A 115,343-nucleotide genomic window follows, 5' to 3' on the forward strand; every position below is an offset into this window, starting at 1 on the left:
CTGGCGCTTATTCATCAAGCGCCAATAGCTATCAAAATAGAAGCATCATCAACAAACAGCACCTGCGCCCAACGGGCCTTCCACCAGCAGACCTCAGCCAAACCGCACCGTCACCAGCAGCCCCCCCAGACGCGGCGAAGCGCTGAGTTGCACGGTGGCGCCATGGCCCTGCGCAATGGCCTGCACGATGGCCAGGCCCAGGCCACTGCCAGGGGCACCTTCCGAGGTTTCGCGCACAAAACGCTGCATCACGCGCTCGCGGTGCTCGGGGGCGATGCCGGGGCCGCTGTCTTCCACCGTGAGCACGGCAGCATCACCCTCGCGGCGCACCTGCAGGTCCACCCGGCCGCCGGGCGGGGTGTACTTGATGGCGTTGTCCAGCAGATTGCGCGCCAGCATGCGCAGGGCTTCGGCATCACCACGCACGGTCACGGGCACGTTGGCGGCGTCGGAGTGAAGCAGGCCTACATCCATGCTGCGCGCCTGCGCGGCGGGGGCCACGTCGGCCAGGGCCAGCTGCGCCACGGCGTGCAGGTCCACGGGTTCGGTGGTGGCGGTGCTGGCCTCTTGCCGGGCCAGGGTGAGCAGTTGCTCCACCAGGCGCGTGGCGCGGTCGATGCCGGCCGACAGGCGTTCGATGGCGACGGCACGCGCGGCATCATCGCCCGCGCGCTGCAGGCCCTGCAGCTGCAGGCGCAGCGCGGCCAGGGGCGAGCGCAGTTCGTGCGCGGCATCGGCCACAAAATGCTCCTGCGCGTCAAAGGCGCGCTGCACGCGCTCGAACAGCAGGTTGAGTTCACTGACCAGCGGCTGCACTTCGTCGGGCAGTTGCGCATCGCTCACGGGCGAGAGGTCATCCGCCTGGCGCTGCGCCAACTGGCGGCGCACGCGCTCCACCGGGGCCAGCGACCGGCTCACACCCCACCACACGGCCAGCACCAGCAGCGGAGCCATGATGGCCAGCGGCGCCAGCGTTCGCAACGCCAGACTGCGGGCCATGTCGCGCCGCGCGGCCATGTTCTGCGCCACCTGGATCACCTGCGAACGCGTTTGCATCGAGAACACCCGGTAGGTACCGCCGCGCGCCTGCACGTTGGCAAAGCCCAGCACGGCGATCTGCGGCAGGGCCGCGCCCACGGCGGATTCAAAAATGCGCAGGCCTTCGTTGGTCCACACCTGCACGATGAATTCGTGGTTTTCGTCCTCGGGATCCAGGCCCGGGCCCAGCCCTTGCGCATCCACCGGCAGGCCCGAGCGCAAGGCCAGGGCGGTTTGCTGCATGTGGTAGTCGAACAGCGCATCGGCCTCGTCCAGCGCGCCGCGGTACGCCAGCGCGCCCTGCAGCGCCCCGGCCAGCACGATGGCTGCGAGCAGAAACACCAGCAGGCGCATGCGCAGCGAGCGGGGGAGAAGGCCACGCAAGGCCTCGGTGAGCTTGTTCGTCATGCCTTGGGAACGAGATAACCAACGCCGCGCACGTTCAAAAGCACCTCGGCCCCGAGCTTTTTGCGCAGGCCGTGGATATAGACCTCCACCGCGTTGCTGCTCACCTCGTCGCCCCAGCCGTAAAGCTTGTCTTCCAGCTGCTGGCGCGACAGCACCATGCCGGGCCGTGCGATCAGCGGCTCCAGCACCGCCCATTCGCGTGCCGACAGCACCACAGGCGCGCCATTCACCGTGGCCTCGCGCGTGGCGGGGTTGATGCACACGCCCTTGTGTTCATACACCGGCTCGGCCCGCCCTGCAGCGCGGCGCAGCAGGGCGCGAATGCGGGCGAGCAGTTCATCAAGGTCGTAAGGCTTGAGCACGTAGTCGTCCGCACCCGCGTCGAGCCCCTCGATGCGCTGGGCCACGGCATCACGTGCGGTGGCCACCAGCACCGGGGTGCGGTTCTTGCGCGCCCGCAGGTCGCGCAGCACGGCCAGGCCGTCGCGCTTGGGCAGACCCAGGTCCAGCAGCACGAGGTCATAGGGCTGGGTGCGCAATGCCGTGTCGGCGGCGTCGCCGTCACGCGCCCAGTCCACGGCGTAGTGCTCAGCGCGCAGCAGGTCTTGCACGGCTTCGCCGATCATGGGGTCGTCTTCAACTAGCAAGAGGCGCATGGTGGGCAAGCATAGCCAATGAAATCAATCGGGCCACCGAAGTGGCCCGTGCAGGCATCGCATCACAGCGGACCACAAAGCTCAGCGCAGCGGTTCTGGCTAGACATCATGGTCGCCGCCCCGCTCACGCCTGCGCAGGGCCCTTGCTGCGCTGGCGGATCACCGTCACCGGCTCGCCGCCCTGGCCCCAGTTCTCAGGGTCCACCTCGTCGATGATGACGGTGACACTTTCAGGGCGCTTGTCCAGCACCTGTTGCATGAGTTGGGTGACACCGGCGATCAGGGCTGCCTTTTGGGCTGCGGTGGTGGGCAGTTCGCGCCGCGCGAGGCGGATGTTGACCAAGGGCATGGGCAGATCCTTTCGTCCATCGCAAAAAACAAAGACAAAGGCAGCCGGGGCTGCCTCGGGGGTGGGGTGCAAAAACCTCGAGGTTTTTTTGCCACCAGCGCTTGATAGAAAAGCGCAAACAGCTAGCATTTAAATAGCAAAATCCACCACACCCAGCGGCCTTTAGAAGCTTTCCCAGTCGTCATCCCCGCCTTGGGCTGTAGCCCGGGGCGCAGGTGCAGCGGGCGCGGCCGATGGGCCAGGGGTGGCAGCGGGGCGTGCAGCGGCGGGGGCCGGTGGTGCCAAGCGAGCGGCGGCGGGTGCCTTGGTAGGCTTGGTTGCCTTGGGTACTGCGGGTTGGTTGCCGAGGGCGGTTCTGGCCGCGGGCGCCGGCCGAGGCGCCGCAGACGGAGCCGGGCGGGGCGCTGCCGGTGCGCGAACCGCCATCGCGCCCACATTGAACACCGCCACCACCTCGGCCAGGCGCTGGGCCTGGTCGCGCATCGAGGCGGCGGCGGCGGTGGACTCTTCCACCAGCGCCGCGTTCTGTTGCGTCATCTGGTCGAGGTGCGTCACGGCCTGGTTGACCTGGGCGATCCCGTCGCGCTGCTCGGAGGAGGATGCCGTGATTTCTCCAATCAGGTCGCTCACGCGCTGCACGCTGGCCACAATCTCGCCCATGGTCTGGCCCGCCTGGGCCACCTGGGCAGAGCCCGACTCGACGTTTTCCACCGAGGCACTGATCAGGTTCTTGATCTCCTTGGCGGCCTCGGCGCTGCGCCCAGCCAGGCTGCGCACTTCGCTGGCCACCACCGCAAAGCCCCGGCCCTGCTCGCCCGCGCGGGCGGCTTCCACAGCAGCGTTGAGCGCCAGGATGTTGGTCTGGAAGGCAATACCGTCGATCACACCGATGATGTCGCTGATCTTGCGGCTGCTGTCGGTGATCTGCTGCATGCTGGTGACCACCTGGCCCACCACTTCGCCGCCGCGCGCCGCCGCCTGGGCCGCCGTGCCCGCGAGCTGGTTGGCCTGGCGCGCGGTGTCGGCCGACTGGCTCACCGTGGCCGTAAGTTCTTCCATGCTGGCAGCGGTTTCTTCCAGGTTCGAGGCGGTCTGCTCGGTGCGGGCCGACAGGTCGTGGTTGCCGTTGGCGATCTGGATCGAGGCCGACGAGACGGAATCCACACCCACCCGCACCTCGCTCACCACCCCCCGCAAGCGGGTGGACATGGCCGACAGGGACCTCAGCATGTGGCCGAACTCGTCCTTGCGGGTGGATTGCAGCTCGCGCGTGAGGTCGCCAGCGGCGATGGCGTCAATGGTTTCCACCGCCTCGTCCAATGGCACGGTGATGGAGCGCACCAGCTTCCAGGCCAGCAGCAGCACCACCACAACCAGCACGGCCGACACCACCAGGCCCTGGATGGCGTAGGCAACGCGCCGCTGTGTGGTCTCGGCCCGGATCTCCTCGCGGCGCTTTTGCAGTACAGCGACAAAGTCGTCCTGCGCCTTGAGGTAGCGCGCCACCATGGGGGTGAGTTCATTGTCGGCAAACTGCTGGGTGGCCACGCCATCGCCCGCGCCCTTGAGCTCCCAGGTCTTGGCGGTGGCGGCCAGCACCAGCTTGCGTTCGGCCAGCACCTTGTCGAGCGCCGCCTTGTCCTCGGGCGCCGTGGCACCGGCCACGATCCCTTCTTGAATCTTGTTGATGCCGCCAATGATTTCCTTGACCTTGGCGTCGTACTGTTGGGCCAGCACCGCGTCGGTGGTGACGGCACCACCCATGACCATGTTGACGGCGGTTTCGGTGGCCCCCCGCCAGCGTATGGCCGCCGAGATGCGCTCTTCGATCTCGACCACCTGGTCCATCGCAGCCGACATGGAGCTGTTGGCCCGGTACTGCTGGAAGCCGGAGATCAACAGCATGGCCAGCATCAGCAGGATGAATGCCCCCCACAGCTTGCGTGAAACGCGGATATTGTCGATTTGCATGGTTCTTTTTCCTCGTGGACCTGGAAATGTGAGTGTGCGGCCAACGCGCGGCACGCAACATCCGATTGCGTCAACAGCAGGCCACAAGCCTACGCCAGCCCAGGCACTGCCCTGCCCTCTTTTTCCCGGGAAAAACCCGCCCCCAAGGTGCCGGAGGTGACAGGACGGCCCACCCGGGGGCCAGCGGCACCTGGCAGGACTCCGGAGAACCCGTCCACGACGGCACAGGGGTCGCGCGGTGGCGCGCGATATCGGTACAAGCCCTAAAATGGCACGGTGACATCCATATTGAACGCCGACCTGCATTGCCATTCCGTGGTATCCGACGGAACCCTGACCCCGGAGGATCTGGCCGCCCGCGCGAAAGCCAACGGTGTCGAGCTGTGGGCGCTCACCGACCATGACGAAATCGGCGGCCAGCACCGCGCCGCCGCCGCTGCCCATGCGCAGGGCATGGCCTACCTCACGGGCGTCGAAATCTCGGTCACCTTTGCCGACACCACCGTCCACATCGTCGGCCTGGGTTTCGACCCCAACGACACCCGACTGGCCGAGGGCCTGGCCGCTACGCGCGGTGGGCGCGGCGAACGCGCCAAGGACATGGCCGAACAACTGGCCCAGGCGGGTATTCCGGGCGCTTACGAGGGCGCGCTGCAGTTCGTAGGCAACCCGGCATTGATTTCACGCACCCATTTCGCCCGCTTTCTGGTGGAGACCGGGGTCTGCAAGGACACCTCCGAGGTATTTCGCAAATACCTCATCGAAGGCAAGCCTGGTTATGTGCCGCACCGTTGGGCGTCGCTGGGCAACGCCGTGCGCTGGATCACCGAGGCAGGCGGCATGGCCATCATTGCCCACCCGGCGCGCTACAAGTTCAGTGCCAACGAAGAATTTGCGCTGTTTTCCGAATTCAAGGCCCACGGCGGGCGCGGGGTGGAAGTCGTCACCGGAAGCCACAGCGCAGCCGAATATGTCACCTACGCCGCGATGGCGAAGGAGTTTGGGCTGGCCGCTTCACGCGGCAGCGACTTCCACAGCCCGGACGAGTCCCACACCGACCTGGGGACCTTGCCGCTGCTACCCGGCCAGCTCACCCCGGTCTGGGAACTGCTGGCTGAACGCATCCGGCACCCCGCTGCCGTTTGAGACGAGACGCACCATTTCATGGCCCAGTATTTCGAAGTCCACCCCGACAACCCCCAGCCGCGCTTGCTCAAGCAGGGCGCCATGCTGCTGCAAAAGGGCGGCATTCTGGCCGTGCCCACCGATTCCAGCTATGCGCTGGTCTGCCACCTGGACGACAAGGATGCCGTCGATCGCATGCGCCGCATCCGCCAGGTGGACGACAAGCACCACCTCACCCTGTTGTGCCGTGACCTGTCGGAACTGGCCAACTATGCCCGCGTGGACAACCGCCAGTACCGCCTGCTCAAGCTGGGCACGCCCGGGCCCTACACCTTTATCCTCGAAGCGACCAAGGAAGTGCCGCGCCGCGTGAGCCACCCTTCGCGCAAGACCATCGGTCTGCGCGTACCCGACCGCAAGGGCCTGCAGCTGCTGCTGGAGCTGCACGGCGCCCCGCTGCTGGCCACCACGCTGATCCCGGCCGGCGAGACCGAGCCCCTGAACGACCCGCAGGAAATCCGCGAACGCTACGAAAAGCTGGTGGACGCCATCGTGGACGCAGGCGCCTGCCCGCTGGAACCCACCACCGTGGTGGACCTGACGCCCATGGGCAGCGGCGGCGAACCCGAAGTGGTGCGCGAAGGTCGGGGTAGCTTGCAGGCGCTGGGGTTGTAGCCGCAGCTCCTCACCTCGACTGCCATAGCGCTTGCCCGGGGCCTCCACAACTGGCGCGGCCCCATCCCAGCGCCACCGTGGAACTGGCTTTGCCAGGCCACCGGTGGCGTCCCCCTGAGGGGGAAGCGGCGCAGCCGCTCAGGGGGCTATAACTTGAACGCACCCACAGCCTGCTCCAGATCGCGCGCCTGCGCCGTGAGCGAGGTGGCGGTGGAAACCGCGTTCTGAACCAGCGCAGCCGTTTCCTGGGTGGTGCCGTCCATGTGCGAAACGGCGCCGTTCACATGGCTGATGGCATCGCTCTGCTCGCGCAGGGCGTGGGAGATTTCGCCAAGCAGTGCGCTGACCTGCCCGACGGCCGCCACGATCTCCTGCATGGTCTTGCCCGCCTTGCCCACCTGGCCAGCACCGTTTTCCACCTGCTCGACCGACGCGCTGATCAGCGCCTTGATCTCGCGGGCGGCCACCGCGCTGCGCTGGGCCAGATTGCGCACCTCGCTGGCCACCACGGCAAAGCCACGGCCCTGCTCGCCTGCACGGGCGGCTTCCACCGCCGCGTTGAGCGCCAGGATGTTGGTCTGGAAGGCAATGCCTTCGATGACCTGAATGATGTCCACAATCTTGCGCGAGCTGCCACTGATGGCCTGCATGGTCAACACCACATCGCCCACCACCGCGCCCCCTTGCTCTGCAATGCCCGAGGCCTTCACCGCGAGGTCGCTGGCGGAATGGGCGCGCTCGGCGTTCTGGCGCACGGTGGCGGTCAGCTGCTCCATGCTGGCAGCAGTTTCGGTGAGTGAAGAGACCTGGTCTTCCGCATGGCGGGAAAGGTCGGTGTTGCCATGGTCGATGTCTGCAGCAGAGGCGCTGATGGCATCGGCGTCCTGCTTGATGCGCGATACCAGGTCGGTCAGCGTGTCCTCCATGGTGCCCAGGGCGTTCAGAAGCCGGCCAAAGTCGCCCTGCAGATCGGAGCTGAACTCCTGGCTCAGGTCGCCCGAAGCCACGGTTTCTGCAATCAGGATGGCCTGGTTGAGCGGAGCCACGATGCTCATGCGCAGGCTGAACACAGCCAGCAGCGCCAGCACAAACGCCACACAGCTGCAGCCGATGATCCATGCCCGGGCGCTTTGCAGGTGCGCCTGTGCTGCCTGGGCCTGGGGCGCCGTCACAGGCGCGCCCTGCAGTGCCTGCTCGGCCCCGCCGATGCCAGCCAGCGCCATGACCATCAACAGCAGCACCAGCAGTGCCATACCGCCAAACGCCAGGGCCAGGCGCGTTCCAATTTTCAGGTTGTTCCACATGATGTTGTGCCTCTCCAGGGCTGTTGTTTTGGTTTTTTGGGTCGCCCCGGGGGCAACTGTCAGATGCTAGCAATGATCACGGCGCTGCGGGCGCCCTTGGCATACGTACATCCCACATAGAACTTGCGCGAATCGGGATGCAACAACCGCCTTGCCTGGGGGTGAGCCACTTGCCCGAGTCCTGTTGTGCGCCAGTCATCCCGCTACCGGCATGCCGTGTACTCCGCGCGGGGCGCCCCGGCAACGGCTGGAGTGGCGGGCGTCTGAGACAATCACCGGGTGGACATCTCCAATCTCATCCAAACCGTTCTGATCTACGCCCTGCCGGTGCTGTTTGCCATCACCGTGCACGAGGCAGCCCACGGCTACGCCGCGCGCCACTTTGGCGACAACACCGCGTACATGATGGGCCGGATCACCCTCAACCCGATCAAACACATCGACCCGGTGGGCACCATCCTGATGCCGCTGCTGCTGTACTTTGCGACCTCGGGAGCCTTCCTGTTTGGCTATGCCAAGCCGGTGCCGGTCAATTTCGGCAACCTGCGCAATCCCAAGAAACACATGGTCTGGGTGGCGCTGGCGGGCCCCGCGTCCAACTTCATCCAGGCCATTGGCTGGGCCATTTTGCTGGTGGCACTGGTGGGCTCTGGCGTGGAGGAGCGCTTTTTCATCGAGATGGCCCGCGCTGGCGTGCTGGTCAACCTCGTGATGTGGGCGTTCAACCTGTTTCCGCTGCCGCCGCTGGATGGCGGGCGCATCCTGGTGGGCCTGCTGCCCTGGAAACAGGCGCACATGGTCTCTCGCATCGAACCCTGGGGCTTTTTCATTGTGATGGGCCTGGTGATCGCTGGGGTGGTGGGGACGCTGTGGCTACGCCCGCTGATGTCGCTGGGCTACGGCGTCATCCAGTTTCTGCTCACCCCGCTCACAGCACTGTTGCGTTAATTCTTCTACCCCCGTTTCTTGCTGACATCCTTCCCATGAGCATCACGCGTTTTCTCACCGGCATTACCACCACGGGCACACCCCACCTGGGCAACTTCGTGGGCTCCATCCGCCCCTCGGTGGCCGCCAGCCTCACGCCCGGCGTGCAGAGCTTTTACTTTCTGGCCGACTACCACGCGCTCATCAAGTGCGAAGACCCGGTGCGCATCCAGCGCTCCACGCTGGAGATCGCCGCCAGCTGGCTGGCCGCAGGGCTGAACCCCGAGAAGGTCACGTTCTACCGCCAGTCCGACATCCCTGAGATCCCCGAACTGACCTGGCTGCTGACCTGCGTGACGGGCAAGGGCGTGCTCAACCGCGCCCACGCCTACAAGGCCAGCGTGGACAAGAACACTGCCGCCGACCGCGATGCCGACGACGGCGTGACGGCCGGCCTGTTCATGTACCCCGTGCTGATGGGCGCCGACATCCTGATGTTCAAGGCGCACAAGGTGCCCGTGGGCCGCGACCAGATCCAGCACATCGAGATGGCGCGTGACATGGCTGCGAGCTTCAACCACCTGTATGGCGAACACTTTGTGCTGCCCGAGGCCGCCATTGACGACCATGTGGCCACGCTGCCCGGCCTGGACGGGCGCAAGATGAGCAAGAGCTACGACAACACCATCCCGCTGTTCAGCTCGCGCGAGCAGCTCAAGAAGCTGATCGGCGGCATCCTGACCGATTCGCGCGCACCCGGCGAGCCCAAGGACACCGAGGGATCGGCGCTGTTCCAGATCTACCAGGCGTTTGCCACGCCCGACGAAACCGCCGCGCTGCGCCAGGCCTACGCCGACGGCATTGCCTGGGGTGATGCCAAGAACACCCTGTTCGAACGTGTGGACCAGGTGATCGCCCCCATGCGTGCGCAGTACGAAGAACTCATCCACAACCCCGCCCGCATCGAGCAGACCCTGCTGGCCGGTGCCGAACGCGCCCGTGCGCTGGCCACGCCGTTCATCCGCGAGCTGCGCGCCGCTGTGGGCCTGCGCAGTCTGGCCCAGGCCACTGCGGCGCCCAAGCCCGTCAAGGCCGCGAAGACAGCGCTGCCTTCGTTCAAGCAATACCGCGAAGCCGACGGCAAGTTCTACTTCAAGCTGGTGGATGCCGATGGCCGCCTGCTGCTGCAAAGCACCGGTTTTGACGCGCCCAAGGAAGCAGGCCAGGCCATTGCCCAGTTGCAAAAAGACCCGGACGCACTGCAGACACTGGCACCGCGCCTAGCACCGGTGGAGGGCGTGAGCGCCGACGATGTGGCCGCCGCGCTGCAGGCGCTGGCAGAGGCTGCAGCCGCCGCGTAAACCGCTCTGCCCCTGTCCAACACAGGATCCGAGGTCGGAATGCGCTGGGGGAAGCGGTCACTTTTTGATAGCTGCTCGCGCTTTACCAATAAGCGCTAGCGGCCAAAATTAATCAAATATTCATCTCCAGGGTGAATCCGCAGAATACCCGCCTGGCTGCGACAGAAGATGGTGGTGTGTGCGCAATGCGCCTACGCTGTCGGCGTGGGCCTTGTGCGTAAACTGTCCGTTCTGTTCTTGGAGACTCCCATGAAACTGCCAGTTGCCACCCTCTCCGTGCTCGCCGTGCTGGCGGGCTGCAACGCTACCAGCCCCCACCACCCCTCGGGGCCCATGGCATCGGGCCGTGACCGCACCTTCAGCGTGCCCGTGTACGGCACCGACACGTCCCCCGCCTATGCAGCGGCCACGCGCGAATGCCAGCGGCTGGCGCTGTTCCCCAAGCTGCTGCGCAACGATGGCTCGCGCCTGATTTTTGAATGCGTGAGCGAAGCCCCCGACCGCCAACCCTGATCCCTGCCATGGTCTGGTTTCTGCGGCGCCCCCTCAGGGCGCATGGCGTGGGCCTGACAGCCGCGCTGGTCTGCGCCTGCGCCCATGCGGGGCCTGCGCAAACCACCGCACCCGCCACCTGGACCAACAGCCTGGGCATGGTCTTCCAGCAGGTCCCGGCAGGCCGCTTCACGATGGGAGGCGTGGAGCCGCCCGATACCCTGGCACGCGCGTACCCGGCGCTGGAGGCCAGGCGCTTTACCGAGTTGACCGATGAAGGCCCCGCGCACACGGTGCACATCCGGCGGGCGTTCTACCTGGGTCGGCACGAGGTCACCGTGGGGCAGTTCCAGCGCTTTCTGGAGGCCTCGGGCTACCAGCCCGAATCGGAAGCCGATGGCACAGGCGGCTATGGCTACAACGCCCAGTACGACCCCGCCACCACGCGGCGCGGCGATGCTTTTGAGGGCCGAGACCCCCGCTATTCGTGGCGCAACCCGGGTTTTGCACAAGGGCCAGACCATCCGGTGGTCAACATCACCTGGAACGACGCCCAGGCCCTGGCCCGATGGCTGAGCCGTACCGAAGGCCACCACTACCGCCTGCCCACCGAGGCTGAATGGGAATACGCCTGCCGCGCAGGCACCCGCACCCGCTACCCCCATGGCGATGACCCGCAGGGCCTGCTGCAAAGCGCCAACACCTTCGACCAGGAGGCCGCACCCCTGTGGCCCCGCTGGCAGCAGCACGCCTTGGCCGGCAGCGACAGCCATGCGTTCACCGCCCCCGTGGGCAGCTATGCACCCAATGCCTTTGGCCTGCACGACATGCTGGGCAATGCCTGGGAATGGGTGTCGGACTGGCACGGGGACACCTACTATGCGCACTCCCCGCGCAGCGACCCAAAGGGCCCTGCAGACGGCACCGTGCGCGTGCGCCGTGGAGGCTCCTGGCACACCTGGTCGTTCTATGCGCGTTGCGGCTACCGCAACTGGAACAGCCCGGAGACACGCTACACCCTGGTTGGCATGCGGCTGGTGCGGGAAATCGCGCCCACGCCCCGCCCCCCGTCCCGGGGCGCCGCCAAGCGTTAACAAATGTCAACCGACTGCGGGGGCGTCGGAGCGTTCCAGCGCGGTCGACGGTTATCGCAAATAATCCGCGATTGCATTTTCGACAGGGAAACACCATGCGCATAGCCGCTTTGGACGACGATGCGCTCCAGCTGGATCTGATCAAACAGGCCACGGAGGCAATGGGCCACGTCTGCCACACACACCTCAATGGAGCCGACTTGCTGCGCGAGATGCGCCGCGAGACCTTTGACCTGCTGATCGTGGACTGGCACCTGCCAGACACCACAGGGCCCGAAGTGGTGCGCTGGGTGCGCAAGAACGTGGGCACCCAATTGCCCATCCTGTTCGTCACACACCGCCAGGAAGAGCGCGACATCGTCGAAGGCCTGGGCAGCGGCGCCGACGACTTCATGGTCAAGCCGGTGCGCATTGGCGAGCTCAATGCCCGCGTCTCGGCCCTGCTGCGCCGTGCCTACCCGGCCAACGTAGGTGGCGTGGTGGAGTTCGGGCGCTACCGCTTCCTGTCCGAAACCCGGTCCATCGAAATTGACGGAGTGCCCGTGGAGCTCAAGAACCGCGAGTACGATCTCGCCCTGTTTCTGTTTCAGAACATGGGCCGGCTGCTGTCGCGCGACCACCTCAAGGACATTGTCTGGGGCCAGGTGGCGGATGTCATGTCGCGCTCGCTGGACACCCACATCTCGCGCTTGCGCACCCTGCTGGACCTGCGGCCCGCCAACGGTTTCATTGTCTCGGCGGTCTACGGTGTGGGTTACCGTTTTGAAGCTGTCGAGGCCCAGCGAAGGGCCTGACCCCCCACTACCAGCTGCGGCATCCTTAGGGGATTCCGTGGCCAGCCCGCCTGCACCGATCGGCACGAAGGAGATTTCACTTGGCAACCAAAACCGGCCGCCCCCGCTGGGCCCTGCGCGCCAGCGCGGCACTCACCCTGGGTTTTCTCGGTAGCCTGGCGAGCACCTGCGCCCAGGCCCGCCCCGCCGCTGCCACCACGCCACAAGGCGATGAAATTGCCCACACCGTGCAGGAGGGGGACACCCTCGAAGGCCTGGCCAAGGCCTATCTGGCAGCGCCCCGGCAATGGCCGCTGCTGCAGGCCCGCAACAAGGTGGCCGACCCCCGGCGCCTGGTGCCGGGCTCGGTGGTGTGGATTCCGGTGCGCCTGCAGCCCGCCGAATCGGCCACGGTGGAGTTCGTGCACGGCATGGTCACCGCACAAACCCGCGCTGGCGACACCCCGGCGCCCGTCACCCAGGGCGGCAAGCTCGAAGAGGGCACCGCGCTGCAGGTGGGGCCAGACGCCTTCGTCGCCGTCAAGCTGGCCGATGGCACCGTGGTGCGGGTGCAGGCGCAGTCCGAGCTGCTGCTGCGGCAACTGCGTCGCAGGGGGCGCGCGGGCAGCCTGCAATCGGTGCTGGAGATGCGCAGCGGTGCGGTGGAATCCAGCGTTCCACCCAATGCCGAGGCTTTTCGCCGCTTCGAGCTGCGCACCCCCCTGGCCGTGACCAGTGTGCGCGGCACCCGCTTCGGCGTGGCGATGGGAGAATCGGGCCAGACCACCGCGTCGGTGCTCAGTGGTTCGGTGGCCGTTCAGTCCCGCCAGCCGGAAACTACGGGCCAATCCTCCCATTCCTCCGCAGCGGCCGCCGCGATGCTGACCCCGGGACAAGGGCTGGCCGTGGCGGCCGATGGCAGCGTGGGCGCGCCGCGCCCGCTGCTGGCGGCACCCGACACATCAGGCGTCCCTGCCATGCTCAGCGATGCGGGCATCCTGGCCATCAACGTACCGCCGCTGCCGGGCGCTGCGCGCTACCAGGCCCAGGTGGCGCAGGATGCGGACTTCACCCAGGTGCTGCGCCACGGCAGTTTTGCCGATGGCCAGCTGCGCTGGAAAGCCGTGGAAGATGGACGCTACTACCTGTCGGTACGCGCCCTCGATGACGCAGGCATCCCCGGCGTACCCGCCCTGCTGCCTTTTGTGGTCAAGACGCGCCCCGTGGCCCCGCTGTACCAGCAACCCGCGCCCGGCGCGGTGGTGGCCAGCGGCGCGGGCGAACTGCGGTGCACCCAGGTGCCTGGTGTGGCCTGGTACCGCCTGCAGGTGGCCCGCGATGCGCAGTTCACCCAGCCTGTGCTGGACGAACAACGCCTCACCGAATGCCGCCTGCCTCTGAGCACCCTGCCCGTGGGCAACTATTTCTGGCGTGCGGCCAGCCTGCTGCAACTGCCTCATGGCCCAGCGAATCCAGGGAGGCCGGCCGACCCGGGTGGCACGGCAGGCCAGGTCGACCAAGGGCCGTTTGCCCCGCCCCAGCCCTTCACGGTGGCAGACCGCCCCGCCACACTGTCTCCCCAGTCGTTGCAGGCGCAGGATGGCGACACCACGGTGCGGGTGCACTGGCCCGCGCAGCCCGGCCAGCGGTTCCGCCTGCAACTGGCCCCAGCCAACGATCTGGCATTTGACAAGGTGGTGCTCGACACCCAGCTCGACGCCCCTGCATGGACCGCCGGCAACCTGCCTGCGGGCGACTACCTGGTGCGCATCCAGGTACTGGACCCCACAGGTCTGCAAAGCGACTTCTCTCCACCGCGCCAGATCCGGGTCGGCTCGGGCATCAACACGGGTTCGGGACTGCCGGTCTCCACCTCGAGCGGCCAGCCCGTGGGACGCCCTTGAGGCGCGCACACAGCGTTGCCCGGGCACGGAGGTTCTAAGCCCATGATCACCGCCGGACGCACCCGGGGCCAGCAGCGGCGCCTGGAATGGAGCCTGCTGGCCGCCGCCCTGCTGGGGCTGGTGGCCTGGCTCAGCACCGCCGACAGCCTGAGCCGGGTCAACCACCTCGTGCAGGACGCAGGCCTGCGCTTGCTCTCACGCCCCGCGCACCCCGACATCGTCATCGTTGCCATCGACGACCCCAGCATCGCAGCCATTGGCCGCTGGCCCTGGCGCCGCGCGCTGCACGCGGAGCTGATCACGCGCGTGTCGGCGCAGCAGCCCCGCGCCATCGGCATGGACGTGCTGTTCAACGAAGAAGACCTGGACTACCCCGAGGACGACGTGCTGCTGGCCGACGCCATGCGGCGCAGCGGGCGGGTGGTGCTGCCGGTGCTGCGGCGCGGCCACGGCCCGGCGGCCCACATGGCCGACCTGCCCTGGACCGCATTTGCAGATGCCGCAGCCGGCCTGGGCCATGTCCACGTGGTTCCCGACAACGACGGCGTGGTGCGCAGCCTGTACCTGCAGGAAGGGCCCGCCGCTGCACCCTGGCAGCACTTCAGCATGGCACTGCAGTGCGTGGCCACGTCCGCACCGCTCACCCCCGCCACGTTGCCGCAGTGCAACGCCGCGCGCGCTGCGGCGGTTGCCGACGGCGCAGCCACACAGCCTCCAGGCAGTGGCCCCTGGGAACGCGCTGACCGCACGCTGATTGCGTATGCCGGTGGTCCCGGCCACTTCCCCACCTATTCCTACATCGACGTGCTTCGCGGCCAGGTGCCTGCACAGGCGTTTCGCGGCAAATACGTGCTCGTGGGTGCTGCGGCCTCGGGCCTGGGCGACATGTTTGCCACGCCCATGAGCCAGCAATCGCGACTGATGCCTGGCGTGGAGGTGGTGGCCCAGGTGCTGGACGGCCGCCTGTCGGGTGTGCGGATCCAGCCTGCCGCCACGGCTCTCAACACCCTGTTCAACCTGGCCCCCGTGGTGTGTGCACTGCTGGCCCTGCTGTTGCTGGGGCCCTTCGTGGCCCTGCTCACCAGCGCGGCGCTGGGCGTGGCCACCCTGCTGCTCAGCGTGGTCCTTCCTTCGTGGATAGGCCTGCAGTTCGCGCCCGCTGCAGCGCTGACCGGGCTGGTGCTGGCCTATCCGCTGTGGAGCTGGCGACGCCTGAGCGCCGCCGCGCACTTTCTGCGGCTGGAGATGGAGCGTCTGCAGCGCGACGGCCTGTCGATGCGGCTGCAGCACCGCCCCGGCGATTCCGGCGACTTCCTGGAAAAGCGCATCAATGCTGTGGAACGCGCATCGCGCCAGCTGCGCGACCTGCACCACTTCGTGAGCGAAAGCCTGCAGCAGCTGCCCTCCCCCACCATCGTCTGCGACCCGCAGGGGCACATCCTGCTCACCAACATGGCGGCACGCCGCCACGTGGGCGGAGACCCCCAGGTGCCGCTGCAGGGGCAGTCGGTGGTCGAACTTCTGCATGACCTGGTGCACACCGGCACCGGCCAACCCCTCATCACCCTGGACAAGCTGCGCGGCCACCACATGCCCGAACAAAGCGAGGGGCGCGATGCCCAAGGCCGCAGCCTGCTGGTGCAGTGCAAGCCCTTCACCGACCTGGCCAAGGCTGGCTGGCTGCTGACCCTGGTAGACCTGACGGACATGCGGCGCGCCCAGCAGCAGCGTGACCAGGCGATGAACTTCATCTCACACGACATCCGGGCGCCCAACGCCTCCATCCTCACGCTGCTGGAGATGCAGCGCGCCTACCCCGGCCGCATGCCGGACGATGAGCTGATGCTGCGCATCGAGCGTTATGCGCGCACGTCCCTGGGCATGGCCGAGAACTTCGTCAAGCTCGCCAGCGCCGAGTCGCAGGAATACCGCATGGCCCCCCTGGACCTGGTGGCTGTGCTGGCCGAAACCGTGGACGACATCTGGGCCCTGGCGCGCGACCGGGGCGTGGAGGTAACCATCGCCACCGCGCCGGAAACCGCCCCCACCGTGGGCGACCGCGCCCTGCTGTCCCGCGCGCTGGCCAACGTGCTGAACAACGCCGTCAAGTTCAGCCCCGAAGAAGGCACGGTGCAGTGCTCCATCGTGCAACGGGGGGCACACTGGATCGTGTCAGTACGCGACGAAGGCCCCGGCATCGCCCCGGAACTGCAGGGCCAGCTGTTCGCACCGTTCCAGCGACTGCACGACCGCAGCCACCCCGCCATCGGCGGTGTCGGCCTGGGGCTGGCCCTGGTGCACACCGTGATCCACCGGCACGGCGGAACGCTGGAAGTGGACAGCGACGTGGGACGGGGAGCGGAGTTCAGGCTGGTATTGCCCCTGGGCGCCTGACTCCAGGAGGCAAAACTCGCAAACCCCAGAATTGCTACTATTTTTATAGCAATTAATTCATGGCCATAAAGCGCTAGAGCCAATTTTTATCCGAAATCAATCGGTAAATCGACCGCTCCCGTGCATGAATTCGCACAGAAAATCACCCCACCTACAGGCCGCACCGATCCAGACCAAGACGGCGCTGCGCTCGCAATGACGGGCACGGGCCACTTTCATTGGCAGCGACCGTGCGAAGCCCCCCCTTGCGGTGGGTTCGGCCTTGCCATCTCCCTACCAGGGGCCGAGCGTGATCGCGACGGTCGAGCCCGGCGCCACATTGCCCTGTGTCTTGGAGGGCACATTGGGACCGCTGTACGACCCGTTGGGATTTTCATCGGCGCTGAATCCATACGCCGCCCCGCCGAGGAAGATGGGGGGGCCATTGCCTGCGATGCGTGCATCCTCGCCATGCGCATTCGCGCAATGAAGGAATTTGGCATAGTAGTTGCAGGTTGAACCTGCACCGTACCACTGTGCCGAATCATTCCAGGCGGTGGTGGAGAAGCCGCTAGGGGGACTCTGGGTCGCAACTCCCGCCACCGCAACGCCCCTGCACAACGCCTCCCAGATGTTCATCTGCAGCAGCCCGGCATCGCCGCCGGATCCTCCCTCCTGGTACTGGCTGAACGCCTGCTGGAAAACATAGAGCGCACTCTGAAGGCCCTGCGGCGGTTGGTAGAACGTGTAGGTGTTCGTGCCATTCGAGAGCGTATAGGCCGCTGTGCTGACGGTGTTGAGGCTCTGCATCGTGCACTGCCCGGTATAGATATTCGTGCCGTCGCCACTGAGATCAATGCTGAGGTAACTGTTCACCGCAAAGAAAGCGTTCAGCGTTGCGTCCCAGTAACTTGCGAGGGAATCGGAGTCGAGCACCCCTGCCGCCTGTTTCGCGATCAGCATGTCGCTGGGATCAGAGATAGCGAAGAACTCGCCCTTCACCGTGGGCGGCGTGTAGCTGGAGCCAAGCGCACCGACCGTCAGCAGTTCGCCATAGGCTGCTGCGCTCGCGCCCTCTTTGGCAATGAAGTCCGTGTACGCACTTGCCATGGTCGCGCGGCTGATGCGGGGGTCCACACCGAAACTCTCGCCTGCGGAGCTGAACGACAGGTTGAGGCCAAAGCCATTCACGGCGCTGACATCGGCCGCTGCGTTGTAACCGAACTCGAAGAAATCGAACGGTCCGGGAGGTGAAGGCTGTGGCTGATTGCCGTAGGGCGGCGGCGGATACTGCATCACGGCAAATGCCGGGACCGCTTGCGTGGGGGCAACGGGCGGTGGAGTCGCTATCGGTGGTGAGGCTGCGTAAATTGGCAAAGGTGCCGGCTGAGTCGGAGCGACAGCGAAGACCAGCCGTTCGTTGCCATTGGTTGCCGTCGTAAGCGCAATGCTCGGAACCGAGGACATCTCAAGGAAAGCAAGCCCCTGGTTGAAGACCGCAACACTCACGCTGCCGCTGTTGTCTTTCAAGCCAGGACCATATGCACCCGTCAAATCATCGTTGATGCAGAGTTGGAGCTCGCCACTGGGAAAGGTCGATGGCATCAAATACGGCCCCCTGCCAATGAAGAACGGTGAACCTGTACTGCCAATCCTGCCGATGAGTCCGCCCATCGGCACACCGACAATGGGGTACTGCGTCTGATCGGTCGGAACATTGAGGTCAGGACAACCGGCCGCATCGTAGAGCTGTCCGCTATTCGTGTCGGGGTCCGCACTCCAACCACCGCCCACATACGCAATCGTCACCGGAGTAGCGGATGGATTGACGTCGATACCGGTACTCTGCCAGGCCTGTATCGCGAGCACGGCAATCGGCAGCACCGAGGGCGCCGCGACGAATGCTCCACCGCTCCCGAGAAATTGAAACTGAAACGCCCCGCTCGGCGCTGCGTTGATCCAGCCTGCCACATAGGCTGTTCCATCAGTCGCCTGAAGACCCGTGTTATCGGACAACATGATCGTGATTGATTCGGTGTTCATGGCTACTCCTTCTGTTGGAAAAATTGGGCCGTTGCCCTTCTTGGCAAACAAACGACATCAGCCCAGCGTGGCAAGCTGCGCCTCCGAGCCTGCAAACCAGTTCTGGTCCACGGCACCCATCACACCCGCCACCGGGCTGCCGCCATTGGAGGAGCCATCGCTGTACTGCCAGAACGTCCAGGACGACCAGGGCGGTGGCACGTGCGGGTAGGCCGAATACGCGGCCAGCCACAGCGGGCGGGAGGCCAGCACCTGGCAACCGGCCAGCGCCTGAAGCGCCTGCCAGAAGCCCGTGTCGGTGTAGACCATGGTCTGGCGCCCGAACAGCGCATCGGCCTCAGACAGGAATGCCAGGGCCCACTGCAGGACTTCGGCGGGGCTTTGCCCATCCAGGGTTTCCAGATCCAGCACCGGCGGCAAGTCCCCGGGCCCGAGCGTTCCATCGGCGCTGACCGTGTTGTAGAAAAACTGTGCCTGGGCGACGGCATCGCTGCCAGCATGGCCGAAGTGGTAGGCGCCTCTGCGCAATCCTGCGGCGGCGCTGCCGGACCAATTGGCACGGAAAAGCGGGTCCACATAGGCGATGCCTTCGGTGGCCTTGATGAAGGAAAAGGCCACGTTGCTGCCAGCCACGCTGGGCCAGTTGACGTTGCCTTGGTAGTGACTGACGTCGATGCCACGGGTTTGGACTGTCATGGCGTCACACCACGCGGTTGAGCATGTCGACCTGGGTCTGCAACAGACCATCAATGCGGATCGTCGTGGTCAGCGGCTGGCCTTCATCCCACATAACGCCGCAGTTGTATTGCAGGGTGTTGGGGTTCAGGACGCTGCCGTTGACCTTTTGCTGGTAGGTCGTGTCCCCACCGCCTGCCCCCTGAATGCCAATGCCCCAATGGCACCAGCCGTACCAGCTCGGCGACTTCATGACCATGGTGTAGACCGCTGAGCCGTTGTCGGGCAACACCGTATGCCCATTGAGTTCTGCCGTGAGCTTCATCAGGGCAGAACGGCAGGCGTCCTGCGCTGCCACATTGCCACCCAGTGCGTTGGCAAAATTGGCGGCCAGTGTGGTGTGATACGGCATCGTCTGCGGAAAAATCACATCGGTGACCGCAAAAAAATCCGCACTCAGACCGGTGGGAACACGCTCGGCATTGAACACGAAGGCGCCGTTGTCCGAGGTATAGATGGTGGTGGCTGCGTAGGGGTCATCAGCATTCACGTATTCGCCATTCAACGCCCAACCCCAGCAGGCGGCGTTCACAAAGGGCGCCTGCTGCGAGGTCGGCACCGTGGCACCGTTGCGAGGATGCGGCCCGCCAGCGGGAGCCAACAGATTGCGTTGTGGATCAGACAGGTAAGGCATGGTTTCTCCGTCAATGGATCGGTGCGGATGGCAAGCGCATCTCGCTCGATACATTGTGGAGACCCTTTTCTCGCTTGGCGATTACAGCCCATTACACGCCATCACAGGTACTGACCCACCGCTCTGTACACCAGTCTGCCGCCAGCCTGGGAGCAGATTCTTTGCACCGTCGTGCCGCTGCAGTCAAACCCAAAACTGCCGGCCCTGCAAACAGCGGGGTCAAAAATCAGGTGAATGGCTGGGCTGCGCGATGCCTGGCAACGGGGCGACACGCCGTTGATATCCCGCGCAATTGCAAGCAGAACGTTAACTACCAGATTTGGTAGTTGCGTGGGGAGGACAGCGCCAACACACTCATTGGGCTGCATCGGGAATTCTTGGCGAACGCCCGGACAGGAAACCCGCGTCCGCTGCACAGCGGCATGCCACGGGCTGCGAGGCATCACATTCAGCCATGCGCGGGGCCAAAGGAAACCGCGCCGCAAGGTGTGACGAAGAAAAAATGAGGGACTGACTGATGGCAATCCTGAAAAACCGCGCAACACAGCGCAAGATCCATTTACGAACACTTCACGTGTTTGGGCGAGGCCGTTCCTCGGACACCTTGCTGGAAAACCCGGATGCCTCGCAACTGCATGCATCGATCCGCTGGACAGGCAGCACCTGGGAACTGCACGACCACAGCCGCAACGGAACCCTGCTCGATGGCGAGCTGCTGTCCCATAGCGGAGCCTTTGCACTCCGCGTGGGAAGCACCATCGGCTTCGGGCGTGACGACGGCTCTGGCTGGGTTGTGGAAGACCTTGCAGCCCCCGCCAATCTGCTCTGGCCGCTGGGGCACGACAGCGCTCCCGTGCCACTGGAGCGGTCCAACCTGCTGCCCCAGGGCCAGCATGCCGAAGTGTCCATCCACTGCGCCGAGCAAGGCCGGTGGATATGCACCACGCCCCAGGGCAGCTGGGTGCTGGAGGACGGCGACGAGGTCCGATTTTCCAACCAGGCCTGGTGCTTCCTTGCGGCGCAGGAGGTCACATCGACCATGGAGGCCATGGTTGGCGCAGCGCCGTGTATTCGTCCACGCACGAGCCTGCATTTCAACGTCAGCCTGGATGAGGAACATGTGCGCCTGCAGGTGCAGGAGGGAGAGCGGCAGTTCGACCTGGGCGAGCGCACCCACCACTACGCACTGCTGACGCTGGCACGTTTGCGATGGGCCGATGCGCAGCGCCACCGGGACAGCCAGGCCCATGGCTGGGTCGAGCTGGAGCGCCTGGCGAAGATGCTGGGTGTGGAGCCCGGGCACCTCAACATCCAGATCTTCCGCATGCGCAAGCAACTTGCACTGGCCATGCCCGGCGACTCCCATGTCCCCGAGCTGATCGAAAGGCGCCGTGGCTCATTGCGCTTTGGTTGCCTGCGTTTCAGCATCACACGGGGTACACAGCGGGAAGCCGATTTCGACCCCTTGGCCCTGATCAGCCCCATCCACGCTGAAGAGTCGCTTGCGGCCTGAGCCTGCCCCCCATCGCAATGACACGAGTGCCCACGCACGGTTTTCCCGTGGGTGTGCCGGGCTATCAATCGTTGGGTTTGCTGGGCCAGGGCGCATCGGGCCAGGTTTTCAAGGCCCGGCAGCGCAGCACCGGCCAGTTCGTGGCCATCAAGATTCCGAGCACCCCAGCCGCGCGCGATCCCGCCAACCGGCGGCGTGTGCAGCAGCGGCTGCACCAGGAAACCCGGGTGCTGTCTTTGTTGCACCACATCCATGTGGTCCGGCTCATCGATAAAGGCCTGGCCCAGGAGGGCGTGCCGTTTGCCGTGCTGGAGTACGTGACTGGCGAAACGCTGCGCGAATTCCTGCAGCGCCAGGGCCGGCTCTCATTGCCGGACACGGTGGGGCTGATGGCGCAGCTGCTCGATGCCCTGGCTTTCCTGCATGCCCACCATATCGTGCACCGCGACCTGAAGCCAGAGAACGTGATGGTGATCTCCAGCGGCACCACCTTGCACGCCAAGGTGCTGGACTTTGGGCTTGCCAGCCACCACGGAGAACCCCAGTTCACCGCGGGAGCCGAGGGCACGCCCGCCTACTGCGCACCCGAACAGCTGCGCGGCGAGGTGTGCGGGCCCGCCACCGACATCTATGCCTGGGCCTTGATGTTCGTGGAGTGCCTGAGCGCACGACAGAGCATCCAGGGCGCCAGCCTGACAGAGGTGCTGCAGCGCCAGCTGAGCACAGATATCGTCGCCTTGCCAGAGGAACTAGAGGGCAGTCCGCTGGCCGCGCTGCTCCAGCGGGCCTTGCAAAAGGACGTGCGCCGGCGTACCGCCGATGCCGCGCAACTGTACGGTGACCTTGCCCAGTGCGCGGCGCAGGTGCGCCAGCTTCGCCCACCCAGCCATGCAGCAGGGCCAAGCCCTGCAGATCCGTCCACATCCGGCCAGGCGCAGCAGGCCACCATGGATTCGCTGGAACGTCCCAGGTCGCAGAACGTCGATGCTCCTTCGCGCGCCATCCTGTGCCTGACCCTGCGCCTGTACCCCGCCCGCGATGCTTCCCTGGCCCTGTCCGACCTGCAGGAGATTCGCGAGCAGCAGCTGCGCTGGTGCGCCAACGCCGTGCAGTCGGGCCAGGGCCATGGCGCGGGGACGCTGGGAGGCTGCATGCTGTTCCACTTCGAGCAGGGCCCCAGCAGCGCACAGAACCTGCAGCAGGCAGCAGCCTTGGCACAGGACCTGTGCATCCGGGTGCAACGAAGAAGCCGCATGCTGGAGGTGCAGCATGGCGTGCGCCTGGAAATATCAGGGAGCATGCACACGGCCACCCTGCAAGCCCACGGTGAGCCGTTGGACAGCCACCACGCGGCCAACGTGACGCTGCACCTGAACAGCCTGGCAGGCCCCGGAACCGTTCTGCTGAGCCACCGCGCGCACCATGAGCTGGCTGGCAGCGTGAAAATGGAGGCCTACGCCAGCACCAGCAAGACCCACCCGCCGGAACCCGAGCCGGTGTACCGGCTGGCACCCGTCACCCTCCAGTAGGCCTGAACAGAGTCAGCGAATGAGCCTCTCGACGTGCTCCACCGGGTAACTGTGCCAGCGCCGGTTCCATGTGTCTTTGGGGCTGGTGTTGCGGTCGTGGACGCGGGCCACATACAGGTGCTGGTCCGGGTTGGTGGCAATGCGCTTGTCCCGCACCGACCAGACAAAAGCGTTGTCCTCCCCCACATCGATATCGGCGAACGGCGCACTGCGCCAGAACTCGCGCAGGTAACACAGCGTGCCCCCACACACCCAGGGTGTGCGCCCGTCATACACATACTGCCAGGCCCGGCGCGCGTCTGGCGCATAGAAGAACACCTTGTCCAGGCCGCAGATGTCGGCCCCCTGGCCGCGCAAGGCCTTGACCTGCGAACTGAGCCAGGTGGGCGCCATCCAGTCGTCGTCGTCCCAGTGTGCAATCACCTCGCCGCGCGCCAACTCGCAGGCCATGTTGCGCTTGGCACCAAGGGTGGATTTGCGGTCCAGGCGCAGGTATCGGATGCTGCCGTGCGATGGGATCAGATCGGCGACGCTGTCGCGCCCGTCGTCCAGCACGATCAGTTCGCGGGGCTCATAGTCCTGCGCCAGAAAGTTCCGAATGGCCTGGGGCACAAACTCACGCCGGTCTGCGGTGGGCATGATGCACGACACCAGCGGCATCGCGGGCGTCGGCGAGCCCTCTGTGCCAACAGCGCCAACAGTGTCGCCTGTGCCACCGGGGGCGGCAGGAAAGTAGAAATCGCGATCATCGTCCGACAGGCATACCGGTGCAGGCACCAGGGTCCAGGCGGCCTGCTGCAGGTAATGGCCTTCCTTGAACTTCCAGGTGTTTCCATCGTGGCGCACATAGATGCACAGCGAACGCCCCGAGATGCGGCACAGCCGCGCACCGCCCCGCAGGGCCTTCACCAGGAAATCCGCATCCTCCCGCAGCGAGGTATCGGGATACCGCCCATGATGCTCCCACAGGCTGCGCCTGAAAACCAAAGTGCCGCCGCTCACGTTTTCTACAAACAACCGGCGAAACAGTGCCCGGCTGCTGGCCCAGAACTCGGCCAGCGGCCGGGCCATAAACAGCATGTCGTTGAGCCCGGTGACATCCGCCAGGTTGTGCAAAATGGGCGCGGCCTGGCGGCTCAGGCGCTGCGCGCCATACCAGTCGTCATCGTCCCAATGCGCGATCAGTTCGCCCCACGCCACGCGGACCGCTTCATTGCGCTTGGCGCCGATGCTGGTGCGGGCCGGCATTCGGATGCAGCGGATGCGCGGGTCATCAATGCCAGCAGGGAGGTCGGACTCATCCTCGTAGACGATGATGAGTTCCAGCGCGGGATAGTCTTGCCGCTGGAAGTAGCGGATCGACTGCGCAACAAAGGCCGCCCGCCCCCGCGTGGGCATGACACAGCTCAGCAAAGGTGATGCGGTGGCCGCAGGCACCTGCGGTGCGGGCGCCACATTGCCAGGCAGTGGCACGAAGATGCGCATCAGCTCGGGCACGGCAAAGTAGCGGCAATCGTCTCCCACGCAGTGGCCGTGGTAGGGCGGCGCCTGCGGGTGGCTCTCGCGGCGCCAGGCACAGAACCGGTCCTGGTACAGCCGTTTGTTCGCCTCCAGCAGTCCATCGTGGACAGGTGCCAGCACCGCGCAGCGGGGCGCACGGTGCACAAAGGCGCCCTGCACCCAGACACCCAGGAAGCCGGCGCGGGCGGCGCGCACGTTGTAGTCCATCTCCCAACAAGGACCCTGCGTGTACGCCGTGTCCGCTGCGCCAATGGCGGCCACCACCTCGTTCTTCACCGTATAGCAGAAGTCCGCCAGGCTATGCAGAGGCGCCAGGGGTACCCAGGCATTGCCATAGCGCGCCAGCAAGGCATCCGCTTGGTCCCACAGCGCTTCCTGGGTGCTGCCACAGTTTGGTGCCACGGCCTGTTCATTCCACCCCCGGTTGGTGGAGGGGCCCGCCAAGCCATGGCTGGCGTCGCTGTCCAGCGCGGCCAAGAGCAGCTCCAGCCAGCCGGGGCAGACCCGCACGCCGTTTTCCAGAAACACATAGATGTCGGCAGGCTCGCTCACCAGCTGGTTGAAGCAGGCAGCGGCCCCCGGCTGCGCCGGGCTGGGCCGCTGCACCATAGACACAGGGGCAAGCCGCAACTGCAGCAAACCCGGGGCCCGGGATGCGGCGGCACTGTCCGGCAATATCCGCAGCCCGAAGGGCAGCGGCGTGTTCTCGAAAACACTGGACAGCGTGGCGGCCAAGCCTTCGCCCGCCCCTGTCACATGCACCCCAATCAGGATCTGGCGATCTGGTGCAGCAGTCATTCACCACTCCTCACTGGTCGCCACCAAACCGGCTCCGAGCAGCGCTTCCAGCTTGCGCCAGGGGCTGCCAGGGGCTTCGTCGCCCCAGTCATGCACCGCGTCCGCCAGTTCTTCGAGCGCAACGGCCTTGGTGTCGGCAGCCGCATAAAAGCGCGGGTAACACAGCAGCAGCTCTTCGATGCAGGCCCGCACCAAGGACTCGCGCCGGGCGATTTCCGGAGCATGGAAAGACACACAAAGGGTGGGCGGGCCCCAACGCCACAGGCGGCGCCAGAGGCCGGGGATCACAGCGTATTCGCCACCCTCTATGTCCATCTTGATGAAATTGCAGTCCTTCCCGGCATACATGTCCAGAAAGTGCTCCATGTCTACACCCCGCGCCTCGTGGCAGGGCTGGCCAGGCACATCCGGCGCGGCCAACATGCCCGACATGCTGTCCCCGAACTCACTGTGCCCAGCGTAGTAAAGGCCACCGGCATAGAGATGCAGCGGACCGGACTCGGGGCCAATGCCGAAGGAGTACAGATGGATTTTTTTGCACAGCCCAGGGTTGGCTTGCACGTTGCGGCCCAGCTCTGCAAAGGCGACCGGGTCAGGCTCCAGGGCATGCACGCTGCGCGACAGCGTCGCGCCATAGAGCACCGTAGGGCCGATCCAGGCGCCCAGGTCAATGTAGGAGCGGTCTGGTTGCAGGAAGCGCCGGAAGACCTCGAAAGTTTGCGGCTCCCACGCGCCGGCCTGCACCCGGTGCCAGAACGCGCACCGGGCCGCATTGGCGCGCACCAGGAAGGCCTGCGGGCCCACCGACACGCTCAGTGCATGCAGTGCGCTCTCGGCGCCAGGGTCACAGGTTGTCATTGGCCAGGCCATCCGTGTCCGTGGACTGCCAGATGGTGAACGGCGCGGGGCCGTCATACGTGGCACTGAACTCAAAGGCATTGCCTTCAAAGATGAATCCGGGCACGTTGATCTTGCACCACACGGCACCAGCGTAGGGGCTGCTGCCCGCCGCCAAGGTCATCTGGATGCGCACATCCTGCTTCCACGAGTCCTGCGTCTGCAGCGAAAGCGGCAGGAAATAGTTGTTCCCGTAGAAGTTGGCCTTCTTGCTGCGTATTTCGCACACCAGCGTCACGAAATTGCCACTGCTGTTGTAGACCAGCTGGAAGATGAAACGGTAGTCGGGGCTGGCGGGCCACTCGAGGCATACGGTGTTGCCCACCACCACCTGCTGTGCAGGCAAGGCCTGTGCCGGATAGATATTGACCACGCCCGGTCCCCTGGCGTACAGGGCACTGAGAGCAACATCCTCCACCGGCGAGGTGCTTTGCAGCGCGACATCGGCATCGCTGACCGGCGCACTGCAAAGCATGGGCACATTGGCCAGCGGTGGCACCTGCTGCACTAGGTTGGAGTGGCTTGCCGCGCCCGATCCATCGCAATTGAAGACATAGCCGCCCGCCTGCGTGATCACGCTCGGCGCCTGGATGCCCATGCCACACGATGGCACCACCTGCAGCTGAATCAGCTTCTGGCCCGGCAATTGCGGCGACCTCTGTAGTCGGCGCACCGTGCCGCTGTGGTCCAGGCAGACTTCCAGCCCCCAGGTGATGCCTGCCAACTCGAACACGCCGGCACCGTCATAGTTGACCTCTTGCTGCTCACGTCCCAGCCCACCGCCGGTCGATGCAGGCCAGTATTCCACGTCGCCCAGCAACAGGCCGCCCGGATTCACGGCAGTGGCGATGAAATCAACCCCCGACATCAACTCCTTCATCACCATCCGCGCCCCCGCGTCGCCATGTGACGCTACGCCCCCTTGCTGCACCAGCGCAAAGTTGTAGATCTCGGTGCTCGCGAGTGGGTCGATGTCGTAGGGTGGCGTCTGCTGGGTGGCCGACGACGCGCCCAAAATGGTGCCAAACACGAACACCCAGTCCACCCACTGGTCATCGGCCGCCATGCGCTGCAGCGCGATGATGGCGAGCTGGACATCATCCATCTGGTAAGCCCCGGAGGCACCTCGAAAAAAGAACTCGGGGGCCATGAAGACCTTCAGGGTTTCCCCCTCGGGTGTCGGTGGAGACGCCTGCGGCAGCGCATCCCGGGCCGCCTGCATGGCGCGCAACATCACATCGCAGCGCGCCTCAATGTCGAGCTTGGGATCGTTCAACCCCAGATAGGTCTTGGATCCGTCGGGGTTCACCTGGGGCGCCGTGTCGAGCACGTAGCCGATGAATTGGACGTTGGTGTATGCCATGCAATTTTCTCCTTGGAAAGGGTTCTGGGGACACGTGCGCGGTCATCTCAAAAGCGGGAGCAGTCCGTAGGTGAACTTGATGAGGTAGTTGACGTACACATTGAGGGGGCGCGTCTCGTTCGGGCTCACCTGCACCGCCTGCGCCTGGCCCGTGCCCGCAACCGGACCACCCGTGGTCAGCGTGCTGGCGACGCTGGGCGCGCCTGCTGCAGTTCCACTGGGGGACGTGGCCGAAGGGGCTGGTGCGCTGCTGTAGGTGTGCTCATGCGTCTGTACGGCAAACGGCTGGATGGAACCCACACCATCGCTCGCACCCTGGCCCCCAGGCGGCTGGCTGCGTTGGCCGATGTCGGGGTCGTTGCGGGTGCCCGTGCCAATACCGCGAAGGAAGTAACCACGGTAGTCGGGGATGTTGAAGTTGTCGTCAGCACCGCCATACACGTAGCCCAGCACGGCAAACAGTTCGGGGTAGTCCACACAGGGCAACGATCGGCCATCGCAAACCATCCATCCCCACGCCTCAAGGGGGTTGGTGGTGTATGCGGCTGGGCTCACCGCAGCAGCAGGGCTCGCGCTGTCGGGCGGCCCCAACGTGCCCGCAAACGCCGTCACCGAACCCACGGGGAGGTCGCCAAAAGCTGGCCGACAGAAGAAGGGGATGGCTGCCCCCGGTACCACAATCATGGTGCAGCCCCCCCAAGGGCGGGCAGGTCCGCACCCCCTTCGCCGCCCGGCGCATCCAGCACCTGCATGGAGGTAGGCACCACCACCTGCCAGCACGGCCCCAGGCGGTGCGCAGGACTCTGTTGCCGGGGCCCTGCATGCTTGAGGTCGTTGACCAGTGCGATGTCGTCCGGATTGACGGGGGCAAGCCGATCCGGGGCGCTCCAGAGCATGCCCGCCGAATAAAAATACAGAAAGGCCAGGACATGCGCTGGCTGCACGGGCAGCAGCACGCGCGCCTGACCAGCCTGCAAGAAACTGGCGAACAAGGCATCGTCGTCGGCCGCAAGGCTCCCCAGCTCCGGCACCCCGCCCGCAGCGCCCAGGCCAGGGCTGGCATAGAAGCTGTAGGCCATTTCATTCCACTCCAGCACTTCGTCGAAGAACTGCAGATAGCGGGGCTCATTGACCATGAATTGCGATGGCGGAGACCCCCACGCGGCACCTGCGGACATGCCAGTCAGGGTCAGCAGGCGTTCCAGCAACAGGCGCAGACAGGCATTCTTCAACTCACGCTGCTCGATCTGCCGACGGGCCAGCGGCGAACAGGCCGGTGCGGGAGACGATGGCGCGCCGCCTTGGGCGCGGCCATGGTATGCCGCCATCCGCTCCTGATAGCCACGCACGATGCTGGCGTAGGTACGGATGCGCCACTGGTCCATGCACCGACTGGAAGGCGCGCAGCCGATCTCCACGTTGACCTGCAACGGTTGGTCGCCGGGTGGCGAGAAGCCGGGTGGATAGTCCATCACGGACACCGGCACGGTTTCGTCCTCTCCGTGAAGCGCCACGGGACTGGCCGCAGCGCCAGGGGTCACGGTTTGCCGCCCCACCAGCACGACAGGCGCCTGTTGGCCAGGGGACGCTCCTACCCAGCTGACAAAGGCCTGGGTAGCGCCGTACCCTGCGGGAACGGCGATCTGCTTTTCTTCACCGTTGCGCAGTGTGGCCGAGGCGAAGCGCTCTGCCAGCGGGGGCGGATCCAGATCCAGCACGCCGTAGTAGGCCCCGAGCCGTGCGTAGTTGCGAGGGCCGTCCACCTTGATGTCCTCGAAGGTGGCCACTCCCATTTGCAGCGGAGACAGCGGCTTGGCGAAGTCCTGCCCCGCCAGCGCCTGCTCCTGCGCAATGAAGCCCGCTGCGGGCTGGCACACCATGAACTCCATCATCAACCGCTGGCCGTAGTTCACAACGCACGCCTCGTACACCTTGTTCACCCAGCGGAACACGGCGCGCATGCTCCGGGTGCCCGCGGTGTTGTCGATCAGGCTGACTACCGCATCTTCGGTCTGGCTCATCGTGCTGCTGGAGCGCGTGTGGCTGACACTGCGGCTGATGCGATTGACTGTCTTGTTCAGAATGTCGCGCGCAAAGCGGGTGGTGTCGTCCAGCCCCGGGTTGGCGCCTTGCTGCACGGCCTTGGTCCAGGAACCATCCAGGGTGGCCTGCGTGGGAGGGCCGTAGCTGCTGGTGAACTTGTTGTACTGGTGGGTCTCGGTCGCCTCGGCCACGGTCTTGCGAGACTCTTCCTGGAGATTGCTGCGTTCGTCCGCTGCATCGTTCTGCAGGACCTGCATCTCGGCCAGGGTCTGCTTTTGCTCATCCTTTTGCCGGTGGGTGCGTTTGTGCGTGACCTCCCGGCGCTCACCGCGCATCACGTTTTCTATGCGTGCGATCTCTCCGCTTTGGTAGCGCAGAAGGCGCTGGCGCACCATCTGCAAGTCGCCAATGGCATAGGGCTCGATCCAACCGTCGGGGGCCACGGGCGGAGATCTTTCTGCAGTGCGGGCCGGGGGCAAAGGAAAAACCTGGGCCGGCAGCACCACGGTGGCCTCGCGCAGCAATGCAATTTGGGAGGCACTGATGGGGGCCGGCTGCAAGGGCGCTGGCGTCTCTGATGCGGCGCCGACTGCCGCCATGCCCTGAGATTGGGGCTGCAATGCCACCGCGATCAGATGGGCCATCTGCAAGGTGCGGGTCAACCCATCCAGCAAGGCAGCGTCATACCCCAGGGTGATGACCAGGGCGAAGTAACTCTGCCAGACCCTGTCCAAGGTCTGCAGGTAGTTTCCAGACTCCAAACAGCTCCAGGTCAGGGCGTACCGCTGCAGCAACTGCGTGACTTCCGCACGGGCGGTCGCCAGCCACTCAAACGGCTTGTCATGGGGCGAGGGCAGTTGCTCCAGCAAGGACGCAAACTGGCCCATGGGCCCGGGAAGGCGGTCCAGGTCTCCGATGAAGAGTCCCTGGTAAGGGGCATCTCCGTCAATGAACCGCAGCGCCAGTGACTGCACGGCTTCACGGCCTTGGGCGCGTGCCGCTACCAGGTCCTCAAAGAAACTGCAGCAAGGAGGGCTGGCACTGGCGTACTGGACAAAGCCATGCAAAAGATCCGAGGATGAGATCTTGGGCCAGCGGCGCACGTACACGTAAGGAAACAGCTCCTCCGGATGGCTATTGATGACAGGCAGAGGCTCGACGGGATCGACCGGCGGGGCTGGCGGCACCGGCGTGGGAACAGGCGGCAATGGACTGGGAGGCTGGGGGGGCGGAAGGGGCCCACGCATGGGGCACGCTGCCATAAGGCCTTCAAAGTGGTGGTCATCCGCCTGCCCCCGCATTCCATAGTGGATGTCGGCAAAGATGGCCGTATTGGGGACGCCGTCGATGTGCACCGGCGTTTTCTGCTGCAGGTAGCCCGACACATAGCAGCCCGAGGAGAATCTGAATTCAAACGGCTGTGCGGGCCAGTGTCTGGTGACGGTGACCCGCTGGCGCTCCGACTCCCCCGAACTGCAGGAAACGCTGACACAGGAAGGGACATCGTCGTGGGGTGCACGGTTGATGGTGATGTCGAAGATCAGGCAGCCATCCATGGCGCTCCATCTTCTTTGGACCATTTCGTTCACGGCATGCTTCCTGGGTGGACGGGGAGAGCTGCGGAGCATCGGCGCGGGGGCGCTGAACAGCCCCCCGCACCGACGCACCGCTTCAGCACATCACAATGTTTTCGAGGTTGAACGCGAACGGCGTCGAGTTGGCGCCAGGGCCGCCACCCGTCATCACAATGTCCGCGCTGGCAATGCCCAGGAGGGACAGCTCGGTGTTGATGTTGGAGATGATGGCCGAGTTCATGACCTGGCCCTGCACGACCTGGGAGGCCACACCAATCCAGATGGTGGGTTTGAACTCAAACACCGCTTTTTGCTGGGGCGCGATCGAGGTCTTGATGGCCAGGAGCTTCCCGTCCTTGTAGCAACTGGCGTTGATCGCCCCCTTGGGCAGCGCGTTGAGCACCTGCACTTCCTTGGAACTGGTGCCGCTGCCTGCGCGCACGAGCCGGTCGCCAGACGTGGTCAAGGACATCTGGAACAGTTCGCCGTTCTGGGCATCCAGCTGGGGCGTGTAGTTGCCGTAGCTGTCACTGGCCCCCACCTGCATGCCCATGGGAAACGTGAACGGATGGTTGTCGCCCTGGCCACAGTACTTGATGACCTGCCAGGCCACCGACAGCTCGTCGAAATTGGTGGCGACATTCTTCTGGAATATCACGACCTCCGAGTTGTTCGTGTCGTTGGAGTTGTTGATGAAGTTGAGTTGAACGCCCATGAGTTTCTCCTGTTGGTGAAAGTGGTGGCAACACGCCATGCGTTGCCCGTTTGCCCCCCGGCCTTGAAGCCCGAAAAGCGAACTCTGTGGATGCGGACCTGCCCGGATGGTCAGATCTGCACGATGTTTTCAAGATTGAATTCGTAGGGGGTGGAGCCCTCGCCTGGCCCACCGCCCGACATCACGATGTCTGCGCTGGCGATGCCCAATAACGACAGCTCGGTATTGGCATTGCTCATGACAGCAGAGCTGATGGCCGAGCCCTGCGCAACCTGGGACGCCACGCCAATCCACAGCACCGGCTGGTATTGAAAAACTGCCTTTTGGCCCGGTGTGACGGCAGTTTTCATGCCCACCATCCGACCATCTCTGAAGACGCAGATATTGACCGCGCCCTGGCCCAGGTCGTTGAGCACATCGATTTCAGAGGATGCGCTGGCCAGCCCTGCACGCCGCAGGCGCCGTCCCCCCGATGCGGTGGACTCCAGCCGGAGCATCTGGCCGTTCTCTGCGGCCATGCGGGGTGAAAAATTGCCGTACTCATCGGCAACACCCACCTCGAAACCTGCCGGAAACGCAAAGGGGTGATAGCAGTCACGCCCGCAGAACCGGATCACCTTCCAGGCCATTGCCAGCGAGGCCATGCCGGTGAGCTGGTTCTTCTGATACATCACCACCTCCGACTTATTGCCGTCGCGGGACTGGTTCACAAATCGCAGCTTGATATCCATGGGGACTCCTACCTGATGTCCTGTCGCTGGGTTGCTTGGCACTGCGTTTTTGAAGCAGTGATGCGACTGTAGGCAGGCCCGCAAAGCAAAGCGATTACAGGCAATTACAGGCAGGAGCTCCACCAGACGGCGCGCGCTGGCCCCACGGCAGGCGACCGCATTTGGCGTGGAAGATAGAGAGAGGCGCTGGTGTCCCTGAAAAACTTGCTATACTCGCAGGCTTCGACACACAGGAGAGGTGGCAGAGTGGTCGAATGTACCTGACTCGAAATCAGGCGTAGTGGCAACACTACCGTGGGTTCGAATCCCACCCTCTCCGCCACTGACAAAGCCCTGATGCTATTTAATCGATAGCGCAGGGCTTTTTCTTTGGCGCATCGTGAACGGACAAGGGCGACACCACCGCCGTCCCTTGCAATCCATCCCTCAGCTTCTCTGGCGCGCGATGTGCTGGGGCCCCAGTTCGCTGCAACCCGTGGCGCCGAGCATGGCGAGGTTGCGATCGACCTCGTCGCGCAGCAGGGTGATTGCGTGGAGCACCCCCGCTTCACCGGCAACGGCGGCTGCATAGTTGAAGGGTCGGCCCACCAGAACCAGGCGCGCGCCCAGCGCAATGGCCTTGAGCACGTCGGAGCCGCGCCGAAAGCCCCCATCCACCAGCACCGGGTAACTCGGGCCCACGGCCGCGACCACGTCTTCCAGCACGCGCATGGGCGATATGGCCCCGTCGAGCTGGCGCCCCCCGTGGTTGGATAACACAACGCCATCCGCACCCGTACGCTGTGCCTGCAGCACGTCCTCCACGCTGAGCAGGCCTTTCACGACCAAGGGTCCCTTCCAGCGGCGGCGAATGGCCTCAATGTGGCGCCAGCTCAAATGGTCGCGCGCCGAGAAGTCGCGCAGGACCGTGGAAGAAACAATGGGCGCACCGCGCGTGGCGAACGAATTTTCAAAGTGCGGCATGCCGTGGCGCAGCAACGTGCGCAAAAAGGTTCCCGCCACCCAACGCGGCCGAACGAGACCATCCCATGCCAGACGCAGGCTGGGGCGCAAGGGTGTGGAGAAACCCGTGCGGATGTTGTTCTCACGGTTGGCGGAGATGGGGGTATCCACCGTGACGACGAGGGTGTGAAAACCCGCACGCTCCACGCGGTCGATGAGCGCATCAATGCGTGCCTGATCGCCAGGTAGGTAGGCCTGGAACCAGGTGCCCGGGCTGTCGCAGGCCACGTCCTCCATCGGAATCAGCGACGTACCGCTCATCACAGACGCAATGCCCATGCGCCGTGCAGCACGCGCCAGCACAAGATCGCCCCGGTAGGTGGACAGCGCATTGATGCCCATGGGCGCTATCCCGAAAGGGCTGCTGTAGCGTTCGCCAAACAGCTCGACGGATTGCGAACGTTGCGATACATCGCGCAGGATCCGCGTCACGAAGGCAAAGTCTCCAAACGCTGCGCGGTTGTCGCGCAGCGAGGCGTTGTCCTCCGCCGCACCGGCGATGTACCCGAAGATGGGCCGAGGCAGACGCCTGCGCGCGGCGTCCTCAAAGTCGTGCAGCGACAGCATGCGGCGCAATACAGCAGGCGAGCGCGGCGCGGTGGTAGACGGCGTAGCAGTGGAGACGGGCATGGCAGATGGTCATTGCGTTGAGGGATCAGCGCCACTGTAGATTTCCGTATCAGTGAATAAAAGCGGAATATTTAGAATGACTTTGTTCGCTTTTTGCCAATCTCTCTGCACATGCCACATCCCTCGGTCAAACAACTTGAAGCCTTCTGGTGGGCGGCCACCTGCGCCAATTTCGCCACGGCAGCGGAGCGGGTGCACCTGTCGGTCTCGTCGCTGTCCAAACGCATCAGCGAACTGGAATCCACGCTGGGCCAGTCGCTGTTCGACCGCAGCCGGCACCGTGCCGTGCTCACCGAGGCGGGTGAGCGCCTGCTACCGGCCGCACTGGAAGTACTCAACGCCATGGCGGCGCTGGGCCATATGCTAGGCTCCCGCGAGGAGCTTGCGGGCCGCTGCCGTTTTGGCGTGGGCGACCTCTCTGCGCTCACGTGGCTGCCCACCTTTGTGGCGGCAGTGCGGCGAACGCACCCACGCCTGGCTCTGGAACCTTGCGTGGATGTGGGCGGGGTGCTGGAGCGCCGCCTGGACGGCGGTGAACTGGACTTCGCCGTGATCGCGGGGCGCTCGTCGCGCAGCACACTGCTATCGCAGCCCGTGGGTGCCGCGCGCTTCGCCTGGGCCCTGTCACCCAGCCTGGCGGGCGCCAGCCGCCTGGGCATCAAAGCGTTGCTGCAGCAGCATCCCCTCGTCACGCTGCCGCCAGGCGCTGGCACCACGCGGCTGCTGGACGACTGGTTGCTGGCGCAAGGTGTCACCATCCGCGAGCACATCCTGTGCAACAGCCTGGGGGCCGTGGCGGGCATGCTGCGCGCAGGAGTGGGTGTGGGGTTTCTGCCCTCGGGGTGGGTGGGCCCGCTGGGTTTGCGCGCCCCGGGCGCACGCACGCCACTAGCGCCGCTGCAATACAGCTTCCAGTGGCGCCGGGGTGATGCGCGGGCACTGATCCCCGCCATGCAACGCCTGGCGCAGGCAGAGGTGGACTTTTCGGTGTCGCCTGCGCTAGGGATGTCCTGCATAACCCTCGCGAGTCGGTGGTAGTGCGGATCGGGTGGGGCCGCAAGGCGTCTTTTGGCAGCCAATAGCCGGGCTATTGGCAAGAAAAGCAACGCAGCGGACTGCCCGAGACCGCGCTATCACAGACCGCAGGGAGTTATGCAGGACATCCCTAGGGATCCTCTGCACGAATTGAGCGGCAAGTGGGCGCTGCGGATCGGGATGGGCTGCAAGGGGCAAAACGCAGCAATGGCCGTAGCTATTGCGAGCATTGGCAACGCCGCAGACCGCCCGAGGCCGCAGATGCACACGGCGCGGTGATTCGTGCAGAGGGTCCCTACGACTGGCAGTTTGAGAGCCCGGCGCGTTCCCGCAAATACGCCAGGACTTCACCGTATGCCCCTTGAAACTCAATGCGGTCAGCCCTGCTTTCGCGCTGGTAGGCGTACATGGGGTCGTAGTAACACCGCAGCAGCGCCGTGATCCAGTCGCGGTGCTGCGCAGCATCGCCCTGCGCCTTCTGCTGGACCAGGGCGCGGAGCATCGTCGCCCGCAGAAGCTGGTGACGATCTCCCCCCAGACGCTTGTGCAGTTTGTCCAGGCTTTCCAGCAGGCGGGCAGAGAAGGCGTCAAACCCCTGCACCTCGCCCTGCGCAGCACAAAACTCGGCGCACTGAGCGACCACGTAGTCCCGCAGGATGCGCTCGACCCTGGCTTCAAAGGGCTCCTCGACATACACCATCGGGGCCTGCTCCAGGCACAGCCTCAGCTCCAGCGGCACAGCGCAGCGCCCCACATGCCGGCCCTCGTCCTCGACGACGAACAGCCGCAGCCCTGCCGCGCGCTTCTTGAGGATGTCGATGGCCAGCTGGTTCTCGAAATCAATCTGCGCGGGCTGGCCGCTCACACGCTGGCCAAAGCTGGAGCCCCGGTGGTTTGCGTGCCGCTCCAGGTCAAGTCCGCTGGCCAGCTGTTCAATCAACTCAGTCTTGCCGGTGCCCGTGAGCCCGCCAAGCACCACAAACCGGCATTCCTGGGCAGCAGCCTGCGTGGTCTGCAGCAGGAAGGTGCGCATGGCCTTGTAACCACCGATCACGCGGGGGTAGTCGATGCCCGCTTCGCTCTGCAGCCACTGCTGGACGATCTGGGAGCGCAAGCCGCCGCGAAAACAATAGAGCACGCCCTGCGGATGGGCCCGTGCAAACTCAGCCCAGGCCTGGATGCGCGCCCGCTTGATGTCGCCGGACACCAGCGTGTGCCCCAGCGCAATGGCCGCCTGCTGGCCCCGCTGCTTGTAGCAGGTGCCCACCTGCTGGCGCTCGGCATCGTCCATCAAGGGTAGGTTGACCACTGCAGGGAAAGCCCCCTGGGCAAACTCCACGGGTGCACGCACATCCATCATGGGCACATCGTTCAGAAAGATGTGCCGGTAGTCGGCCAGGTTCTCCATGGTCAACCCAAAACGACAGCGAAGGCCTGTCGCGCGGTCAAGTGGCCGATGGGCGCGAGCTCCAAGCCACACCCGGCTGCCACTTGCAGAAAATCGCTCTCGCCTTCGGGTGCCACGGCAACCAACAAGCCGCCGCTGGTCTGTGGGTCGCACAACAGTTGCTTCTGCGTGTCGTCCAGCGGCGCAATCCTGGCGCCATAGCTGTCGAAGTTGCGCTGGGTGCCGCCGGGCACGCAGCCTTCGGCCAGGTAGTACTCCACGCCGCTCAGGCGCGGTACGGCGGCATAGTCAAGGACCGCCGTCAGGCCACTGCCCTCGGCCATCTCGACCAGGTGGCCCAGCAAGCCAAAGCCCGTGACATCGGTCATGGCCATGACGCCCGGCAACTTGCCAAAACGGCTGCCGGGCTGGTTGAGGGTGCACATCAAGTCGCGCGCGCGGCCTACGTCCTCGGGCAGCAGCTTGGCCTTTTTCTCTGCGGTGGTGAGGATGCCGATCCCCAGCGGCTTGGTCAGGTACAGGCGGCAGCCCGCCGTGGCGGTGTCGTTGCGCTTGAGGTGGCGTTTTTCCACCACGCCCGTCACGGCCAGCCCGAAGATGGGCTCCGGCGCATCTATCGAATGCCCGCCGGCCAGCGGAATGCCTGCAGCGTCGCACACCGCGCGTCCGCCACGTACCACCTCGCGTGCCACCTCGGGCGGCAGCACATTCACCGGCCAACCCAGGATGGCAATGGCCATCAGGGGGTCTGCACCCATGGCATAGATGTCGCTAATGGCATTGGTGGCAGCAATACGCCCGAAGTCGAACGGGTCGTCCACGATGGGCATGAAAAAGTCGGTGGTGGACACCACACCGCGTTCGTCGTCCAGCGCGTACACGGCAGCGTCGTCCCGCGACGCATTGCCCACCCACAGGCGCGGGTCCAGGTTCTGGGCGCCGCTGCCCGCCAGGATCACGTCGAGCACCTTGGGGCTGATCTTGCAGCCACAGCCTGCACCGTGGCTGTATTGGGTGAGACGGATGGGGGTGCTGGGGGAGGCGATGCCAGGAGGGGTGTCGGGAGAAGTCATGGCTGCATTGTCCCGAATCGGCGGGCTACTGCCATTGCGGGGCCGCAAAAACACCAGGGCCTGCCCACGCATTTGATTTGCGTGGGCAGGCCCTGCGGGGTGCGCCCGGCCAAAGCCGATCCGGGGCGCAACACGTGGCCGGTCAGGCCGCGGGTGTCAGCTCCGACACTCCACCCATGTAGGGGCGGAGAACGGCCGGAACCTCGACGGTTCCGTCCGCACGCTGATAGTTTTCCAGAACCGCCACCAGCGTGCGGCCCACGGCCAGGCCGGAGCCGTTCAGGGTATGCAGCAGCTCGTTCTTGCCTTGCGCGTTCTTGAAGCGGGCTTGCAGGCGGCGGGCCTGGAAGGCTTCGCAGTTGCTCACCGAGCTGATTTCGCGGTAAGTGTTCTGCGCGGGCAGCCACACTTCCAGGTCGTAGGTCTTGGCGGCGCCAAAGCCCATGTCGCCGGTGCACAGGCTCATCACGCGGTAGGGCAGGCCCAGCTTCTGCAGGACGGTCTCTGCGTGGCGAGTCATTTCTTCCAGCGCTTCGTAGCTCTTGTCGGGATGCACGATCTGCACCATCTCGACCTTGTCGAACTGGTGCTGGCGGATCATGCCACGCGTGTCGCGGCCGTAGCTGCCAGCCTCAGAACGGAAGCACGGCGTGTGGGCCGTGAGCTTGATGGGCAGGTCGGATTCGGCCACTACCACGTCGCGCACAAAGTTGGTCAGGGGTACTTCGCTGGTGGGGATCAGGTACAGCGCAGCGTTGTCCGGCACAGGCTCGCCGTCTTGGCCGCCCTTCTTGGCGGCAAACAGATCGCCTTCAAACTTGGGCAGCTGGCCGGTGCCCTTGAGGGAATCGGCATTCACCGCGTAGGGCACATAGCACTCGGTGTAGCCATGCTCCTGGGTCTGAACGTCCAGCATGAACTGGCTCAGTGCGCGATGCAGGCGGGCGATGGAGCCCTTCATGACGGTGAAGCGCGAGCCCGAGAGCTTGACGCCCATGTCGAAGTCCAGGCCCAGCGGTGTGCCCACATCCACATGGTCCTTCACTTCGAAATCGAACTTGGCGGGGGTGCCCCAGCGACGCACTTCCACGTTGCCCGCTTCGTCGCTGCCCACAGGCACGGATTCATGTGGCAGGTTGGGCACAGCGACCAGCATGGCCAGCAGCTCGGCCTGGATCTGTTCCAGGCGGGCAGCGGATTGCTCCAGTTCCACCTTGCCTGCGGCCACCTGGGCCTTGATGGCTTCGGCACCATCCTTGTCGCCCCGGCTCATCAGCATGCCGACCTGCTTGGACAGCTGGTTGCGCTGGGCCTGCAGCTCTTCGGTGCGGGTCTGGAGCGTCTTGCGTTCGGACTCCAGGGCCTGGAATGCGGAGACGTCCAGGAAGGCCTGGGGCTTTTTGCGGGTTTCCAGCCGCGCGATGGCGGTGTCGAGGTCTTTGCGGAGGAGAAGAATGTCAAGCATGGCTGGATTTTAAAGGGGTGGTCGGCCTGGGCTCAGGCAAGGATTGCCGGGTCGAAGTTGGCGCCGCAGAGAATGAGGGCCACCGTTTCCTGCGGCTGGGGCTTGTAGGCACCGATCTGCAACGCCGCCAAACCCAGCGCGGCAGCGGGCTCCACGGCCAGTTTCAACTCTTTCCACAGCCACAGCTGGGCGGCGCGGATGGCGTCGTCGGGCAGCAGCAGGGCATCGTGCACATGGCGCTGGCTGACCTCCCAGCCAATGGCGCCGATGCGGCGCGCGCCGAGGGAATCAGCGGCCACGCCACCCACGTCCACATCCACCGGCTGGCCTGCGGCGCGCGCCGCGTGCAGGGTGGGCGCAAGTTCCGGCTCCAACGCGACAACATGGGCGCGGCTCTCCACCCACGCGGCCACGCCGCCGATGAGGCCACCGCCGCCCACACTGACCAGCACCGTGTCGGGCAGGCGGTCACCCTGCTCTTCCATCTCCAGTGCCAAGGTGCCTGCACCGGCCACCACCTCGGGCTGGTCGTAGGCGTGGGCCTGCAGCGCGCCGGTGGCCTTCTGGCGGGCCACGCAGGCCTCGAAGGCTTGTGAATAGGCAGCGCCGGTGACGACCACCTCGGCGCCCAGCGCGCGCAGCCGGGCGCGCTTGGCCTCGGGCGACACCTCGGGCACAAACACCTCGCAGCGCACACCCAGCGCCTTGGCGGCAGCAGCCACGGCAATTCCGGCGTTGCCGCCTGAGGCAATGATCACGCCACTCTCGGGCACCGGGTTGGCCAGGAGGCGGTACAACATGCCGCGCGCCTTGAAGCTGCCACCCACCTGCAGGTGCTCCAGCTTGAGCCAGACCTCGGCGCAATCCACGCCCAGGGACTTGCCAGAAACGCGCATCAGCGGCGTGGTGCGCAAAAAATCAGGCTGGGTGGCCAGTTGGTGGCGGGCGGCGGCGATGGCGGCGCGGTCGATCATGCAGGGGCTCCGGTGAAGCTGGTGGGGTCAGAAGAAGGGGCAGTGTAGGGGTTGCCCGCAACATGCAGACACAACGCTGACTGCACGCGCGCCGCACAACTGCCGATAACATGGGCAGAGCAGTCCCCACCCCAACGCGGTGGTCGGCCTGCGCGCAGGAGAAAAAGCATGTTCTTTGTGTTCGGCCCGTCGGGCCAGATGTACCGGGGTGGCCCCGAAAACCTGGCGCGTATTTCTGCGGTGCGCAGCGTGCAGCGCCCGCAGGCCCTGCGCACGCGGGCCATGGACGCGCAAGATGGTCAGCCGGGGCCCATCTTCACGGCCTCGCCCCGTCCCACGGCGGCCGATGCCAGCGCTGCCGCACCTGCCGCCATCGTCAACCTGCGCATGCACGACGCCGTGAGCGCCTATGCGCAAACCGAACAAGGCCCCCAGGCCACCGCCCGCCAGCCGCTGACCAAGGTGAGCGACGTGATGACCACCGGTGGCGTGAGTGTGGCGCCCGGTATGCGCGTAAACGATGCCTGGCAGACCCTGGCCGAGAACAAGGTCGCACAGGCGCCGGTGGTGGATACGCTGGGCCGCGTGATTGGCCTGCTGCTGCGGGCCGACATGGCGCCGCTGGACCTGCTGCCCGAGCCCGGTGCCGTCAAGCAGGCCATTGACCTGGCGCGCCGCCCGGTATCCGAAGTGATGGTGAGCCCCGTGCCCACCGTGTCGCCCGACACCGAGCTGCGCCGCGTGGCCGCCGTGCTGCTGGACACGGGCCTGCCCGGCCTGCCGGTGACGGACGAGGCGGGCGTGCTGTCGGGTTTTATCTCCCGCACCGACATCCTGCGCGCGGTGGCGGCGGACCCACCGCTGGATTTGTGGAGCGGGCCTGCGATGGCGCTGTAGCGCAACCCATCCTGCACGGCGACAAAATAGGATTCAAATCAGGCCCTAGCGCTTATCTATCAAGCGCTAGCAGCTATCAATTAAGAATCAAAAACCAACAAACACCTTCCCATGAGGCGCCCGCTGCCTCAGATCAATGCCCCGCAGGCCCGGTCTCTGGCGTGCGTTCGGTGATGCTCAAGCCGGTGGTCGCGTCGATCTTGAGCCCCTTGGGCAGCGGGAACTTGATGGTTTCCTCGATGCCCGCCATGGTGCGTACCGACACAGCACCCAGCGCCTTGATCCGGTCGATGACCTGCTGCACCAGGATTTCCGGCGCCGAGGCTCCGGCGGTCAGCCCCACGCGGGCGAGGCCATCAAACCATTCGCCCTTCAGCTCGTCGGCGCTGTCCACCATGTAGGCGGTGGTGCCCAGCTTGGCAGCCAGCTCGCGCAGGCGGTTGCTGTTGGAGCTGGTGGGGCTGCCCACCACGATCACCACGTCCACCTGCGGGCTCAGCACCTTGACGGCGTCCTGGCGGTTCTGCGTGGCGTAGCAGATGTCCTGCTGCTTGGGCTCGCGCACGCTGGGAAAGCGCGCGCGCACGGCGGCAGAGATTTCGGCCGCATCGTCCACACTCAGCGTGGTCTGCGTGACCACGGCCAGCTTCTCGGTCTGCGCGGGCTGCACCCGGGCCACGTCTTCCACGTCTTCCACCAGGTGAATGCCGTGGTCGAGCTGGCCCATGGTGCCCTCGACCTCGGGGTGGCCCTTGTGGCCGATCATGATGAACTCGTAGCCCTCTTTGGCGAGCTTGGCCACTTCGACGTGCACCTTGGTCACCAGCGGGCAGGTGGCGTCAAAAATGCTGAAGCCACGCGCCACGGCCTCTTGCTGCACGGCCTTGCTCACGCCGTGGGCGCTGAAGACCAGCGTGGCGCCGGGCGGCACGTCCGACAGCTCTTCGATGAAGATCGCGCCCTTGGCCTTGAGGTCGTTGACCACGTAGGTGTTGTGCACGATCTCGTGGCGCACGTAGATGGGGGCGCCAAACTTCTGGATGGCGCGCTCCACGATCTCGATGGCGCGGTCCACCCCTGCGCAAAACCCGCGCGGCTCGGCCAGCAGGATCTCTTGCGGCGCCTGCATCACAGGATCCCGATCAGCTGCACTTCAAAGGTCACCGGCTGGCCCGCCAGAGGGTGATTGAAGTCGAACAGCACGGCGCCGTCGTCACGCACCTGCATCACGGCCCCCGCGTAGCTGCCCTGGCCGTCGGGCGTGGGGAACTGCACCACGTCGCCCACGTTGTACTTTTCGTCGGGGTCGCCCAGCTCGTTCATCAGCTTGCGCGCCACCCACTGCTGCATGTCGGGGTTGCGCTCGCCAAAGGCCTCGCCCGCAGGCAGCTCGAACGTGGTGCGCGTGCCCTCGGCCAGGCCCAGCAGGCGCTGCTCCATGGAGGGCGACAACTCGCCCGTGCCCAGCGACAGGGTGGCGGGTTTGTCGGCAAAGGTGTTGATCACATCGCCTGCAGGGCCCGCCAGACGGTAATGCAAGGTGAGGAAAGAGCCCGGCTGGACGGTGGGAACGGAGGCATCGATAGAGGTCATGAAAGTCCCGATAAACTGGCCTGCATTGTAGAAAACCGGGCAAAGCCCTACGCCCGTCACTCCCTGACAGGCGTCAAAGACCCTCGCGCCATGCCCCTCAAAGACCTGCCCGCCGACGCCCAGCCCCGCGAAAAACTGCTGGCGCGAGGCCCCGCCGCCCTGGCCGATGCCGAGCTGCTGGCCATCCTGCTGCGCACGGGGATCGTGGGCAAGGGTGTGCTGCAGATGGCGCAGGAGCTGCTGGACCCGCCCGGCATCGACCCGGACACGGGCGCCATCACCGGCGGCTTTGGCGGCATTGCCGGCCTGCTGCACACCAGCGCGGCCGACCTGGAGCGCATCAAGGGCCTGGGCCCCGCCAAGCGCGCCGAGCTGGTGGCGGTGCTGGAGCTGGCCCGCCGCGCCCTGGCCCAGCAGCTGCGCGAACGCGAGGTGTTCGACTCGCCCGACACCGTCAAGCACTACCTGCAACTGCACCTGGCGGCCAAGGGGCACGAGGTGTTTGCGGTGCTGTTTCTCGATGCGCAAAACCGCCTGCTGGCGCTGGAGGAGCTGTTTCGCGGCACGCTCACGCAGACCAGCGTGTACCCGCGCGAGGTGGTGCTGCGCGCCCTGCACCACCAGGCGGCCGCCGTGGTGCTGGCCCACAACCACCCAAGCGGCAGCGTGGAACCCAGCCGGGCCGACGAGGCGCTGACCATGACCCTGAAGACCACGCTGGCGCTGGTGGATGTGCGCGTGCTCGACCACGTGATCGTGGCGCCGGGCCAGGCGTTGTCGATGGCAGAAAAGGGCCTGGTGTGACTGCGCCTGCGCCCGCACCGGCCCACCCGACGACGGCATTACACGCCGCGCTGGCACGCGCTGCGCGCGGCTCCGAAGGCCCTATGGGCGCCGCCCAGCCTGCCCCTGCCCCCACCACCACCGCCGTGCCCCGGTCCGCCCGGCGCGCAGGTTTGGCCGACAAGAAGGCTGCGGCCAAGGCGGCGATGCGGCCTGTCCGTCATGCCCCCGCGCCACCCTCCATCGGCGACAACCCGGCACCGCCCCGACGCCGTGCACCACCTGCCCCTCGCCGGGCAGGCGAACGCATCACCCAGTTGCAGGACCTGGCCACTGTGGCCCGCCGCCTGCGCGAGGACCAGGAGCGCCGCGAGGCCGAAGACAAAGCCCGGCGTGAAGCAGCAGCCCGGGCCGAGGCCGAGCGCCACCTCTTCAGCCGCAGCGTGGGCCCCGTCACGCCACTGCGCAACCCCAACGTGGCGCGGTTGCGCAAGCACCAGCCCCCGCCGCTGCCCGTGCAGCACTGGTTGGATGAAGAGCGCGTGCTGCGCGAATCCATCAGCGACGACTTTGACGTGACCACGCTGCTGGACACGGACGACCAGTTGAGCTTCCGCCGCCCCGGCATCGGCGTGGAAGTGACGAGCCGCCTGCGCGCAGGCCATTGGAGCATCCAGCGCCAGCTGGACCTGCACGGCCTGCGCGTGGACGAGGCACGCGAGGCGCTGGGCGACTTCATCCGCCACGCCCACAAGACCGGCCTGCGCTGCGTGCGCGTGGTGCACGGCAAGGGCCTGGGCTCACCGGGAAAGAGCCCGGTCCTCAAAGGCCGGGTGCACAGTTGGCTGGTGCAGAAGAACGAAGTCCTGGCCTTTGTGCAAGCCCGGGGGGATGAAGGTGGAGCAGGTGCGTTGGTGGTCCTGCTACGCTCGGCGCAGAAGATGCTGCGGAAATAGGGCCTAGCGCTTGACAGAAAAGCACTGGGCGCTATCTATTTCAGAGCAATCACTACGACATCACCCGCACGATACGCTTCCAGAATTTGGCCGTGAAGCTTCCCGTCAAACCGGACCACCCTGCACTCTGACGTAGCAGAAGGGGATGGCGCTGTGGGCAGGGATCCGCATACCTACCTGGCACTGGGGCAAGGTATTTGGCGTCACGACGGTGTAACCGGGGGTCGCCTGGATGCCCAGGATCAACACATCTTCATCCCCGGAGTTGTAGACCACCTCATCAATATTGGCAGGGAAGTTGTACGAGGACCCGATGTAGTTGGCCGCATCAATGCTGCCGTTCGAGTACGCATTGCGTGCACCAAAGACGCTGCCCAGCACCAGGGTCACCCCCACGACTGCCGCCAGCAGCGAGTAGAACCTGCCGCTCTGCCCCTGGCGCCGAAAGGCATTCCAAGCCAGCAATCCCAGGGCACCCACCAAAGCCAGCATCCCCAAGTCAGACAACGTGGGGATCGAGGAACTCAGTCCAAAGCTGATGACTCCGCCGGAAGCCGGCTGCGCCAGCGCTGCCAAAGAGGAAAACAGCCCCAGGCCAGCACAGGCCCAGCGGCGGATAGCAGTTCGGTTCATAGTGACTCCAAAAAGAGAATGGCGGGCAATGAGCCCCAATAGAGGAGCCTGCTCCACCCATGGCGGTCACTCTAACACGTAACACTTTGTCTCCAAGAGCGGTATTTGTGTCCGTCCAGACTTACTTCGAGAGGTCGATCGCGTACTTCGACGTGCCCTTGCCCGACCCATCGTCGGCCGCCAGCAGCGACACATTGGCCAGCCCGCCCGCCTGTGCCACGCTCAGCGCATTGGCGCCCGAGCTGAACACCACCGGGCCCGCCGCCGTGGCCTTGGCAAAGCGCCAGCTCTTGGCCGCGCCGTTGGCCATGCGGGTCACCGCCGGGTTCTTGCGGATGTAGTCGATCACCACATCCCGGTTCGCATCGGGTGAGGCCCAGATCGTGCCCGAGCCATCGAGCTTGTCGATAAAGCTCTTGCCGCTGGTGGCGCGGTAGTTGTTGGTGGCGATCACAAACTCCTGCGCCACGTCGATGGGCTTGCCCAGGTAGGTGAGGTTCTTGATGCGGCTGCCCACGGGCTGAGTCACGTCGATCTCGTACTGCATGTCGGCGGAGGTGAACATGTCAAAGTTGTACCCAGGGAACGTGCTGATGAGCTGCTGCTCGCCGGTCTTGGCAGGGTCGATCTGGTTGAAGCGCTTGGCGGCGGCCTCCAGCCAGTTCTTGATGTCGCCACCATTGACCTTCACCGCATACACCGTATTGGGGTACAGGTAGAGGTCAGCTGCGTTGTTGATGGCCAGCGGGCCGACGGCCACGTCGGTGTAGTCGGCGCCGCCCTGGAAGCCGCTCTTGAACGGCGCACTCACCGACAGCACGGGCAGCTGCGCATACTGCGGCAGGTTGGCCTTGACATAGGCCGCCACATAGGCCTGCTGCGCCTGGTTCACGATCTGGATTGCGCCCGGGTCACCCACATCCGCAAACAGCGTGCTCATGCGGAAGTCGGTCTGACCGATGGGCGTCTTCACGTACTGGATCGCGGCCTGGTGCTGCGTCTCGATCAGGGGGGCGATGGCAGGGTCGGCATCCACGGTCACCGTCGTGCCCGCAGCGTTCTTGCTCTGGATGTTGCGCAACTCGCTCTTGCTGGCGGATTTGTTGACCACCCACTTGGTGCCATCCCACTGCAGCGCGAGCTGCACCACACCCAAGGCCTTGCCCCAGGAGCTGGCCATCACCGCTGGCACGCCGTTGATGGTGCCCGCCTTGTGGTCCACCCCCGGCAGCTTGAAGCCGGGGATGGCCGCCGTGTCGGGGAACACGCCGTGCTGGTGGCCCATCACCATCGCATCGATGCCAGCCACCTTCGACAGGTACAGGCCGGGGTTCTCCATGGTGGGCGAATACGCCGCGCCGTCCAGCCCGCCGTGCAGAAGAGCCACCACGAGGTCAGCGCCCTTGGCGCGCAGTTCGGGCACGTACTTGTTGGCCGCCTCCACCGCGCCTTCGGTAGTGACCTTGCCTTCGAGGTAGCGCTTGTCCCAGTTCATGATGCCCGGCGTGGTGAAGCCGATCACGCCGATCTTGATGGGCAGCTTCACGTCCTTGCCATCCGCGCTCTTGGCCACCAGGGTGCGCTCCAGCAGCGTGTAGGGCTGCACCAGCGGCTTCTTGGTCTTGTTGCTGACCACATTGGCCAGCACCACCGGGAAGCCCGCGCCAGCGCACTTCTTGGAGCCATCCACGCCGTCCACATCCAGGCCGCCGCCCAGCACCTGGTTCAGAAAGGGCAAGCCGTAGTTGAATTCGTGGTTGCCGAGGGTGCCCGCGTCAAAGCCCAGGGAGCCCATGGCCTTGTACATCGACAGCTGCTGCGTGCAGGGGATGGGGTTGATAGTGGCTTCGTAGTCGGCCAGCGCCGTGCCCTGGATGGTGTCGCCGTTGTCCACCAGCAGCGTATTGGCAAACTCCTTGCGCGCGGCGCGCACCAGCGTGGCCGTGCGCTCAAAGCCATAGCTCTTGTCCTCGGCCAGCTTGAAGTAGTCGTAGCTGCGCACGTTGAAGTGCAGGTCGGTGGTCTCCAGCACGGCCAGCGTGGCCGTGGCGCCCGCATTGTTACTGCTGTCGTCGCTGCCACCGCAAGCAGCCAGCGAAGCCGCCAGTGCCACCATGCCTAGCGCGGCAACGCGGCGCGACATGTGCGAAGAAAGAAGCGAATGGATTGGAGTGCGCGCAGACATGAACAGTCCCTGGGTGAAAGAAGGGACCGAGTGTCTGGCAGGGGTTTGACAGCGGTGTGACGCGGCACCCCGTCGTCAGGATGTCAGTCGATGCGGTGCACGTCGCCGTTGTGCGGCGAAGCACTTTCGTGGAACAGGTCTTCGAGGAACTGCGCCAGTTCATGTTCTTCGACAAAGTCGGGGATCACAAAGCCTGAGGGTGTGCGTTTACCATCAGCGCCCACGCGGTAGGCCTGCCACAGCGCACCTTCGCGCCGCACCTCGACGATGCGGCCGAACACATTGAAGCGCGGATGGGGAGTGGTTGGTGCGCTGTCCATGCGTGGCCCCGGCTATTCCCTGTCGATCTGGGGGTGGCCGTCGCAGATCTCGACCCACGGCGCCTTGGAGGCCACGTAGATGTGCTTATGCGGCGGCGTATGGAAGGGGGTGTCGAGCGTGCCCAGCGGCACGGCGACTATGTCGGCATACGCTCCATCGCTGTGCCACAGCAGGGGCGACCCGCACACCGAGCAGAACTGCCGCGTCACCTGGGGTGACGAGTGGTAGGTGCGCACCAGCGCCTCGCCCTGGACGAAGCGGTGGTGCTCGCGACGCACGTTGCCATAGCTGGCGAACGCTGCACCATGGGCCTTGCGGCACATGGTGCAGTGGCAGTGCGACGAGGCCTTGACGGGCGCGGTGGTCTCATAGCGGACGCCGCCACACAGACAGCTTCCATGGTGCACAACGGGGTTGTTCATGGCCGTTCTTCCTTGGGGGATGGGCGCGATGCGATGCAGTGACCGTGTAGGCTCAAGGTGCAGCAGCTGCGGCAGAGGGGCTCACTGAAGCGATCAGGTCCACCTCCACCGTCGCGTTCTTGGGCAGCTGCAGCACGCCCACCGACGTGCGGGTGTGCGCGCCCGCCTCACCCAGCACGGTAAACAGGATTTCCGACGCACCGTCGGCCACCTCGCTTTGCTGCGTGAATGCCGGCGCCGACTGCACGTAGACCGTGATGCGCAGGATGGATTGCACCGCATCAAGCGAGCCCAGCGCGCGTTGCAACAGCGCCAGCGCGCGCATCACACACACCTTGGCCGCCGTCTGCGCCTGGGCCAGCGTCGCATCTGCGCCGGCCGCACCTGTGACCACCACGGTGTCGCCCACGCGCGGGATCTGCCCGCTCAGGTAGATGTGATGGCCGTCGCGTACCAGGGGCACGTAGTTGCCGCCGATCTTGATCTCGCCATCAAAGCTGTAGCCCAGGGCCTGGGCCTGTTCCTGAAAACGGGCATCGCGGGACATAAAAAACAGCTCCTTTTCTCAAAAAAACAGCGTACAGCACATCGGATGCACGCCCACCAAAACCCAGCGGTTGTCAAACGCCCTTGTTGCGCATCCAGTCGGCCGTGCCCATGAAGCTCTCCTTCAAGCGCGCGCGCAGGTCTGCGGGCACGCCGGTCTCGCCCATGGCCTGGTCCATGCAAGCCACCCACTGGTCGCGCTCCTTGATACCGATAGAAAACGGCATGTGGCGCGCGCGCAGCCGGGGGTGGCCGAACTGGTCGGTGTAGTACGAGGGACCGCCAAGCCAGCCGCAGAGGAACATGAACAGCTTTTGCCGCGCCTGACCCAGGTCGCTGCCGTGGGCGGCCCGCAGCTCCGCGTAGCCTGGCTCCAGGTCCATCAGGTCGTAAAAGCGCTCGACCAACGCGCGCACCCGGCTTTCGCCACCGATCCATTCGAAGGGGATGACGGCAGCCACGGCATCGGTGCCTTCGCTACCAGCTTGGGGGGTATCAGAATTCATAGCAAAACAGGCCCTAGCGCTTATCCATAAAGCGCAACAAGCTATCGAAAATATAGCAAATCAACTACAACACAGGCCAAGGCCATGCACCTGCTCACTCTGCCGAGCGCCGCAGCGTATCGACCACCGGGCGCAGCAACACCTCACGCAGGCCCCACCAGCCCGCAGCCAGCGCCAGCACGGCCCCAGCCACGGCGCCCGCCAGGGGCACCCAGGGGGCAGCCGTCCAGGTGAAGTCAAACACAAAGCGCGCCAACGCCCAGCCCACGCCCACCGCCACGGCGCTGGCCAGAAAGCCCGCGAGCAGGCCCACGCCCATCAGCTCGGCGCGCTGCACCTGCCGCAGCAGGCTGGCGCGGGCGCCCACGGCGCGCATGATGGCGTATTCGCGAGCACGCTCTTCGCGCGTGGCCGTGACGGCGGCGAACAGCACCACCAGCCCAGCAGCCAGGGTGAAGGCGAACAGGAATTCGACCGCGCGGATCACCTGCTCCAGCACGCGCTGCACCTGGGCAATGGTGGCGCCCATGTCCACGTTGGTGATGTTGGGAAACTGGCGCACCAGACCGTTGTCAAAGCCGTTGGTCTCGGGCGCACGGTAGGCCGCCAGGTAGGTCACGGGCACGTCCTTGACGGTGGCCACGGGGTACATCACGAAGAAGTTGGCCCGCATCGAGCCCCAGTCCACCTTGCGCAGGCTGGTGATGCGTGCCTCGTTCTGCACGCCGCCCATGTCGAACAGCAGGCGGTCGCCCATCTTCAGGCCCAGGGTTTCGGCAATGCCTTCTTCGACGCTGATCGCGCCCTCTTCGCCCGGCGTCCAAGCACCGGCCACCACCTGGTTGTGGGGCGGTGCCTCCACGGCGTTCGACAGGTTGAACTCACGGTCCACCAGGCGCTTGGCGCGGTCGTCGGTGTAGTCCGCCGGGCCCACGGGTTTGCCGTTCACGGCCAGCAGGCGGCCCCGGATCATGGGGTACCAGTCGTACTTGGCCACGCCACCGTCCTTGAGCGTCTGCTGGAAAGCGTCGGCCTGGTCGGGCATCACGTTGATCACAAAACGGTTGGGCGCATCGGGCGGGGTGGCCTTGCGCCAGCTGTCCACCAGGTCGGTGCGCAGCAGCACCAGCAGCACCAGCGCCAGCAGCCCCACGGCCAGGCTGCTCACCTGCACCACGGCATAGGCCGGGCGCGCAGAAATCTGCCGTGTGGCCAGTACCAGCCAGCGGGGCGCGGTGGCCTCGTTCACACTTTTGCGCAGCAGCTTCACCGCCACCCACGACAGCCCGGCAAAGAGGGCCACCGCCCCGCCAAAGCCACCCACGGCAATCAGGCCCAGCGTGATGTCGCTGCTGACCGTGAGCAGCAAGGCGGCAAAGCCTGCCACCCCAATGCCCAGCACCGCCAGCGAGGCAGGCTTGAGCCCCCCCACGTCGCGCCGGATCACCCGCAGCGGCGGCACCTGGGCCAGCTGCAGCACAGGCGGCAGACCAAAGGCAAACAGCAGCGTGAGCCCCATGCCCAGCCCAAACGCCACGGGCCACAGGCTGGGCGGCGGCAGGGCCGACTCGACCAGGCCCGCCAGCAGCAGCACAAAGGCGTAGTGCACCAGATAGCCCAGCGCCACGCCCAATGAGCTGGCAAACAGGCCCACCAACGCAAATTCGGCCGTGTAGGCGCCCGCAATGGTGCGCTGGCTCTGGCCCAGCACCCGCAGCATGGCCGAGGCATCCAGGTGCTCGGCCGCAAAGCCGCGCGCGGCCAGGGCCACGGCCACGGCCGACAGCAGCGCTGCCAGCAGGGCCACCAGGCTCAGGAATTTCTGCGCACGGTCCAGCGTCTGGCGCATTTCCGGGCGGCCGCTTTCGAGCGACTCCACGCGCACGCCGTGCACGTCGGGCTTTTTCGATTCGGCAACAGCCCATTCGCTGAACGCCTTGACCGCAGGGGCCGACCCGATGACAGCGAAGCGGTAGGTCAGGCGGCTTGCGGGCTGCACCAGGCCGGTGGCAGGCAGGTCGGCCTCGTTCACCATCACCCGTGGGGCGAAGCTCATGAAACCGGCACCGCGGTCGGGCTCGATCACGATGATGCGTGCAATGCGCAGCTGCGAATCGCCCAGCAGCAGCATGTCGCCCATGGCCAGGTTCAACGATTCGAGCAGCGGGGCATCCACCCACACCTCGCCGCGCGCCGGGATGTCGCGGGTGGGTTGGTCGAGCGCGCCGGGGGCGTCTGCCACCTTGAGGCTGCCACGCAGCGGGTAGCCCGGGGGCACGCTTTTGAGCGCCACCAGCTTGCTGGCGCCACCCTGGGCGTCACTGGCGCGACCCATGGTCGGAAAGCCCAGCGTGGTCACGGTCTGCAGGCCCAGGGCCTTGGCCTGCTCGACAAAGGCGGGGGGCGTGGGGTTGTCGCTGGCCACTACGGCATCGCCGCCGAGCAGCTGCAAGGCATCGCGCTGCAGGCCACCTTGCAGGCGGTCGGCAAAAAAACCGACCGACGTGAGGGCTGCCACCGCCAGCGTAACGGCCACGATCAGCAGCCGCAACTCGCCCGCGCGCAGGTCACGGGCCAGGGTGCGCCAGCCCAAGCGTAAAAAAGACAGGTTCATGGCGCAGAACCTTAGCGCAAATGGAACGCTCTGGCGAAGCTCAGGGCTTTGCGCCCGCTGCGGCCACCTGGGCCTCTGCGCTGCCTTCTGCCTCTGCCGTTTGCAGGCGATGCTCCAGCGCACGCAGCACCGGCACAATCTGCGCGCCAACATGGATCTGCGGGTTGGAGAAGCCGTCTTGCTTGCCCGCCTCCACCTCGCGCTGCGCAATCACGGGGATGGCCTTGGCAAAGGCTTCGGTGAACGAATGTGTCTGGCGCAGCTGTTCGTGGAACACCGCCCGGCCAAAGAAGGTCAGCTCGGAGCGCGTGCCGCAGCCATATGACGTGTGCGTGGCATCGGCGGCGGTCATGATGAGGCTGCTGTCGGTGGCCAAAGGCTCGATCCAGCCGCCCGAGAAACAGGCCGACACGGCAATCACGCGGTGGCGGATGCCCGCCTCGTCCAGCATGGCGCGCAGCATTTCGGGCGTGACGGGGGGCACCTCCAGCGGCCAGTGCGAGGCCGCCAGCTCATGGTTGCGCGCACCGTGCGAGGTCATGTAGATCACCAGCACATCGCTGTCACGGTCCATGCGCTGGGCCAGCGCAGCGATGGCACGCTGCAGGTTCTGCGGCGTGGCCCAGGCATGCGTATCGGCGGTTTCTGCGTGGTTGAGCAGGTGAACCACACGGCCCTGGGCGTCAAAGCGCTCTTGCAGCAGCGTGCTGACCATGGTGCTTTCTCGCCGGAACACGTTTTCGCTGGCGTAGGGGGCGAACACGAGCCCATAGACATCCACCACGCCATCGCGGCCAGCGGGCAGGGCCTGCACTTGCCGATCCCAGAGCACCTGCTGGTTTTCAAAGACTGCTTGCGAGAGCACAAGGTGCGCGGGCTCCGGTTGTGCCTGTCCCTCCTCGCCCGACTGGGCAGATGCAGCGGCCAAGGCGTCCAGCTCCCAGGGCTTGTCCTGGAACTGCCACATGCCCACCCCGATCACGGCTGCCATCGCCACCGAAAAGATGGCCGTGCGCAGCCGCGAGCGGATGAAGCGTGCACTCACCACCACCAGCGTGGCCAGCACCCACAGCGTGAGCACACCATAGGCCACCCAGAAAATATTGCCAGCCACCGCCCCGCCCCACAGGTCTGGCTTGTGCGCCACGGCCCCCATCAAGGCATACAGCAGCAACAAAGGCGCCAGCGGAGCCCACGCGGACAACACATACCAGGCCGCCAGCCCGCCCGAAGGCCCCGAAGCACCCGCCGAGGGCTCTTGTGCCGCCGCACGCTGGGCCGGGGCCATGGCCCACCAGGCCAGCCACATCAGCACCAGGCTGCTCCACATCGGCGCCAGCCAGCCCCGCAGATTGAACTGCACAGGCCCCGCCACCTGAAACCGCGCAGCCCCCACCAGCAACGCGCCACCCAGCAGCGACAGCACCAGCACCTGCCAGGGTGAAGGCGCTGCAGCAGCAGTGCGCGGCGACAGGAACAACGCGGCCCGCAGGCCTTCACGCATCCAGTCCCACAGGGACAACTTGGCGGGAGCCGGGGCCATGGTGGATGCGGCGCCAGCACACGGCGCGGGCGGCTGCTCCCCCAAGGGAATTTCGATCTTGGCGGACTCGGGCCCCCACTGGCTGGGCAGGGTATCGGCCCAGGCGCTCTTGGCGTTCAGGTCTTTCATGGGGCGATCATGCCATTGCGGGAGCGGTTTCTTTCAATCACCAGCCGGCAGTTCGGACTGCGATGATTCCCGAAATCGCGTAACGCCCCCTTCACACAGCCCCGCCTCCTCAGGAGGCAGTTCCAGCTCCGCCCCTGGCCACCGGAACGACGGGTACCTGCGCCAGCTCCGGCTGCAGCACCAGCCGATCTGTACCGCTGTAGCAGACAAACCGGCGATTGGTGGCGCGCCCGATGGCGCACAGGCCCAGTTGCTGCGCTACGGCGTGTCCCATCTGGGTCATGCCGCTGCGGGACACCACGATGGGGACACCCATCTGCGCAGATTTGATGACCATTTCGCTGGTGAGTCGGCCCGTGGTGTAGAACACCTTGTCTGCACCGGACATGGGCGCGTGCCGGCTCTCCGAAGCGGCATTTTCTGCAGGCGTGCCGCCGGATAGCGTGGAGGAAACGCCCCCTTGCGGCACCTTGCCATTTGTATTCATCCACATCCACCCTGCAATGGTGTCGATGGCGTTGTGGCGCCCCACGTCTTCCACAAAGGTGAGCAGCGCCTCCCCCCGGAACAAGGCGCAACCATGCACGGAGCCTGCGGACTTGTAGGTGGTTTCCTTGAGGCGGATGGCGTTGACGATGCCGTACAGCTCGCCCTGTGTCAGGCGTGCCTCGGGCAAGGTGATGCGGTCCACCTCGTCCATGAGCCCGCCAAACACACTGCCTTGGCCGCAGCCGGTGGTGACGACCTTGCTCGCGGTGCGCTCTTCAATGCGGGCGATGCCGTGGCGCGTGCGCACGGCGGCGGCGTGCACCTCCCAATCGACGGTGATGGATTCGATGTCGAACACGGACTCCACCAGCCGCTGGTTGCGCAGATAGCCCAGCACCAGCAGTTCCGGGTGCGCGCCCAGGGTCATGAGGGTGACGAGTTCACGCTTGTCGACATAGATGGTGAGCGGTCGCTCGGCGGGGATCTGTACCTGCTCGCGCTCGCCCAGTTCGTTCACGACCTCCACGCTGTGGGTAAGGGGCGCATGCGCCTGCGTCAGGCGCGGCAGCACGGGCGCAGCCGGGGAGGCGGACGGTGATGAAAGAGACATGGTGCGAATATACGCAGTACCTCTCCCCAAGGAGGGGCATGGGGCATCTGAATCGGGGAAAAGCACGTACTGCGACCACCAAAAAAAAGCCGCGCTCCACCAAGTGGGCGCGGCTCTTTTTGACGGAGGGACAGTGGTTGGCGTCAGGACTTGGGCGCTGACGCAGCTGCGGCAGGTGCCAGCGTGCTGGGTGGACTGCTGGCCGTGCCCGGTGGCGAATGGGCACCCGCCGCTTCAATGGGCTTGGCAGCGGGCGGTGTGTAGGCGAAGGGGCCGGGGTCGGTGCACGCAGCGCCTGCTGCCGTTGCAGGCTTGGCTGTTGGCGTGGTTTTGCGGTAGTGGGCCGCCACACGGTCTTGTGACAGGCACAACTTGTAGTTGTCCACCTTGCCGGCCCAGGCGGCTTTGGCCGCCGCCTCTGCAGCTTTGGCGGCAGCCTCCGGTGAAGGCGCAGGCAGCTTGGCCGATGCCAGGGTACAGACGCTGGCCGCGCACAACGCCAGCAGGGAAGATCGAGAAAATTGCATCATGGTGCGGAACCTCATACCTGCGCGGGCTGGCCCGCAGATGGTGTAGCTGCAGCATCGGCTGCGGATGGGTTGGCGCTGCGCTGGCGGGGAATCTTGCCCGCTTGCACGTCGTCGTACCAAAGCTCGTGGTGCTCCTTGGCCCACCCCTCGCTCACGTACCCCGTCCTCATGGCCTTGTAGGCGCCGCGCATGCCCACCGTGCCCATGTAGATGTGGCCGCAGATCAGCGCCATCATCCAGATCGCCAGGGTGGCGTGGATCATGTGGGCGATCTGCATGTCGCCGCGCACGTCACCAAAGCCAGGAATGAGCTTGTCGAGCACCAAGCCGGTGGCCACCACAAAGATGCCGGGGATGGTGATACCCCACCAGAACAGGCCCTTCTCGCCGGCGTTGAAGCGGTGGGAAGGAACCTGGTGGTCACCCCCCAGCATGCCGCCGCCCTTGGACAGCCACACAAAGTCGGCCCGGTTGGCGATGTTGTCCTTGACGAAGGTAAGGATGATCACCAGCAATGAGACAGCAAACAGCGGTCCCATGAAGTTGTGTACGTTCTTGAGCGCATACGTAAGCCAGCCAAACAGCGTGGCCCCCATGATGGGCAGCAGGAAGAACTTGCCAAACGCCATGACGATGCCAGAGATGGCCAACGCAATGAACGCAAAGGCATTGGACCAGTGCGCAGCACGCTCGAAAGGTGTGAAGCGTTCGATGCGGCGGGCGCCGGTGCCGTCAGGGTGCTCATGCCCCAGCGGACCTTTGACAAAGTAGAAGATGCCCAACGCCAGCAACACGATGGCAAACAAGGCCGCACCGTAAGGAATGATCCAGTGGTTGCGTACCTGGCGCCATGCCTCGCCTGCGTTGGTGAAACGCGAGCCTGGGTACTGCACGAACGGCTGGATCAGGTTGCCCGCCTCGGGCGCCTGGCTTTTCGGCAGGCTGCTATAGCCCGTCACGCCCTGCCCCACCTGGCGCCACATGGGCGCGTTGTTGCCGGGCTGCACCTTGGCGCGTTCGCCATTGGTCTGCTCGGCGTATTTGGGGTCTGCGCTGGCGTCTGGCTTGACCTCGAAAATGTTTTGGCTTTGAATGCCGCCGGTCGCTGCGGGAGCAGCCGATGCCGTGACCGCAGGCGCGGCGGCATCTGGCGCTGCCGGAGCCTGGGCACCCGCTGGCCCCCAGGCACATCCCGCCGCCAAAGCCAGGGACCACATGATGTGTTTCATGGCGGGCCTCACTTGGACTGAGTGCGGGTGTATTCGTTCTGGCCGTACAGCTGACGCGCCTTCAACTGCGCTTCCCAACCGGCTTTGTCTCCGGCCTTCCAGCCGGGCTGCATGAAATTGCTGCCCGTACCTGCATAGGGAGCTGCATCGCTGCGGATGCCCGCGCCGGTCTGCGGCTTCTCGCCACAGGCGGTCAGCGCCACCAGCGCCACAGCGGCGGCCAGGGCCGAATGAACAAGACGCTTCATCATCATGACTTGCCTCCTGCAGGCTGGCCTGCCTGTTGTGACCCATAGGCCGTGCCCCAGCCCCACACTTCGGCGCCCTTGCCACGCTGTACCACACGGTTGCGGAAAATATCTGCCACCACATCGCCATCACCGGCCAGCAGGGCCTTGGTGGAGCACATTTCTGCACAGGCGGGCAGCTTGCCCTCGGCCAGGCGGTTGCGGCCGTATTTTTCAAACTCGGCCTGGCTGCCGTGGGCCTCGGGGCCACCGGCGCAGAAGGTGCACTTGTCCATCTTGCCACGCACGCCGAAGGTACCGGACGAAGGGAACTGCGGCGCGCCAAAGGGGCAGGCGTAGCTGCAATAGCCGCAACCAATGCACACATCCTTGTCGTGCAGCACCACACCTTCTTCGGTGCGATAAAAGCAATTGACGGGGCAAACAGCCATGCAGGGTGCATCGCTGCAGTGCATGCACGCGACCGAGATGGATTTTTCACCCGGTACACCGTCATTGAGCGTGACCACGCGGCGGCGGTTCACGCCCCAGGGCACCTCGTGTTCGTTTTTGCAGGCGGTCACGCAGCCGTTGCATTCGATGCAGCGCTCTGCGTCACAGATGAATTTCATTCGTGCCATGTGTGTCTCCTTGCGTGGCGCGATCAGGCGCGTTCCACGTTGCAGATCGTGGTCTTGGTTTCTTGCATCATGGTCACGCTGTCGTAGCCATACGTCGTTGCGGTGTTCACGGCCTCACCGCGCACCACAGGCGCCGCGCCCTTGGGGTAATAAGCCAGCATGTCCGCGCCCTGCCAGCGGCCCGAGAAGTGGAACGGCATCCACACCGTATCGGGCGCCACGCGCTCGGTGACCAGGGCCTGCACGTTGATCCGTGCTCCAGTGGGAGAGCTGAGCCACACACGCTCGCCGTTGCGGATGCCCCGGTCTGCGGCAGTCTTGGGGTTGATCTCGACAAACGACTCCTGCTGCAGCTCGGCCAGCCAGGGGTTGGAGCGGGTTTCCTCGCCACCGCCTTCGTACTCGACCAGACGGCCAGAGCTGAGGATGAGCGGGAATTTCTCGTGCACCTTGTCCGCCACGTTTTTCTCCTGCACGCTCTTGTACAGCGTGGGCAGGCGCCAGAAGGCCTTCTTGTCGTCGTGGGTGGGGTACTTGGCCATGAGATCGGGCCGGGTGCCATACAGCGGTTCGCGGTGCTGCGGAATGGCATCGGGGAAATTCCACACCACAGCGCGGGCCTTGGCGTTGCCAAACGGATGGCAGCCATGCTTCATGGCCACGCGAATGATCGCGCCCGTAGGGTCGGTCTTCCAGTTCTTGCCTTCGGCCTTGGCCTTCTCGGCGTCACTCAGGTCGTCCCACCAGCCCAGCTTTTTCAGCAGCACATGGTCGAACTCGGGGTAGCCCGTGGTGATCTCGCTGCCCACCGAATGCGAGCCGTCCTCGGCCAGCAGATTGACGCCATCCTTCTCGACGCCGAAGTTGGCGCGGAAGTTGCCGCCGCCTTCCATCACGTGTTTGGAGGTGTCGTACAGGTTGGGCGAGCCAGGGTGCTTGAGCTCCGGCGTGCCGTAGCAGGGCCATGGCAAGCCAAAGTAGTCACCCCCAAAGTCGTAGCCGGTTTCCTTGTCCTTGCCACCCTTCGATTTCAGGGTTTTCACATCGAACAGATGCATGTTCCGCATGTGGGCCTTCAGGCGCTCGGGGCTCTGGCCCGTATAGCCAATGGTCCAAACCGACTTGTTGATTTCGCGCAGGATGTCTTCGATCACGGGCTCGTCCATGCCCTTGACCTTTTGCATCTTGTAGTTCTTGGACAGCTCGGCGGCAAAGCCCAGCTTCTCAGCGAACTGGTGCATGATCATGTGGTCCGAACGGCTCTCCCACAGCGGCTCGATCACCTTCTCGCGCCACTGGATGGAGCGGTTGGAGGCCGTGCACGATCCACTGGTTTCAAACTGCGTGGCGGCTGGCAACAGGTACACCGCACGGTTGGGGTTCAGGTCTTCGGCCTTGCCGGGCATGGCGGCCATGGCGGCGGTGGCCGAGGGGTACGGGTCCACCACCACGAGCAGATCCAGCTTGTCCATGGCCCGCTTCATTTCGAGGCCACGGGTCTGCGAATTGGGCGCGTGGCCCCAGAAGAATACGCCGCGCAGGTTGGAGTCCTGGTCGATCAGCTCATTCTTCTCCAGCACACCATCGATCCAGCGCGATACGGTGATGCCGCTCTTGGTCATCATCGCGGGCGATGCGTACTGCTTCTTGATCCACTCGAAGTCCACACCCCAGACTGCGGCGAAGTGCTTCCACGAGCCTTCGGCCAGGCCATAGTAGCCAGGCAGCGAATCGGGATTGGGGCCGACATCGGTGGCACCTTGCACGTTGTCGTGGCCGCGGAAGATGTTGGTGCCGCCACCCGTTTTGCCCACATTGCCCAGTGCCAGTTGCAAAATGCACGAGGCACGCACCATGGCGTTGCCGATGGTGTGCTGGGTCTGGCCCATGCACCATACGATGGTGCCGGGGTTGTTGTCGTGCAGCATCTTGGCGACCTTGAACATCTGGTCTTCCTTGACGCCGCAGGCCTCTTCCACCTTGTCGGGTGTCCACTTGGCCAGCACATCCTCGCGCACCTTCTCCATGCCATAGACACGGTCGTTGATGTACTTTTTGTCTTCCCAGCCGTTCTTGAAGATGTGGTACAGCAGGCCGAAGAGGAACGGGATGTCGGTGCCCGAGCGGATGCGCACGTACTCGTCGGCCTTGGCTGCGGTGCGGGTGAAGCGTGGGTCCACCACAATCATCTTGCAGCCGGTTTCCTTGGCGTGCAGCATGTGCAGCATGCTCACCGGGTGGGCCTCGGCCGCGTTGGAGCCGATGTACAGAGCGACCTTGCTGTTTTGCATGTCGTTGTACGAGTTGGTCATGGCGCCATAGCCCCATGTGTTGGCCACGCCCGCCACGGTGGTCGAGTGGCAGATGCGCGCCTGGTGGTCGCAGTTGTTGGTGCCCCAGAAGCTCACAAACTTGCGCAGCAGATAGGCCTGCTCGTTGTTGTGCTTGGACGAGCCGACGAAGTACACGCTATCCGGGCCGCTGGCGGCACGCAGCTCTTTCATCTTGGCCGTGATTTCGTTCAGGGCCGTGTCCCAGCTGATGCGCTCGTACTTGCCGTTGACGAGCTTCATGGGGTAGCGCAGGCGGTATTCGCCGTGGCCGTGTTCACGCAGTGCCGCACCCTTGGCGCAGTGGGCGCCCAGGTTGATGGGCGAATCGAACACAGGCTCTTGCCGCACCCACACGCCGTTCTCGACGACCGCATCCACCGCACAACCCACCGAGCAGTGGGTGCAGATGGTGCGGCGTACTTCGATCTTGCTGTCGCCGATGCCCACCTTGGCACCCTCGGCAGCATTGGATTTTTTGACCAGCGTGAGCTGCGACGCCGCAATACCCACGCCCACTCCCAGGCCGGAGCGGCGCAGGAACGAGCGGCGGTCCATCGTGGGCAGCGCCTGCGACAGGCCACGGCGCAAGCTGTGCACAAAAGGAGACGATGCGACCTGCGCAGCGTGGGAGGACTTCTTGGTTAGCAACATGGCACGCCCCGCTTCAGAGTTGGGTGGTCTTGTAGTACTGCTTCACGTGCGCAGACAGGTGATAGCCACCGCCTTTTTCTGGCGCCACCCGAGCGGGTTCAGACACGACGGCATCTGAGGGAACTACATGGGGGAGTGCCACGACGGCTGCGGCTGCAGCCCCTACGGTGGCGGCGCCGGAGAAGAAGCTCCGGCGTGAGGAATTGGGCTGGCGGTTCTGCATGCTTGTCTCCAGAATGGCTGGCAGCTATGAAACGGAATTCATACAGTCTATGTCAGTGTGTAAAAGCCTGCAATCGAGCTTTACACCTCCCACTAAGACACTCATCTTTTGTAGCAACCTGAGCAGGCTTTTCGAGCCTCCCAGAGGTTAGTCGAGCATGTCGAAGCCCTGGGCCTCCACCGACACGAAGGCCCGTGTGAACTGGGCCAGTGCTGCATAAAAGCGCGCCTGCGGTTGGGCAGCCAGGGCATCACACAACTGCAAAACCCAGGGCTGCACATGCGTTGCGAAAAAGTCGCGCTGTGCCGTCAGGTTGCAGACAGCTACGTCATCCCCCGCGATCAGGTAGCGCATCACCTCGCACAGGTACGCGATGTGGTCTTCGGTTTCGGACATGGAATCGTCGCGTGCCAGCCCCAGCCGATCCAGGTCGGTGCGCAAACGGGCCAATGGTTTTTCATTCAGAAAACCGCTCAGGTAATGCGAACCATACAAAAACACCTCGGGCTTGCCCACACCGCCAAAGAGACGGTCGAACTCCTGCGCGATGGCGGCATCGCTCAGTTCGCGGGCCGCGCCCACCAGCACCTGCCAAGGCTCTTGCAAAAAGGCGCCGTCGGCGGGTGCCTCGGTCACGGCTACCCGCAAGGCAGACAACAACTCGGCGCTTGGCGCGGCGTAGTACAGCTGCGACAGCAGACCATAGAGTTCGGCGCGTGCCGTTTCTTCATCCAGCGCAGAACTGCCGCCAGGGGGGGTCAAAGAAGCAGGTTGGGCGCTCACAGGTCCGTCACTTTCGTTTCGCTTTGGGAGGAATACAGATCAATCACGCGGCAGTCGCTGCACATCTTCAGGCGCTCCAGCGCGTCGCCCTGGAACATCGCGTGGCCCGACAGTTTGCCCAGCATGGCCTCGATGGCCTTGACGGTGCCAAAGGGCTTGCTGCAGCGCACACAGGCCCAAGGTTTGGCCTCGTTGAGCACGCGCAGTTGCGCACGCTCCGGCGTCAGCAGCAGGCGCGGCTGCAGGGTGATGGCGTCTTCGGGGCAGGTGGTGGCACACAGGCCACACTGCACGCAGTTCTTTTCGATAAAGCGCAGCTGCGGCAGCTGCGGGTTGTCCTGCAGCGCACTGGCGGGGCAGGCGCTCACGCAGCTCAGGCACAGGGTGCAGCGGTCCTTGTTGACTTCAATCGTGCCCAGGGGCGAACCCACTGCGGGCAAAGCGATGGCTGCGGGCCGCTCGGCCACGGCCATCGGGGCCTGCTCGATGAGGTGGTCCAGCGCCATCTCCAGCGTGCTGCGCTTTTCCTGCGCCACGGCAAAGCGCGCGGCCACGGCCGGGGTCTTCTGGCGAGTCTGGCCCAGGGCCTGCAAGGCGGCGTCCAGCTCGGTGGGATGGGTGGCGCGCAGCAGCTGCACATGGGTGCCCGTGTAGCCCAGGCCCCGCAAGATGGCTTGCGCCACATCCATCTGCGCCTGCAGGCCGTCGAGGTACTGCGGTGCTTCCTCCTGTGTCGTCAGCAACACTACCTGCGAGGCGCCGTAGGCAATGGCGCTGAGCCACAGGTCCACCCCGGTGCTGGCGGTGTGCCACAGCGCCACCGGGATCACGTTGGCAGGCACGCCCTGCGCCAGTTTCAACTGGGCGGCACGACCCAGCTCTTCCACCAGCGCCTGGCCGCGCTCCTGGCCGTGCAGCAGCACCACGGCGTCCTTGCCGCCCGCGGCGGTGTAAGTGGACAGCAAGGTCTTGAGCTTGGTGCACTGTTCTGTCGCACTGGGGTAGGCATAGGTCAGCGCGCCCGTGGGGCACACGGTGGTGCAGGCGCCACAGCCGACACACAGGTTGGGGTTCACCTTGATTTGCTGACGGCTTTTGTCGCTGGCAATGGCTTCGGCCGAGCAGATGTCCACGCAGGCATTGCAGCCCACGGTTTCGTTGCGGCTGTGGGCGCAAAGCTTTTGTTTGTAGACAAAAAACTTGGGCTTTTCGAACTCGCCCACCAGCTCGCGCAGCTTCAGCAGCGTGGCCATATTGCCCCCATCACTACGCCCGTCCCAGCGCAGGTAACCCTGCGGCAGCGCGTGCTGCAAGAAGGTGGGCGTGGCGGTGGGCGAACGCAGGTCGAGCACCAGGTCAAAACGCTCGGTCTGCGCCGTGGCGTCACGGGTAAAGTCGATGGCACCCGCCACCTGGCACACCTTCACACAGTCGCGGTGCGAGCTGCAGGCCGCCAGGTCGATCTGGTAGTCGAGGCCGATGGCGTTCTCGGGGCAGGCCGCCACACAGGCGTTGCAGCGTGTACACAGGTCCAGGTCAATGGGGTTGTCGGCCTTCCACTGCAGCTCAAACGCACCCAGCCAGCCGGTAAGGCCCGTAATGCGCCCACCCAGCACGGGAAAACGCCGCGCCTGCGCACCACCCGCATTGCCGGGGCCTTGGGTGAACAGGGTCACATCCAGCACATCCGACACCAGGGCGGCAGCCTGTTCGGCCTGGTCGAGGGGGCCGATGATGAGCAAGCGGCCCGTGCTCTTGTAAGTGACCGTGGGCACGGGCGGTGGATCAGGCAGGCGGGCGGCGGCCAGCAGCGCGGCGATCTTGGGGCTGGCCTTGGCGGCATCGCGGCTCCAGCCACCGGTTTCGCGGATGTTCACAAACCGGATGGGCGACACTGCGCCTTCGGTCTGCTGGCCCAGATCGCCAAACAAGCGCTGCTCCTGGGTGCAAGCCACCACCACATCGTCACCCGACTGGATGGCCTTTTGAAAGGCCCCCGCCTCGCGGCGGCACAGGGTGGAGTGGAGTGTCAGGTCTTCATGCAGCGCCGCGCCCAACGCCTTCGCGTTGAGGGGCATCGTCTGGTTGCAGTCGCAGATGAGCGTCGTGGTCATGTTCTGTGTGGCTGGCTGGCAGGGCCACCGCATCCTTATGGGGGCGGGTGGCCATCTCAAGCTCGCTGGAGGGGGCGCTAGGAATAGCGTTGCATACCCCGGACTGTGCCACGTCTGCTGGGGCGTGCCCCTCCGCATCATCCCGAGGCTGAGCAAGGGCAGGGGCTATTGCCTCTGCGTCTGCACTGGCTTCTACGGCGGCGCCATTGACTGGAACATCAGGCGCTGCATCAGCCTTCTTTTCATGATCAAAAAAGCCCATCGCATGGGCGCTGGCCATTTTGCGCAGCATGCCTTCGGGCAGCGGGTCGGGCTGGGTGTAGTCGCCGATGTAGATATCGAGGCCATCCATCACATTGAAGTGCGGGTCGGCAAAGAGCTTCTTCATGGCCAGGTTGCGCACCTCGGGCGATACATCGCGGGCCACAAAGGCCTTGAAATCGGACGCGGGCGTAAGCGCCTGGGCATCGGCCAGCGTGGGTGGCGGGGGGGCTTCTGCAGCAGGGGCAGCGCCTTCTGCGGCGGTGAGGGTGGCGCCGGCTGCCACGGAGGACAGGTTAGGCGGTGACGACGAAGACGCGGCCGGAGGCAACGACGGAGCGGGTGGTGGAGGTTCCTCCACCGGCTTGCCTTCGCGCACCTCCTGCTTGCGGCGCGACCAGCGGCCCAGGAACCCGTCAGCCATGACCGCCACCTCCACCACGCGTTTTTTCAGTGGACACAGATGCTGGGTTTCCAAACCGGTCTTGCAGCGTGCGGAAACTGTCCGGCCGCTTGCGGCGTTTGGGTTCGGGCTGGTAGTGCTCGGCCACAAAAGCGCGCAGCGCTTCCACCACTTCGGGTGCGGCTGGCACCTGTTCCACGGTTTCCTGCGCGTCCAGCCAGCGGCCAGCGTCGTGGTAGCTCAGGCTCACAGCCACGGGGCGGGCCAGCGGGATCTCGCCAGTGCCGGGGTCGTCATCGCGGCGCCACATCACAAACCAGCACGGGGCGGGCGAAGTGAGGTTGAGGTGGTAGCCCTCGGCGTCGTCGCGGAACAGCTCTGCCCGAAACCCCGGGAACAACCAGCGCTGCTCGCGCTCGTCCCGGAGGATCTGGCGCGGCTCGGAGCCAAAGGCGGGCTCGTTGATCACCACCTCGGCCAGCGACCACCGCCAGGGCTGCCAGCGGTTGTCGATGTGCTCGCACCGCATGATCACGGCAACGTCGGTGTAGGGGCGCTCAGTCATGGGCGCAGACTTTACCCCGGCGCAAGGCCACCAGCAGCTTTGTCCGTAAAGCCCCTCTGCGCACGGTCAGCTTGCAGCCCCCTCCAGCACCTCCACCGCCACCGCGCAGTACTTGAACTCCGGGATCTTTCCAAACGGGTCCAGCGCCGCGTTGGTGAGCAGGTTGGCTGCCGCCTCCACGTACGCAAAAGGCATGAACACCGTGCCGCGCGGCGTGCCGTCGTCGCGCCGCACGCGCACCTGCACCATGCCGCGCCGCGAGCGGATGCCCACCAGCGCACCGGGCGCCACGCCAAGCCGGTCAAGTTCGTCGCCATGCAGCGATGCGGTGGCCATAGGCTCGATGGCGTCGAGCACGGTGCTGCGCCGCGTCATGCTGCCGGTGTGCCAGTGCTCCAGCTGGCGGCCCGTGATGAGCACCAGGGGGTAGTCGGCATCGGGCTTTTCTGCGGCCGGGATCACGCCGGCGGGCACCAGTTGCAGGCGACCCGTGGGGGTGGGAAATTTCTCGGTGAAGACGATGGGCTGGCCGGGGTCGCCCTCTGTGAGGCACGGGTAGGTCACGCTGGACTCGCGCTCCAGCCGGTTCCAGGTGATGCCCTCGATGCTCGCGTGCATGGCCTGCCGCATTTCGTCGTACACGGCAGCTACGCCCGACTCTTCGCCTTCGTAGTTCCAGCCAAGGCCCATCCTCTGGGCGATCTGCTGAATGATCCACAGGTCCGGCTGCGCATCGCCCGGCGGGTTCAACGCGCGGCGCCCCATCTGCACCATGCGGTCGGTGTTGCTGGCGGTGCCGGTCTTCTCGGGCCAGGCGCTGGCGGGCAGTACCACGTCGGCCAGCCAGGCGGTTTCGGTCAGAAAAATGTCTTGCACCACCAGGTGCGACAGGCTGGCCAGCGCGTGGCGCGCGTGGTTCAGGTCGGGGTCGCTCATGGCGGGGTTCTCGCCCATGATGTACATGCCGCGTACCTTGTGCGGGTCGGCGTCATCGGCCAGGGCCTTGTGCATGATTTCGACCACGGTGTAGCCGGGGGTCTCGTCCAGCGGAGTGCCCCAGAACTGTTCAAACCACGCATGCGCGCCCGCGTTGTCCACACGCTGGTAGTTGGGGAACATCATGGGGATCAGGCCCGCGTCACTCGCGCCCTGCACATTGTTCTGGCCGCGCAGCGGGTGCAGGCCGGAGCCGGGCTTGCCGATCTGGCCCGTGACGGCGCAGAGCGCGATGAGGCAGCGCGCGTTGTCGGTGCCGTGCACGTGCTGGCTCACGCCCATGCCCCAGAGGATCATGGAGGACTTGGCGGTGGCAAATGCCCGCGCCACCTCGCGCAGCGTCTCGGCCGGGATGCCGCACACCGGAGCCATGGCCTCGGGGCTGCAGCCCATCACGTTGGCCTTGAGGGCCTCGAAGTTGTTGGCGCGGTTGCGGATGAAAGCTTCATCCACCAAGCCCTCATCAATCACCGTGTGGATCAGCGCGTTGAGCATGGCCACGTCGGTGTCGGCCTTGAACTGCAGGGTGCGCCAGGCGTGGCGGCCGATGTCGGTGACGCGCGGGTCGGCCAGCACGATCCTGGCGCCGCGCTGTGCGGCGTTTTTCATCCACGTGGCGGCCACGGGGTGGTTGGCCGTGGGGTTGGAGCCGATCACAAAGATCAGCTCGGCATGCTCCACGTCATTCACCGGGTTGCTCACCGCACCCGAGCCCACACCTTCGAGCAGCGCTGCCACACTGGACGCGTGGCACAGCCGGGTGCAATGGTCCACGTTGTTGCTGCCAAAGCCGGTGCGCACCAGCTTCTGGAACAAATACGCTTCTTCATTGCTGCCCTTGGCGGAGCCAAAGCCCGCCAGCGCCTTGGGGCCGTGGGTGTCGCGCAGGGCTTTGAGCGCGCCGGCAGCCAGGCCCAGCGCCTCGTCCCAGGTCGCTTCGCGGAAGGTGTCGCGCCAGTCAGCGCCGTAGGGCCGCACCTCCTTGGGTACGCCGGGCTTGCGGATCAGCGGCACCGTGAGGCGGTCGGGGTGGTGGGCGTAGTCGAAACCGAAGCGCCCTTTCACGCACAGGCGGCCGTGGTTGGCCGGGCCGTCGCGGCCCTCGACGCTGATGATCTTTTCATCGCGCACGTTGTAGGTGATGAGGCAGCCCACGCCGCAGAAGGGGCAGACCGAATCGACCTTGCGGTCCACCTTTTGCGAGCCGACGTGGGTCTTGGGGCTGAGCGCGCCCGTGGGGCAGGCCTGCACACATTCGCCGCAGGCCACGCAGGTGCTCTCGGCCATGGGGTCGTCGAGGTCGAAGACGATCTTGCTGTCGGCCCCGCGCAGCGCGTAGCCGATCACGTCGTTGACCTGCTCTTCGCGGCAGGCGCGCACGCAGCGGTTGCACTGGATGCAGGCATCCAGATTCACGGCCATGGCCGGGTGGCTCAGGTCGGGCGCGGGCTGCTCGCGGCGCAGGGCCTGGAGCGCGGGGCGCACGGCCACGCCCAAGCGGTCCGCCCAGGCGCTCAGCTCGCCGTGCTGGCCTATCGTTTCTGGATTCTTTGAGTCAAATTGTCCGCTAGCGCTTGATGGATAAGCGCCACCAGCTATCAATTCAGGAGTATTGGCCTTTTGATCGTTCCACCGGTATCCCACGTCCGGCATGTCGGACAGCAGCATCTCCACCACCATCTGCTGGCTCTTGCGCGCGCGGGGGCTGGCGGCCTGCACCTTCATGCCCTCGGTCGGCGCACGGCAGCAGCTGGGGGCCAGCGTGCGCTCGCCCGCGATCTCCACCACACAGGCGCGGCAGTTGCCGTCGGGGCGCAGGCCGTCGCTGTAGCACAGGTGCGGAATCTCCACGCCGTGGCGCTGCGCGGCTTTCAAGATGGTTTCGCCAGGGCGGGCGGTGATGGGCTGGCCGTCCAGCTCGAAGGCCACGGCGGGCTGCGCCGCAGCAGTAGATGTCAACACGGCGCTCATGGCTTCAACCCTCCGGGCAATTGCTCGGTGAGCGGGCTGTTGCGCGGCTTGGGCAAATCGCCCGGCCAGGGGCCCTCGCCCACCTCATGCGGAAAGTATTTGTGAATGCAACGGATGGGGTTGGGCGCCGCCTGGCCCAGGCCGCAGATGGACGCATCGGCCATCACCTGCGCCAGATCGTCCAGCAGGTCGGCGTCCCACAGCGGCGCCTCCATCAGCGCAGCCGCCTTGGCCGTTCCCACGCGGCAGGGCGTGCACTGGCCGCAGCTTTCGTGTTCAAAAAACCGCATCACGTTCAGCACCGCATCGCGCGCGCGGTCGTGCTGGCTGAGCACGATGACGGCGGCCGAGCCGATAAAGCAGCCGTAGGGCTGCAACGTGTCGAAGTCCAGGGGAATCTGGTTCAGGCTGGCAGGCAGGATGCCGCCCGAGGCGCCGCCTGGCAGGTACGCATAGAGCTGGTGGCCGTCCAGCATGCCGCCGCAGTATTCGTCGATGAGTTCCTGCACCGTGATGCCCGCTGGAGCAAGCTTGACGCCCGGGTGCTTCACCCGCCCGCTTACGCTGAAAGACCGCAGCCCCTTACGCCCGTGGCGACCAAAGCTGGCAAACCACTGCGGGCCACGTTCCACGATGTCGCGCACCCAGTACAGCGTCTCGAAGTTGTGCTCCAGCGTGGGCCGGCCGAACAGGCCGACCTGCGCGATGTAGGGCGGGCGCATGCGGGGTTCGCCGCGTTTGCCTTCTATGCTCTCGATCATGGCCGACTCTTCGCCGCAGATGTAGGCACCCGCGCCGCGCCGCAGCTCGATGTGGGGCAGCGGGCATGGCGGCTCGGCACGCAGGTCGTCCAGGGCGCGCTGCAGCAGCGCGCGGCAGCCGTGGTATTCGTCGCGCAGGTAGATGTAGACAGCCTCGGTGCCCACCACCTGGGCGGCGATGAGCACACCTTCCAGAAAGCGATGCGGGTCGCGTTCGAGATAGGTGCGGTCCTTGAAGGTGCCGGGCTCGCCTTCATCAATGTTGACGGCCATCAGGCGCGGCGCGGGCTGGTCCCGAACAATGTGCCACTTGCGCCCCGCCGGGAAGCCCGCGCCGCCCAGGCCGCGCAAACCCGAGTCCTCCATGGCAGCGAGCACGGCCTCGGCGTCCATCTCTCCGTTGACCAGCGCGGCGGCGGTCTGGTAGCCGCCGTGGGCACGGTAGGTGACGAGGTCGGTGTGCGCGGGGCTGATCCCGTCCGGCTGCGTTGGCACGCTCTTCTCGGACAGCTCAGAAATATCAAAATTGATAGCTACTAGCGATTGTGGATGAAGCGCTAGAGCCCGATTTGGCCTGGATTTCACCACCTTCAGCATGGTATCCACCGTGGCGTGTGGCACGGGGCACTGGTGCACCACCGCCACGGGCGCTTGTTCGCAGCGGCCCACGCAGGGCACGGCCTGCACCTGCACATCGCCCTGCCCGGCGGCGCGCAGGCGCTCGGGCAGCGCGGCCAGCAGCTCGCGCGCACCCGCCAGGCTGCAGCTCAGGCTGTCGCACACCCGCAGCACCAGGCGCGGGGCCAGGGCATCCTCGCCGCGCACGATCTCGAAGTGGTGGTAAAAGCTCGCCACCTCGTACACCTCGGCCATGGGCAGGTTTATCTGCTTGGCGAGAGCAACCAGGTGCCGGTCGTGCAGCACGCCAAAGTGGTCGTTCAGGCGGTGCAGGTATTCGATGAGCAGGTCGCGCCGAAAACCGGTGGCCGGGCGCGGGCCCAGCAACTGCGCCACTTCGGCCATGGCGGCATCTTCAGGCTGGCGGCCTTTGAGGCGGCTTTTGCGGCGGATACGCTCGCGCATGTCGTTGACCGACACGGCGGCCACGACGGTTGCGGTGGGGGCTTCGGGGGCGAGGTGCATGGAGCGAAATCGTGGGATGTCTTGTTGTGGTGCTTATGAAGCCGCCTGCATAAGGCGGCTGGGCGGTCGCAGTGTCGGCGAGGCACCCCAGTGCGTCAAATTGCGGATGCACATGGGTCGATCACAAAAACAAATGAGCTGCGCACCGTGGCATTGCGCTGTACAGCGTGGGGCCAACTCATCCGCCACCTGCACTGCCTGCTCTGCCCGTTGGCAGGTTCTCCAGCAACCGGCTCGCCAGCAGCGCCGCCAGGTCTTGCGCCGAAGGCATGGGCACGGGCGCGGTGGACAGGGCGCCATCGATCGCCAGGCTGGCCAGCCCGTGGGCCAGGCTCCACCCCGCCAGTGCCAGCTCGTCCGCCCCCTCGGCCACATGGGCATGGGCGGCTTTGCGCAGCACCTCAAAAGACCCGTCCGCCGCCGCTTGCAACGCCGGGTGGTCGGCCTTGTGTTGCAGCAGCGGGCTGAACATCAGCCGGAACGCGGCGGGACGCGCGAGCGCAAAGGCCACGTAGGCGGTGCAGTGCCCCACCAGTCTGGCGGCGGTGTCCACACCGGGGTGTGCGGCCTCCATGTCGGCCGCCAGGTCGTGAAAACCGCGCGTGGCCACGGCAGCCAGCAACGCATCCAGATTGGCGAAGTGGTGGTATGGGGCCGCATGCGACACCCCCGCCGCTTTGGCCACCGCGCGGAGGCTGAGCGTGGCCCCGGACGCCAGCAAGCCCTCGGCGGCAGACACCAGTGCGGTGCGCAAGTCGCCATGGTGGTAAGTGGCGCGCGGAATTTCAGCTGAGTTCATGGCGGCAATCTTGACACAGTCAAGATACACCCCAACAATACCCCATCCTGACACCGTAAAGATAGCCCATGACCCGACGCCTGCTCCAAGCCACTACCGCCGTGATGGCGCTGATCCCAGTTGCCACTGGCGTGCTGACGATGATGGGCATCTACGACCCGATCTACCGCCCCAGCGGCCTTCCGAGCGATGCGCTGCTCGATGGCAACCTGCGGTTTTTTGGCGGCGTGTGGCTGGCGCTGGGCCTGGCAATGGGGTCGCTGGTGCCGCGCATCGAGCGCGAGGGCCGGTTGTTTGCGGTGTTGTGGGGCGCGGTGTTTCTGGGCGGCGTGGGCCGGGCGCTGTCGATGGCCTTTTTGGGCCTGCCGCCCGCGCCATTTATCGGGTTCACGGTGCTGGAGCTGGTGGGTGCGCCGGCCTTCATCGCGTGGCAGCGGCGCGTGGCTACCAGCACTGGGGCGGCCCGGCCCATTTCCCGTGGGTAGGGCCTGAGAAACCTGCGCCTACAGCGGCTCCGCCGCCAGCAATCCGCTGTGCGCTGCGGCGTGCTGCAACCACTCACGATCTTGCGACAGCGCCAGTGCCGCATCCAGCGCCCGGGTGGGCTGCACCTGCCGGTGCGACATGAATCCAATGGGGGTGGTGAGCACCGGGCTGGTCAACGGCAGGGCCTCCAGTCCATCATGGCCGCGCACGGCGTCCACCAGCGCTCCGGGCAGGACGCTGCACACATGGCCCGCCACCACGCTGAGCGCCAGGGTCAGTACCGAATCGGTTTCCATGGCGGGCATGACCGTGGCGCCTGTAGCGCGGAAGGCACCATCCACCAAGCTACGGTTGTGCATCTCGGGGGTGAGCAAGCACAGTGGCAGGCGTGCGGCGTCGGCCCAATGCATGGGGTCGCCGATCTGCAAGCCGCGCACGTTGGCGGCAGGGGCTCGGCGCAGCAGAAAGTAGTGCTCCACATACTGCGGCCAAGCACGCAATGGCCCGCCGCGTGCAGGCATGCGCTCGGTGTAGCCCAGCGCCAGGTCCAGCGCAATGGACTCCAGCCCCGCCTCCAGCGCCTGCGAGCTCATCGACAGCGCCACCGGCACAATGCCCGGGTGCCGCGCCTGCAGCTGCGCCGCAAACCGCGCCAGGATGGGCATGGCGGTGGGCACCGCGCCCAGGCGCAGCGTGCCGCGCGGGTGGGCGGCGTCGCTGGAGAGGTCCTGCTGCAGCACCTGGTGTTCGTGCAGCATGCGCTGCGCCGTGGCCAGCACGCGTTCGCCCTCGGGGGTGAAGCCTTCAAAGCTGCGGCCCCGGCGCACCACCACCACGCCAAACTCCTTTTCCAGCGCGCGCAGCGCGTTGGACAGCGCGGGCTGCGTGATGTGGCAGGCCTGCGCCGCCCGGCCAAAGTGCCGGTGCTCGTGCAGCGCCACCAGGTAGCGCAGGGACGCGAGCAGGTTCATGGCACGGTGGGGCGACTCAGGAAGATCAGGTGTTCTTGCTGATCGAAATCGTCGGGAACTTGCTCGAAAAATCCTTGGCCTGCTGCGCGATCTTCACCGCCACGTCGCGCGCCACCTTTTTGTAGATCTTGGCCACGTCCCCGTCGGGGTCGGCCACCACGGTGGGCTTGCCGCTGTCGGCCTGCAGGCGGATGCTCATATCGAGCGGCAGTGCGCCCAGGTAGTCCATGTTGTATTCGGCTGCCATCTTCTTGCCGCCATCGGCGCCAAAGATGTGCTCCACGTGACCGCAGTTGCTGCACACGTGCGCGGCCATGTTCTCGACGATGCCCAGAATGGGCACGCCCACCTTCTCAAACATCTTGATGCCCTTCTTGGCGTCCAGCAGGGCGATGTCCTGCGGGGTGGTCACGATCACCGCGCCGGTCATGGGCACGCGCTGGCTCAAGGTGAGCTGGATGTCGCCGGTGCCGGGGGGCATGTCGATGATGAGGTAGTCGAGGTCTTTCCAGTTGGTCTGGCGCAGCAGTTGCTCCAGCGCCTGCGTGGCCATGGGGCCGCGCCAGATCATGGCTTCGTCCTGGTCCACCAGGAAACCGATGGACATCACCTGCACGCCGTAGTTCTCCAGCGGCTCCATGGTCTTGCCGTCGTCGCTTTCAGGGCGGCGGTTGATACCCAGCATCATGGGCTGGCTGGGGCCGTAGATGTCGGCGTCGAGCACGCCCACGCTGGCGCCCTCGGCGGCCAGGGCCAGGGCCAGGTTGGCGGCGGTGGTGCTCTTGCCCACGCCGCCCTTGCCCGAGGCCACGGCGATGATGTTCTTGACCTGGGGCAAGAGCTGCACGCCGCGCTGCACGGCATGCGCAATCACCTTGGTGGTGATGTTGACCGACACGTTCTCGACTCCCCCCAAGCCCTTGGCAGCGGCCACCAGATTGCGGCGCAGTTCGGGCACCAAGCTCTTGGCGGGGTAGCCCAACTCCACATCGAAGGCCACGTCGCCGCCGCTGATCTGCACATTGCGCAGGGCGCGGGTGCTGACGAAATCCTTGCCCGTGTGGGGGTCCAGCACGCTGGAAAGTGCGGCCAAAAGGCCCTGTTCGGTGACTGCCATTCAATTAACTCCTGTGGGGCCGGTAGTCTATCCAAGCGCTGTTCCCCCGGCGCGTGAAGGACAATGCGCACGCTTTGCCCCTGGCTCCACAGCAGCCGACACCCTGAGAAACCGAACGAAAAGGACCCCTGTGAAATTCAAGATGGCCGAGAAATCCCTGTTTGCCATGCTGCTGCGCTCGCCCTGGTGGATCAGCTTTGTGGTGGTCGGCCTCATCGTTCTGGCGGCAGGTGCGCTGCTGCCCAAGGAATATTTCGTGGTGGGTGCGCTGGCCGGTTTCCCCATCTTCGTGGTGGGCTGCATCGCCGCGTGGAAGCAGCTGCGCGCCCCCAACCCCGCCCGGGTTGCCGAGATGCTGGAGGCCGTGGCCAGCATGCCCTGGCGCAGCTTTGCCGACACCCTGGCATCGGCCTGGGCACGGGCGGGCTACTCCGTAGAGCGGATCCACGGCAACAACGCAGGCGCTGACATGCGACTGACCCAGGGTGGCAATACCACGCTGGTCAGCGCCAAACGCTGGAAAGCCGCCACCCACGGCGTAGAGCCCCTGCGCGAGCTGCACGCGGCCATGCTGGCCAGCGAGACCCCCGCAGGCGTCTATGTGGCTGCCCTGGGGCAGGTCAGCGACAACGCCCACGCGTTTGCCCGGGAGCACGGCATTGTGGTGCTGCAGGGTGACGCGGTGGCACAGCTGCTGCTGCGCCAACCGTAGACAGCGATGTGCCAGGGCCTCCGGCCCGCAGAATCACAGCTGTAACGCTGCAGAAAAACGGCGATCCGCCCCGTCCCGGGCCAAAGTTTCAACCTTCTAGTTCTGCGCACAGGGCAGCAAAGGAAGCGGCAGGGTTCAAAGCGCGCGATATCGGCCGCCCCACCACGACGTGCGTTGCACCCGCCTTGATGGCCTCGCTGGCGGTGGTGAAACGGGCGTGGTCGCCTTTTGCAAACTCCAGCGGCTGTATACCAGGCGTGACGATCAGCGCGCCCTGCGGCAGCGCGTTGCGCAGAAGCCTGGCTTCTAGCGGCGACGCGACCACACCGTGGCAGCCTGCTGCGTGTGCAAGGCGCGCAAGACGCAGCACCTGTTCTGGCACTGTCGATGCCACGCCCACTTCGCGCAGCGCCTCGTCGTCCATGCTGGTGATCACAGTGAGTGCCAGCACTTTGAGCTCAGGGAAGTGTGCTGCCGACGCCACTGCAGCCTCCAGCACAGAAGATCCTGCCGACGCATGAACCGTCACCATAGAAGCCCCCAGTTGCCCCGCCGCCGCAACTGCGTCAGCCACCGAGCTCGGGATTTCAAACAGTTTCAGGTCCAAAAAGACCTGCTTGCCAGCATCCAACAGATCGCGGACGAAGGACGGTCCAGCCGCCGTGAGCAATTGCAAACCCACCTTGTAGACAGAAGCAGCAGAGCCCAGCTGCCCGACCAGATCTGCCGCAGGCGCAGCAGCAGGGAAATCAAGCGAAACGATGATGCTCGGATTCAAGCCATCTCCCCAAAAAAGTGCGTTGGAGCATGCCACAGGCCGGGGAACAGCACGAACCCACCTCTGGCGCAAACAATTGACTTCCCCCGGCAAGCTTGAACGCCCCAGCAAAAAGCGAAGTGTCGCCTCAACCATGCGGGTTTTCCCACATGAAGGGCTCCCAGCCACCCACCGACACTTGGGACACCACCCCACACACATTCATGCCGCCCTTGGTAACTTCTGATATCCCCGCCGAAGCGAGACCCGCCACCGGCCTGCTACTCACCGGCGGCGGTGCCCGCGCCGCCTACCAGGTGGGCGTGCTCGAAGCCATTGCCGACCTGCGCCAGGCCTGTGGCGAGGGGAGCGGACCCAACCCCTTCCCCATCATCACCGGCACCTCGGCCGGGGCCATCAACGCAGCAGCCCTGGCCTGCGGGGCCGACCACTTTGACCGCGCCGTGCGCCGCATTGCACGCGTGTGGCGCCAGTTCCACGCCAGCCAGGTGTATGGCGCCGACTCGCTCAGCGTGATGCGCAGCGGCGCGCGCTGGCTCACGCTGGTGTCGCTGGGCTGGGCGCTGGCACGCTGGCGGCGCATGCGGCCCCGCTCGCTGCTGGACAACACACCGCTTGAAAAACTGCTGGTCAAGATGGTGCCGCTGGTGCGCCTGCCCCGGCTGATCCGCCAGGGCCACCTCACCGCGCTGGCAGTGACGGCGTCGAGCTACAGCTCAGGCGAACATGTCACCTTTTTTGAGGCCGCCACACCCGTCAAGCCCTGGGTGCGCTCGCAGCGCAAGGCCGCCAGCGACCGCATCACGCACGAGCACCTGCTGGCGTCCTCGGCCATTCCGTTCATCTTTCCGGCCAAGGGCATCGAGGTGGATGACCACATCGAATATTTCGGCGACGGCTCCATGCGCCAGTCGGCGCCCATTGCTCCGGCCATTCACCTGGGGGCCGAGCGCATTCTGGTGATCGGCGCAGGCCGCATGCACGAACCCAAGGGTGATGCCGCTGCCAACCCCACGGCCACCTACCCCACGCTGGCGCAGATTGCGGGGCATGCGCTGTCCAACATCTTTCTGGATGCGCTGGCCGTGGATGTGGAGCGCGTGCAGCGCATCAACCAGACCCTGTCGCTCATCCCCGAAGAAAAGCGCCTGCACAGCGCGCTGCGCCCCATCGAGCTGCTGGTGATTGCCCCCTCGCAGCGCCTGGATGCCGTGGCCGCGCGCCATGTGGGCGACCTGCCCACGCCCGTGCGCACCATGCTGGGCGCCCTGGGCGTCACGTCCAACATGGCCGATGTACGCGGCGCCGCGCTGGCCAGTTACTTGCTGTTCGAGTCCGGCTACACGCAAGAGCTGATGGCCCTGGGCCGGGCCGACACCCTGGCCATGCGGGCCGAGGTGTGCAGGTTCTTTGGGTGGACAGACACCGGTGCCGAGGTGAAGACCCGGCACCATGGGGAAGCTGCCTGAAGGACTTTGAACTTGGGCCTCAGGGTTTCGGCATCCATCCCAGGCCATGCGCGTGCAGGCTCTGCACATACAGCCGGTCCGCCGTCTCGGTGATCGCGGTGGTCTCGGGGTAGGCGCCACTCGGGTCCTGCAGGTCGGCCACCACCTTGCCATCGTCGGTGAACGCAATCACATGGCCGTAGGGCTGGGGGATGGGCCACAGAGCACGCGGCAGGCGCAGGGTCAGGCTGCGCAGCCAGGGCTTGCCCGCCATGTTGTCGATGGCCGGCCCACGCGGCTTGGCAAAGCCCAGCCACACCTTGCCGCCCTGCCCGCGCATCAGGTTGTCGGGGTAGCCGGGCAGGTTGTCGAGCAGCACGCGGGCCTGGGGACTGGGCTGGGCGATGTCGAGGTCATTCGCATCCACCGCAATCTTCCACACCCGGTATTTGCCGGTTTCGTTGACGAACAGGTGCTTTTCGTCCTGGCTCAGCGCGACGCCGTTGGCAAAGCTGATGCCGCGTGCCACCACGCGCGTGCTGCGGTTGGCGGGGTCGTATTCGATCACCCGGCCCGTGCTGGCCTGCACCAGGATGTCGAGCACGCTCGCTTCAAACGTGCCGCCCCAGTCCTTGGGGGCAAAACGGGTGGAGGCGTCGCTCAGGTACATCTTGCCGCTCTGGGCCACCACCACGGCGTCGGCGTAGCGGATGGGGTCGTTGCCCACCTTGTCGGCCAGCAGGGTGACTTTGCCATCGGGCGCGATGGACAGCAGCCCCTTGACCGCATCGGCCGCAATCAGGTGGCCCGGCGCATCAAAGTCAAACCCCAGCACCCGCCCGCCGGTATTGGCAAACACCTCCTGGCTCGAGCCATCGGCGTTCATGCGCAGGATGTTGCCACTGAGCACGGTGGTGTAGAGCTTGCCGTCCTTGCCAAAGGCGATGTGTTCCGGGCCCACCTCACCCTTCAAGTCGATCATGTTGAGCTGGGCCAGGCGCTGGTTGGGGGCGTGCACGCCCTGGTAGCCAGGGGCGGCAGGCGCAGTCCATGCCACCGGCTGGATGGGCACGGGCCATGCCGCCAGGTATGCGGCCACCGCCACCACGGCGCCCCCCACGCCCCACCCCACCCGTTTTGCCCATGTGCTGGCCATGTGTTGTCTCCTGTTGATTGTTGGAATGCGAGGCATTGTGGCGCCACAGGAGGCCTGTACGCACGCCCTGATTGGCACCTGCGCGGCCGGGGCAGGCCAGCGCAGCGCCCGCAATGGCCAGGGATACTGACGACCGCCTAAAATCGCGGGTTCCGCCTGAGAAAGCCGCATCCCATGACGACCTCCGCCCGCAAACTCTTCGTTACCACCGCCCTGCCGTATGCCAACGGCAACTTCCACATTGGCCACATCATGGAATACATCCAGGCCGACATCTGGGTGCGGTACCAAAGGATGCAGGGCAACGCTGTCAACTTTGTGGGTGCGGACGACACCCACGGTGCGCCCATCATGATTGCCGCCGAAAAAGCGGGCAAAACGCCCCAGCAGTTCGTGGCCGACATCGCTGCGGGCCGCAAGCAGTACCTGGACGGCTTTCACATCAGCTTTGACAACTGGCACAGCACCGATGCGCCCGAAAACCATGAGCTGGCCCGCCAGATCTACCGCGACCTGCGCGACCGTGCCGACGGCAGCCTGATCGAAGTACGCACCATCGAGCAGTTCTTCGATCCCGAGAAGAACATGTTCCTGCCCGACCGCTACATCAAGGGCGAATGCCCCAAGTGCCACGCCAAGGACCAGTATGGCGACAACTGCGAGGTATGCGGCACGGTGTACGCGCCCACCGACCTCATCAACCCCTTCTCGGCCCTGTCGGGTGCCAAGCCCGAGCTGAAGAATTCGGAGCACTTCTTCTTCAAGCTCTCGGACCCGCGCTGCGTGGAGTTTCTGGAAAGCTGGACGCAGGACGGCAAACTGCAGCCTGAGGTGGCCAACAAGATCAAGGAATGGTTCACCGTCCGCACCAACCCCGACGGCACCACCAGCGAAGGCCTGGGCGATTGGGACATCAGCCGCGACGCGCCCTACTTCGGCATCGAGATCCCGGACGCGCCCGGCAAATACTTCTACGTGTGGCTGGACGCGCCCGTAGGCTACCTCGCCTCACTCAAGAACCTGCTGGAAAAGCGCGGCGAAAGCTACGACGCCTACATGGCCGACCCGGCGATGGAGCAGTACCACTTCATCGGCAAGGACATCGTCACCTTCCACACGCTGTTCTGGCCCGCCATGCTGCACTTCAGCGGCCGCAAGACGCCCAACAACGTGTTCGTGCACGGCTTCTTGACCGTCAACAACGGCGAGAAGATGAGCAAGAGCCGGGGCACGGGCCTGGACCCGCTCAAGTACCTGAGCCTGAACATGAACGCCGAGTGGCTGCGCTACTACCTGGCGGCCAAGCTGAGCGCGCGCAACGAAGACATCGACTTCAATGCCGAAGACTTCATGCTGCGGGTGAACAGCGATCTGATCGGCAAGTACGTGAACATTGCCAGCCGCGCGGCGGGCTTCTTGACCAAGCGCTTTGACGGCAAGCTGACCGACCAATTTGGCACCACGGGCGCAGCCCTGCTGGCCGAGGTGCGCGGCGCGGGCGACGCCATCGCGCAGATGTACGAAACGCGAGAATACAGCAAGGCCACGCGCGAGATCATGCTGCTGGCCGACAAGGTCAACGCCTATGTGGACCAGAACAAGCCCTGGGATCTGGCCAAGGACGCTGCCAACAACGAGGCCCTGCACCAAGTGTGCTCGGTGCTGGTCAACGCCTTTGCCGCGCTCACCCGCTACCTGGCACCTGTGCTCCCGGGCCTGGCCCAAGCAGTGCAAGGCTTTGTGGGGGTGAACATGCAGCAGTGGAACGCGGCGGGGGACGTGCAGGCCATCCAGCCCTACCAGCACCTGATGCAGCGCGTGACCCCAGAACAGCTTGAAGCACTTTTTGAGGCCCCAGCGCAAGCAGAACAAGCGCCAGCAGCTACTGAAACCGTAGCAGCCAACTCCCATCCTGGTGGCGAGGAACTGGCCCCCACCATCACCATCGACGACTTCACCAAAATCGACCTGCGCATTGCGCTGATCGTGAACTGCGAGCCGGTCGAGGGCTCCACCAAGCTGCTGCGCCTGACGCTGGACGTGGGCGAAGGCCGCACGCGCAACGTGTTCAGCGGCATTGCCAGCGCTTACAAGCCCGAAGATCTGGTGGGCAAGCACACCGTGATGGTGGCCAACCTGGCGCCGCGCAAGATGAAGTTTGGCGTGAGCGAAGGCATGGTGCTGGCCGCCAGCCATGGTGACGAAAAGGCCAACCCCGGCATCTACGTGCTCAACCCCTGGCCGGGCGCCACGCCCGGCATGCGGGTGCGGTAAGGCGTGCAACGCCCATAGACAAAGCAACCGTCAAGGATGCGAGCGGTGCTGAGCCCCTCGCCATTCGCTGATAGCGGAAGGGGCGGCATGTTGACTGCCACCCTTCATCCAGTTTTCAGTACAGGTACACCGCGCCCGCGTTGGTGCTGCTTTCGTCCAACTGATTGCCTCCAACGCCAGTCGATCCACTGTCTTCAGTGGATGCCCCCACGGCCAGGGTCGTGCCGTCACCCGATATCGCCACACGGCCACCGAACCGGTCCCCAGCGCCCGTATTGGGTGCCTTCAGGTAGGCTTGTTGCGCCCAGGTGCCCGCGCTGCGGCGGAACACCAGGACAGCGCCCGCATCCGCAGCGGCGGTGTTGGCCTGGTCGCCATTGAATCCGCGCGCATTGCTGTCGTCGCGGTACGACGGCACCACCAGCGTGTTGCCGTCGCTGGACATCGCCAAGTTGTTGCCAAACCGGTGGGGGGTGCGGGTGTTGGAGGCTTTCAGGTACGCCTGCGACTGCCAGACGCCACCTGCGCGAATGAACACAAACACCGCGCCAGAGTTGAGTGCCAGGGTGTTGCGCGGTGGCGGCACGACGAAGGTGCCTGTGTAGTTGCTGCTGTCTCCATCCATGCCAACCGCCAGCGTGTTGCCGTCGCCTGACAGGATGACCGACACACCGAAGCGGTCCTGCGCTTGGGGACTGGGGGCCTTCAGATAGGCCTGCTGCGACCATGCCCCCGCATTGCGCTGGAACACATAAGCCGCACCGGCATTGGTCAAGGTGTCGTCCGCAGGATCACTCGCCAAGGCGCTGCGCTCAAAGAACGCACCCACCGCCAGGGTGTCGCCCGCGCCAGACAGGCTGAGGTAGATGCCGAAGAAATCTCCCGCACCGGCGTTGGCGGCCTTGAGGTAACTTTGCTGTGCCCAGCTGGTGCCCGTGCGGGCAAAGACGTAGGCGGCCCCGGACGCGGAATAGGCAGCGTTGCCGTGCACGCCAGTCAAGTCGCCATCCTCGTTGTAGGCCCCCACCGCCAGGGTGTTGCCGTCGTTCGAGAGGGCAACGAACGAACCGAAAAGATCGTCGGCATCCGCATTGCTCGCCTTGATGAATGCCTGCTGCGACCAGACGGCGCCCGTGCGGGCATACACATAGACGGCACCTGAGTTACTGACCAGGTTGTTGGTGGCGGGCATCGTCGAGAACGTGCCCTTCTGGTCGCCGCTCTCGCCATCCGCGCCAATGGCCAGCGTGTTGCCGTCGGCTGACAAGGCCACGGCATTGCCAAAATAATCGTTGGCCTCGCCATTGGGGGCCGCAATGCGCGCCTGCTGCGACCACGTGGCGCCGCTCTTCGTGAATACGTATACCGCCCCCGTGTTGCCACCCTCTCCATACGCCCCCACGGCCAGGGTGGTGCCGTTGCTGGACAAGGCCACGCGGTTGCCAAACCGGCCTTCGGAGGTGGTAGTCGATCCCTTGAAGTAGCCAATGGCACGCACCATGTCTGCCGCCATGGAGGTCGATGGGGCACTGCACCCGCCCGCGTTGCAGGCTTGCACGGTGTACGTCGCATTCACCCGAAGGTGCAGCAGCACCGGAACTGCGTAGGTCAGCCCGGTGGCCGCGGTCGACCCGATCTGCACGGGTGTCAGCGGGCCTGCGCCATCCGGGTCCTCATACACCGTGTAGCTGGTTGCACCCGGCGCCGAAGTCCACGAAAAGATCAGCGCCTTCGTCCCGTAGCCAATGCCCAGGCCACCCGGCGCCGGAGGAGCTTGCGGCGGTGGGGGCGGTGGCGGAGGCGGGGTATAGATCGTGCTGCAAAGCACCCTCACCTGGGTGACCGGCGCCACGGCGACTCCGGTGCCAGCTTCGACCGTACAGGCCTGATCCACAGGCTGCGCATACACCGTGACCGCATAGGCGCTGCCATGAGAAACCGGCGATGCAAACCGGAAAGCGCCGTTGTCAGTCAGCAGCAAATCTGCAGCGCCATTCAGCCGCAGCCTCAGCCCCCCCACAAGGCCCGTGACGGTCCCACCCACCACATAGGTGTTGGTGGTACAGGTCACCAGGATGTTGGTGACCGGGCCCGTCACCACACCCGAGCCGTTTTCCACCACGCAGGTCTGCCCCACCGGCTGGGTGCGCACAACAATGTTGTAAGCCTGCCCCTGCGCAACGTTGGTGACGTAACTGCCGCTGGCCGTGATGCTCACTTCCGCACCCGTTCCGTTGGCGAGTACCAGCGTTCCCGTCAGCCCCGTCACCGTGCCCCCCACCGGATGCTGCACCACGGCGGGCGGTGGTGGGGGAGGCGGTGGCTCGGCAGAGTCCCCACCACCGCCGCCGCAAGCTGCCAGGGCGCCGGCCATGACCACAAGCAACGCCCATGCCGCAACGGCAAGCCTCGCACGCAGGGCCTCAGCCATGGCAGAAAAATTTCGATACATCAAGGGTTCTCCGGGTCTGTGAACTGCATGGACACTTCAACCCCTCGGGAGGCACGAATAGGTCCGGCTCCCTCGTGCGGGTGCAGGCGGGGTGCCTGGAACTCTATGGCGGGAGAACGCGCAAGCGCACCCCACTGAAGCAGGGTTGACGCAGAGAATGGAATGGCCCCGCATTGTTTGGCGGGACTCAGAGCCCCGGGGTCGCGCTCAACCGACGAGACTGTCAGCCACCGCGCTGGCGGCTGTCTCGCTCAATGCCCCACGTAGCGCCCTGGCCGGTGGCTGATCCACAAGAACCCGCTCATCACCAGCACGGCCAGCACCGAATACGCCACACGCTCGACCGGCACCACGAACAGCGCCAGCAGTACCACGGAGCCGTCGATCATCATCTGCACCTTGCCCGCCCGCATGCCATAGCGGCTTTGCAGATACAGCGACACCACCGTGGCACCGCCCAGGCTGGAGCGGTGGCGCGCCAGAAACAAACAGCCCGTGCCCAGCAGCAGCCCGCCCAGCAGCGAGGCGAACAGCGGGTTCAGGTAGTCCACATGCATCACGTGCGGAAACAGCTCGGTCAGCAGCGACAGCAGGCCCACGCAGACAAAGGTCTTGATGGTGAACTCGTGGCCCATGCGCGTCCAGGCAAACCAGTAGAACGGCAGGTTGACCACAAAAAACAGCTTGCCGAACGAAATGCCCGTGACGTAGTGCAGCAAAAACGCCACGCCCGCGGTGCCGCCCACCAGCAGGCCCGCCTGGTTGAAAAGCATGAGCGCCATGGCCACAAACAAGGTGCCCGCGAACAGGGCCTGCGCGTCTTCGAACAGGCCGTGGCGCAGTGATGGCGGGGGGGACATTTCGGGCGTCGGCATGGCAGGAGGGTGAAGGGTGTCGGGCATGGGAGCAGGTGGGGATGCAGTGCACCACAACTAGCAAGCAACGCGCCAGTGCGCAGGGGCGGCTTTCCCTTGCCAGCCTTGGCAGATTTCAAGCATTTTTTGGCATCTAGCGCTTATACAGCAAGCGCCAAAAGCTATCAAATTATGAGCAAATCCAGTACAACACCGACATGGAGCTGAAGCTACCCAAGTTGCGGAGGCTCTGTTTGTGGCCCTGTTGCGGCCCTGTTGTGGCGCTATTGCAGCGCCGGTGTGACGCCATCGGGCGGTTGGGACCGCCATCGGTTGCACTTCAAGAAGTGCTCACTACACTGGTTGCCTCCATGCCGTTTTCGCCCGCCTTTCGCCCCCGCCTGATCGACGCCCTGCGCGGCTACACCAAGAGCCGCTGGCTGGCCGACGTGGGTGCGGGGGTCACGGTGGGCATTGTGGCGCTGCCGCTGGCCATGGCGTTTGCGATTGCCAGTGGCCTCAAGCCCGAGGCGGGGCTGTGGACGGCCATCATTGCGGGCTTCCTCATCTCTGCCCTTGGGGGCGCCAACACGCAGATTGGTGGGCCAGCGGGCGCGTTCATCGTGATCGTCTACGGCATTGTGGAGCGCTATGGCGTGGCCAATCTGCTGATCTCTACCGCCTGCGCGGGCGTGATTCTGGTGCTGCTGGGGTTGTTTCGCCTGGGCACGCTGGTGCGGTTTGTGCCGGTCAGCATCGTGATCGGCTTTACCAACGGCATTGCGGTGCTGATTGCGCTGTCACAGGTGAAAGACTGGCTGGGCTTGTCGATTGACCGCATGCCGGGCAACTTCTTCTCGCAGGTGAGCACGCTGGCGCAGCACATCGGCACCTTCAACCCCTATGCGTTCGGGCTGGGGCTGGCGTGTGTGGCGCTACTGTTCCTCTGGCCACGGCTGTTCCTCAAGGGCTCGCCGGTGATCCGGCTCATGGAGGGGCACACGGTGCGCCGGTTTGCCCGGGTGCCCGCACCCGTGGTGGCGCTGGTGGCGCTGAGCCTGCTGGCCTGGGGGCTCAGGTTTCCGGTGGAGACCATCGGCTCGCGCTTTGGAGGCATTCCGCAGGCGCTGCCGGTGTTTGCGCTGCCCGATTTTTCGTGGGAGACGGTGCGGCTGCTGGTCACCCCCACACTCACCATCGCGTTGCTGGGTGCCATCGAGTCGCTGCTGTGCGCCCGCGTGGCCGACCAGCTGGCCACCGACCCGCACCACAAAAAACACGACCCCAACCAAGAGCTGATGGCCCAGGGCGCGGCCAACATGATCGTGCCGTTTTTTGGCGGCATGCCGGCCACCGGCACCATTGCGCGCACGGTGACCAATATCCGCGCGGGCGCCACGTCGCCGGTAGCGGGCATGGTGCATGCACTCACGCTGCTGGCGATCGTGCTGGTGGCTGCGCCGCTGGCGCTGCACATTCCGCTGGCGGTGCTGGCGGGCATCTTGCTGTTTGTGGCCTGGAACATGGGCGAGTGGCACGAGTTTGTGCGGCTCAAGCATTTCAGCAACCACTACCGGCTGCTGATGCTGGGCACGTTTTTCCTCACGGTGGTGTTCGACCTCACGGTGGCGGTGGAGGTGGGCCTGTTCATGGCCTGCGCGCTGTTTGTGCGGCGCATGAGCGGGTTGTTTCGCGCGGTGCGGCAGCCCGAACCCATTCCAACACCGCCGGGCGCTGCGCCGGGGCAGCGCACTGTGGCCCGCTGGCGCCTGCACGGCGCGCTGTTTTTTGGCGCAGCCGCCAAGATCGACCCCATCGTGCAGGCGGTGGAAACCGGCCCGCCCGGCATGGATGTGGTGCTGGACGCCTGCGAGCTGGTGGCGCTGGACACGACCGGGCTGGATGCGCTGGAGCAGATCCTGAAAGCCGTGGCAGCGCGCGGTGGGCGCATGTCGGTGGTGAACCTGCACGAGCAGCCACGCTCGCTGATCGAGCGATCGGGCTTTGCCGACCGGCTGGCCGCCCAGGGCGGCGCCAGCGTGGATGTGTAGTTGTCGGCAGGGCGCGGGGCAACCGTTTACTTGCCGCCCTTGAACTCCGGCGCGTCCAGGTCGGCCCCCGTCTGCGTGCGCAGCACCACGAGGTCAGCCCCATGGACCACCGTGAACACCTTGGCCTGGTTGGGCGCCTCCAGATAGCGCCAGTCCACCCACGTCTCTTTCTTCAGCTCGTAGGGCGTGGCCTTTGCGGGTTTGCCCAGCAGGCGGCGCACCTCATCCATGCGCATGCCAGGCACGACGCGCGCAAAGGTTTCGGGCGTGAGCACCTGGCGCAGCGTGGTCATGCGGCCGTCGGCGCCGATGGTGATCATATAGTTGACCTGGCCTGCGGGCTGGCGGTTGTATTCGAAGGTGCGTGCGCCGCCGGGCTCGTCCCACACGTTTTCGGGGGCGCCAAAGCGGTCGCGCACGTCGGCTTCGGTCGATACGCCCTCCTTCAGCTCGCTGATGCGCTGGGGGTCGCAGGCGGTGAGGGCGAGCAGCGAAAAGGAGGCGGCTGCCAGGGCAGCGGCGCGATATATCAAGCGCATAAATTCGTCCCGGTAAAATCTTGGACCTTTGGTGCGTCACTGTGCCTGATGCGTTCCAAGAAAGAGATTCACAGTCCATGTCCATTTTCCGCCGCCCCGACTACCAGTCCGACGCCACCCAGTTCATCAACCAGCTCAAGTCCAGCCGCCCCGAGCTGGACCAGCAGCAGCAAGCCGGCCGCGCCCTGCTGTGGGACAAGCAGGTAGACCGCAAGATCTGGGGCGAATACCGCGAGGGCCAGGTGGCCCAGAAGCCCTACGTCTACCAGACGAACGCGGATTAAGCACCAAATTGGCCTTCTGCGCCTGTCCATCAAGCGCTGATAGCTCATATTTTTATAGCACCCCATGACCACCGCGAGCGCAGCCGACACGGCCGATTCGCCGGACATGCCCGCCCTGGATGCGGCAGGCATGCCCGACGTGGTGGACCAGGTGGCGCTGGCGCGCCTGTATGGCGAGCCGCTGTTTGCGCTGCCCAACGACCTGTACATCCCGCCCGACGCGCTCGAAGTCTTCCTCGAAGCCTTCGAAGGCCCGCTGGACCTGCTGCTGTACCTGATCCGCAAGCAGAACTTCAACATCCTCGACATCCCCATGGTCGGGGTGACCAAGCAGTACCTGGCGTATGTGGACGAGATCCGCAGCCGCAACCTGGAGCTGGCGGCCGAGTATTTGCTGATGGCGGCGATGCTCATCGAGATCAAGTCGCGCATGCTGCTGCCGCCCAAGAAGCAGGAAGGCGGCGAGGAGCCCGAAGACCCGCGCGCCGAGCTGGTGCGCCGCCTGCTCGAATACGAGCAGATGAAGATGGCCGCCGCCCGCCTGGGGCAGCTGCCGCAGTACGGCCGTGACTTCCTCAAAGCCCAGGTCTACATCGAACAAAGCCTGCAGCCGCGCTTCCCCGACGTGCATGTGGTGGAGCTGCAGGAGGCCTGGCGCGATATCTTGAAGCGCGCCAAGCTCGTACAGCACCACCGGATCACGCGCGAAGAGCTGAGCGTGCGCGAATACATGAGCATGGTGCTCAAGACCCTGCAAGGCCGCCGCTTTGTGGAGTTTGAAGAACTCTTTGAGCCCGAAAAAGGCAGCACCGTGCTGGTGGTGACCTTTATCGCCCTGCTGGAGCTGGCCAAAGAGACGCTGATCGAGATCACGCAGGCCGAGGCTTTTGCCCCCATTTACGTGCGCCTCGCTTACACGCCGGTCTAGGCTGGCTCCCCTGTTCACCGCCCTGGCCGGTGGCCGTGGCGTTACCCCTTTCTTCACCCGCAAGCCATGGCATCCCACGACTTCGACGTTCTCATCGTAGGCAGCGGCCTCGCTGGCCTCTCGGCTGCCTTGCACCTGGCGCCCACCCACCGCGTGGCCGTCATCACCAAGCGCACGCTGCAAGATGGCTCCAGCGGCTGGGCCCAGGGCGGCATTGCCGCCGTGCTGGCTGACGACGACAGCTTTGCCGCCCACATTGAAGACACGCTGGTCGCCGGCGCAGGCCTGTGCGACCTGGCCACCACGCGCTTTGTGGTGGAGAACGCCCCCGCCTCGATTGCCTGGCTGCGCAAGCTGGGTGTGCCCTTCACGCTCGAAGGCGACCAGCTGCACCTGACGCGCGAAGGCGGCCACAGCGCGCGCCGCATTGCCCACGTGACCGACGCCACCGGCGCGGCCGTGCAGCGCACGCTGATCGACGTGGTGCGCGCCACGCCCGGCATCACGCTGTTTGAGCAGCACACGCTGGTGGACCTGATCACCACGCGCAAGCTGGGCTTGCCGGGTCACCGCTGCCTGGGCCTGTATGCGCTGGACAGCGACACCGACGAGGTCGTGACCTTCCGCGCGCCACAAACCATCCTGGCCACGGGCGGCGCAGGCAAGGTGTACCTGTACACCACCAACCCCGACACCGCCACGGGCGACGGCATTGCCGCCGCCTGGCGCGCGGGCTGCCGCGTGGCGAACATGGAGTTCATCCAGTTCCACCCCACGGGCCTGTACCACCCGCACGAAAAGTCCTTCCTCATCAGCGAGGCCGTGCGCGGCGAGGGCGGGCAACTCAAGCTGCCCCCCTCGGCCGGCGGCACGCGCTTCATGCTCGACCACGACCCGCGCGCCGAGCTGGCCCCGCGCGACGTGGTGGCCCGCGCCATCGACTTCGAGATGAAGAAACACGGCCTGGACTGCGTACACCTGGACATCTCGCACCAGAGCCCCGCGTTTCTGCAAGAGCACTTCCCCAACATCCTCGCGCACTGCGCGTCGCTGGGCATCGACATCACCAAGGAGCCCATCCCCGTGGTGCCCACGGCCCACTTCACCTGCGGCGGCGTGCTGACCGACCTGGCGGGCCGCACCGACCTGCCCGGTCTGTACGCCGTGGGCGAGGTGGCCTGCACCGGCCTGCATGGCGCCAACCGCCTGGCCAGCAACTCGCTGCTCGAATGCATGGTGTTCGCCCGCGCCGCCGCGCAGGCCATCGCAGCAGCCCCGACCACAGAACTGCCCACCGTTCCCGCCTGGGACGACAGCCGCGTGACCGATGCGGATGAATCCGTCGTCATCTCCCACAACTGGGACGAGTTGCGCCGCTTCATGTGGGACTACGTGGGCATCGTGCGCACGAACAAGCGCCTGGAACGTGCCGCCCACCGCATTGCCATGCTGCAGGGCGAGATTCAGGAGTTCTACGCCCATTTCCACGTCACACGCGACCTGCTGGAGCTGCGCAACCTGGTGCAGGTGGCCGACCTGATCGTGAAAAGCGCCCAGCTGCGCCGCGAAAGCCGGGGCCTGCATTTCAGCCGCGATTACCCCGAGATGGCCGCGCCTGCGGCCCCCACCCTTCTCGTACCACCGGTGGCCCGATGACCTACAGCGTCAAAGAAATTTTCTACACCCTGCAAGGCGAAGGCGGCCAGGCGGGCACACCCGCGGTGTTCTGCCGCTTTGCAGGCTGCAACCTCTGGACGGGCCGCGAGCAGGACCGCGCGCAGGCCATCTGCCAGTTCTGCGACACCGACTTTGTGGGCACCGACGGCACGCTGGGCGGCAAGTTCGAAACGGCCACGGCACTGGCGGAATTGATCGCCGCCCAATGGCCTGCAGGCGCGGGCCATCGCCTGGTGGTGCTGACGGGTGGCGAACCCCTTCTGCAGGTCGATACGGCACTCATCGACGCGCTGCACGCGCAGCAATTTCGCATTGCGGTTGAAAGCAACGGCACCGTGATTGCGCCCGAGGGCATCGACTGGCTGTGCATCAGCCCCAAGGCGGGTGCCCCGTGGGTGCAGCGCAGCGGGCAGGAACTGAAGCTCGTGTGGCCCCAGCCGGGCTTTGACCTGCAGGCGCTGGAGCAGGACACGCAGTTCACCCACCGCTTTCTGCAGCCCATGGATGGCCTTCTGCAGCGACAGAACACTGCCGCTTGCATTGACGCCTGCCTGGCCCACCCCGCATGGCGATTGAGCCTGCAAACCCACAAGCTCACCGGCATCCGTTGAGCTGCTCTCTTCTTGGTTCCCGTATGTTGTTCACCATCTCCCAGCGCTTCTTCTTCGACGCTGCCCACACCCTGCGCCGCGAGATCGAGGCCGAAGGCAGCCGCCGCGTGCACGGCCATACCTACCACGCCGAGGTCTTTTTGAGCGGCCCACGCGACCCCGCCACCGGCATGGTGCTGGACCTGGGCCTGCTGCGCAGGGGCCTGGAGGTGGTGCGCGAGCAGCTGGACCACCACATGCTGGACGACGTGCCTGGCCTGGGCACGCCGACGCTGGAGAACCTGTGCGTTTTCATCGCCCAGGCGCTGCCCGCCGACCTGCGCGCCAGCGTGAGTCGTGTGCGCGTGTGGCGCGAAGCGCTGGGCGACAGCTGCATGCTGGACTTTCCGCAGCCCTGACCGACCACGGCCCTGCCGTCGGCAGGCCCTCCCCCATTCACAGACTTCATTGAAGGAAGCCGATGTTCCGCACTCTGCTCAAATCCAAGATCCACCGCGTGGCCGTGACCCAGTGCGAGCTGCACTACGAAGGCTCCTGCGCCATCGACGAAGACCTGCTCGATGCGGCCAACATCGCCGAGAACGAGCAGATCCACATCTGGAACATCAACAACGGCGAGCGTTTCGTCACCTACGCCATCAAGGGCCAGCGCGGCAGCGGCATGATCTCGGTGAACGGATCGGCCGCACGCCGCGCATCCGCAGGCGACCTCATCATCATTGCCGCCTTCGCCCAGGTGCATGAAGACCAGGTGGCCACGCACCAGCCCCAGTTGGTGTTTGTGGACGAGCACAACCGCCAGACCGAACTGCGCCACGCCGTGCCCACCCAGGCCCTGTAAGCATGCAGCCACAACACGACGGGCTGGTGGCCCGCAGCCTGGCCGCCGTCTGGCACCCCTGCACGCAGATGAAGCGGCACGAGGCCCAGCCGCCCGTGGCCATTGCGCGCGCCCAGGGCCCGTGGCTCTATGGCACCGACGGCCAGCGTTACCTGGACGGCATCAGCTCCTGGTGGGTCAACCTGTTCGGCCACAGCCACCCACACATCCAGGCCGCGCTGGTGGACCAGCTGGGCCAGCTCGACCACGTGATGCTGGCGGGCTTCACCCATGCGCCGGTGGTGGAGCTGTCCGAGCGCCTGGCCACCCTCACTGGCCTGGGCCATGCGTTCTACGGCAGCGACGGCGCCGCTGCCACCGAGATTGCACTCAAGATGAGCGCGCACTACTGGCGCAACACCGGGCGCCCCGCCAAGAGCCGCTTCGTAGGCCTGGCCGGTGGCTACCACGGCGAAACCGTGGGCGCGCTGGCCGTGACCGACATCGCGATCTTCCGCGAGGCCTATGCCCCGCTGGTGCGCCTGGCCGACACCGTGCCCAGCCCCGATGCGCGCAGCGCAGCCCCTGGCGAAACCGCACAGGACGTGGCCCGGCGCGCCGCCGCCGCGCTGGAGACCTGGCTGCAGGACCACCACACCACCACCGCCGCCTTCATTGTCGAACCGCTGGTGCAATGTGCTGCTGGCATGGCGATGCACGACCCCGAGTACCTGCGCCTGGCGCGCGCGCTGTGCGACCGCTACGAGGTGCACCTGGTGGTGGACGAGATCGCCGTGGGCTTTGGCCGCACGGGCACGATGTTCGCGCACCAGCAGGCGGGCATCCGGCCGGATTTCATTTGTCTGTCCAAAGGCCTGACTGGCGGCACGCTGCCGCTGTCGGCCGTGCTGACCACGGATGTGGTGTACGCCGCGTTCTACGACGACGATGTGGCGCGCGGCTTTCTGCATTCGCACTCGTACACCGGCAACCCCCTGGCCTGCCGCGCGGCGCTGGCCACGCTTGAGTTGTTTGAACAGCTGGATGCGCTGAATGCCAACAAGGCGCTGGCGCAACGCATCGATGCGGCGTGCGCACCCTTGGCACAGCATCCACGTGTGCGCCATGCGCGCAGCCTCGGAATGATCTGGGCCTGGGATGTGGACACCACGCTGCCCGACTTTTCCCGCCGCTACCACCAGCACGCCATGGCGCGGGGGCTGGTGCTGCGGCCCATCGGCAAGACGCTGTATGCCATGCCGCCCTACATGCTCGACGACGAAGCCGTGCAATGCCTGGCCAGCGGCGCGCTCGCTGCGCTGAACGCCACGCTGCAAGAGGAGAATTGATGATTGGATGTTTTGTCACCGGCACCGACACCGGCGTCGGCAAGACGCTGGTGTCCACCGGCCTGTTGCACGCCCTGGCGCCGCACCACCGCCGTGTGGTCGGCATGAAGCCCGTGGCGGCCGGTGTGGTGCCCTGGGGCGAGGACTGGGCCAGCGAGGACGCGATCGCGCTGCGCTCGGCCTCCACCCTGTCCGTCGCACCCGAGCTGGACAACCCCGTGCTGCTGCTCGACCCGTTGTCGCCCCACATTGCGGCCGAACGTGCCGGGGTGCAGATTGATATCGCGGCCATCGTGCGCAGCTACCAGGCGCTGGCCGCCCAGGCGGATGCCGTGGTGGTGGAGGGCGCGGGCGGTTTTCATGTGCCGCTGACCGACACCCAGACCGGTGCCGACCTGGCCCAGGCCCTGGCCCTGCCCGTGGTGCTGGTGGTGGGTTTACGGCTGGGCTGCCTCAGCCATGCGTTGCTGACTGCCGAGGCCATCCGGGCGCGTGGCCTCGTGCTGGTGGGTTGGGTGGCCAACCGTGTGGACCCCGAGATGGAGGCCGCTGACGAGAACATCGCCTACCTGCGTGCGCGCCTGGGCGTGCCGCTGCTGGCCGAGGTGCCGTACCAGGACCTTCCCGATGCGCGCAGCCTGGTGTTTGAACTGCCCGGGGAATGGCTATGACGCAGGAATCCCACCCCACCTCCTGGCTCGACGAGATCCCGGGGCGCCTGGCCGACATCGAGCGCGCCCACCTGCTGCGCCGCCGCCGCGTGGTGCAACCCGCGGGCGGTGCCCACCTGCTGGTGGACGGCCAGCCCATGCTGGCCTTTTGCAGCAACGACTACCTGGGCCTGGCCAGCCACCCCGCGCTGGCCGAGGCCGCTCGCGACGCCACGCACACCTTTGGCGTGGGCTCGGGCGGATCACCCCTGGTCAGCGGCCACAGCGCCGCGAACGATGCACTGGAGCGCGACCTGGCCGCCTTTGTGCAGCTACCCCGTGCGCTGTACTTCTACGCGGGCTACGCCACCAACACCGGCATCATCCCCGCGCTGGTGGGCGATGGCGATGCGCTGTTCTCCGACGCGCTCAACCACGCCTGCCTGATCGATGGCGCGCGCCTGTCGCGCGCCACCATCCACCGCTACGCCCACGCCGACTTGGCCGCGCTGGAGACTGCTCTGGCCGCCAGCCCTGCACGGCGCAAGCTGGTGGTCAGCGACGCAGTGTTCAGCATGGATGGCGACCTGATCGACATCCCCGCCCTGCTGGCGCTGTGCGAGCGCTACGACGCGCTGCTGCTGCTGGACGACGCCCATGGTTTTGGCGTGCTCGGCCCCCAAGGGCGCGGTAGCCTGGCGCAAGCGGGCCTGACGGGCACCACCGCCTCGCGCCGCGTGCTCTACATGGCCACGCTGGGCAAGGCAGCGGGCGTGGCGGGCGCCTTTGTGGCGGGAGATGCTGCACTCATTGAATGGCTGCTGCAAAAGACCCGCACCTACATCTTTGCCACCGCCGCCCCACCCCTGCTGGCGAGCGCATTGCGCAAAAGCCTGGAGCTGATCACGGCTGCGGACGACCTGCGGGAGGGGCTGCGCCAGCGCATCGCCCAGTTGCGCGAAGGCCTGGCCACACTGCCCCCGGAACTGGGCTGGCACCTGGTGCCGTCTCACACGGCGGTGCAGGCGCTCATCATCGGCAGCAACGAAGCGGCCCTGGCCGCGATGGAAAGCCTGCGCCAGCGGGGCCTGTGGGTGCCCGCCATCCGCCCGCCCACGGTGCCCGTGGGTACGGCCCGGTTGCGCATTGCGCTATCGGCCGCGCACACGGCGACGGATGTGGAGGCGTTGCTGGCAGCGCTGGCGGCACATGCCGCCGACTGCGTGGTGGCTCTTCAACAAAAAACCGCAGACACCAGCGTGGCGTCTGCGGCCGCTACAGCCTGACTATGGCCTGAACATCGACCTGCGACTCAGCCGCCCCCCCCTGGAACCAGCGGACCGGCTGGTCACAGTCAGGTACTTTCTTTCACGATGCGGCCATTGAGCGGCTGCACTGGGCGCGCGTTGGCGTTATAGAGCTGGCGGAACGCCTTGATCTGCTGGGCACCCAGTTTCACGGGTTCCTTGAGCACCATCCACTGCACGCCTTCGGAACAGGGCGGCGTGGTCAACGACCCTGCAAAGCTGTAGTAACCCTTCTTGGCGGGCAACAGGGTGCTGGCGTCCAGCGTGAGCCCGTCCACCGTCACCTGCTCACCCACACGCGGCAGGTGCGCAAAGATGGGGGCCCAGGCCGCATTCGTCTTGCCCGGCTGGATCAGCACCGCCACCACGCCCAGTCCTCCGTCCGCAGCCTTGTGCACAAAGTGGGCCACCATGGCCGCGTGCTTGCCGCCAATGGCCTCTTCGCTGGGGGTGTGGAAGTGGAACTGCAGCAGCTCCATCGCCTTGCCGTCCACCACCAGCTTGCTGCCCGCAGGCATGTTCACCTGCACCGTGTGCCCGTTGTTGACCAGCGTGGGGGCACCTGCCGTGTACTGGAAATCCAGCGCAGGCAGCGCCTCTTTCACGGTATTGCGAATGTCGATGGGGCTTTGCGCCGCACCACGTGCACAGGCCTCAAAACCAGGCTCCAGCGCGCCCCAGTGGGCGGCGCCGTGTTTGCCCTTGTATTCCCAGTGCGGGTGGGCGCCCTCGGCGCTGGCCCAGGTGGCGGCGCACAGCAGGAGGGCAAACAATGTGGTTTTTTGGATCAAGAAGGGGGGTGTCATGGCTCTTAAGGAACAACAAGTTGATGAAAAACAAGCTGCTGCAAGCAGCCGCGTGATAGTCAGCAGCCTTGCTTAACGGCGGCTTAAACTGCTGGGTGCCACTGACGGCCCAAGGGTTGCTGGCCAGCGACCTCAAACCACTTACCATGTCCTGAATCGAATTCAATCGACCGAACTGGACCCCGCACCATGCCTCACCTGACCATCGAATACTCCGCCAACCTGCCCCATTACCCTGAAGCAGAAACCCTCACCGCGCTGAACGCCACCCTGTGTGACCACCCCCAGGTGCAGGACGAGGCGGACCTGAAGACCCGCTTCATCGTGGCCGACAGCTTCGAGATCGGCATCGCGCCCGCCAACCGCGCTTTTGTGCATGCCCAACTGCGCCTCCTCGCGGGCCGCACGCCCGAGGCCAAGAAGGAGCTGTCCGACCGCATCGCCGCCGTGCTGCGCGAACGCACGCCCCGGCCGCAGGGCGTGATGGTGCAGCTGAGCGTGGAGATCGTGGACATGGACCGGCCGAGCTATGTGAAGGAACGGCTCTGAAAATTTGATAGCTGCCAGCGCTTGCTCCACGGGCGCTGGAGGCCGATTTCCGGCTCTTCTAGCGAATGCTAGTGATGCCTCTTTAATCGCGCCCCATGGCCCTGATCTTTAAGGTACGACGCCTTTGCGTCTGCCCCAGGAGAAGGCCATGCGACAGCAACAGATGACGCGCTTGATCCACAGCTTGCCCCAGCTGACGCACCACCAGCGCCAGCAACTGGCAAGCTCCCTGCAGGTGCTGCTCGATCACAGTCAAGCCATCGCCGTTGTAGAAGCGCACAGCGGCGGTTCCCGGGCTTGCCCGCATTGCAACAGTTCCCTGCTTGTCAAGAACGGCTCGGCCAATGGGCTTCAACGCTTCAAGTGCCGCCATTGCGCGCGCACCTTCAACGCCTTGACTGGAACACCGCTGGCGCGTTTGCATCTGCGGGACAAGTGGATGGGTCAGACACAAGCTTTGGGCGAAGGCCTCTCGCTCAATCAGGTGGCCCAGCGCCTGGGCGTGGCACAAAGCACCGCCTTTCGCTGGCGTCACCGCTTCCTGGCCTGCCCAAGCAACCAGCAGGCTCGCCAGCTTGTGGGCATTGCCGAGGCCGATGAGTCCTACTTCCTGGTCTCCTGCAAGGGTCAAAGAGGGTTGCTGCGCAAGGCCCGTCGCCGGGGAGGTAAAGCGCTGGCTGGCTGCAAGGGTTCGGAGTACACACCCGTACTGATGGCGCGAGACCGTGCGGGAGCAACGGTCAACCTCATCCTGGAGACGAACAAGGCCGTCAGTGTGCAAGCGGCACTCAAGCCCTTGTTGCCACCGGACACCATCCTGTGCACCGATGGCAGCGTCACTCTGGCCAGTGCAGCGCGGCTCTTGGGTGTGCAGCACCAGGCAGTGAACGTGAGCCGGGGCCAGCGGGTGAGCGGCCCCTGGCATGTGCAGAACGTCAATGCCTATGTCAGCAGGCTGCGCGGCTGGATGCAGCACTTCAAGGGCGTTGCAACGAAATACCTTGATTCGTACCTGGGGTGGTTCAGGTTGTTGGACCGATCAGGCCCGATGGGCCCACAGCCCGCGCTGGTGCTGGGTGCGGCCATGGGGAATCAAGACGTCACTAGCATTCGCTAGAAGAGCCCGATTTCCTTCAAATTTCTATCTATCCAGCTCGGCGGCCAACCAGCCGCGCAGGCTGTTGATGAAAGCCCAGCCCTGAACCCGGGGCACATCGGCAACGCACAGCACGGCCTCCACCAGCCGGCCCTCGCGCAGCGCCACCGCGCGGCCCACACCAGGCAGCAAGCCGCATGACAAAGGCGGCGTCACCCACCGCCCGTCGATGAGCGCGGCGATGTTGCCAAAGGTGCTTTCAGTGATCTCGCCCGCCGCGTTCCACAGGAGCGTGTCGAACACGCCGAGCGTGGTGGGCGCAAACGCCGCGTAGTGCGCGCGGCGCGTCGTCTTGTAGCGCACGAACTCGCTGTGGGCCTCGGCCAGCGGGCGCGTGGCCAGTTGCAGGCGCACGGGCTCGGCCGTGGGCTGCAGGGCAAAGGCCTCGGCCCGGGGCATGCCCGTGGCGCCCAGCAGCAGGCGCACGCGCCATGCGCCGTCGGCATGGTCTGCTGCCTGTGCCTGCAGGCATTGCAACACGGCCGCCGCATCCCAGGGCACGCCAAAGTGCGCAGCCGCCGACTGCAGGCGCGCCAAGTGCTCGTCCCGGTGCCGGAAAACGCCCGCCTGCAACGCCAAAGTTTCGAGCAGGTCAAAGGGCTGGCTCGCGCGCTCCACAAACGCGCGCTTGTGCTGCCACTCGTTCCACTCGGCATCGGCCAACGCGCCCGAGGTGATGCCGCTGCCGATGCCACAGGTGGCGCGGGTCTGCTCCCCCTCGGTGCGCAGCACCACGGTGCGGATGGGTACATTGAAGGTCGCGGCCACCGCATGCTGGCCCTGCGCATCCGGCGGCCCTGCCGGGCGCACCACACCCACGGCGCCGCAGTACACACCGCGTGGCGCGCCTTCCAGCCTATGGATCATCTGCATGGCGCGCACCTTGGGCGCGCCGGTGACCGATCCGCAGGGGAACAGCGCTGCAAACACATCGGTCAGCGTGGTGCCGGGCTGCGTGCGGGCCGTCACGTCCGACGTCATCTGCCACACGGTGGGCAGGGCCTGTGTGGCGAACAGCACAGGCACACGCACGCTGTGGGGCTGGGCAATGCGCGACACGTCGTTACGCAGCAGGTCCACGATCATCACATTCTCGGCCCGCTCCTTGGGTGCCGTGCGCAGGTGCGCCGCCTGCTGTGCGTCCGCTTCAGGGGTGGCTCCCCGTGGGGCCGTGCCTTTCATAGGGCGTGCCAGAATGCGGCCGCCCCCGGGCGCGTCCTGCCAGTCAAAGAACAGCTCGGGAGATACCGACAACACCTGTTCGAGCCCGGTATCGATGTGCGCCGCATACCCGCCGGGCTGGGCACGCTGTAACGCGGCAAACAGGGCCTGGGCCGAGCCCTGCAGCGTGCCGTGCAGCGGCGCCGTGTGGTTGACCTGGTACAGCTCGCCCGCCGCAATCGCCTGCTGGATCTGCGCCAGCGCGGCATCAAATGTGGCGCGGTCGGGGCTGTCGGTCCACACCACCCGTGCGGGAGTGGCTTCCGTCGCTCCATCCACCCCCTCGTGCCAAGGCAAAGGGGCGTCGTAAACCGCAAACCAGGCCAGCGGACCATCGGCTGCATGGGTCTGAAAGGCTGTATCGAACGCGGCCGCCGCCTCGTAGCGCACATGGCCCACGCACCAGCGGCCTTGCTGCGCAGCGGCAAACACGGCGTCGAGCACACCCCGCACCTCCGGCAACGCATGGGCCACCAGCACCTCGCGCGGCGCCTCAAACCGGTGGCGCAAGCGCGCAGCACCCGCACTCAGCGGTTGGGTGAAGTCAACGCGACAGTTTGGCATCAAAACAGTAGCTAGCGCTTATGAATAAAGCGCAAATAGCTATCAAAATAGAAGCAAAAAAGACCTGTAGCAGACACTCAGGCGGCGCCCAGGTGCGGCACCAGTGCGCCTGTAGGCTGCCCGTTCTTGAGCGCCGCAGTAAACGCCAGCATGCGGTCGATGGGCTGGCGCGCACGCGGGATCAGCGCAGGGTCTACATGGATCGCATTGGCACCGGACTCCAGCACGCGCGCCACATCGGCCAGGCCGTTCATCGCCATCCAGGGGCAGTGCGCGCAGCTTTTGCAGGTGGCGCTGTTGCCGGCGGTGGGCGCCTCAATGAACACCTTGCCGGGGTTCAGCGTGCGCAGCTTGTGCATCATCCCGTTGTCGGTGGCTACGATGAACTCGGTGGCATCCATCTCGCGTGCGGCCTTGAGGATGGCGCTGGTGGAGCCCACGGCATCGGCCAGGGCGATCACGTCTGCAGGGCTTTCAGGATGGACCAGCACCTTGGCGTGGGGGTGTTCTTTTTTGAGCGCCTCCAGCTCGAAGGCTTTGAACTCGTCGTGCACGATGCAGGCGCCGTTCCAGAACACCATGTCGGCCCCAGTTTCGCGCTGGATGTAGGCGCCCAGGTGGCGGTCGGGCGCCCACAGGATCTTTTGCCCTGCTGCCTTCAAGGCGCCGACGATGTCGAGCGCGCAGCTGGATGTGACCAGCCAATCGGCCCGCGCCTTCACGGCCGCGCTGGTGTTGGCGTAGACCACCACGGCGCGGTCGGGGTGGGCGTCGCAGAACGCGCTGAATTCCTCCACAGGACAGCCCAGGTCGAGCGAGCAGGTCGCATCCAGGTCGGGCATGAGCACCGTCTTTTCGGGGCTCAAAATCTTGGCCGTCTCACCCATGAAGCGTACGCCGCTCACCACCAGGGTCTGCGCGGCATGGTCGCGGCCAAAGCGGGCCATCTCCAGCGAGTCGCTCACCAGGCCGCCAGTTTCCTCGGCCAGATCCTGCAGGTCGGGGTGCACGTAGTAGTGCGACACCATCACCGCATTTTTCTCTTTCAGCAGGCGGCGGATTTTGTCCTTGAGCGCGAGGCGTTCGGCCTGCGTGGGTTCGGGTGGCACGCGCGCCCAGGCGTGTTTGGTGGAGCAGACGGAGCCTTCCTCGGTATCGAGCGGCTGCTCGTACTCCACGTCGATGCGGTTCATTACAGCGGTGGTCATGACAGCTCCTGCAGGCGCATGGAAAAGTCCGTCGCCTTGACGTCTTTGGTCAGCGTGCCGATGGAGATGCGATCCACCCCCGTCTCGGCCAGTTCGCGCAAGCCTTCGAGCGTGACGCCACCCGATATTTCCAAAATTGCACGGCCCGCGTTGATGCGCACCGCCTCGCGCAGCGTGGGCAGCGGCATGTTGTCGAGCAGCACCATCTTTGCACCCGCATCGAGCGCCTCGGTCAGTTGCTCCAGGGTTTCCACTTCAATCTCGACGAACTTTGCTTGAGCTGCCACAGCCTGGGCGGCTTTGAGCACAGCCGTCACGCCACCGGCGGCGGCGATGTGGTTTTCCTTGATGAGCACTGCGTCGTGCAGACCGATGCGGTGATTGGTGCCGCCGCCCACGCGCACGGCGTACTTTTGCGCCAGGCGCAGGCCGGGGATGGTCTTGCGCGTGTCCACGATGTGGGCGCGGGTGCCCGCCACCATATCCACATAGGTGCGGGTCTTGGTGGCCACGGCCGACAGCAGTTGCAGAAAGTTGAGCGCAGTGCGCTCGGCCGACAGTAGTGCGCGGGCATTGCCCTCCAGCTCCAGCACCACCTGATCGGGCGCGCAGCGCTGGCCTTCGGCCACATGCCAGGTGATCTGCACCGTAGGGTCGAGTGCGCGCAGCGCGGCTTCGGCCCAGGGGGCGCCGCAGATCACGGCGGCTTCGCGCGCCAGGATGCGGGCACGGGCGCGGCGGGTGGGGTTGATCAGGCCGGCCGTGAGGTCGCCGGCGCCTACATCTTCGGCCAAGGCACGGGCCACGTCGGCCTGGGCCAGGGCCATCACATCGGTATCGCTCATGGGGGTGTTCGCGGGGTGTAACGCTGCTGTCATGGGCCGCGAGCATACCGGGAACGCAAAGGCCACGGTACCGACCTAGGCCGCATCCCACTGGGCAGACAACCAATAAGTACACCCATTATTGGTCGCATAGACTCGCGGCAATTTTTGCCCATGGATGCCCCATGACTGCCATAAGCACCGCTTCCGCAACACCCTACGGCACCCTGCCGCCCGCATCTCCCCTGCCCCAGCGCCGCCCGGTCAGCCTGCCGCGCCTGGCGCAGATGCGCGCAGCGGCCGAGAAGATCACCATGCTCACCGCCTACGACGCCACGTTTGCGGCCGTGGCCGATGCGGCGGGGGTGGAATGCATTCTGGTGGGGGATTCGCTGGGCATGGTGTGCCAGGGCCTGCCCAGCACGGTGGGCGTGACGCTGGACACCATGGCCTACCACACGGCCAGCGTAGCGCGTGGCCTGCACCGCGTGCACGGCACGGCCTGGCTCGTGGCCGACCTGCCCTATGGCACCTATGCCGAGAGCCGAGAGCAGGCGCTGCGCAGCGCCTGCGTGCTGATGCAGGCGGGAGCGCACATGGTCAAGCTCGAAGGCGGGGGCTGGACGGCGCCCACGGTGGAGTTTTTAGTGCGGCGCGGCGTGCCGGTGTGCGCTCACCTGGGCCTCACACCGCAAACGGTGCATGCCCTGGGCGGCTACCGCGTTCAGGGCAAGACCGACGATGACGCCCGCACCCTGCGCAAGGAGGCGCATGAGCTGCAAGACGCAGGCGCCGCCATGCTGGTGCTGGAGATGGTGCCCGCCATACTGGCCGCCGAGCTGACGGCCGAGCTGCAGCACTGCCACACCATCGGCATCGGCGCGGGCAACGGCACTGCCGGCCAGGTGCTGGTGTTGCACGACATGCTGGGCATGAACCTCGGAAAGATGCCGAAGTTCGTCCACAACTTCATGCAGGACGCAGGCAGCGTACGCGGCGCCATGGAGGCCTATGTGCAGGCTGTGAAGCAGGGGCAGTTCCCGGATAACGCCTTGCACGCCTGGTGAGCCTTCACCCCATTTCTTCATTTCTTTTCGACCTCTCCCACCCCATGCTGATTGCCCGCTCCATTGCAGACCTGCGCCAGGCCCTGGCCTCCTATCGCCACCCCACCTTTGTGCCCACCATGGGCAACCTGCACGACGGGCACATCGCCCTGGTGCGCCAGGCCAAGCCCCTGGGCGACGTGACGGTGGCCAGCATCTTTGTGAATCGCCTGCAGTTTTTGCCGCACGAGGACTTTGACAGCTACCCCCGCACCTGGGAGGCCGATTGCGCACAACTGCAAGCTGCGGGCTGCGATGTGCTGTTTGCCCCGCGCGAGGCTGATCTGTACCCACAGCCCCAGACCTTCAAGGTGCACCCCGATCCGCTGCTGGCCGACATGCTGGAAGGCCATTTCCGCCCCGGCTTTTTTGTGGGCGTGAGCACGGTGGTCATGAAGCTCTTTGCCTGCGTGCTCGGCCAGACCGGCGGCACCGCCGTGTTCGGCAAGAAGGACTACCAGCAGCTCATGGTGATCCGCCACATGGTGCAGCAGTTTGCGCTGCCGATTGAGGTGGTAGCGGGCGAGACCTGCCACGCGGCCGATGGCCTGGCATTGAGTTCACGCAACGGCTACCTCAGCCTGGAAGAGCGGCAAGAAGCCGTAGCCCTGTCGCAGGCATTGAAGCAACTGGCACAGCAATGGCTGAACGCTGCGCCCAACGACCGCAGCGCGGTGGAGCCCCGGGCCTTGGACGCCCTGCGCGCGCGGGGCTGGGCACCGGACTACCTCACCGTGCGCCGCCGCGCCGACCTGTTGCCCGCCACAGCGGCCGATGCAGCGGGCTCGCTGGTGGCACTGGGGGCTGCGCGGCTGGGCAGCACGCGGTTGATTGACAACCTGGAGTTTTAGAACAGCTCACAAAAGCCCCCCCTCGCGCCGTTGTCGCGAGGGAGGGCCTGCCAAAGGGAGGAGCAGACGATGCTGTGCAGCCCCGCCACCGGTCCCTCTCCGAAAACAAACCAAGCACCCACCTACCGTCAGCTATTATTCTGCCTAAAAAGGCCCCTAGCGCTTATCTGCATTGCGCAATAAGCTACTTATTTGATAGCAAAGACTCCTCCATGTCCTGGCACGCCCGCCTGCAGCTCGACTACACGGCACAAAACAACAACGCCCGCACCGTAGCCCGCTACGAGCACAACGGCCCGCTGCGCATCCTGCAAAGCCTCTACCCCGAGGGCGACGCCATCTGCCACAACGTGCTGGTGCACCCGCCCGGCGGCCTGGTGGGCGGCGACACGCTGGACATCACCACCACCGTGGGCCCCGGTGCCCACGGCCTGGTCACCACCCCCGGCGCCACGCGCTTCTACCGGTCCACCGGCCCGTTGGCCCTGCAGCGCAGCCACCTCACCCTGGCCGAAGGCGCGCGCCTGGAATGGCTGCCGCTGGAAGCCCTGTGCTACAGCGCCTGCCACGCCGAAAACCATCTCACGCTGAACCTCGCCCCCGGCGCCGAATGCATCGCCTGGGACGTGACCGCGCTGGGCCTGCCACACGCGGGCCAGCCATTCGAACAAGGCCGCTTCACCCAGCACCTGGAAGTGCCTGGCCTGTGGCTGGAGCGCGGCGTGATCGACGCCACCGATGGCCGGCTGCTGAGCAGCCCCTTGGGCCTGGCGGGCCACCGCTGCATGGCCAGCATGTTCTTTGCCGCAGGCACCCCCCTGGACCGCACCCGCCGCGACGCGGCCCTGGACGCGGCCCGTGCGGTGATGGATCAACACCCCCAGGTCAAGGCCACCGCGGGCGCCACCAGCCCCAACGACCGCATGGTGGTGGTGCGCGTGTTGGCGCCGCAGGTGGAGCCAGCGATGAAGCTGCTCAAGGCGGTGCGAGCGGTCTGGCGGGAGGTGTTGTGGGGGTTGGAGGGGGAGGCGCCTAGGATTTGGGCGATGTAACCAAACTATCTGGCTCGATGAAATGTGGCCGATACGGACTTATAGCAATCTAGACGTTGGCTCACTTTCAAACAATAGCCCCCTAAACTAGCTGAGCCTCACTCGCTTCAAGTTGTAGAACACTCACGATGTGGAAGCGGTTGCCTACCGATTGCAGTACCCGCCCCAAAATACCGAGAGAAGGAAAATCGCTCTATGCTGACTGCCATCACTCTGGAAAATTTCAAGAGCTATCAAAGGGCGCGACTGTCTTTAGCACCTCTAACCGTGCTTATTGGAGCGGCGATCTCAAATCTGAAGTGCAACACCCTCACCGAGGGTAATGTACGCAAATGGGAACGAGATACGAACACTTGCAGCCAGAAGAGAGGGTGACGTTGGCATCGCTGCGCCAGCAGGGCTGGAGCATCAGGGCCATAGCCCGCCTTCAAGGCCGCAGCCCCAGCACCATCAGCCGTGAGTTGCAGCGCAACGCCTGCAATGGCTGTTATGCCAGTGAGTCTGCGCAGCGCAGGTGCCAGCAGCGGCGCATTCAGGCCAGGCCACACCCCAAGCTGCACAGCGGCGGGGCTTTGTGGACTCTTGTCACCACCATGCTGTGCTGGCTGTGGTCGCCCCAGCAGATTGCACGCACACTCCAGCGCATGTATCCCCAGGAGCCGAGCATGCATGCCTCGCACGAGAGCATCTACACCGCTATCTATGCATACCCACGCGGTGAGTTGCGCCGCCAGCTCATCGCACTGCTGCGCCAGGGCAAGAGTACACGCCGCCCGCGTTCAGCAGGCTCTGATCGGCGTGGTCAGATTCCAGACATGGTCTCTATCCATGTTCGCCCACCCGAGGTCAATGATCGCGTGATGCCGGGGCATTGGGAGGGAGATTTGATCAAGGGCGCTGGCAACAAGTCGGCGGTGGGTGTGCTGGTAGAGCGCTCAACGCGCCTGGTGCTGCTGTGCAAGATGCCTGACGCATCCGCAGAGAGTGCGCTGGCCGCGTTCACCAACAAGCTGCGCCAGATTGCACAGCCGATGCGCCAGACACTCACCTACGACCAGGGCAAGGAGATGGCCCGGCACAAGGAACTCGCACAAGCCCTTGGCATGCGGGTGTACTTTTGTGATCCGCACAGCCCTTGGCAAAAAGGCAGTTGTGAGAATACGAATGGGCTGCTGCGCCAGTTCATGCCCAAGGGCACAGACCTGAGCGTTCATGACCAGGATGCGCTGGACTCCATGGCCGATCTAATGAACAACCGTCCTCGTCAGACGCTCGGCTGGGATTCTCCCTATCAGGCTTTCCAGCAATTCATGACGACTATCGCCGAGAAGAGCTCCGCTACCATTCATTGAATATCAACCAGCGGTGTTGCACTTCAGATTTGAGATCGCCAGCTAATGCATCCGGGAAGAGCAATGCAATCGAAGGAATGCGATTGCTTTCTTGGCTTGCGCAGGGTCAGAAGCTCTCAGCTATCCAATACGCTGTGCAAAGCGGTGATCGCGTAATGCGTGGAACAGTGGAAGATTTGCCCCTGGAACGCGGCGATACTTTTTGTATAGGTGCGGAAACGGACCAAACAGAATGGAACCGCCTGCATATGAAGTTGCAGCGGCGGCCCGACGGGCTGCACATTGTGGGAGAAACACTTAGCCACGATGGCGCAAGCGTGCCACTCTATTCGTTAGATCAGCCTTCTAGCGAACGCGGAACCGACTGTGGCGTCGCATACAACAACTTCGCGAAAGGCAGGAACAAGCCCCATGTGACCTGCTACGACCAGCAGGCCATCTTCACTCAGTTGACCAGCCCAGCCACTTTTGCATCTGAGCACAAAGCTTCACGCGAGCGCATATCTCCGACAGTTAAAGCACTTGAACAATGGCTGTCGGCGATGCTCTTCCTTGACCCAGCGCCAGCCGGAATGCGCGACTACGCCTTCCCTTCGGACAATGCTTTGCAAGGAGATGGGCGCAACATCTCCGCAGTTCTGTACCAGCTATGGGGTGGCAATCGAGACAAAGAAGTAGAGAGGAAGAATGGCGAGCTAGAGCCTTACAAGACTCAAAGACAAGCCATTCTCGGTTTCATACAGAGCTTGCCTGAGCAAGATATCGCCAGCCTGTCATTCCTCGAAGAGCCGCGAGGCGGAGTTATGGTGCAGCTGACTGAGACCTTTGGAGGTCGCTCTCGCAATGTTGACGCATCTCTGTTGTCTGATGGGACTTTGCGAGTCCTGTCCATAGTTGCTGCGATGCTGTCCGCACCAGAAGATAGCTTGGTGGTAATTGAAGGGCTGTCTCAAATCTGAAGTGCAACACCGCTGGTTGATATTCAATGAATGGTAGCGGAGCTCTTCTCGGCGATAGCCGTCATGAATCGCTGAAAAGCCTGATAGGGAGAATCCCAGCCGAGCGTCTGACGAGGACGGTTGTTCATCAGATCGGCCATGGAGTCCAGCGCATCCTGGTCATGCACGCTCAGGTCTGTACCCTTGGGCATGAACTGGCGCAGCAGCCCATTCGTATTCTCACAACTGCCTTTTTGCCAAGGACTGTGCGGATCACAAAAGTACACCCGCATGCCAAGGGCTTGGGCGAGTTCCTTGTGCCGGGCCATCTCCTTGCCCTGGTCGTAGGTGAGCGCCTGGCGCATCGGCTGTGCAATCTGGCGCAGCTTGTTGGTGAACGCGGCCAGCGCACTCTCTGCGGATGCGTCAGGCATCTTGCACAGCAGCACCAGGCGCGTTGAGCGCTCTACCAGCACACCCACCGCCGACTTGTTGCCAGCGCCCTTGATCAAATCTCCCTCCCAATGCCCCGGCATCACGCGATCATTGACCTCGGGTGGGCGAACATGGATAGAGACCATGTCTGGAATCTGACCACGCCGATCAGAGCCTGCTGAACGCGGGCGGCGTGTACTCTTGCCCTGGCGCAGCAGTGCGATGAGCTGGCGGCGCAACTCACCGCGTGGGTATGCATAGATAGCGGTGTAGATGCTCTCGTGCGAGGCATGCATGCTCGGCTCCTGGGGATACATGCGCTGGAGTGTGCGTGCAATCTGCTGGGGCGACCACAGCCAGCACAGCATGGTGGTGACAAGAGTCCACAAAGCCCCGCCGCTGTGCAGCTTGGGGTGTGGCCTGGCCTGAATGCGCCGCTGCTGGCACAGACGCTGCGCAGGCGCGCTGGCGTAACTGCCATGGCAGGCGTTGCGCCGCAACTCACGGCTGATGGTGCTGGGGCTGCGGCCTTGAAGGCGGGCTATGGCCCTGATGCTCCAGCCCTGCTGGCGCAGCGATGCCAACGTCACTCTGTCTTCTGGCTGCAAGTGTTCGTATCTCGTTCCCATTTGCGTACATTACCCTCGGTGAGGGTGTTGCACTTCAGATTTGAGACCGCCCAAGAAAAGCAACGCAGTGGACCGCCCGAAGCCGTGCTATCACGGTCCGCAGGGAGTGATGCAGGACATCCATAGCCCCATGCAACCGGTTGTTCGCTCAACCACGGGCGGCTTTTGGACGTGGCACCTAATCTGTATGGAGTGCTTTTGCAACCAGCCGCGCAAATGCCACCCTCCCGAATTGCAATCAAAAGAAACATTCTTTGCACCCCCTCCCAGAGCGCTGTAACACCTGTGTTGCGTAAGCGCGAAAGCGCCGACCGACGCCGCCTGAGGCTTGCTGTAATCCCGCGCTGGGCTGCCCCGCCAGGTTGGACTGGTGGGCATCAGGGAGGGGCAGCATTTCAGCAACCTCTGGATCAAAAACTATTCATGAACAAATACCAAGTAACCCCTTTGGCTCTGGCAACGCTGCTGGCTTGCGCACCTGCCTGGGCGCAATCGAATGTGACGATTTATGGCGCTGTGGATGTGGCAGTGGGGAAGTTTTATCAAGCTGATGCTACTCAAATTAAAGAATTCAACACTGGACTACAAAGCTCATCTAGAGTGAATCTGCAAGATAGCTTCGTAGGTTTTCGGGGTGTTGAGGACCTAGGTGGTGGGCTGCGTGCCGGCTTTCAACTAGAACAAAAATTCGATGCCTCTAGCGGTGCAAACGATCCACAAGGTGCGTTTGCGCGCAGTTCTAACGTTTGGCTGGGCGGTGACTGGGGCCGCGTTACCCTTGGACGCGCCATTACGCCAAGCTACAACGCAATGGCGTCCTGGGACTTAATGGGTATGGGTAACAACTCAATCGCAGTGCGAACTTTCGGTGCTGTAGGTACTGGCGGCCAACGCCAATCCAATCAAATCAGTTACCGTACACCACAAATGGGCGGTTTTGTGATGGAAGCCGCATATGCACCCAAAGAAGATGATCTGAGCAAGGTAGATTTGAGCGCTATTTATATAGCAGGCCCTTTGACTGTGGGTGCAGCTTACAACAAGTTTAGTGGTCTAGATGCCAATTTTGCTTTAGGCGCCAAATACGGCTATCAGAATCTTGAGTTCACAGGGGCTTACTACCATTCGCGCAACGGTCGCCACTACAACCCCACCACATTGCAGTATGTTTCCAATTCAATTGCTGGTTCCAACGGATTTGCCTTAGGCGCAAAAGCCACTTGGAATCAATTCTCGGCTGGCATTGATATCGCACGAGAAACCAAGTCAGAGTACACCATCGGAAATAGCCAGTTCGATGCAAAAAAATATACCAATGTATTACTCAATGGCACGTACGCCTTGTCAAAACGTACAAAAACGTATGTCAATTACATGCGTGCAGGCGGCTTCAACAATTATGGCATTGGTTTAAATCATAACTTCTAAATATAAAAATCAATATTACCAACCAGTTCTGGTACAAGCTTCTCAATGAGTGACCTCTACTCTGTTGGGATGGCCCCAACGGTCCCGCTTACCCCGCCGCCCGCTGCACCCACAGCGCAGGCAGCGGACCAGCCAGCCGAATCCAGTGGGCCCGGTTTACCTAACGATTTCAATCTACCGCCGGAGCAATCCCCTTTTAACCAAACGCCAGCCTCAAGCCCAAACGGCTCTGGGCCAAACCCTTCTTCTGACACCAGCGGGGTCGGCCCCAACGCTGACACCGGTGGCACCAGCCCCAATGGCGGAAGCAACGGAGCGGGCGGGCCCGATGGCGGCAGCCATGTCGGCAATGGAGGTGGCGGCTCTGCCAGCCAGGGTGGCGGTAGCGGTAGCGCTGGGGGTTCAGGCACAGGCGGAATGGGCTCGTCTGGGACGGATTGGCAAGGTGGAAGCGCTGGCGGCCCCGGGGGTAGCCCTGGGCGCTCTTCTGGTGATGGTGGCACGTATCCTTACGGGGGCAGCCGTGGGGATGGCGGGGGCCGGAGCGATGGGCGCACCCCAAGCTCAGGCTCATCACAGAATGGCTATACCGGTGCAGGGTCTGCGCCAGGCAGTTCAGGTGCGGGCGCTGGTGGCAATACCTACCGCGGGGGTGTGCCGGGCAGCCAACTCCCTACCGGGGCGCAGTCTGGCGTTCTGGCTACGGCCACCACGTTGGCGGGCACATCTGTGACGATCACCGGCACTGGCACCGGCTGGAGCGCTGGCACGGCGGTGCCCGGTGGCAGCGCAGTCGGTGGCCCGGGCTACGGCGCGGCGCCTTGGCAGGCGGCGGCAGCTGGCGGTGCGGTGCGCCCGGGGGGCGCGGGTGTGGGCGGTGCCTTGCAGGTTCCGCAAGGTGCCAGCCCGGCTGCGGTGCAGGCGGGCTTTGCCAACCCTCGGGCCGATGCGGCGGCGCAGTCTTTGGCCCAAAGCAATGGGTTCGCTGCGTCCAAAAATATGCAACCCCCGGGGGGGCAGTCACAGACCACGGCAACCACGGTGCAGACGGCGCAGACGGCGCAGGCTGTGAATACAGGGGCTACGGCAACAGCAGGCGCGCGCGCGGACGCCCGCGATGGCGGGGTGTCTGCCGCAGGGGCCGCCGGGCGCAGCAGTGCGCAGCCTGCGGTAGCGCAGGCGCAGGCCGCACTGGCACAGGCTTTGGGGCGCACCCTGGCCGGGCAGATGACGGCAGGTGGGGCTGCGGTGGCCTTGGCGCAAGCGCAGTGGGCGCTGCGGGCTGCGCGCTTGGGCGAGGGGCTGGCGGCGGGTGCTGCAGGCCTGAGCGCGGGCACTGCGGCGGCGGGTGGCGCAGGGCGAAGCCCTGAACCGGCAGCGCGTGGCGCCCGAGCCGATGGATTGGCCACCGGGCAACAGGGCCGACCGGAAGGCCGGGGGGCCCGGCCTGGGCAACTGGCCGCTAGCACGGGGGCTCAGGCATTGGGCACCCCTGCCGGGGCAGGTGTGCGCGAGGGGCGGGGCACCGGCAAGCCACTGCTCGCGGGCGAACCGACGGAGATGCCGCACGCCCTGGCAATGGCTTTGGCGCTGGCACCGAAGGTTCGGCAGCGGGTGTCGCAGGACCGGGTGGAGCGGGTGGAACGCGACATGCCACGCAATGCTGCGCCGGAGCTGGAGGACGAAGATTTCTGGGATGCCTGGAGCGATGCCGATGAGGACGCGCAGGAGGAGCCCGGGGAGGCGCCAGGGCTGGAGGACATGAGCCGAGAAGCCGCTGCCCAGCACTACCGAGCGCTGCGGGTGTGGCTGGAGGCCAATGCGCAGCAGGCATTGTTGCGGGAGCTGGAGGCGGGTCGCTGTGTGTTGGTGCTGGCTCCGCCCGATGTGTCGCACATGCGCCTGTGGGGGCATGTACTGCGCCCGGATGCGGTGCGTGCGGGGTGGGCAGCCGGCACAGCAGGACAAGCTTGGCCGCTGGTGGCACGCTGGACGGCCACGATGCCTGCCGATACGCAGTGGCGGGTGTGGCGCTTGCGCCAGGACGTGGATGCCGCAGGCCGGTGGCGGCTGGGAGCTTCTCGGCCAGATCGCCACACGCCGCAGCTGGTGGTGCATAGCGCGGCTGACGAGCCTGCGGCGGCGGGCCCGGGTGCGCCCGAGCGCATTGTGCTGCAGGAGCCGCGCCGCCTGCGCCGCTTGCTGGGCACGCAGTGGACACTGATGGCACTGCGGGTGCCTGTACCGCTGGATGGCGCGGGCCTGGGTGCGCTGCATGCCGTGCATGCAGGGTGATGGCTTGAACAGCGTGGGCTTGGCGCAGGGGCTGCCTGCCGACTGGCAGGCCTGTGCGCTGACTGCTCTGGGCGATGCGATGGCGGTGCTGGATGTGTCTGGCACAGGTCGGGTGCTTTGGCGCAATGCAGCGCTGTCTGCGGCAGTGGCCCCTCCCACGGAGAGGGTAGAGCAGGACACCTGGCCGCCCGTGGGTGCCCCCCTGGCACTGCTGTGCGAGCGGCTGGAAGGGTTGACGGCCGGGATGTGCGCGGTAGCCCAATGGCCGGGCTGTGATCACGGATGGGCAGGCACGGTGGAGTTGTGTGGCGAGCAAGTGGATGGGCACGACGAGGCACACGATGGCCGCATGCATGCCGCGCCTAGGGGCGCACGCACGCGCCCTGCCCGGCTGGCCCCGGTGGCACCGCAGCAGGGGCTGTGGGCGCTGTGGCTGGGGCCTGATGGGGGAGCGCTGAACCCTACGCGGCGCCACCTGGAAGACCGTGAGCGGCTGCTTTTTACGTCGCACAGCCTGGCCGTGGGCGAGATGGCGACCACGCTGGCGCATGAGCTCAATCAGCCGCTGGGGGCGGTGGGCAATGTGCTGCGGGGCCTGAAGGCGCGGCTGGCGTCGGCTGGTGAAAGTTTGCAGCCGCAGATGTTGCCGCCGCTGGTGCAGGGGGTGCAGTTGGCGTTGGAGCAGGTGCAGTACGCGGCACGGGTGATTGGCCGGGTGCGGGACTACACGCGCAATCACCAACCGCAACGGGAGCCTCTGGATACGCTGACCTTGTTACGCAGTAGCTTGGCGCTGCTGGATTGGGACCTGGAGCGCCACGGGGTGCAGTGGTCCGTGCAGGAGGACGGCATTGAGCAGGCGCTGCAGCAGCGCGGCTGGGCGGTGGTGGCCGATGGTGTGATGGTGCAGCAGGTGCTGGTGAATTTGCTGCGCAATGCGATCGATGCCATGGCGCAGTCGCCTGCGCACGAGCGGCGTCTGGAGGTCGTGTGCCGGATCGATGAGGTGGACCAGATGCTGGAGATGGCGATCCAGGATTCAGGGTGTGGCATGGAGGATGAGACGGCGGCACAGTTGTTCATGCCGTTTTTTTCGACAAAGCCCACGGGAATGGGTGTGGGGCTGAACATCTGCCGCAGCCTGATTGAACTGCACCAGGGCCGTCTGTGGTTTACGCCCAATGCGGACCGGGGTTGCACGTTCTTCGTCGCGCTGCCGTTGGTTGCAGCGCATGCGCCTGCCGCCCAGGCCGAGCCGCAGGGGCTACCCGGCGATCAGGCCTGAGCCTGGCGGCGACAGCGGCGCAAAGACAGGCGCGAGACCTGCCTACCCAACGGGGCGCCCCTGAGAGTTTTGAATGCTATGAGGGAGAGATGGACACATGACAGTCACGCACGCTGGACCGACGACACGAACGCTGTACCTGCTGGACGACAACGCAGATTTCCGGACCACGGCCCGCTGGTGGCTGGAGGGAGCGGGCTACCGGGTTCTGGATTTCGCGGATGCCAACGCCGCCATTGCCACCCTGGAGCACCAGATGCAAGCGGGCACGCTGGCCGACAGCTGCTTGTTGCTGGATGTGCGGATGCCCGGGATGTCCGGGTTGCAGGTGCATGACGCGCTGATTGCGCGGGGTATTGCAGGGCCGAGTGCGCAGTGGCCACTGCCGGTGGTGTACATGACCGGGCACGGCGACGTGCCGCTGGCGGTGCAGGCCATGGAAAAAGGCGCCATCACGTTCCTGGAAAAACCGTTTGAAGACAGTGCGCTGGAGCAGGCGCTGGCCAAGGCGTTTGAGGCACCGGCCGCACCGCACCGGCCACCAGCGTGCGCAGAGTTTCAGCGCAGGCTGGCCACGCTGACGGACCGGGAGTCCGAGGTGATGCGCGGGGTGGTGGACGGCAAGATGAGCAAAGAAATCGCCCGTGACCTGAACATCAGCGCCAAGACGGTGGAACTGCACCGCGGCCGGGTGCTTGGCAAGATGCAGGCCGACTCTGCGGTGCACCTGACCCGCATGGCCATGGCACAGAGGGTGCTGTAAGCACCCTTGCGCGATCTGTTCACGGCGTGCTGTGCACAACGCGCACAGACGGGCTGGGCAGCGCGTTGCAAAGGTCTTCAGTTGCAACGAGTCGCAAGCAGCCGAAGCGCGCGACAAGGGCTTCGACAAGTATCTGGCACGGGGAGCCGAGCTACTCCGGTGCAGGATGACAAAGTGTTGGGCAACGGCTGGAATTCAAAGCAAATATGCCGCTAGCGCTTTCCCTACAAGCGCAACTAGCTATTATTTAAATAGCAAAAAGAGGTGCATGAATTGTGGCCCGCGCATGCTCTGCGGGCGAGCGGATGCTGGGCCGAAGAGGTGTGTGGGTAGGTGTCCTCCCTAGCTAGGGGCATTCCTAGCTGGGAATCGCACATATAGCGCGGCAGACCCAAAGCCGGTTCAATCACGGCTGTCCCGACGGAGCCAGAGCCACAAAGCCGCAGCCCGATGGGGTCCTTGCCAGGGCGACCTGTGCAGGCGAAGGAGTCGTTCCAACCAATCACGGCCCGAAGATGGGCCAGTTTCAAGGAGTTTGTTATGGGTGCAGCAGTTGGCGTCGTGGGTTCAGCATTGATGGGCGGCGGCGGAATGGGCATGGGCGGTCTGCTCGGTGGCATCGGTTCGCAGTTTCTGAGTGGCATGGTCAGCGGCCTGCTGGGTGGCAATGACATGAGCAAGACGCTGGAAGGCTTCTCGCCAGTCAACATCCTGAATGCAACGACCAACCTGGTCAGCACCATCATGGGCGGCGGCGCACAACAAGCGGCGCAAACACTGCAACGCGAAGATGGCATGCCGAAGTTCCTGCAAGACGCGATCAGCCAGGCGATCGACGAGGTGATGCAGGAATACTGCAAGCCCACCGATGGTGCTGGTGAGGCAATTTCCGACGTGGCATCTTGCGACATCCAAAAGTCGGTTGACGACATTGCGCAGCAGATCGTCGACAGCGTGCGCAACCAGATGGCCGAGAGCACGGGCGAAGGCGGCAGGGGCTGTGGCAAAGCCGGTGCCAAGAGCTGGCTGCAGGCCATTGCCCAGGCCATGGGCGAGGCCATGGGCGACAAGGCCGCCAAGATGGTGGAGCTGTCGGGCAAGCTCAAGGAGGCCGCTGGTGGTGACGGCGAGGATGCTGCCAAGGAAATGCAGGCTGTCAACGCAGAGTTCCAGGCTGTAAGCCAGGAGTTCAAGCTGCTGACCGATGCGTTCAATACCGCGCTGAAGTCGCTGGGCGAAGGCATGAGCAGCATGGCTCGCAAGCAATAAGCCCTGTCCGCCCGACGGGCGGATATCGCGATTTGCAACAAACGAAACGGACCGTTCCTCGGTCCGTTTTTTTCTTCCTCGACCGATACGATGTGGCCGCCTTGCCCGCCTGGTGGGCACCGCTGGAAGCCCAAGGCCGTTCTGCATGCACAGGTATCACCTGGGATGTTTGCACTTTTCTTTGTGCCCCGGACAGGGCTGGCTGGGTTGCGGAACTGCCCGCGTTTTTGACCAAACACTGACCATGAAATCCCTGAAAAATTTTTGCGCTGCTGTAGCGATCACCTTCGCAACCATGACTCCTGCCAGTGCCTGGTGGATGAGTTCGGACACGGGCATGAGCCTGTCCGTGGGCGCTGGCAGCTACTTGCTGAACAACGAAATCCAACGCGCTGCGCGCGCCAGCCGCAAGGGGGTGGCGGGCGGCGTATCCACAGCGCAGTTGGCGCGCACCGGCTTTCAGCGCAAAGGCAGAACGGCAGCACTGGATATGTTGGTGGGCTACTACCCGCCGGCGCAGCGTCCACAAATGCGCCAGGGGTTTCTGGAACTGCACCAGCAGTACCCGCAGGTGGCGCGCCAGCTGGGTGTGCCGACCAACGATGTGGCCACGGGGCTGGCATCTTTTCTGGCGGGAGCCTATATGGCCTACAACAACCAGAATGTGAGCAACAGCCATGTGAAGCCGCTGGCCAATCAGTTGCGCAGAGCGCTTGCGGCAGAGCGAGATTTCGCCCAGGTGACAGACGCGGAGAAGCAGCGCATGTATGACGCCACGGTGATGCTGGGCATGCTGATGGCAACGACGCAGGTGCAGTTGCAGCGGCAGCCTGATCCGATGCTGGAGGCGCAGATGCGGCAGCTTGGTAAGGAGATGATCGAGGGCTTCTTGAAGGTGGACGCCAGCCGCCTGCGCATCACGTCATCGGGCATGCGAATCGTTTGAGATCGGTGCGTCGTTCATCGTTTGGGGCGAGCCTCTCGGGGCCATCACGCCCCGTGCCATCCCTCTTCACATCCCCCTCACCTCCCCTCACCCGCTGCAGGTTTATGCCGGAGAAACGCTGAGCACCGCACGCTGGCGCTGGCGGCGGGACTGGGTGTGCCACGCCTGCCACTGGGCCTGGTCCAGGCGGTAGCGCCGGGCCTGCGTGCCGTTGTAAGTGGCCATACCTTGGCAGCCGAAGCCCAGTACTTGCAGACAGTGCGCGGCAGAGCGGTTGGTGGGTGCGCAGTGGCCTAGCACATGCGTTTGCAGCAAGGCGCCAAAGGCGTGCTGCAGCAGCCACTCCCCGCCATCCAGTGCGAGCGTACCGCCCCAGGTCTGTGCCGCCAGTCGGGCGCCGATCTCCAGGATTTTCGGATCTTCCTCCAAATGCACCAGGCTGAACCAGCCGCAAAATACCCATCGGGGTTGCACAAGCTTGGCTAACAGCACAGCGTCTATGTCGCCTTCGGCGTGCGCACGCAGTGCGTCGGCAATGGTGTCCGAGTCAGGCGGCTGGGCTCGCTCTGCACACCAGATGCCCGTGCCAGGGTATTGCAGATAGAACTGTTGCATGTGCGCGATGAAGCGGTGTGCGACACGGGGCTCATCCAGCGGTGCATCGTCGGCCAGGTGCGCGCGCACGCGAGGGTCGCGGTGCATGGTGACCAGGGCCTGGGCGTCGCGGCTGTGGAACTGGCGAATGCGCAAGCGTGGACCTTGATAGAGGATGACGGGTTCAGGGGACATAGGGTGTGCCGATGATGGGCGCTGTGCCGCAATGGGTAGGTGCGGAGGCTGCCAGGAGGAGTGGCGATAGCCCGCCGCAATGGGCTTGCAACACGCGCTGATAAGCCGCCCAAAAGGCGGTTTGCGGACCGCTCTGTTGCCAGACAGGCTCCGTAAGGAACTTGCTCGCCTCTGTACTCTGGGCGGGCCCGAGGGCGGCATATGCTGAGCCTGCCAGCCAGAGGTCTCCCCGGTGAGTGGCCTGCGACGTGCGCGCGGTGGGCTGGATATGGGAGAGCTGCACTGGCGCAGTTGCGCCTGCGGGAGGACCACCTGGGGTGTTGCTGGTGACCATGGCCCAAGCTCCCAGGTAGTGCCCCAGAGCCATGGCATGGGGATATGCCCCGCGCCGATCGCAGTGATGCAGGTACTCCGCAGGGGGGTGCATGCCGTCGTGACCCTGGTACAGCTGGTGGTGAATGAGCCGGATTTCATCGGTGCGCTGCTGGGCACACAGGATGTGCAGGTAGCAAGCCAGGGCCTGGCCGTCAGGGTGCTGCTGGGCCAGGGCATTGACAATGGCACAGGTCTGGCTGGTAAGCAGCAGCGTAAGGGCAGGGGCGAGTGTCGGCAGGGCCGCACCTTGGGCAGCGACAGGGATGGCCAGGGCCCACAGGGTGGCTTTGGCGGGTGCATCGCTGGCGGTGGCGCAGGCCTCCAGCACCTGCCGCAGGGCTCCGGGATCGGCCTGCGTACGCACCGTGGTGTAGGGTGGTAACAGGGCGGTGAGCATGGCCCTGACCATTGCCACAGACTGTGCCGACGCCGGGGAGAGCGGCAGCATGGCTTGCAAGGCGGTGTCGAGGGCATGGGTACGGCCGTGCAGACTACTCAGCAAACGGCCGATCAAAGGAGCGCGCAGTGCGTCTGGCCGGGGATGGCTGGGCAGGACGGGACCTGCGGTGGTGCCGTGGCTAACCAGAGCGATCAGCAGGTCGAGCCTGTCACGATCGCTGGCGCTGCGCGCCAGGTGTTCACCCCAGCGCGCTAGGTCTTGCTCCTGAACGGCAATCCGGGTGAAGCCTGCCAGGTGCGCTGCATCGAGGCGCGTTGCGAGGTGCTGCAACAGTGTGTCTGTGTCTGCGTAGTCGAGCTGGTGGTACCAGGGTCGGGCCCGGCGACTGGGGGACTGCGCCAAGCTGTGTACCCATACCCGCAGGTCGGCGTGCTCCAGCCGCAGCAGAGCATCCAGCAAGTGGGCAGGCGACTGGGAGGCTGCGGGGTCTTCATCGGGCCATGGCCCGTCACCGCCGAAGCCCTGGCCGCCGCCCGAGTACCCCCCCAAGGCTACAACGCGGCCACCAGGAGCAATGGCCCGAATGGGGGCCAGCGCGGCCCATGGCTCAGACATACCAGATGGTGAAGGTGGGATAGCAGGGTGCAA

The 115,343-nt window shown here is 65.2% G+C and carries 100 protein-coding genes and 1 tRNA gene; 43 read left to right on the forward strand and 58 right to left on the reverse strand.

Annotated elements, in window-relative coordinates:
- Positions 1-93: 93 nt before the first annotated feature.
- The 4 genes from C8C94_RS12965 to C8C94_RS12980 form a co-directional block, all read right to left on the reverse strand.
- Positions 94-1,446: an ATP-binding protein gene (locus C8C94_RS12965; RefSeq protein ID WP_121420987.1), complete on the reverse strand. Its 1,353-nt coding sequence runs from the start codon at positions 1,444-1,446 to the stop codon at positions 94-96.
- Complete coding sequence (locus tag C8C94_RS12970) at positions 1,443-2,102, reverse strand: response regulator transcription factor (RefSeq protein ID WP_121420988.1); 660 nt, start codon at positions 2,100-2,102, stop codon at positions 1,443-1,445. Before C8C94_RS12970 ends, C8C94_RS12965 begins: the two co-directional genes overlap by 4 nt.
- 124 nt (positions 2,103-2,226) lie before the next feature.
- Positions 2,227-2,451 carry a 4-oxalocrotonate tautomerase family protein gene (locus tag C8C94_RS12975; protein ID WP_121420989.1) on the reverse strand — a complete coding sequence of 75 codons (225 nt, stop codon included), beginning with the start codon at positions 2,449-2,451 and terminating at the stop codon, positions 2,227-2,229.
- 162 nt (positions 2,452-2,613) lie between these two features.
- Complete coding sequence (locus tag C8C94_RS12980; protein WP_121420990.1) at positions 2,614-4,422, reverse strand: methyl-accepting chemotaxis protein; 1,809 nt, start codon at positions 4,420-4,422, stop codon at positions 2,614-2,616.
- A gap of 276 nt (positions 4,423-4,698) precedes the next feature.
- Between C8C94_RS12980 and C8C94_RS12985 the strand changes: the two genes are divergently transcribed.
- Positions 4,699-5,568, forward strand: a complete 870-nt coding sequence (locus tag C8C94_RS12985; RefSeq protein WP_055393474.1) for a 3',5'-nucleoside bisphosphate phosphatase — start codon at positions 4,699-4,701, stop codon at positions 5,566-5,568.
- A gap of 18 nt (positions 5,569-5,586) precedes the next feature.
- Complete coding sequence (locus tag C8C94_RS12990; protein ID WP_121420991.1) at positions 5,587-6,222, forward strand: L-threonylcarbamoyladenylate synthase; 636 nt, start codon at positions 5,587-5,589, stop codon at positions 6,220-6,222.
- A gap of 146 nt (positions 6,223-6,368) precedes the next feature.
- Here C8C94_RS12990 and C8C94_RS12995 read toward each other — a convergent pair whose 3' ends face one another.
- Positions 6,369-7,526 carry a methyl-accepting chemotaxis protein gene (locus tag C8C94_RS12995; protein ID WP_121420992.1) on the reverse strand — a complete coding sequence of 386 codons (1,158 nt, stop codon included), beginning with the start codon at positions 7,524-7,526 and terminating at the stop codon, positions 6,369-6,371.
- A 279-nt stretch (positions 7,527-7,805) separates the two neighbouring features.
- On the opposite strand from C8C94_RS12995, the gene C8C94_RS13000 reads away from it, so the two are divergent.
- The 7 genes from C8C94_RS13000 (at position 7,806) to C8C94_RS13030 (ending at position 16,471) form a co-directional block, all read left to right on the forward strand.
- A complete protein-coding gene (locus tag C8C94_RS13000; RefSeq protein WP_121420993.1) occupies positions 7,806-8,474 on the forward strand; it encodes a site-2 protease family protein in 669 nt (222 codons plus the stop codon).
- 35 nt (positions 8,475-8,509) lie between these two features.
- The gene (locus tag C8C94_RS13005) at positions 8,510-9,814 is read left to right on the forward strand and encodes a tryptophan--tRNA ligase (protein ID WP_121420994.1); all 1,305 of its coding nucleotides are present in this window, start codon (positions 8,510-8,512) and stop codon (positions 9,812-9,814) included.
- A 249-nt stretch (positions 9,815-10,063) separates the two neighbouring features.
- On the forward strand, positions 10,064-10,327 hold the full coding sequence (locus tag C8C94_RS13010) for a hypothetical protein (protein ID WP_055393485.1): 264 nt from the start codon (positions 10,064-10,066) through the stop codon (positions 10,325-10,327).
- 8 nt (positions 10,328-10,335) lie between these two features.
- A complete protein-coding gene (locus tag C8C94_RS13015; RefSeq protein ID WP_121420995.1) occupies positions 10,336-11,400 on the forward strand; it encodes a formylglycine-generating enzyme family protein in 1,065 nt (354 codons plus the stop codon).
- Between the two features lie 95 nt (positions 11,401-11,495).
- Positions 11,496-12,194, forward strand: a complete 699-nt coding sequence (locus C8C94_RS13020; protein WP_010463363.1) for a response regulator transcription factor — start codon at positions 11,496-11,498, stop codon at positions 12,192-12,194.
- Between the two features lie 80 nt (positions 12,195-12,274).
- Positions 12,275-14,077, forward strand: a complete 1,803-nt coding sequence (locus C8C94_RS13025; RefSeq protein ID WP_121420996.1) for a FecR domain-containing protein — start codon at positions 12,275-12,277, stop codon at positions 14,075-14,077.
- A gap of 42 nt (positions 14,078-14,119) precedes the next feature.
- Entirely contained in the window at positions 14,120-16,471 is a 2,352-nt protein-coding gene (locus tag C8C94_RS13030; protein ID WP_121420997.1) for a CHASE2 domain-containing protein, read from the forward strand.
- A 273-nt stretch (positions 16,472-16,744) separates the two neighbouring features.
- On the opposite strand, the gene C8C94_RS13035 is transcribed toward C8C94_RS13030, so the two are convergent.
- Genes C8C94_RS13035 through C8C94_RS13045 form a run of 3 tightly spaced genes read right to left on the reverse strand, consistent with a single transcriptional unit; the run spans position 16,745 to position 19,862 of the window.
- The gene (locus C8C94_RS13035; protein ID WP_121420998.1) at positions 16,745-18,493 is read right to left on the reverse strand and encodes a hypothetical protein; all 1,749 of its coding nucleotides are present in this window, start codon (positions 18,491-18,493) and stop codon (positions 16,745-16,747) included.
- A gap of 57 nt (positions 18,494-18,550) precedes the next feature.
- A complete protein-coding gene (locus C8C94_RS13040) occupies positions 18,551-19,189 on the reverse strand; it encodes a glycoside hydrolase family 25 protein (RefSeq protein ID WP_121420999.1) in 639 nt (212 codons plus the stop codon).
- A 4-nt stretch (positions 19,190-19,193) separates the two neighbouring features.
- A complete protein-coding gene (locus C8C94_RS13045; protein WP_121421000.1) occupies positions 19,194-19,862 on the reverse strand; it encodes a hypothetical protein in 669 nt (222 codons plus the stop codon).
- 517 nt (positions 19,863-20,379) lie between these two features.
- Here C8C94_RS13045 and C8C94_RS13050 point away from each other — a divergent pair.
- Together C8C94_RS13050 and C8C94_RS13055 are read left to right on the forward strand one after the other, a co-directional pair.
- Positions 20,380-21,375: an FHA domain-containing protein gene (locus C8C94_RS13050; protein WP_121421001.1), complete on the forward strand. Its 996-nt coding sequence runs from the start codon at positions 20,380-20,382 to the stop codon at positions 21,373-21,375.
- Between the two features lie 17 nt (positions 21,376-21,392).
- On the forward strand, positions 21,393-22,904 hold the full coding sequence (locus tag C8C94_RS13055) for a protein kinase (protein ID WP_233573459.1): 1,512 nt from the start codon (positions 21,393-21,395) through the stop codon (positions 22,902-22,904).
- Positions 22,905-22,916: 12 nt separating this feature from the next.
- On the opposite strand, the gene C8C94_RS13060 is transcribed toward C8C94_RS13055, so the two are convergent.
- The 7 genes from C8C94_RS13060 to C8C94_RS13090 form a co-directional block, all read right to left on the reverse strand.
- A complete protein-coding gene (locus tag C8C94_RS13060; RefSeq protein WP_121421002.1) occupies positions 22,917-25,223 on the reverse strand; it encodes a glycosyltransferase family A protein in 2,307 nt (768 codons plus the stop codon).
- Positions 25,224-26,081, reverse strand: coding sequence for an FkbM family methyltransferase (locus tag C8C94_RS13065; protein WP_233573460.1), 858 nt, complete (start codon positions 26,079-26,081; stop codon positions 25,224-25,226).
- A complete protein-coding gene (locus tag C8C94_RS13070) occupies positions 26,068-27,483 on the reverse strand; it encodes a hypothetical protein (protein WP_121421004.1) in 1,416 nt (471 codons plus the stop codon). The genes C8C94_RS13065 and C8C94_RS13070 overlap by 14 nt, the downstream gene beginning before the upstream one ends.
- Positions 27,484-27,525: 42 nt before the next feature.
- Positions 27,526-28,167, reverse strand: coding sequence for a tail fiber protein (locus C8C94_RS13075; RefSeq protein WP_121421005.1), 642 nt, complete (start codon positions 28,165-28,167; stop codon positions 27,526-27,528).
- Positions 28,164-31,106 carry a hypothetical protein gene (locus C8C94_RS13080; RefSeq protein ID WP_233573596.1) on the reverse strand — a complete coding sequence of 981 codons (2,943 nt, stop codon included), beginning with the start codon at positions 31,104-31,106 and terminating at the stop codon, positions 28,164-28,166. The genes C8C94_RS13075 and C8C94_RS13080 overlap by 4 nt, the downstream gene beginning before the upstream one ends.
- A gap of 91 nt (positions 31,107-31,197) precedes the next feature.
- Positions 31,198-31,815: a hypothetical protein gene (locus C8C94_RS13085; RefSeq protein ID WP_121421007.1), complete on the reverse strand. Its 618-nt coding sequence runs from the start codon at positions 31,813-31,815 to the stop codon at positions 31,198-31,200.
- Between the two features lie 110 nt (positions 31,816-31,925).
- A complete protein-coding gene (locus C8C94_RS13090) occupies positions 31,926-32,546 on the reverse strand; it encodes a hypothetical protein (protein ID WP_121421008.1) in 621 nt (206 codons plus the stop codon).
- Positions 32,547-32,778: 232 nt separating this feature from the next.
- Between C8C94_RS13090 and C8C94_RS13095 the strand changes: the two genes are divergently transcribed.
- A tRNA-Ser gene (locus tag C8C94_RS13095) sits at positions 32,779-32,868 on the forward strand.
- Between the two features lie 104 nt (positions 32,869-32,972).
- Here C8C94_RS13095 and C8C94_RS13100 read toward each other — a convergent pair.
- The gene (locus C8C94_RS13100) at positions 32,973-34,178 is read right to left on the reverse strand and encodes an alpha-hydroxy acid oxidase (protein ID WP_121421009.1); all 1,206 of its coding nucleotides are present in this window, start codon (positions 34,176-34,178) and stop codon (positions 32,973-32,975) included.
- A gap of 111 nt (positions 34,179-34,289) precedes the next feature.
- Between C8C94_RS13100 and C8C94_RS13105 the strand changes: the two genes are divergently transcribed.
- The gene (locus C8C94_RS13105; RefSeq protein ID WP_121421010.1) at positions 34,290-35,216 is read left to right on the forward strand and encodes a LysR family transcriptional regulator; all 927 of its coding nucleotides are present in this window, start codon (positions 34,290-34,292) and stop codon (positions 35,214-35,216) included.
- Between the two features lie 292 nt (positions 35,217-35,508).
- Here C8C94_RS13105 and mnmH read toward each other — a convergent pair whose 3' ends face one another.
- The 4 genes from mnmH to C8C94_RS13125 form a co-directional block, all read right to left on the reverse strand.
- Positions 35,509-36,621, reverse strand: a complete 1,113-nt coding sequence (mnmH, locus tag C8C94_RS13110) for a tRNA 2-selenouridine(34) synthase MnmH (protein ID WP_121421011.1) — start codon at positions 36,619-36,621, stop codon at positions 35,509-35,511.
- Positions 36,622-36,623: 2 nt separating this feature from the next.
- Positions 36,624-37,694, reverse strand: a complete 1,071-nt coding sequence (selD, locus tag C8C94_RS13115; protein ID WP_121422841.1) for a selenide, water dikinase SelD — start codon at positions 37,692-37,694, stop codon at positions 36,624-36,626.
- A gap of 142 nt (positions 37,695-37,836) precedes the next feature.
- The gene (serS, locus tag C8C94_RS13120; protein WP_121421012.1) at positions 37,837-39,159 is read right to left on the reverse strand and encodes a serine--tRNA ligase; all 1,323 of its coding nucleotides are present in this window, start codon (positions 39,157-39,159) and stop codon (positions 37,837-37,839) included.
- Between the two features lie 32 nt (positions 39,160-39,191).
- Entirely contained in the window at positions 39,192-40,133 is a 942-nt protein-coding gene (locus tag C8C94_RS13125; protein ID WP_121421013.1) for a threonine/serine dehydratase, read from the reverse strand.
- A gap of 168 nt (positions 40,134-40,301) precedes the next feature.
- Between C8C94_RS13125 and C8C94_RS13130 the strand changes: the two genes are divergently transcribed.
- Entirely contained in the window at positions 40,302-41,030 is a 729-nt protein-coding gene (locus C8C94_RS13130; RefSeq protein ID WP_121421014.1) for an HPP family protein, read from the forward strand.
- 133 nt (positions 41,031-41,163) lie between these two features.
- On the opposite strand, the gene ispH is transcribed toward C8C94_RS13130, so the two are convergent.
- Together ispH and C8C94_RS13140 are read right to left on the reverse strand one after the other, a co-directional pair.
- Positions 41,164-42,159: a 4-hydroxy-3-methylbut-2-enyl diphosphate reductase gene (gene ispH, locus C8C94_RS13135; RefSeq protein WP_121421015.1), complete on the reverse strand. Its 996-nt coding sequence runs from the start codon at positions 42,157-42,159 to the stop codon at positions 41,164-41,166.
- The gene (locus C8C94_RS13140) at positions 42,159-42,623 is read right to left on the reverse strand and encodes a peptidylprolyl isomerase (RefSeq protein WP_121421016.1); all 465 of its coding nucleotides are present in this window, start codon (positions 42,621-42,623) and stop codon (positions 42,159-42,161) included. Before C8C94_RS13140 ends, ispH begins: the two co-directional genes overlap by 1 nt.
- Positions 42,624-42,713: 90 nt before the next feature.
- On the opposite strand from C8C94_RS13140, the gene radC reads away from it, so the two are divergent.
- Together radC and C8C94_RS13150 are read left to right on the forward strand one after the other, a co-directional pair.
- Positions 42,714-43,427 (forward strand): DNA repair protein RadC, encoded by a 714-nt coding sequence (radC, locus tag C8C94_RS13145; RefSeq protein WP_121421017.1) that lies wholly within the window; start codon positions 42,714-42,716, stop codon positions 43,425-43,427.
- A 152-nt stretch (positions 43,428-43,579) separates the two neighbouring features.
- Positions 43,580-44,362, forward strand: a complete 783-nt coding sequence (locus C8C94_RS13150) for a Smr/MutS family protein (RefSeq protein WP_233573597.1) — start codon at positions 43,580-43,582, stop codon at positions 44,360-44,362.
- Between the two features lie 105 nt (positions 44,363-44,467).
- Here the strand turns inward: C8C94_RS13150 and C8C94_RS13155 are convergent, their stop codons facing one another.
- From C8C94_RS13155 to C8C94_RS13260, 22 genes are all read right to left on the reverse strand, one after another.
- On the reverse strand, positions 44,468-44,995 hold the full coding sequence (locus C8C94_RS13155) for a midcut-by-XrtH protein (protein ID WP_121421018.1): 528 nt from the start codon (positions 44,993-44,995) through the stop codon (positions 44,468-44,470).
- Positions 44,996-45,116: 121 nt separating this feature from the next.
- On the reverse strand, positions 45,117-47,138 hold the full coding sequence (locus tag C8C94_RS13160; RefSeq protein WP_233573461.1) for a bifunctional 2',3'-cyclic-nucleotide 2'-phosphodiesterase/3'-nucleotidase: 2,022 nt from the start codon (positions 47,136-47,138) through the stop codon (positions 45,117-45,119).
- Positions 47,139-47,263: 125 nt separating this feature from the next.
- Positions 47,264-47,500 (reverse strand): hypothetical protein, encoded by a 237-nt coding sequence (locus C8C94_RS13165; RefSeq protein ID WP_121421020.1) that lies wholly within the window; start codon positions 47,498-47,500, stop codon positions 47,264-47,266.
- A 12-nt stretch (positions 47,501-47,512) separates the two neighbouring features.
- A complete protein-coding gene (locus C8C94_RS13170) occupies positions 47,513-47,923 on the reverse strand; it encodes a GFA family protein (RefSeq protein ID WP_121421021.1) in 411 nt (136 codons plus the stop codon).
- A gap of 52 nt (positions 47,924-47,975) precedes the next feature.
- Positions 47,976-48,470, reverse strand: coding sequence for a RidA family protein (locus C8C94_RS13175; protein WP_121421022.1), 495 nt, complete (start codon positions 48,468-48,470; stop codon positions 47,976-47,978).
- 73 nt (positions 48,471-48,543) lie between these two features.
- Complete coding sequence (locus C8C94_RS13180) at positions 48,544-48,975, reverse strand: group II truncated hemoglobin (RefSeq protein ID WP_121421023.1); 432 nt, start codon at positions 48,973-48,975, stop codon at positions 48,544-48,546.
- A 94-nt stretch (positions 48,976-49,069) separates the two neighbouring features.
- Positions 49,070-51,589 (reverse strand): ABC transporter permease, encoded by a 2,520-nt coding sequence (locus tag C8C94_RS13185; RefSeq protein WP_121421024.1) that lies wholly within the window; start codon positions 51,587-51,589, stop codon positions 49,070-49,072.
- A gap of 40 nt (positions 51,590-51,629) precedes the next feature.
- A complete protein-coding gene (locus C8C94_RS13190) occupies positions 51,630-53,261 on the reverse strand; it encodes a C13 family peptidase (protein WP_121421025.1) in 1,632 nt (543 codons plus the stop codon).
- A gap of 109 nt (positions 53,262-53,370) precedes the next feature.
- Positions 53,371-54,360 (reverse strand): formate dehydrogenase accessory sulfurtransferase FdhD, encoded by a 990-nt coding sequence (locus tag C8C94_RS13195; protein ID WP_121421026.1) that lies wholly within the window; start codon positions 54,358-54,360, stop codon positions 53,371-53,373.
- 143 nt (positions 54,361-54,503) lie between these two features.
- Positions 54,504-54,890 carry a hypothetical protein gene (locus tag C8C94_RS13200; RefSeq protein ID WP_121422843.1) on the reverse strand — a complete coding sequence of 129 codons (387 nt, stop codon included), beginning with the start codon at positions 54,888-54,890 and terminating at the stop codon, positions 54,504-54,506.
- An 11-nt stretch (positions 54,891-54,901) separates the two neighbouring features.
- Positions 54,902-56,119: a formate dehydrogenase subunit gamma gene (locus C8C94_RS13205; RefSeq protein WP_121421027.1), complete on the reverse strand. Its 1,218-nt coding sequence runs from the start codon at positions 56,117-56,119 to the stop codon at positions 54,902-54,904.
- 8 nt (positions 56,120-56,127) lie between these two features.
- On the reverse strand, positions 56,128-56,370 hold the full coding sequence (locus C8C94_RS13210) for a hypothetical protein (protein ID WP_055402825.1): 243 nt from the start codon (positions 56,368-56,370) through the stop codon (positions 56,128-56,130).
- Positions 56,370-56,987 (reverse strand): formate dehydrogenase FDH3 subunit beta, encoded by a 618-nt coding sequence (gene fdh3B / locus C8C94_RS13215; protein WP_108616030.1) that lies wholly within the window; start codon positions 56,985-56,987, stop codon positions 56,370-56,372. Before fdh3B ends, C8C94_RS13210 begins: the two co-directional genes overlap by 1 nt.
- 23 nt (positions 56,988-57,010) lie before the next feature.
- The gene (locus C8C94_RS13220; protein ID WP_121421028.1) at positions 57,011-59,971 is read right to left on the reverse strand and encodes a formate dehydrogenase subunit alpha; all 2,961 of its coding nucleotides are present in this window, start codon (positions 59,969-59,971) and stop codon (positions 57,011-57,013) included.
- A gap of 13 nt (positions 59,972-59,984) precedes the next feature.
- On the reverse strand, positions 59,985-60,194 hold the full coding sequence (locus C8C94_RS13225) for a formate dehydrogenase (RefSeq protein ID WP_055402831.1): 210 nt from the start codon (positions 60,192-60,194) through the stop codon (positions 59,985-59,987).
- A 147-nt stretch (positions 60,195-60,341) separates the two neighbouring features.
- Complete coding sequence (locus C8C94_RS13230; protein ID WP_121421029.1) at positions 60,342-60,977, reverse strand: molecular chaperone; 636 nt, start codon at positions 60,975-60,977, stop codon at positions 60,342-60,344.
- Positions 60,974-63,055, reverse strand: coding sequence for a 4Fe-4S binding protein (locus C8C94_RS13235; protein ID WP_121421030.1), 2,082 nt, complete (start codon positions 63,053-63,055; stop codon positions 60,974-60,976). Before C8C94_RS13235 ends, C8C94_RS13230 begins: the two co-directional genes overlap by 4 nt.
- The gene (locus C8C94_RS13240; protein WP_121422844.1) at positions 63,015-63,776 is read right to left on the reverse strand and encodes a DUF3306 domain-containing protein; all 762 of its coding nucleotides are present in this window, start codon (positions 63,774-63,776) and stop codon (positions 63,015-63,017) included. The genes C8C94_RS13235 and C8C94_RS13240 overlap by 41 nt, the downstream gene beginning before the upstream one ends.
- Positions 63,769-64,320 carry a DUF3305 domain-containing protein gene (locus tag C8C94_RS13245; RefSeq protein WP_121421031.1) on the reverse strand — a complete coding sequence of 184 codons (552 nt, stop codon included), beginning with the start codon at positions 64,318-64,320 and terminating at the stop codon, positions 63,769-63,771. Before C8C94_RS13245 ends, C8C94_RS13240 begins: the two co-directional genes overlap by 8 nt.
- 66 nt (positions 64,321-64,386) lie before the next feature.
- A complete protein-coding gene (gene fdhF / locus C8C94_RS13250) occupies positions 64,387-67,287 on the reverse strand; it encodes a formate dehydrogenase subunit alpha (RefSeq protein WP_121421032.1) in 2,901 nt (966 codons plus the stop codon).
- Entirely contained in the window at positions 67,284-69,191 is a 1,908-nt protein-coding gene (locus C8C94_RS13255; protein WP_121421033.1) for an NAD(P)H-dependent oxidoreductase subunit E, read from the reverse strand. Before C8C94_RS13255 ends, fdhF begins: the two co-directional genes overlap by 4 nt.
- A 178-nt stretch (positions 69,192-69,369) precedes the next feature.
- Positions 69,370-69,990, reverse strand: a complete 621-nt coding sequence (locus tag C8C94_RS13260) for a TetR/AcrR family transcriptional regulator (RefSeq protein ID WP_233573462.1) — start codon at positions 69,988-69,990, stop codon at positions 69,370-69,372.
- A gap of 68 nt (positions 69,991-70,058) precedes the next feature.
- Here C8C94_RS13260 and C8C94_RS13265 point away from each other — a divergent pair, with 68 nt between their 5' ends.
- Complete coding sequence (locus C8C94_RS13265; protein WP_121421035.1) at positions 70,059-70,475, forward strand: DUF4345 domain-containing protein; 417 nt, start codon at positions 70,059-70,061, stop codon at positions 70,473-70,475.
- A gap of 18 nt (positions 70,476-70,493) precedes the next feature.
- Here the strand turns inward: C8C94_RS13265 and C8C94_RS13270 are convergent, their stop codons facing one another.
- The gene (locus C8C94_RS13270) at positions 70,494-71,447 is read right to left on the reverse strand and encodes a LysR family transcriptional regulator (RefSeq protein ID WP_121421036.1); all 954 of its coding nucleotides are present in this window, start codon (positions 71,445-71,447) and stop codon (positions 70,494-70,496) included.
- A 25-nt stretch (positions 71,448-71,472) separates the two neighbouring features.
- Entirely contained in the window at positions 71,473-72,564 is a 1,092-nt protein-coding gene (apbC, locus tag C8C94_RS13275; RefSeq protein ID WP_121421037.1) for an iron-sulfur cluster carrier protein ApbC, read from the reverse strand.
- Positions 72,565-72,706: 142 nt separating this feature from the next.
- Here apbC and C8C94_RS13280 point away from each other — a divergent pair, with 142 nt between their 5' ends.
- Positions 72,707-73,276, forward strand: a complete 570-nt coding sequence (locus C8C94_RS13280) for a restriction endonuclease (protein ID WP_121421038.1) — start codon at positions 72,707-72,709, stop codon at positions 73,274-73,276.
- An 88-nt stretch (positions 73,277-73,364) separates the two neighbouring features.
- Here C8C94_RS13280 and pyrF read toward each other — a convergent pair whose 3' ends face one another.
- Entirely contained in the window at positions 73,365-74,189 is an 825-nt protein-coding gene (pyrF, locus tag C8C94_RS13285) for an orotidine-5'-phosphate decarboxylase (protein WP_121421039.1), read from the reverse strand.
- A 68-nt stretch (positions 74,190-74,257) separates the two neighbouring features.
- On the opposite strand from pyrF, the gene C8C94_RS13290 reads away from it, so the two are divergent.
- Positions 74,258-75,523, forward strand: a complete 1,266-nt coding sequence (locus C8C94_RS13290; RefSeq protein ID WP_121422845.1) for a patatin-like phospholipase family protein — start codon at positions 74,258-74,260, stop codon at positions 75,521-75,523.
- A gap of 19 nt (positions 75,524-75,542) precedes the next feature.
- Here the strand turns inward: C8C94_RS13290 and C8C94_RS13295 are convergent, their stop codons facing one another.
- A complete protein-coding gene (locus C8C94_RS13295) occupies positions 75,543-76,658 on the reverse strand; it encodes an SMP-30/gluconolactonase/LRE family protein (RefSeq protein WP_199731254.1) in 1,116 nt (371 codons plus the stop codon).
- 174 nt (positions 76,659-76,832) lie between these two features.
- Here C8C94_RS13295 and metG point away from each other — a divergent pair, with 174 nt between their 5' ends.
- Positions 76,833-78,932, forward strand: coding sequence for a methionine--tRNA ligase (gene metG / locus C8C94_RS13300; protein WP_121421040.1), 2,100 nt, complete (start codon positions 76,833-76,835; stop codon positions 78,930-78,932).
- 115 nt (positions 78,933-79,047) lie between these two features.
- On the opposite strand, the gene C8C94_RS13305 is transcribed toward metG, so the two are convergent.
- Together C8C94_RS13305 and C8C94_RS13310 are read right to left on the reverse strand one after the other, a co-directional pair.
- The gene (locus C8C94_RS13305; protein WP_158603819.1) at positions 79,048-81,363 is read right to left on the reverse strand and encodes an integrin; all 2,316 of its coding nucleotides are present in this window, start codon (positions 81,361-81,363) and stop codon (positions 79,048-79,050) included.
- Positions 81,364-81,635: 272 nt separating this feature from the next.
- Positions 81,636-82,259, reverse strand: coding sequence for a YitT family protein (locus C8C94_RS13310; protein ID WP_121421042.1), 624 nt, complete (start codon positions 82,257-82,259; stop codon positions 81,636-81,638).
- A gap of 350 nt (positions 82,260-82,609) precedes the next feature.
- Between C8C94_RS13310 and C8C94_RS13315 the strand changes: the two genes are divergently transcribed.
- On the forward strand, positions 82,610-84,289 hold the full coding sequence (locus C8C94_RS13315) for a SulP family inorganic anion transporter (RefSeq protein ID WP_121421043.1): 1,680 nt from the start codon (positions 82,610-82,612) through the stop codon (positions 84,287-84,289).
- A gap of 26 nt (positions 84,290-84,315) precedes the next feature.
- Here C8C94_RS13315 and C8C94_RS13320 read toward each other — a convergent pair whose 3' ends face one another.
- A complete protein-coding gene (locus C8C94_RS13320) occupies positions 84,316-84,828 on the reverse strand; it encodes an outer membrane protein assembly factor BamE (protein ID WP_121421044.1) in 513 nt (170 codons plus the stop codon).
- 77 nt (positions 84,829-84,905) lie between these two features.
- Here C8C94_RS13320 and C8C94_RS13325 point away from each other — a divergent pair, with 77 nt between their 5' ends.
- The 9 genes from C8C94_RS13325 (at position 84,906) to bioF (ending at position 92,433) form a co-directional block, all read left to right on the forward strand.
- The gene (locus C8C94_RS13325) at positions 84,906-85,112 is read left to right on the forward strand and encodes a DUF3460 family protein (protein WP_121421045.1); all 207 of its coding nucleotides are present in this window, start codon (positions 84,906-84,908) and stop codon (positions 85,110-85,112) included.
- Positions 85,113-85,176: 64 nt separating this feature from the next.
- Positions 85,177-86,040 (forward strand): ScpA family protein, encoded by an 864-nt coding sequence (locus C8C94_RS13330; RefSeq protein WP_233573463.1) that lies wholly within the window; start codon positions 85,177-85,179, stop codon positions 86,038-86,040.
- Positions 86,041-86,106: 66 nt separating this feature from the next.
- Positions 86,107-87,696 carry an L-aspartate oxidase gene (nadB, locus tag C8C94_RS13335; RefSeq protein ID WP_121421046.1) on the forward strand — a complete coding sequence of 530 codons (1,590 nt, stop codon included), beginning with the start codon at positions 86,107-86,109 and terminating at the stop codon, positions 87,694-87,696.
- Entirely contained in the window at positions 87,693-88,328 is a 636-nt protein-coding gene (gene queE / locus C8C94_RS13340) for a 7-carboxy-7-deazaguanine synthase (RefSeq protein ID WP_008903450.1), read from the forward strand. The genes nadB and queE overlap by 4 nt, the downstream gene beginning before the upstream one ends.
- A 23-nt stretch (positions 88,329-88,351) precedes the next feature.
- Entirely contained in the window at positions 88,352-88,726 is a 375-nt protein-coding gene (locus tag C8C94_RS13345; protein WP_121421047.1) for a 6-carboxytetrahydropterin synthase, read from the forward strand.
- 62 nt (positions 88,727-88,788) lie between these two features.
- Positions 88,789-89,169: an aspartate 1-decarboxylase gene (gene panD, locus C8C94_RS13350; protein ID WP_121421048.1), complete on the forward strand. Its 381-nt coding sequence runs from the start codon at positions 88,789-88,791 to the stop codon at positions 89,167-89,169.
- Positions 89,170-89,171: 2 nt separating this feature from the next.
- On the forward strand, positions 89,172-90,497 hold the full coding sequence (bioA, locus tag C8C94_RS13355; protein WP_121421049.1) for an adenosylmethionine--8-amino-7-oxononanoate transaminase: 1,326 nt from the start codon (positions 89,172-89,174) through the stop codon (positions 90,495-90,497).
- The gene (gene bioD, locus C8C94_RS13360; RefSeq protein ID WP_121421050.1) at positions 90,497-91,168 is read left to right on the forward strand and encodes a dethiobiotin synthase; all 672 of its coding nucleotides are present in this window, start codon (positions 90,497-90,499) and stop codon (positions 91,166-91,168) included. Before bioA ends, bioD begins: the two co-directional genes overlap by 1 nt.
- On the forward strand, positions 91,165-92,433 hold the full coding sequence (bioF, locus tag C8C94_RS13365) for an 8-amino-7-oxononanoate synthase (RefSeq protein WP_121421051.1): 1,269 nt from the start codon (positions 91,165-91,167) through the stop codon (positions 92,431-92,433). The genes bioD and bioF overlap by 4 nt, the downstream gene beginning before the upstream one ends.
- Before the next feature lie 68 nt (positions 92,434-92,501).
- Here the strand turns inward: bioF and C8C94_RS13370 are convergent, their stop codons facing one another.
- Positions 92,502-93,260 carry a carbonic anhydrase gene (locus tag C8C94_RS13370; RefSeq protein ID WP_121421052.1) on the reverse strand — a complete coding sequence of 253 codons (759 nt, stop codon included), beginning with the start codon at positions 93,258-93,260 and terminating at the stop codon, positions 92,502-92,504.
- A 189-nt stretch (positions 93,261-93,449) separates the two neighbouring features.
- On the opposite strand from C8C94_RS13370, the gene C8C94_RS13375 reads away from it, so the two are divergent.
- Positions 93,450-93,809 (forward strand): 5-carboxymethyl-2-hydroxymuconate Delta-isomerase, encoded by a 360-nt coding sequence (locus C8C94_RS13375; protein WP_121421053.1) that lies wholly within the window; start codon positions 93,450-93,452, stop codon positions 93,807-93,809.
- Positions 93,810-93,957: 148 nt separating this feature from the next.
- Positions 93,958-94,926 (forward strand): IS1595 family transposase, encoded by a 969-nt coding sequence (locus tag C8C94_RS13380; protein WP_082437481.1) that lies wholly within the window; start codon positions 93,958-93,960, stop codon positions 94,924-94,926.
- Between the two features lie 24 nt (positions 94,927-94,950).
- Here C8C94_RS13380 and C8C94_RS13385 read toward each other — a convergent pair whose 3' ends face one another.
- The 3 genes from C8C94_RS13385 to nadC form a co-directional block, all read right to left on the reverse strand.
- A complete protein-coding gene (locus C8C94_RS13385) occupies positions 94,951-96,750 on the reverse strand; it encodes a chorismate-binding protein (protein WP_121421054.1) in 1,800 nt (599 codons plus the stop codon).
- A gap of 77 nt (positions 96,751-96,827) precedes the next feature.
- Complete coding sequence (gene nadA / locus C8C94_RS13390) at positions 96,828-97,958, reverse strand: quinolinate synthase NadA (protein ID WP_121421055.1); 1,131 nt, start codon at positions 97,956-97,958, stop codon at positions 96,828-96,830.
- On the reverse strand, positions 97,955-98,803 hold the full coding sequence (gene nadC / locus C8C94_RS13395; protein ID WP_199731256.1) for a carboxylating nicotinate-nucleotide diphosphorylase: 849 nt from the start codon (positions 98,801-98,803) through the stop codon (positions 97,955-97,957). The genes nadA and nadC overlap by 4 nt, the downstream gene beginning before the upstream one ends.
- Positions 98,804-98,967: 164 nt before the next feature.
- Here nadC and panB point away from each other — a divergent pair, with 164 nt between their 5' ends.
- The 5 genes from panB to C8C94_RS13425 all read left to right on the forward strand — a co-directional run bounded on the left by panB (position 98,968) and on the right by C8C94_RS13425 (position 104,102).
- Positions 98,968-99,849 (forward strand): 3-methyl-2-oxobutanoate hydroxymethyltransferase, encoded by an 882-nt coding sequence (gene panB / locus C8C94_RS13400; protein ID WP_121421057.1) that lies wholly within the window; start codon positions 98,968-98,970, stop codon positions 99,847-99,849.
- A gap of 44 nt (positions 99,850-99,893) precedes the next feature.
- Positions 99,894-100,739, forward strand: a complete 846-nt coding sequence (panC, locus tag C8C94_RS13405) for a pantoate--beta-alanine ligase (protein ID WP_121421058.1) — start codon at positions 99,894-99,896, stop codon at positions 100,737-100,739.
- Between the two features lie 212 nt (positions 100,740-100,951).
- On the forward strand, positions 100,952-101,791 hold the full coding sequence (locus C8C94_RS13410; RefSeq protein WP_121421059.1) for an urease accessory protein UreD: 840 nt from the start codon (positions 100,952-100,954) through the stop codon (positions 101,789-101,791).
- 332 nt (positions 101,792-102,123) lie between these two features.
- The gene (locus C8C94_RS13420) at positions 102,124-103,143 is read left to right on the forward strand and encodes an IS30 family transposase (protein WP_121421060.1); all 1,020 of its coding nucleotides are present in this window, start codon (positions 102,124-102,126) and stop codon (positions 103,141-103,143) included.
- Between the two features lie 77 nt (positions 103,144-103,220).
- Entirely contained in the window at positions 103,221-104,102 is an 882-nt protein-coding gene (locus C8C94_RS13425) for an AAA family ATPase (protein ID WP_199731258.1), read from the forward strand.
- A 23-nt stretch (positions 104,103-104,125) separates the two neighbouring features.
- Here the strand turns inward: C8C94_RS13425 and C8C94_RS13430 are convergent, their stop codons facing one another.
- Positions 104,126-105,145: an IS30 family transposase gene (locus C8C94_RS13430; protein ID WP_121421061.1), complete on the reverse strand. Its 1,020-nt coding sequence runs from the start codon at positions 105,143-105,145 to the stop codon at positions 104,126-104,128.
- A 423-nt stretch (positions 105,146-105,568) separates the two neighbouring features.
- Between C8C94_RS13430 and C8C94_RS13435 the strand changes: the two genes are divergently transcribed.
- The 6 genes from C8C94_RS13435 (at position 105,569) to C8C94_RS13465 (ending at position 113,131) form a co-directional block, all read left to right on the forward strand.
- The gene (locus tag C8C94_RS13435; protein WP_158603820.1) at positions 105,569-106,573 is read left to right on the forward strand and encodes a porin; all 1,005 of its coding nucleotides are present in this window, start codon (positions 105,569-105,571) and stop codon (positions 106,571-106,573) included.
- A gap of 714 nt (positions 106,574-107,287) precedes the next feature.
- Positions 107,288-108,868 (forward strand): hypothetical protein, encoded by a 1,581-nt coding sequence (locus C8C94_RS13445; protein ID WP_147433258.1) that lies wholly within the window; start codon positions 107,288-107,290, stop codon positions 108,866-108,868.
- Positions 108,849-110,153: a sensor histidine kinase gene (locus C8C94_RS13450; RefSeq protein ID WP_158603821.1), complete on the forward strand. Its 1,305-nt coding sequence runs from the start codon at positions 108,849-108,851 to the stop codon at positions 110,151-110,153. Before C8C94_RS13445 ends, C8C94_RS13450 begins: the two co-directional genes overlap by 20 nt.
- Before the next feature lie 97 nt (positions 110,154-110,250).
- Positions 110,251-110,916: a response regulator transcription factor gene (locus C8C94_RS13455; RefSeq protein ID WP_121421066.1), complete on the forward strand. Its 666-nt coding sequence runs from the start codon at positions 110,251-110,253 to the stop codon at positions 110,914-110,916.
- A 540-nt stretch (positions 110,917-111,456) separates the two neighbouring features.
- Positions 111,457-112,185: a hypothetical protein gene (locus C8C94_RS13460; RefSeq protein WP_147433259.1), complete on the forward strand. Its 729-nt coding sequence runs from the start codon at positions 111,457-111,459 to the stop codon at positions 112,183-112,185.
- Between the two features lie 244 nt (positions 112,186-112,429).
- Positions 112,430-113,131, forward strand: a complete 702-nt coding sequence (locus tag C8C94_RS13465; RefSeq protein ID WP_121421068.1) for a DUF6683 family protein — start codon at positions 112,430-112,432, stop codon at positions 113,129-113,131.
- Positions 113,132-113,233: 102 nt separating this feature from the next.
- Here the strand turns inward: C8C94_RS13465 and C8C94_RS25625 are convergent, their stop codons facing one another.
- Both C8C94_RS25625 and C8C94_RS25630 read right to left on the reverse strand, forming a co-directional pair.
- Positions 113,234-113,920 (reverse strand): GNAT family N-acetyltransferase, encoded by a 687-nt coding sequence (locus C8C94_RS25625; protein WP_158603822.1) that lies wholly within the window; start codon positions 113,918-113,920, stop codon positions 113,234-113,236.
- Positions 113,910-115,310, reverse strand: coding sequence for a hypothetical protein (locus C8C94_RS25630; RefSeq protein WP_158603823.1), 1,401 nt, complete (start codon positions 115,308-115,310; stop codon positions 113,910-113,912). The genes C8C94_RS25625 and C8C94_RS25630 overlap by 11 nt, the downstream gene beginning before the upstream one ends.
- Between the last annotated feature and the right edge of the window lie 33 nt (positions 115,311-115,343).

Origin of the sequence: Acidovorax sp. 94 (assembly GCF_003634645.1) — a bacterium.
GTDB classification, from domain to species: Bacteria; Pseudomonadota; Gammaproteobacteria; order Burkholderiales; family Burkholderiaceae_C; genus Acidovorax; species Acidovorax facilis.

Coding starts and splice junctions, on each gene's coding strand:
- panB (WP_121421057.1), top strand. CDS start 98,968: ATGACTGCCATAAGCACCGCTTCCGCAACACCCTACGGCACCCTGCCG.
- radC (WP_121421017.1), top strand. CDS start 42,714: ATGCCCCTCAAAGACCTGCCCGCCGACGCCCAGCCCCGCGAAAAACTG.
- serS (WP_121421012.1), bottom strand. CDS start 39,159: ATGCTTGACATTCTTCTCCTCCGCAAAGACCTCGACACCGCCATCGCG.
- C8C94_RS13155 (WP_121421018.1), bottom strand. CDS start 44,995: ATGAACCGAACTGCTATCCGCCGCTGGGCCTGTGCTGGCCTGGGGCTG.
- C8C94_RS13240 (WP_121422844.1), bottom strand. CDS start 63,776: ATGGCTGACGGGTTCCTGGGCCGCTGGTCGCGCCGCAAGCAGGAGGTG.
- fdhF (WP_121421032.1), bottom strand. CDS start 67,287: ATGAGCGCCGTGTTGACATCTACTGCTGCGGCGCAGCCCGCCGTGGCC.
- C8C94_RS13450 (WP_158603821.1), top strand. CDS start 108,849: ATGCCGTGCATGCAGGGTGATGGCTTGAACAGCGTGGGCTTGGCGCAG.
- C8C94_RS13325 (WP_121421045.1), top strand. CDS start 84,906: ATGTCCATTTTCCGCCGCCCCGACTACCAGTCCGACGCCACCCAGTTC.
- C8C94_RS13205 (WP_121421027.1), bottom strand. CDS start 56,119: ATGAAACACATCATGTGGTCCCTGGCTTTGGCGGCGGGATGTGCCTGG.
- nadA (WP_121421055.1), bottom strand. CDS start 97,958: ATGACCACCGCTGTAATGAACCGCATCGACGTGGAGTACGAGCAGCCG.
- C8C94_RS13425 (WP_199731258.1), top strand. CDS start 103,221: ATGCGATTGCTTTCTTGGCTTGCGCAGGGTCAGAAGCTCTCAGCTATC.
- C8C94_RS13380 (WP_082437481.1), top strand. CDS start 93,958: ATGCGACAGCAACAGATGACGCGCTTGATCCACAGCTTGCCCCAGCTG.
- C8C94_RS13265 (WP_121421035.1), top strand. CDS start 70,059: ATGACCCGACGCCTGCTCCAAGCCACTACCGCCGTGATGGCGCTGATC.
- fdh3B (WP_108616030.1), bottom strand. CDS start 56,987: ATGGCACGAATGAAATTCATCTGTGACGCAGAGCGCTGCATCGAATGC.
- mnmH (WP_121421011.1), bottom strand. CDS start 36,621: ATGGAGAACCTGGCCGACTACCGGCACATCTTTCTGAACGATGTGCCC.
- C8C94_RS13225 (WP_055402831.1), bottom strand. CDS start 60,194: ATGCAGAACCGCCAGCCCAATTCCTCACGCCGGAGCTTCTTCTCCGGC.
- C8C94_RS12995 (WP_121420992.1), bottom strand. CDS start 7,526: ATGTGGAACAACCTGAAAATTGGAACGCGCCTGGCCCTGGCGTTTGGC.
- C8C94_RS13185 (WP_121421024.1), bottom strand. CDS start 51,589: ATGAACCTGTCTTTTTTACGCTTGGGCTGGCGCACCCTGGCCCGTGAC.
- C8C94_RS13190 (WP_121421025.1), bottom strand. CDS start 53,261: ATGAAAGACCTGAACGCCAAGAGCGCCTGGGCCGATACCCTGCCCAGC.
- C8C94_RS13315 (WP_121421043.1), top strand. CDS start 82,610: ATGCCGTTTTCGCCCGCCTTTCGCCCCCGCCTGATCGACGCCCTGCGC.
- C8C94_RS13245 (WP_121421031.1), bottom strand. CDS start 64,320: ATGACTGAGCGCCCCTACACCGACGTTGCCGTGATCATGCGGTGCGAG.
- C8C94_RS13015 (WP_121420995.1), top strand. CDS start 10,336: ATGGTCTGGTTTCTGCGGCGCCCCCTCAGGGCGCATGGCGTGGGCCTG.
- C8C94_RS13035 (WP_121420998.1), bottom strand. CDS start 18,493: ATGAACACCGAATCAATCACGATCATGTTGTCCGATAACACGGGTCTT.
- C8C94_RS13060 (WP_121421002.1), bottom strand. CDS start 25,223: ATGACTGCTGCACCAGATCGCCAGATCCTGATTGGGGTGCATGTGACA.
- C8C94_RS13345 (WP_121421047.1), top strand. CDS start 88,352: ATGTTGTTCACCATCTCCCAGCGCTTCTTCTTCGACGCTGCCCACACC.
- apbC (WP_121421037.1), bottom strand. CDS start 72,564: ATGGCAGTCACCGAACAGGGCCTTTTGGCCGCACTTTCCAGCGTGCTG.
- C8C94_RS13195 (WP_121421026.1), bottom strand. CDS start 54,360: ATGTCTCTTTCATCACCGTCCGCCTCCCCGGCTGCGCCCGTGCTGCCG.
- C8C94_RS13430 (WP_121421061.1), bottom strand. CDS start 105,145: ATGGGAACGAGATACGAACACTTGCAGCCAGAAGACAGAGTGACGTTG.
- nadC (WP_199731256.1), bottom strand. CDS start 98,803: ATGAGCGATACCGATGTGATGGCCCTGGCCCAGGCCGACGTGGCCCGT.
- C8C94_RS13280 (WP_121421038.1), top strand. CDS start 72,707: ATGGCCGAGAAATCCCTGTTTGCCATGCTGCTGCGCTCGCCCTGGTGG.
- C8C94_RS13410 (WP_121421059.1), top strand. CDS start 100,952: ATGTCCTGGCACGCCCGCCTGCAGCTCGACTACACGGCACAAAACAAC.
- C8C94_RS13065 (WP_233573460.1), bottom strand. CDS start 26,081: ATGACAACCTGTGACCCTGGCGCCGAGAGCGCACTGCATGCACTGAGC.
- panC (WP_121421058.1), top strand. CDS start 99,894: ATGCTGATTGCCCGCTCCATTGCAGACCTGCGCCAGGCCCTGGCCTCC.
- C8C94_RS13460 (WP_147433259.1), top strand. CDS start 111,457: ATGGGTGCAGCAGTTGGCGTCGTGGGTTCAGCATTGATGGGCGGCGGC.
- C8C94_RS13170 (WP_121421021.1), bottom strand. CDS start 47,923: ATGAACAACCCCGTTGTGCACCATGGAAGCTGTCTGTGTGGCGGCGTC.
- C8C94_RS13375 (WP_121421053.1), top strand. CDS start 93,450: ATGCCTCACCTGACCATCGAATACTCCGCCAACCTGCCCCATTACCCT.
- bioF (WP_121421051.1), top strand. CDS start 91,165: ATGACGCAGGAATCCCACCCCACCTCCTGGCTCGACGAGATCCCGGGG.
- C8C94_RS13020 (WP_010463363.1), top strand. CDS start 11,496: ATGCGCATAGCCGCTTTGGACGACGATGCGCTCCAGCTGGATCTGATC.
- C8C94_RS13175 (WP_121421022.1), bottom strand. CDS start 48,470: ATGTCCCGCGATGCCCGTTTTCAGGAACAGGCCCAGGCCCTGGGCTAC.
- queE (WP_008903450.1), top strand. CDS start 87,693: ATGACCTACAGCGTCAAAGAAATTTTCTACACCCTGCAAGGCGAAGGC.
- pyrF (WP_121421039.1), bottom strand. CDS start 74,189: ATGGTTGAGGCGACACTTCGCTTTTTGCTGGGGCGTTCAAGCTTGCCG.
- C8C94_RS13040 (WP_121420999.1), bottom strand. CDS start 19,189: ATGACAGTCCAAACCCGTGGCATCGACGTCAGTCACTACCAAGGCAAC.
- C8C94_RS13435 (WP_158603820.1), top strand. CDS start 105,569: ATGAACAAATACCAAGTAACCCCTTTGGCTCTGGCAACGCTGCTGGCT.
- C8C94_RS13455 (WP_121421066.1), top strand. CDS start 110,251: ATGACAGTCACGCACGCTGGACCGACGACACGAACGCTGTACCTGCTG.
- C8C94_RS12965 (WP_121420987.1), bottom strand. CDS start 1,446: ATGACGAACAAGCTCACCGAGGCCTTGCGTGGCCTTCTCCCCCGCTCG.
- panD (WP_121421048.1), top strand. CDS start 88,789: ATGTTCCGCACTCTGCTCAAATCCAAGATCCACCGCGTGGCCGTGACC.
- C8C94_RS13100 (WP_121421009.1), bottom strand. CDS start 34,178: ATGCCCGTCTCCACTGCTACGCCGTCTACCACCGCGCCGCGCTCGCCT.
- C8C94_RS13010 (WP_055393485.1), top strand. CDS start 10,064: ATGAAACTGCCAGTTGCCACCCTCTCCGTGCTCGCCGTGCTGGCGGGC.
- C8C94_RS13305 (WP_158603819.1), bottom strand. CDS start 81,363: ATGGCTGAGGCCCTGCGTGCGAGGCTTGCCGTTGCGGCATGGGCGTTG.
- C8C94_RS13075 (WP_121421005.1), bottom strand. CDS start 28,167: ATGATTGTGGTACCGGGGGCAGCCATCCCCTTCTTCTGTCGGCCAGCT.
- C8C94_RS13050 (WP_121421001.1), top strand. CDS start 20,380: ATGGCAATCCTGAAAAACCGCGCAACACAGCGCAAGATCCATTTACGA.
- C8C94_RS13255 (WP_121421033.1), bottom strand. CDS start 69,191: ATGCACCTCGCCCCCGAAGCCCCCACCGCAACCGTCGTGGCCGCCGTG.
- C8C94_RS13165 (WP_121421020.1), bottom strand. CDS start 47,500: ATGGACAGCGCACCAACCACTCCCCATCCGCGCTTCAATGTGTTCGGC.
- C8C94_RS25630 (WP_158603823.1), bottom strand. CDS start 115,310: ATGTCTGAGCCATGGGCCGCGCTGGCCCCCATTCGGGCCATTGCTCCT.
- C8C94_RS13140 (WP_121421016.1), bottom strand. CDS start 42,623: ATGACCTCTATCGATGCCTCCGTTCCCACCGTCCAGCCGGGCTCTTTC.
- C8C94_RS13085 (WP_121421007.1), bottom strand. CDS start 31,815: ATGGGCGTTCAACTCAACTTCATCAACAACTCCAACGACACGAACAAC.
- C8C94_RS13105 (WP_121421010.1), top strand. CDS start 34,290: ATGCCACATCCCTCGGTCAAACAACTTGAAGCCTTCTGGTGGGCGGCC.
- selD (WP_121422841.1), bottom strand. CDS start 37,694: ATGACTTCTCCCGACACCCCTCCTGGCATCGCCTCCCCCAGCACCCCC.
- C8C94_RS13160 (WP_233573461.1), bottom strand. CDS start 47,138: ATGTCGCGCCGCGTTGCCGCGCTAGGCATGGTGGCACTGGCGGCTTCG.
- C8C94_RS25625 (WP_158603822.1), bottom strand. CDS start 113,920: ATGTCCCCTGAACCCGTCATCCTCTATCAAGGTCCACGCTTGCGCATT.
- C8C94_RS13070 (WP_121421004.1), bottom strand. CDS start 27,483: ATGGCATACACCAACGTCCAATTCATCGGCTACGTGCTCGACACGGCG.
- ispH (WP_121421015.1), bottom strand. CDS start 42,159: ATGCAGGCGCCGCAAGAGATCCTGCTGGCCGAGCCGCGCGGGTTTTGC.
- bioA (WP_121421049.1), top strand. CDS start 89,172: ATGCAGCCACAACACGACGGGCTGGTGGCCCGCAGCCTGGCCGCCGTC.
- C8C94_RS13465 (WP_121421068.1), top strand. CDS start 112,430: ATGAAATCCCTGAAAAATTTTTGCGCTGCTGTAGCGATCACCTTCGCA.
- C8C94_RS13295 (WP_199731254.1), bottom strand. CDS start 76,658: ATGGCCAGCACATGGGCAAAACGGGTGGGGTGGGGCGTGGGGGGCGCC.
- C8C94_RS13270 (WP_121421036.1), bottom strand. CDS start 71,447: ATGAACCTGCTCGCGTCCCTGCGCTACCTGGTGGCGCTGCACGAGCAC.
- C8C94_RS13090 (WP_121421008.1), bottom strand. CDS start 32,546: ATGGATATCAAGCTGCGATTTGTGAACCAGTCCCGCGACGGCAATAAG.
- C8C94_RS12980 (WP_121420990.1), bottom strand. CDS start 4,422: ATGCAAATCGACAATATCCGCGTTTCACGCAAGCTGTGGGGGGCATTC.
- C8C94_RS12990 (WP_121420991.1), top strand. CDS start 5,587: ATGGCCCAGTATTTCGAAGTCCACCCCGACAACCCCCAGCCGCGCTTG.
- nadB (WP_121421046.1), top strand. CDS start 86,107: ATGGCATCCCACGACTTCGACGTTCTCATCGTAGGCAGCGGCCTCGCT.
- C8C94_RS13310 (WP_121421042.1), bottom strand. CDS start 82,259: ATGCCGACGCCCGAAATGTCCCCCCCGCCATCACTGCGCCACGGCCTG.
- C8C94_RS12970 (WP_121420988.1), bottom strand. CDS start 2,102: ATGCGCCTCTTGCTAGTTGAAGACGACCCCATGATCGGCGAAGCCGTG.
- C8C94_RS13370 (WP_121421052.1), bottom strand. CDS start 93,260: ATGACACCCCCCTTCTTGATCCAAAAAACCACATTGTTTGCCCTCCTG.
- C8C94_RS13420 (WP_121421060.1), top strand. CDS start 102,124: ATGGGAACGAGATACGAACACTTGCAGCCAGAAGAGAGGGTGACGTTG.
- C8C94_RS13030 (WP_121420997.1), top strand. CDS start 14,120: ATGATCACCGCCGGACGCACCCGGGGCCAGCAGCGGCGCCTGGAATGG.
- C8C94_RS13180 (WP_121421023.1), bottom strand. CDS start 48,975: ATGAATTCTGATACCCCCCAAGCTGGTAGCGAAGGCACCGATGCCGTG.
- C8C94_RS13005 (WP_121420994.1), top strand. CDS start 8,510: ATGAGCATCACGCGTTTTCTCACCGGCATTACCACCACGGGCACACCC.
- C8C94_RS13045 (WP_121421000.1), bottom strand. CDS start 19,862: ATGCCTTACCTGTCTGATCCACAACGCAATCTGTTGGCTCCCGCTGGC.
- C8C94_RS13235 (WP_121421030.1), bottom strand. CDS start 63,055: ATGCCCCTCAACGCGAAGGCGTTGGGCGCGGCGCTGCATGAAGACCTG.
- C8C94_RS13080 (WP_233573596.1), bottom strand. CDS start 31,106: ATGGTCCAAAGAAGATGGAGCGCCATGGATGGCTGCCTGATCTTCGAC.
- C8C94_RS13220 (WP_121421028.1), bottom strand. CDS start 59,971: ATGTTGCTAACCAAGAAGTCCTCCCACGCTGCGCAGGTCGCATCGTCT.
- C8C94_RS13330 (WP_233573463.1), top strand. CDS start 85,177: ATGACCACCGCGAGCGCAGCCGACACGGCCGATTCGCCGGACATGCCC.
- C8C94_RS13130 (WP_121421014.1), top strand. CDS start 40,302: ATGTTCTTTGTGTTCGGCCCGTCGGGCCAGATGTACCGGGGTGGCCCC.
- C8C94_RS13290 (WP_121422845.1), top strand. CDS start 74,258: ATGCCGCCCTTGGTAACTTCTGATATCCCCGCCGAAGCGAGACCCGCC.
- C8C94_RS13210 (WP_055402825.1), bottom strand. CDS start 56,370: ATGATGAAGCGTCTTGTTCATTCGGCCCTGGCCGCCGCTGTGGCGCTG.
- metG (WP_121421040.1), top strand. CDS start 76,833: ATGACGACCTCCGCCCGCAAACTCTTCGTTACCACCGCCCTGCCGTAT.
- bioD (WP_121421050.1), top strand. CDS start 90,497: ATGATTGGATGTTTTGTCACCGGCACCGACACCGGCGTCGGCAAGACG.
- C8C94_RS13055 (WP_233573459.1), top strand. CDS start 21,393: ATGACACGAGTGCCCACGCACGGTTTTCCCGTGGGTGTGCCGGGCTAT.
- C8C94_RS13320 (WP_121421044.1), bottom strand. CDS start 84,828: ATGCGCTTGATATATCGCGCCGCTGCCCTGGCAGCCGCCTCCTTTTCG.
- C8C94_RS13125 (WP_121421013.1), bottom strand. CDS start 40,133: ATGATCGACCGCGCCGCCATCGCCGCCGCCCGCCACCAACTGGCCACC.
- C8C94_RS13260 (WP_233573462.1), bottom strand. CDS start 69,990: ATGAACTCAGCTGAAATTCCGCGCGCCACTTACCACCATGGCGACTTG.
- C8C94_RS12975 (WP_121420989.1), bottom strand. CDS start 2,451: ATGCCCTTGGTCAACATCCGCCTCGCGCGGCGCGAACTGCCCACCACC.
- C8C94_RS13200 (WP_121422843.1), bottom strand. CDS start 54,890: ATGATGCAATTTTCTCGATCTTCCCTGCTGGCGTTGTGCGCGGCCAGC.
- C8C94_RS13385 (WP_121421054.1), bottom strand. CDS start 96,750: ATGCCAAACTGTCGCGTTGACTTCACCCAACCGCTGAGTGCGGGTGCT.